Raw genomic sequence first — 88,539 nt, 5'->3', positions numbered from 1 at the left:
ATGCCGCGCTCCCCTCGGCGGGTGACGGGCGCGGCGCCGCCCCCCTCCTCCGCACCGGGCGAGCGGCCTGGAGCGTGGTGAAGGTCGGCGGCAGCCTCGTCTCCGACCCGGAGCGCCTGCGCGCGGTCCTGTCGGCCTGCCTCGCGCAGGCGCCCATCGCGGTGGTCCCCGGCGGCGGCCCCTTCGCCGAGGCCGTACGGACGAGCCAGGCCGCCCTGGGCTACGACGACCGGCTCGCCCATCGCCTCGCGCTCGACGCCATGGGCCGCATGGCCGAAATTCTGTGCGCCCTCGAACCGCGGCTGACCGTCGCGGCGGACGTGGACGCCGTCGCGAGTGTCCTCGGCGCGGGCGGCTGCGTCGTGTGGGACCCGGCGGCCCTGAAGGCCGGGGCGCCGGACATCGCCGAGAGCTGGGCGGTCACCTCGGACAGCCTCGCCCTCTGGCTCGCGACCCGGCTCGGCGCCGGGCGCTGCATCCTCGAAAAGGCCGCGCCCGTGCCCGACGCCGATCCGCAGGCGCTCGCCGCCGCCGGCCTCGTGGACGCAGCCTTTCCGCGTTTCGCCGCGGCCTTCCCCGGCGCGATCGTGGTGCGCGGGCCCGAACGCGCGGAGCGGGCGGCATGAGCGCCCCCGAGCACCTCGTCTTCATCACCGGCAAGCTGGCCCATGCCCGGCTGGAGAAGGTGGCCGCGACGCTGCCCCCCGAGCGCTACACCTGGACCATCGCGGATGCCGGAGTGAAGGTCGCCGCGCTGATGACGGAAGAGATCATCAAGCGCCGGGTGACGATGCCGGAGGGCGCGACCCGTATCGTCCTGCCCGGCCGGTGCCGGGCGAACCCCGAGGCGCTCTCGGTTCATTTCGGCCTGCCGGTCGAGCGCGGGCCCGACGAGATCGTCGATCTGCCGGCCCATCTCGGGCTCACCGCCCGCAAGGTCGACCTGTCGCGCCACGACCTGCGCATCTTCTCCGAGATCGTCGACGCCTCGAAGATGACCCCGGACCAGATCGTCGCGAAGGGGCGCGACCTCGCCCGCCGCGGGGCCGACGTGATCGACCTCGGCGGGCTGCCCGATACCGCGTTCCCGCATCTCGAGGACAGCGTGCGGGCGCTGAAGGCGGCGGGCTTGAGGGTGAGCGTCGATTCCTTCTCCCTGGACGAGTTGACCCGGGGCGCGAAGGCGGGCGCCGACTACCTGCTCAGCCTCAACGAGGAGACGCTGGACCTCGCCTTCGAGACCGATGCGGTGCCGGTCCTCGTGCCGATGCGGCCCGACGACCTGCCCTCCCTGGACCGGGCCATCGAGCGGATGGAGCGGGCGGGACGCCCCTACATGGCCGACCCGATCCTGGAGCCGATCCATTTCGGCTTCGTGGATTCCATCGCCCGCTACCGCGACACCCGCGCCCGCTGGCCGCAGATCGAGATGATGATGGGCACGGGCAACCTCACCGAGCTGACCGAGGCCGACAGCCTCGGCGTCACGGCGCTGCTCGTCGGCATGTGCTCGGAACTCGCCATCCGCAACGTGCTGATCGTGCAGGTCTCGAACCATACCCGGCGCACCGTCGAGGAGCACGACGCCGCCCGCCGGGTCATGTACGCGGCGAAGGCCGACGCGGCCCTGCCCAAGGGCTACGGCCGGGCGCTTCTCGCCCTTCACGACAAGCGCCCCTTCGTGCAGACCCCGGACGAGATCGCCGCCCTCGCCGCCGAAGTGCGCGACCCGAACTACCGCATCGCCGTCGCGGAGGACGGCATCCACGTCTACAACCGCGCCATCCACCGGACCGGCACCGACGCGATGGCCTTCTTCCCGGACCTCAGCGTGGAGAGCGATGGCGCCCATGCGTTCTATCTCGGGGGCGAGTTGACCAAGGCCGAGACCGCCCTGCGCCTCGGCAAGCGCTACGTGCAGGACGAGCCCCTGGATTGGGGCTGCGCCGCCGACCGGCCCGAGGAGGACACCACCGCCTTCAAGGCGGCGGGGCCGACCCGCTCGGCCCATACCCGCCACAGCGGTCCCGAGGCGTCCGAGGCGGCCCGCGCCGCCGCGGTGCCGACGGAGCGGGACGCGGCACCGCCGGAGACCGAGACCGGATCGGGTGCGGACGGGCGACGCGATGGACTCGCGGAGCCGCGGGGGGGGCGCATCGTCTGCGGCCGGCTGGTGCCGGACGAGGAGCGGGGCTGAGCGATGCCGCTGATCTTGGAGACCGTCGTCACCACCGTCTCGGCCGAGGGGACGATGCACCTCGTGCCGTTCGGCCTGATCCGGGAGGGCGAGGATTTCGTGCTCGCCCCGTTCCGGCCCTCGCCCACCATCGCGAACCTTTCGGAGCAGCCGTATTTCGCGGCGTCCGCGCCGAGCGACGTGCGGGTGATCGCCGGCGTGGTCACCGGTCGGCGCGACTGGCCGGTGGTGCCCTGCCAGAGAATTCCGGGCCAGCGCCTCGCCGAGTGCTTCGGCCATGCGGAGTTCGAGGTGGCGAGCCTCGAGGACGACGTGACCCGGCCGCGCTACCGGGGCCGGATGGTGCATGCGGAGAGCCACGTGCCCTTCATCGGCTACAACCGGGCGCAGGCCGCCGTGATCGAGGCCGCCATCCTCTCGACCCGGCTGCACATGCTGGAACCCGAGAAAATCCTGGCCGAGATGGCCTACCACGCCATCGCCATCGCCAAGACCGCCGGCCCCGCCGAGCGCGAGGCCTGGGACTGGATCGAGGACAAGGTCGCGCAGGCTCTGGGGCGCAGCGAGCGCGTCCTGCCGCGATCCGGACCGGGCTCGTAGACGGCCCGGCCTGACAGGAGATCTCGCCGGCACCGGGGCCGCCCGGAGCCGGGGGGAGAGAGGCGGCCCGGCCCCGGGCGGCCTCGCGGACCCACAAATTTTCCGTGAACAGACGCTGGCCCCACTGGCCAAGCGGAGGTGGCGGGCGATGTGTGGAGACGCATCGATCGAGGGATGACGAGCGCCGCTCTCCGGGGGCGCCGTCTGGGAGGAGACGAAAAGAATGCAGTTCAGGACACTCGCCGCGGTCGCGGCGCTGGCGACGGTCACCTTCGCGGCGCAGGCTCACGGCCCCACCCGCCAGAAGGTCTCGGAGTCGATCGAGATCAACGCTCCCGCCGACAAGGTCTGGGCAATGGTCGGCAACTTCCAGGACGGGAGCTGGATCCCGGTCGTCGAGAAGACCGAGGGCAAAGGCGGCAACGAGGTCAAGGCGACCCGGACGCTGACGCTCAAGGGCGGCGCCACGGTCGAGGAAGAGCTCGGCAAGTACGACGCCGAGAAGAAGACCTTCATGTACCGGATCACCAAGGTCGACGTGAAGACCCTGCCGGTCAACGACTATTCCTCGACGGTCGAGGTCGAGGGCGACGGCTCCAAGACCAAGCTGACCTGGAAGGGCGCCTTCTACCGCGGCTACATGAACAACGATCCGCCGCCGGACCAGAACGACGAGGCCGCCAAGAAGGCCGTCTCCGGGCTGTACAAGGCGAGCCTCGAGAACGTGAAGGCCAAGGCCGAGAAGGGCTCGTAGGGCGTCCCATGATGCGGAGAGTCGGCCTGTTCAACGATCTGCGGTGGACGCGCCGGCTCTCCTCCCCTCTCCCCGCCGCGGGAGAGGGGGCCCCGCGGAGCAGATCGGCTGAGGGGAGCGCCCCCGCCTCCGACCGCCCCACAGGCACCGTGTCCCGCGCGGGAGCCGGGGCGGCAGCCCGCCGGCTGACCCTCTGCCTGGGCCTTGCCACGCTTCCGGCCCCCGCGCTGGGGCAGGAGGCGATCGTCACGACGCAACTCGGCAACGCCGTCGAGATCATCGATCTTCCCTCCCGCACCATCCTGTCCACGATTCCCGTCGCGGGGGCGCCGGCCGGCATCGCGCTCTCGCCCGACCGCCGCCGCGCCTATGTGAGCCGGCCGGAGGGGCACGGCGTCACGGTGATCGACCTCGAGGCCCGCAAGGCCCTCGCCGAGGTGAGCCTGCCCGGCGGACCGCTCGGAATCGGCGTCAACCCGGTCTCGGGGGATGTCTACGTGGCCGACTGGTTCGGCGCGCGCGTGTTCGTGCTGCGCGCCACCCCCGAGGGATTGCGCCCGGACGGCGAGATCGCCACCGGCAAATCCCCGTCCGGCCTCGCGGTGACGCCGGACGGAGCCACCCTGCTGGTGGCCAACCGGGAATCCGATTCCGTCTCGGTCATCGACGCCGCCGCGCGCCGGGAGATCCGGCGCATCCCGGTCGGCACGCATCCGTTCGGCCTGACGCTCTCGCCCGACGGCACCCGCGCCTTCACGGCGAACGTCCTGTCCGACGACGTCTCGGCCATCGACTTCGCCGCCGGCCGCGAGACGGGCCGGGTGGCGACCGGGCAGCGCCCCTACGTCATCGCCTTCGCGCAAGGCCAGGGCGGCCTGCGCGGCTTCGTGACCGACCAGTATTCCAACACCGTGACGGTGTTCGACCCCGCCACGATGGCGCGGGTCGGCACGGTCGATGTCGGGGATCATCCGGAAGGCATCGCAGCGACGCGGGACGGCCGGACGATCGTGGTGGCGAATTGGGGCGACAACGGCCTGAGCCTGATCGACCCCGCGACCCTGACGGTCACCGGAACGGTCGCGACCGGTGACGGCCCCCGCGCCTTCGGGGATTTTCTGCGGTAGCGCCCCCTTTGGAGGGGCTCCGCTGGCCGGACCGAAAGTCTGGCCGCGCCGGACCGAAGGTCAGGCGGCCGCGGGCGGTTCGCCGCTCTCGCCCTCCGCGGGGGAGTTCAGGATATCTTCCAGCTCGTCCACGAGCCGGTCGATCTGGTCCTCGCTCGCCAGCACCTTGGTGGTGCGCCCGTCCGCGGTGACGAAGGCGAGTTCGATGTCCCGGCCCTCACGGGTCGCCAGGATCCGGGTCAGCTTGCTCGGGGCGGTCATGCGTCGTCCTCGTCCTTCTCCTCGGGGCGTCGTCCCCGATCAACCTGCCGGGCGAGCCCGGCGTCTCATCCGATCAGCCCCACCGCGACGGCTGGTCCGCAGGTCGAGACCCAGTCCGACCCCTCCGCCGCCCCCTGTTCGGCGATGAGGCCGGTGAGCGGCACGGAGCGGCGCCCGAGCCGGGCGGCGAGGCGTTCGGCCAGGAAACGGCCGGCCCCACAGACGACCAGGGGGGCGTCCCCGGGCAGGTCGGGGCGGGAGAGCAGCATCGCGGCGGCATCGTGCAGCGGACGCATCTGCGTCTCGGCGAACCAGCCGGCCAGGGCCCGCCACTCCTCCGGGCTGCCCTCGTCCCAGTCGCGGCCGACCATCCGGGCGAGCCGGGTCTCGGTTTCGCGCAGCGACTTGCCCTTGAGATCGGCGCTGTGCTGCTGGTCGGCGCCCTCCGGCAGGTCGCCGGTGAGGCGGTGGATGTCGGCGGCGGTCGCGAAGGTCTCGGCCATCAGCGCCGTGCGCCGGCCGCGCCAGGGCGCATGGGTCGCGAAGGCGAGGAGCGGCGTGCGCACCACGCCGGTATAGACGAGCTCGCCCGTCTCCAGGCGCTCCGCATCGCTGTAGCCGCGGGCGGCCGGATGCCCGCCGACGACCGGGATCAGGTCGGCGGTGGTCGAGCCGATATCGACGAGGAGCGCCGCCTGCGCGTGCCGGCCGACGAGGGCGGCGGTGGCGTGCCAGTTCGCGGAGGCGACATCGCCGGCATGCGCACGGGCGGCCTCGGGTGCCACGAAGCCGGAGCGGCCCGCATAGATGCGCACCGGGCCCGCCAGGGTCGCGGCGGCCCAGGCCGAGAGCTTGTCGACGCCGTCGGCCCGGTCGGCGAAGCAATCGGTCAGCTCCCCGGTCATGGTGACCGCGTGCACGGCCTCGCCCCGGGTCCAATCCGGCAGGGTCGCGAAGGTGTCGTCGAGGGCGCGCACGCCGCGCCAGAGGGCGCAGGCGGCCTGCGAGGCCGCGACGACGCGGCCGTCCTCGATCAAGGCCGCCTTGACATGCACCCCGCCGAGATCCCACCCGACGACCCTGGTCTGTTTCCGGTTCACGCGATGGCTCTCGGATTCGAACGGCGGACGGCGCCCTTCCGGCTGATCCCGGTGATCGATCTGCGCCGCGGTCAGGTGGTGCGCGCCCGCGCGGGCGAGCGCGATGCCTATGCCCCGATCGACACCCCCTTGGCCAGAGGCTCCGCGCCCGCGGACATCGCCCGCGCGCTGATCGCGGCGGCCGGGGCGGATCTCCTCTACGTGGCCGATCTCGACGCGATCGTGGAGGGCCGCGCCCCCGACCGCGCCAGCCTGGAAGCCGTGGCCCGGGCCTGTCCCGGAATCGGGCTCTGGGTCGATGCGGGCTTTGCCGACCGTCCGGGCATCGAACGCTTCGCCCGATGGGGGCTCGGCCGTCCGGTCATCGGCAGCGAGAGCCAGCGGGATGCCGCACTGGTGCGGACCCTCGGCCGTCGCGCCGTGCTCTCCCTCGACAGCCGCGGGCCCGAACGGCTCGGCCCGGAGGTGCTGCACAGGGATGCCCGGGTCTGGCCCGACGAGGTGATCGTGATGACGCTGGCCCGGGTCGGCACCGGGACGGGACCGGACCGGACCGAGATCGCCCGGGCGGTCGCGGCGGGGGAAGGCCGGCGGATCTACGCGGCCGGCGGCGTTCGGGGCGCGGAGGACGTGGCGAGCCTCATCGAGGCGGGGGCGGCCGGCGCCCTCGTCGCCTCGGCGCTCCATGACGGACGGCTGCGCTGAGGATCGCGCGCTCCGGCCCGGAGCCGCGCGGGCTTGCCCCGAAAAGCCTGCGCCCAAAAAGAAAGGGACGGCCGAAGCCGTCCCGATCCGTCAGCGTCCGAGGAAGATCGAAGCCAGTCGCTGGAGCAGGCCCCGCGGTGCGGGCGGAGGCTCGCTCTGCCCAGGACTGTCCCCGATCTAAGCGTTGGCGGCGAAGGGGTGGGTCGCCGACTTGCGCTGCTCGGTCACCACAGAGGCCTTCGGCTCGCCGTTGACGGCGCGCTGGATCGACAGCTTGGTGGCTTCGTAGTTGTACTTCTGGATCTTGGCGTCGTCGGCCGCCTCCCAGTGGATGAACACGCCGACCAGCACGAACAGGTCGTCGGCCTCGTCCGCCGGGATGATGCCCTCGGCAACCGCATCCTGAACGGCCAGGGCGACGCCATGCTGGGCCGGGCCGAACATCTGGACGGCCTGACGGGCGTCGTTGATGGTGACCTTGTTGAACATCAGCGTGTTCGGCTTGCACGGCAGGTTCGGCGCGATCACGGCGAGCAGGCTGGTGAAGCCGTGCTTGTTGTTGACCAGGCCGTTGCAGAACGCGGTCTCGGCGGGGGAGCCGCGCGGTCCGATGATGAGGTCGATGTGGGCGACCTCGTTGCCGTCGCCGACGAGGGCCTCGCCGACCTGAACCTTGGTGATCTTTGCCATTCGGGGTCTCTCCCTGGATTCCTGACAAAAGGCCCGCCCTGAGAGGAGGCGGTGCCGGAAGCCATCCTTGTTTTCGGCGCCCGGCAGGGGCCGAGCCGGTTTGCCCGGATAGCGGCGCGGACCCTACAGCGGGCCCCGGCACCGAACAACCCGCGCAAGGCACTGAAATCGGCGATTTTTATGAAGGTTCCGGGCCTTGACGGAGTGCGTATTCGTTCCTTAGCGGGCGCGCGTCCTAGATCGCCTCGCCGCGGGCCGCGATCAGGGCGTCGAGGAACAGGGTGGCGACCGTGAAGTCTGCGCTCGTCCCCGGATTGAGCCCCGCTTCCTTGAGCGACCGGTCGTAATCGAGGAGCGTTTCGATCGGCGCCGTGCCGAGATCGAGCCCCGCAAGCCGTGCTTGCGCCTCCGCCTGCACGGCCTCGGCGCGCTCGGGGCCATGCTTGCGGGCGATGTGGCTGTCGGGCACCCCCATGAGGTAGGCGAGGTGCACCGCCGTGGTGGTCCAGGGCGGTGCGAGCCCCCTCGCCCGCGCCGCGGCGAGGGCCGGCAGGCCGATGGCGAACAGGTCGCCGAACCCGTCGGTATAGGCGCGGGCGATGCGATCGCGGGGCGCGGCCTCCGCCATCGCCTCGGCGAGCGTCGGGAGCGGCCCCTCCCCGGCCACGTCGTGCCGCGCCGCCCGGCCCAGACCGCCCGGATTGGCCCGGCGGATCGCCGAGAAGACATCCGCCGCGTCGGCGGTCTCGAAGCCGGCCAGCACCGCGCGCAGGGCTTCCGGCAGCGGCTCCGTCGCCTCCGCGGCGCGGGCCAGCGGCGCGCAGAGCAGCAGGATGCCGAGATTGGTGTTCTGGCCGACCGCCTCCCTCGTGGCCTCGACCCCGCCGAGGACGCGGGCGCCCACCCGGGCCCCGGCGGCAGCCAGCGACGGGGCCGAGACCGCGGCGCTGGTCACGAAATCGGCTGTGACCATGCGGTGGCCGGGCGCGTAGGCATGGACGTTGCCGGGCTTGAGCGCATCGAGTTCGGCGAGGCAGGCGGCCCGGTAGAGGTCGGCCACCGTCGCCGCGGGCAGCCAGGCCGTCATCCGAGGGCCGAGACGAGGCGCGGCGGGCGGGCGGCCCGGACCGCGGTGAGGAAGCCGCGGGCGACCGCCTCGGCAATGTCCACCGCGGTCACCTGCTGCAGGCCGGACCAGGCCGGCATCGAATTCACTTCGAGGACCAGGAAACCGCCCGCCCCGTCCTCGACGAGATCGATGCCGGTGTAATCGACCCCGACCGCCGCCGCCGCCGCCTCGGCGAGTTCGGCGGCGCGGGCGGGGACATCCCAGGCGAAGGGCCGCCCGCCGCGGTGGACATTGGTGATCCAGCCGTCGCCCTCCCGGATCATGCCGGCGATGGCCCGGCCCTCACAGACGAAGACGCGGTAATCGCGCCACAAGCCGTCGGCGCGGGGCACGTAGCGCTGGAGGTAGTAGACGCCGCTGACCGCCTCCTGAGCCGGCAAATCGTCCGGCGTCTCGAGCAGCATCAGCCCCTCGCCCTGGGAGCCGAACAGCGGCTTCAACACGAGGGGACGGCCGGGACCCGCCTCCCGGGCGACGATCTCGGCGGCGGCCTCGCGCTTCGAGACCACGAAGGTGTCCGGTGTCGGCAGGCCGGCGCGAGCGATGAGGAGCGAGGTCGCGGCCTTGTCGACCGAGCGCTCGATGGCCACGGGCCCGTTCCAGACGGTGACACCGGAGGCCACCAGGGCGTGGAGCACGCCGAGGCGCAGGGTGGTGGCCTCGAAGGTGCCGCCCGCGATGGTGCGCAGCAGGACGCCATCAGGGAGACCATCGGCGAAGCCAGGCACCTGCAGCGGCTCGCCGCCGCCCGTCACCACGGCGACATCGGCAAGGGAGAACAGCACCGGCTCGACGCCGAAGCCGCGCAACGCCGCGCGAAGGCGCGCCTTGTGCCAGTTGCCGTTGTCGGCTGCGAGCCCGATGCGCATGTCGTTGTTCCGTTTCTTCGCCCTCTCCCCTCCGCGGGAGAGGGGCAGCGCGGGCCCGCGCTGCCCGCATGGGGGCAGAGGGCGCGGATCCCGGGCAAGCCCGCGATCCGCCGGCGGAAAAGTTCGTCGCGCCTCGCCTCAGGCGAACGAGGCGTCCACCAATTGCGGCTCCAGCCGCCCCCCCCGGAAGGTCCTGCCGGTCTTGACCGAGGTCACGATGGCCTCGGCCGGAGAGAACAGGGCACCGTCGATCTTGTAGAAATCGCCGTTCACCCGCGAGAAGATCTCGGCGAAGGGCGCGCCGTGATCGGCGGAGGTCGTCGAGGGGAGCTGCTCGGCGAGCTGCTGGGCGTCGGCGTCGTCGGCATCGACGAAGAGCTGCACCCGGCCCCCGTAGATGATGGCGTCGTTGGTGCGGCCCATCGCCTGGACGAAATCCGGATGCGGCGGCGAGAGCGGGGCCGAGCCGATCCCGTCGAGGATGCGGTGCAGATCGAAGCCGACGGTGTGGGCCTTGTGCAGGGCCACCTCCAGGACGCGGGCGACGACCTGGGTCGCGCCGGCGAGGCTCTGGGTCGGGGCGTAGATGAAGGTCACGTCCCCGGGGGCGATGCCCGTGGCGGCGGCGACCTTCTCGACGACCGAGGCCGGCGGCGCGCTGGCGGATTCGAGGACGAGGGCGGTCTTCGTCGCGTTGTCGCGGTAGCCGAGTTCCTTATAGAGTTCCTCGACCACGGCGACGGCGCGGCCGGGCCCCGAGCCGAGGGCGAAGAAGCCGGAATCGCCGGTCTCGTCGGCGAGGCTCCAGCCGGCATACTGGCTGCCGAGGCAGGCCAGGACCGGATCGGCGGAATGGACCACCACCGTATAGGGCCAGGAGGCGACCGGGCCGGTCGGGGCGATCGTCACCGTGCCGAGGCCGCCGAGGCAGATCTCGGCGATGCGACGGCCGGCCTCGATGGAGCCGCGGGCATTGGCACCGGCATCGACCGTGCGCGCGCCGTTCTCCTGGGCGACGATGAGGCGGAGCTTGGCCGCGTCAGCGACGAGGCTCTCGACCAGCGGTCCCGCCAGCGCGTTGAGGCTCGGCGCGGTCGTGTTGGAACTCATGACTGTTCTCCGTCTCCTCCAGCAGAGCGCGGACCCTTTCGATCCCCGCCCGCAATCCGTCTCGAACCGCCGCCGCATCCGGCCCGGAGGCCGTGACCGTGCAGACGGGCGCGTCGCGCTCGATGCGGCTGCCGGCCCGCGGCCGGTCGCGGACGCGATCGGGCCAGTCGAGCGGCGGCACCGCCGCACAGCTTCGGGCCGCGTAACAGATCTCGGCGCCTGTCGCATCCACCGGTTTTGCCTCGATCGTGGGCATTCGCCCGAGCGAGGCCTCGATGTGCTGGATCAGGAGCGGGGTCGGGCGGTGGTCGAGCACGTCGAGGGTGGCGCCGGGGCGGGGATTGATCTCGAGAAGCCACCAGGTCGCGCCGTCGATCAGCAGATCGGCGCTGGCGAGACCCGTCAGGCCGGTGGCGTGCACCAGCCGCTCGGTGGCCTCGCTTGCCGCCGCGACGACGGACGGCGCGACCGGACACGGCTCGTCCCGCCCCCGGGCCAGCGCCCCGGCATAGCGGAACGGCCGCGTCGGGGCGGGCGCCTGCCACTGCTCGGTCAGAGCCAGGACCGCGATGCGGGCGCCGTCCGCGAGGAAATTGAGGGCGAAGGCGCGCCCCGGCACGCGCGCCTGGAGGTAGTGGCCCGCCGGGACGACGCCGGTCGCGCTGGCGCGGATATGCGACCCGCCGCAGCCGCCCGCCCGCTTGACGAGCCAGGCCCCCGGTTCGGCGACCGGGCCGGCCTGCACGGCGGGGTGCGGGATGGCGAGGCGCGCACAGAGGGCGGCGAAGCCGAACGGCTCCTTGAGGGCGGCGACGGCGGAGGGGCCGGCGCCGAGCAGGGGAAAGCGGTCCGCGATCGCGGCGATCAGCGCGGGCGTTCCCTCGAAGCCGCTGCCGAGCACCGCGCCGAGAACGGGACCACCCGCCGCGGCGGCGAGGCCGGAGAGCCCCGCCAGCACCGCGCCGGGATCGCGGGTTCCGGCCCCGAAGCGGCCGGGCAGCGGATGATGCGCCTCGGCGAGCGCCCGCATGTCCTCGTCGCCGAACAGGTCGAGCACGAACGGGCGCAATCCGGCCCGCCGGGCGGCCTGCGCCAGCGCCCGGCCGGACTGGGCCGCGATGAGGACCGCGGCGCCTTCGGTGAGGCGCAGGGGCGTCAGCCGGCGATCTCGACGGCGAGGGTGTAGGCGTCGCGGAAGTCGAGGCAGAGCGGCTCCTGGGCCTCCAGCATCTGGCGGAACAGGCGGCACTGGGTCTGGTACTTGACGTTGCCGACCGCGAGCGCCCCGATGCCGATGCCCTTGCCCACCGGCAGGGGCACGTCCTTGGCGTTCACGTCGATGCCGGCGATGCCGGCCGGGGGCACGGCGTTCACGTCGGAGGCCACGAGCAGCTTCGGCGCGGATTCGAGATCCTCCGCCGTCAGGATCGGGATCCCGGCGGGTCCGGCGGAGAGGATCACGTCGGCATCGGTGATGGCGGCGCGACGCGCCTCGGGGAGCGTGCCGTCGACGGCGCCGACATCGATGCCGAAGCGCCACTTCATGGTGAAGGCGATCTTCGAGACGCGCTCCTCGCCATCATGGCCGACCAGCACGGTCTGGGCGCCCTCGAGCGCGCCGATCACCGCCGCGACGTAGGCGACGACGCCCGCGCCGCCGAAGATGACGATGCGCTTGCCCTTGAGATCGGTGCCGAACTTGGTCTTGAGGGCCCGGTTCACCTCGGCGACCATCGCGGCGCCGGTGGTGAAGGAGCCGGCCGGGTCGGCGAAGACGTGGTTGGCGAAGGGGGGCACGAAGGCCTTCTTGGCCCGGTCCACCATGTCGAGGGCCGTCTCGGCGTTCTTGCCGCCGATGAAGAGGCCGGTGCGCACCCCGTCCTGGGGCGCGCGGGAGAAGATCGAGTCCTGGGTCAGCGAGACCACGTCGGGAAGATCGACACCGGTATAGGTGACGAGCGTCTCGAATCCGGCATCGATCGCCATGTTCACGTCGAACGGGCTCATGTGCTTGAGCGGCGTCAGCATGTGCAGGATCGAGCGGGCCATGATGTTCGTCCTCCCGTGACCGCGTCCCCTCTTCGGAGAACGCTTGAGGTGCAAAGCCGATCGGACCGGCGCCGGTCAAGCGCAGGTTGATGTGCGGCGTGTGAAAAGAAAACCGTCTACAGGTCGGTGATCGCGGCGCCGCCGTTGCGCCCGCGGGCGATCACGAAGCGCAGCCGCCCGGGCCGCGCCAGCGCCGCCACCAGCGCCTCGGCCTCCCCCTGCGAGGGCAGCAGCGCGAATCCGGTCGGCCCCCAGGAGCTCTGGCCGTAGCCCGGCACGCCGCGCTGCGCGATCGCCGCCAGGGCCTCGGCCACCGCCGGGCTCGCATAGCGTCCGCCCTGGTGGGGCGCGAAATGGTCGCCGATCCGTGTCTGGATGGCGGTGATGCCGGCGCCGAACCCGTTGGGCTCGGCGGTGGCGGCCGCGGGCAGGATCTGCATCAGGACGATCCGGCAGATCTCGGCGGCCTGCGCTCCGTCGAAGACCGGCAGATCGCGGAAGGCTTCGGTCTCGCGGGAGCCGTGCACGCCGGTCATGCCCTCGTCGAGGATCAGCACGATGCGCCACGCCTCCGGATAGGGCAGCCGGGCGATCACCGGGGGCGGGGCGCCGGAATCGTCGCGCCCGCCATCGACGATCAGCCCGCCCTCGGTGAAGGCGGCCAGGCCGACGCCGGAGCGGTTGCCGCGATCGAGCACGTCGGCGAAGTCGCCCGGGGCGAAGGGGCGTCGGTTGAGGCGGGCGAGCGCGGCGGCGACGGAGAGCGCGAGCTGCGTGCCCGAACCGAACCCGGCATGGGGCGGGATCGCCTCCTCGACCTCGATGGCGACCGCCTCGGGCACGTCGAGATAGGACGCCGCCGCCAGCAGGTTGGTCCGCACCCGCTCGGCCTCCGGGCCGGTCGCGACGGCGCGCTTGGCCGGCCGCGCCGTGAGTTGGATGGCCGGCGCGTCGAGGGCGAGCCCGACGCTGCCGAAGCGCCGGCCGAGGCCGCCGTTGAGATCGAGGAAGCCGAAATGCAGGCGCGCCGGGGCGCGGACGCGGACGCCCGTCTCGGCCGGCCGCGGCGCGGCGGCCCGCATGGTCTCGCCTGTCGGTTCCGGGACCTCGGCCACGGTCACCACCTCTCCTGATCGACCGGCCCGGATGGCCCCGCGCCCCGGTTCCGGCGTGCGGCTTGTCCCATGCGGCGGGGCCCGCGACAACCTCGCCGGAGGAGCGAAACGGCCCTCGCGCAGGCGGGGACGGCAGGAGGGGACGGCAGGCGGCGACGGCTTGGGCGGCCGACGGGGACGCCGGAGCCTCGCGGGCGGTGCCGGAGGCTGGCGTGAGCGGGCCGTGCGGCCCCGGCCGGCGGACGGGCCATGCACGAAAACCTGACCTTCTGCCCCGGCAGGGGCTTGCCGGGGCCGGTTCGGGGATGCAAAACGACCGGGCTCCCTTGAACGCGGAGCCGGTCCGAGCCTCTGCCCAAGCGCGCCCTTCGATGGGCGTCGGGACATCGAGGTTCCACCAAGGGCGTCCCTCGCGGCATCCCTCGGACACGACCGTCTTTCGCCCCGCCTCGACGCGGGGATGCCCGAAGAAACGACGGTGAGGAAGCATGGCAGCCTGGGTAAAGGGGGGCGCGGCGAGTCTGGACGCGGCGGTCGAGGCCGCCGCCGATCTGCTCGCCAAGGCGCGTGTGCCGGTTCTCGCCGGCCTGAACGCGGATGTCGGCGCCGTGCGCGCCGCCTACCGGCTGGCCGAGACGCTGGGCGCCTCGCTCGATCCGGTCTCGGGCCGGAGCCTCTATGCCGAACTCGGCGCGCTCAGCGCGGGCGGCGCCATGACGACGACCCGAGCCGAGACCACGGCCCGCGCCGACGTGGTGCTGGTCCTCGGCAACCGCCCCTGGGACGGCGATCTGGTCGGCGAGATCGCCGCCGCCCCGCTGAGCCGCGGCGGCGCGGCGGGCGCGGAGCGCGTCCTCCTCTCGCTCGGCGGCCCGCAAAACGGCGCGATCCGCCATGTGGCCTACGCCGCCGAGGCCGGCGGGCTCCCGGTCGCCCTCGGCCACCTGCGCGCCTTCGCCAAGGGACATCTCGCCGGCGAGGCGGCGTTCGCGGACCTCGCCAAGCGCCTGTTCGCCGCCCAGTACGGCGTCGTGATCTACGACGCGGAGGAAGTCGGCGAGCTTGGCGTGGAGATGCTCCAGGGGCTGATCCGCGATCTCAACGAGAGCACCCGCTTCTTCACCCTGCCGCTCGCCGACCCGTTCCAGGGCCGCGCCACCGTGCAGCTGTCCGCCTGGACCACGGGGCAGGCGCCCCGGGTCGGCTTCGGCCGCCACCAGCCGGAACACGATCCCTGGCGCTTCGACAGCGCCCGGCAGATCGCCGCGGGCGAGGCCGATGCCGCGCTCTGGCTCGCCGCGCTCCCCGCCCCGCGCCCCGACTGGCTCGGACGCCTGCCGACGGTCGCCGTCGTCGGCGAGGGCTCGACCGAGGCCGCGGGCGAAACCGCGGAGGTCGTCATCACGGTGGGCGTGCCGGGGGAATCCGTCGGCGGCGCACTCTGGAACCAGCGGCGCGGCGTCATCGCCTACGTGGATGCCAAGGTGCCGACCGAGGCGGCCCGGGCCGTCGACGTGCTCGCCCGCATCCGTGACCGCCTCATCGAGAAGGGTGTCTCATGCTGACCCGCATCCACGGCGGACGGGTGATCGATCCGACAGCCGGACGCGACGGCGTCGGCGATGTCTGGATCGAGGACGGCCGCGTCGTCGCCCCGTCCGATCGCACGCCCGACGAGACCATCGATGCCACCGGCTGCGTGGTGATGGCCGGCGGCGTCGAGGTCCACTCGCACATCGCCGGCGGCAACGTGGTGATGAGCCGCCTGCTCCTGCCGGATCTCTACGTCAGCGAAGCCGCGCCCAACGGCCATCCCTTCGCGCAGGCCGGCGGCTCGGGCAGCTGGATCGGCGCCAATTACGCCCGGATGGGCTACACCACCGCCGTCGAGCCGGCGCTGCCGCCCTCGAACGCGCTGGCGACCCATCTCGAACTCGCCGACATCCCGCTGCTCGACCGTGGCGGCCTCGCGGTGCTGGGCAACGACGACCACCTGCTGCAAGTGCTGCGCGACGGCGAGGGCAAGGCGGCGGTGCGCGATCTCGTGCAGCAGACGCTGGCCCATGCGCGGGGCCTCGGCGTCAAGTGCATCAACGCGGGCGGCGCCTCGGCCTTCAAGGACGGCGTGCTGAAGCTCAGCCTCGACGACGAGATCCCCTGTTACGGGCTCTCCACGCGAAACATCATGGCGGCCCTGCTCGACGCCGTGGAAGAGATCGGCGTGCCGCATCCGCTGCACGTCCATTGCAACAACCTCGGCCTGCCCGGCGCCGACGACTCGTTCGTGGCGACGCTGGAGGCGGCGGAGGGGCGGCGCATCCACTTCGCCCACGCCCAGTTCTACGCCTACGGCGTCGCCGATCCCGAGAACCCGATGACGGGCGGCTTCCGCTCGGCGGCCGAGCGGATCAACGCGGCGATGGAGGCCCATCCCAACGCGACCTACGACGTGGGTCAGGTGGTGTTCGGCCAGACCGTGACGATCTCCCTCGACATCCTGCGCCAGTTCGGCGGCCGCAAGGGCGCCAAACCCAAGAAATGGGTGCTCTCGGCGGGCGATGCCGAGGGCGGCGGTGTGGTGCCGTTCCTCTATCGGCCGCGCGGCCCCGTCTCGTCGCTGCAATGGGCGATCGGCCTGGAGCTGATGCTGCTCTCCTCGAATCCCGAGCGCACCATCCTGACCACCGACCACCCGAACGGCGGCGTCTTCACCGAGTATCCGCGCATCATCCACCTGCTGATGGATGCCGAGGAGCGGGCGAAGGAGATCGCGACGCTGCCGGCCGTCGTCGGCGAGCGGTCCGGCCTGCCCGGAATCGAGCGCGAATACACCCTCAGCGAGATCGCGCAGCTCACCCGCTCGGGTCCGGCCAAGCTCTTGGGCCTGACCGACCGTGGCCACCTTCGCGAGGGCGCCAAGGCGGATGTCGCGATCTACCGCGACGACCGGGACCGCACGGCGATGTTCAGCCACGCCAAGCTGGTGCTGAAGGACGGCCAAAAGATCGTCGAGGACGGCGAGGTGGTGGCCTGGATCTCCGGCAAGACGCTCTCGCTCGATGTCGAGGCCGATGCCGGCATGGCAAAGCGCGCCGACGCCTACCTGCAGGACCGCTTCGGCGCCGGGCTCGACACCTTCGCGGTGCCGGACGCCGCGTTCCCGGAGACCACCGAGACGTTCGAAGACGTGGCGTGCCGGGCGTGAGGGAATTGAACTGATGGCTGACCTCACCCTCAACGGCATCAAGGTCGAGGACACCTTCGCCGAGGCCTTCGACGTCGCGGGCACCGCGATCATCGTCACCAACGACACGCCGAAATGGGCGATGATCGCGGCGACGGTGATGACGGGCTTCGCCACCTCGGTGATCGGCTGCGGCGCCGAGGCCGGGATCGACACCGAGCTGTCGCCGGAGGAGACGCCCGACGGGCGCCCGGGCGTGCGCATCCTGCTGTTCGGCTTCGAGCCGAACGGGTTGAAGGAGCAACTCCTCAAGCGCGTCGGCCAGTGCATCCTGACCTGCCCCGGCACGGCCTGCTTCGCCGGCGTGGAGGGCCCGACCAAGATCAAACTCGGCGGGGCGATCCGCTATTTCGGCGACGGTTTTGCCGTCGCCAAGCGGCTGCCGGACCCGGAGGGCAAGATGCGCCGCTACTGGCGCATCCCCGTCATGGACGGCGAATTCCTGTGCGAGGACTCGGTCCGCGCGGTCGACGGCGCGGTCGGCGGCGGCAACCTGCTGTTCCTCGGCCGCAAGCACGCCGACACCCTGATCGTCGCCGAGATCGCGGTGGAAGCCGCCAAGGCGATCCCCGGCGCGATCCTGCCCTTCCCCGGCGGTATCGTCCGCTCGGGCTCGAAGGTCGGCGGGCGCACCAAGGGCATGATGGCCTCGACCAACGACGCCTATTGCCCGACGCTGAAAGGCCGGGCCGGCTCGGCGCTCCCGCCCGAATGCGGCGTGGTGCTCGAGATCGTCATCGATGCGCTGACCTCGGCGGGCGTCGCCGAATCGATGCGCGCGGCGCTCCACGCCGCCACCGAGATCGGCGCCAAGCACGGGCTCGTGGCCGTCACCGCCGGCAATTACGGCGGCAATCTCGGCCGGCACCACTACCACCTCCGCGACCTGTTGGAGACACCCGCCGCATGAGCACGCTGAGACTGCGCGGGGATCTGCCGGAGCGGGTCGACCTTCTCAACATCACCCCGCTCGCCCTGAGCGGGCTGTCCGAGGCCGAGGCCGGCAAGCTCGCGATCGGCACCAGCCGCCGCGGCCTCACCCTCGGCGAGGTGTTCGCGATCTCTCTCGACGGCTCCGACAGCCTGGTGATCGAGGGCGGCTCGTCCCGCCTCGACCGGGTCGGCGCGGCGCTCTCGCAAGGGACGATCCGCGTCGAGGGCGATGTCGGCCAGCGCCTCGGCGAGGGCATGGCGGCGGGCACGCTCACGGTGACGGGATCGGCCGGCCCCTATGCCGCCACCGGCGCGACCGGCGGCACGATCACGATTGGGGGCGATGCCGGGGACCATGCCGGCGGCGCCGTCTACGCCGCCAAGGCCGGGCTCGACGGCGCCACGCTCGTCATCGAGGGCCGCGCGGGCGACCATCTCGGCGACCGCATGCGCCGCGGCATGATCCTGGCCGGTTCGGCCGGCGCCTATGCCGGCTCGCGCATGATCGCCGGCACGATCGTGGTCTCGGGCGCGCTCGGCGACCATCCGGGCTACGGCATGCGCCGCGGCACCCTGATCGCGGCGAGCCACGGCGCGCTGCTGCCGACCTTCGTCGAGACCGGCACGCCCGACCTCGTCTACGTCCGGCTGCTGGCCCAGACCCTCAAGCGGCTCGGCGCGGCCCAGGCCGGGCTGCTCGGCGGGACGCTGCGGCGCTACTCGGGCGATCTGGCGACGCTCGGCAAGGGCGAGCTGTTCGTCGCAGCCTGATCCGGCACGATCCTGCAACGGGGATCATCCCTCGCGGCAAAATATCACTTGCCGGCCTGCCGGTTCGTCCCACCTTGCACGGGACACCGCGCCGGCCGGTTCCGGCGTGGGCCGCTCCGCGAGGCCGCGCATGTTCCTCCTCCTCTCCGTCTGCCTCATCGCCGAGCCGACGACGTGTCGCGACGAGCGGATCAACCTCGCTTACGACAACCCCAACCCCTTCCTGTGCCTGCGCAACTCGCAGGCCACGCTCGCCGCGTGGCAGGAGGAGCATCCGGACTATCACGTGAAGAGCTGGCGCTGCGCCCCGAAGGGCAGCCTGCCGAACAACCTCTGATCGCCCGGTCTTGAGCCCCGTCCTGCCAGCGACGAAGACCAAGTGGCACGGACGGGGACCGACGGTCCCGTTCCGGGCGTTCGGCGGAGGCCCGCCGCCCCGCCGTCGCGGGGGCCATCCACCATGAGTCATCCGCATCGCCGATGGGTATAAGGTCCCCGGCCGCGTCAGTTGCGGGGACGGAAACGATGCGTTCGCTCAAGGTCCGGTTCGCCCTGCTGCTCGGCGGCACGGCACTGCTCGCTCTGCTCGCCGCAGCAGGCGTGCTGTGGTCGATCCAGCTCGCCGAGCGCACCATCGAGCGCACGCTGGCCGCCCAGCATCGGCTCGAACTGCTCGCCGAACTGTCGGGACGGCTGACGCAGTACGGGCTTGCGGCGATCGAGAGCGTCGGCAACCCGGAGGCGCCGCCCGAAGCCCTGTCGGTGACCCGCGACCGGGTCGATCAGGCCCTCAACACCGTGGATGAGGCGCTCGGCCGCGGCATGGGCGCGAGCGGCGATCCCCGGGACCGCATCCAGTACGTCGCCCGCACCCGTCCGCTTGCCAGCGTGCGCGCCGCCCGGGCCATGCTCGACCGCCAGGTCCTATCGGTCCAGCGCGAGAGCGACACCGAGCGCCGCCGAACCGCCATGCAGGGCACCCTCAACGCCTTCGGGGCGATGACCGGCCCGCCCCTGTCCCTGCTGATCGAGACGGAACGGCGCAGCATGGCCGCGGGGTCCGAGGATGCCCGCGCCCTGACCCGCCGGCTCACCCTCGCCTCGCTCGCCGCGGCGGCCCTGGCGCTCGCCTTCGTCCTGGTGCTCTACCGCTCGGTCACCCGGCCGACCCTGGCGCGGATCGAGGAGATCCGCCGCGCGGCCGGCGCCGTCGGCAGCGGCGCCCTCGACACGCGCCTCTCCGTCGAGACCCGGGACGAACTCGGCGTGCTGGTGGCGAACTTCAACCGCATGGTGGCCCGCCTGTCGCGGCGCGAGGGCCGGCTCGCCGCCGACCGGGCCGCCCTGGAGGACACGGTCGAGGCCCGCACCGCCGACCTGCGGGCCGCCAATGCGCGGCTGGAGATGGTCGACCGCTCCCGGCGGCGCTTCTTCGCCGATGTGAGCCACGAGCTGCGCACCCCGCTCACCGTCATCCTCGGCGAGTGCGACCTCGCCCAGCGCTCGATCGACCGATCGGCCAAAGGCATCGGCAAGCCGACCGACTTCACCCCCGTCTTCGCCACCATCCGCAAGCGGGCCCAGCGTCTCAAGCGGCGGGTGGAGGACCTGCTGCGGGTCGCCCGCTCCGAATCCGGGCAGATCGAACTCGACCCCCGTCCGGTCAGCGCCGTCGCGGTGGCGAGCGATGCCGTGGACGACCTCGCCTCCGAGGCGGCCCGCCGCCGGGTCGAGCTGATCCTGGAGCCGGGCCCCCGCGACATCGAACTGAACGCCGATCCCGAATGGCTGCGCCAGGTCATCGAGAGCCTGATCGACAACGCCCTGCGCCATGCCACGGGGCTGACCCGCGTCACCGTCTCCCTGACCGAGCAGCACGGGCCGCAGGGCCTCCGCGCCGTCGTCGCGATCGAGGATGACGGACCGGGCTTCCCCGAGGCGGCCGATGCGCTGTTCGAGCGCTTCCACCGCGAAGGCCGCTCGGGAGAGCCCGGCTTCGGGATCGGTTTGGCTCTGGCGCGCTGGGTCGTTGAACGCCATGATGGTGCGATCAGCCTCGGCAGGTCCGGGCACGGCTCCGGGCAAGACTCCGGCGCGCGGGTGGTCATCGACCTTCCGGCGCTCGACGTCCGGATCGGGCTCGGCGGACATGGGGCGGCACAGGAGAGGATCGGCGCCGCATGACGACGCGCGTATTGATCGTCGAGGACGACATCGACATCCGCGGCATTCTGGCACGGGGCCTCGAGGCCGAAGGGTTCTCGGTGGGCGTCGCCGGCCGCGTCGAGGACGCCCTCAGCGCGGCCCGCGACGAGGCGCCCGAGGCGGTGGTGCTCGACATCACCCTGCCGGACGGCTCGGGCCACGACGTGTGCCGCTCGCTCCGCGAGGGCGGCTATCCCGGCGCCATCCTGTTCCTGAGCGCCCGCGACGAGGTGCGTGACCGGGCCGAGGGGCTGGCGCTCGGCGCCGACGACTACATCGTCAAGCCCTTCGTCTTCGACGAGCTGCTCGCCCGCCTCCAGGTCCACCTGCTGCGCCGCCGGGAAGCGGACACGCCGCGCACCGTCTTCACCGCGGGCCGCCTGACCCTCGACGTGACCATCCGCCAGGTCAGCTTCGGCGAGGCCTCGGCCCGGCTGACGCCGCGGGAGGCCGAGCTCCTCGCCCTGCTGATGCAGGAGGTGAACCGGCCGATCTCGCGGGGTGAGATCTTCGACCGGCTCTGGGCGAGCCAGGGCGGCCTCTCCCTCAACGTGGTCGACGTCTATGTCGGCTATCTGCGCTCGAAGCTCTCCGACTTCGTGCGGCTCGGCGGTCCGGTCATCACCACGGTGCGGGGCAAGGGCTTCATGCTCGACCTGCGCGGCCAGGATTTCCGCCACTGAGCGCTTTCGAGCGAACGCCTTTGCTTCAGGTGTCAGGTCCAGGCCCTGACGGCGCGGCGCGAGTGTTGTGAGAGACGCTCCGGGCGAGGCTCCGGGGCACCGTCTCCGCAAGAATCCGGAAAGGCCGCTCGCGCGTTCTTGGGAAAAATCGGCAAGTCGGGCCTTGCAGCCGAAGCCGGTCTGGGCGATATACCTCCAGCGCTGAAAACCAGTGCACCGTCAGTATCTTACGATCCTCTTATAGAGATGGATCGAAAGGCGCTGGTGTCCAAAATATTTCCTAGGAGAAACACCATGAAGTGGGCTGCCCCGGTCGTTTCCGAGATCTGCGTCGGCATGGAAGTCACGAGCTACGAGTCGGCTGAGATCGACACCTTCAACTAAGAAGGTTTGCGCCGGGCTTCGAGAGTGCGGACGGGCGGGTTCACACCATGCATGTCGTGATTCTCGGCTCGGCGGCGGGCGGCGGCGTTCCCCAGTGGAACTGCCGCTGCTCCATCTGTTCCATGGCCTGGGCGGGCGACGCCAGGGTCAAGCCGCGCACGCAGTCGAGCATCGCGGTCTCCCCGGATGGGGAGCGCTGGCTCCTGCTGAACGCCTCACCGGATATCCGCCAGCAGATCCAGGCCAATCCGCAGATGCATCCGCGGGAGGGCCTGCGCCATTCGCCGATCCATGCGGTGCTGCTCACGAACGGCGATGTCGATCACGTCGCAGGCCTGCTGACCCTGCGCGAGGGCCAGCCCTTCACGCTCTACGCCACGCCCGGCATCCTGGCCTCCGTCTCCGACAACCGCGTCTTCGACGTGATGGCCGCCGAGGTGGTGAAGCGGCACACGATCGCCCTCAACGAGACTTTCGAGCCGGTGCCCGGCCTCTCGGTCACGCTCTTCGCCGTGCCCGGCAAGGTCCCGCTCTGGCTGGAAGACGCCACGATGGAGATCGGGGCCGAGACCGAAACCACCGTCGGTACGATGATCGAGACGGGGGGCAAGCGCCTCGCCTACATCCCCGGCTGCGCCCGGGTGACCGACGACCTGAAAACCCGCGTCGCCGGCGTCGATGCGCTTCTCTTCGACGGCACCGTCCTCGAGGACGACGACATGATCCGTGCCGGCGTCGGCACCAAGACCGGCTGGCGCATGGGCCACATCCAGATCAACGGCGAGACCGGCTCGGTCGCCTCCTTCGCCGATGTCGAGATCGGCCGGCGGGTCTTGATCCATATCAACAACACCAACCCGGTTCTGATCGAGGATTCGCCCGAGCGCGCCAGCGTCGAGGCCCGTGGCTGGGCGATCGCCCATGACGGGCTGACGCTCGAACTCTGAGCCGGGTCGGGCGCGGGGCCGGGCCTGGAATTCGGCGGTCCGACCCAATATATTTTGCGCGATACAATAGCGCGGTGGCGGCTGCGTCCGGCACGGATCCGGCAGGCCATCCAAGAGCGTTGTCTCGAAGGGAAGAGGCGCCTCTCGGGACGACGACGATACGGCACGAGAACCGAGCGCTCGCCCCGGCTGGATCTCCCGGGGTCAAGCACGAGACATCGTCCAGGAAACGCGACCAAGACGGGGAAGCCCAACGCCATGACCGCCCAGTTCCCGCCGCCCGTCACCGAGCCCGCGCAGCGGCTCCTGAGCCATGAGGAGTTGGAGGCGGCGCTCCGCGACATCGGTGCGCGCCGCTACCACAATCTCCACCCGTTCCACCGCCTGCTGCACGACGGAAAGCTCAGCAAGGACCAGGTCCGGGCCTGGGCGCTCAACCGCTATTATTATCAGGCGATGATCCCGGTGAAGGACGCCGCGGTGCTGGCGCGCCTGCCCGACGCGCAGCTGCGGCGGATCTGGCGCCAGCGCATCGTCGATCACGACGGCGATCACGAGGGCGACGGCGGCATTGAGCGCTGGCTGAAGCTGGCGGAAGGGGTGGGATTCACGCGCGACTACGTGCTGTCCACGCAAGGCATCCTCTCGGCGACCCGCTTCTCGGTCGATGCCTATGTGCATTTCGTCTCCGAGCGCAGCCTGCTCGAGGCCATCGCCTCCTCGCTGACCGAGATGTTCTCGCCGACCATCATCTCCGAGCGCGTCGCCGGAATGCTGAAAAACTACGATTTCATCACCAAGGACACGCTCGCCTATTTCGACAAGCGCCTCACCCAGGCGCCGCGCGACGCCGATTTCGCCCTCGATTACGTGAAGCGCCACGCGGTCACGCCGGAGCAGCAGCGGGCCGCGATGGCCGCGCTGACCTTCAAGTGCAACGTGCTCTGGACGCAGCTCGACGCGCTCTACTTCGCCTACATCGCCCCCGGCATGATCCCGCCGGATGCGTGGCAGCCGGGCGAGGGCCTCGTGCCGGAGGGAAGCCCCGCCGCGGCGCCGACGGGCGCCTTTTCCGGCGGCGACGTGCCGCGGCTGCCCCGGGGCGTGCGCCTGCGTTTCGATGAGGTGCGCGCCAAGCACGTGCTGCTCGCTCCCGAGCGCACCTTCGACCTCGACGACAACGCCGTCGCGGTCCTCAAGCTCGTCGATGGCCAGGCCTCGGTCTCGCAGATCGCCCGGACCCTGGGTGAGACCTACGACGCCGACCCGGCCCTCATCGAGGCCGACATCCGCGTGATGCTGGCCGAACTCGCGCAGAAAAGGGTTCTGGAGCGATGAATGCGCCGACCCCCGCCCCCGCCGACGTGATTCCGGCGCCGGTGGGTCTGCTCGCCGAGCTGACCCATCGCTGCCCGCTGCGATGCCCCTATTGCTCGAACCCGCTGGAGCTCGATCGCCGATCGGCGGAGCTCGACACGGCCAGCTGGCTGCGGGTGCTGACGGAGGCGTCGGCCTTGGGCGTGCTGCACGTCCACCTCTCGGGCGGCGAGCCGACCGCCCGCAACGACATCGTCGAGATCACGGCCAAATGCGCCGAGCTCGGCCTCTATTCGAACCTGATCACCTCCGGTGTCGGCGGCGCGCTGGCCAAGCTCGACGCGCTCTACGATGCCGGGCTCGACCACGTGCAGCTCTCGGTCCAGGGCGTCGATGCGGCGAATGCCGAGAAGATCGGCGGCCTGAAGAACGCGCAGCCGCAGAAGATGCAGTTCGCGGCCCGCGTCATCGAACTGGGCCTGCCGCTGACGCTGAACTCGGTGATCCACCGCGGCAACATCCACGAGGTGCCGGGCTTCATCGACCTCGCGGTCAAGCTCGGCGCCAAGCGGCTCGAAGTCGCCCATACTCAGTATTACGGCTGGGCCTACGTGAACCGCGCCTCGCTGATGCCGGACAAGCGGCAGGTGGACGAGTCGATCCGCATCGTCGAGGCCGCCCGCGAGCGCCTCAAGGGCGTGCTCGTCATCGATCTCGTGGTGCCGGACTACTACGCCAAGTACCCCAAGGCCTGCGCGGGCGGCTGGGGCCGCAAGCTCATGAACGTGACCCCGCAGGGCAAGGTGCTGCCCTGCCACGCCGCCGAGACCATTCCGGGCCTCGAATTCTGGTACGTCAACGATCATTCGCTCAGTGACATCTGGACGCGCTCGCCGGCCTTCGCGGCCTATCGCGGCACCTCCTGGATGAAGGAGCCGTGCCGCGCCTGCGACCGGCGCGAGAAGGATTGGGGCGGCTGCCGCTGCCAGGCGCTGGCCCTGACGGGAGACGCCGCCAACACCGATCCGGCCTGCTCGCTCTCGCCGCTCCACGCGAAAATGCGCGATCTTGCCAAGGAAGAGGCTGCGGAGAACCCGCCGGACTATATATACCGCAGCATCGGGACGAATGTGCAAAGTCCTTTGACCGAGAAGGCCCCGCTTTGAGCCGAACCCTCCTGCTGGCCGCCGTCGCCGCGACCTCCCTGATCGTCGCGAGCGCGCAGGCGACCCCCGATCCCACGCCCAATCCCGCCCCGGCGACGACCGGCACCGCCACGCCGAGCGCGGGCGACCTGCTGTTCGAGCAGCCGCAAATGAAGAACGCGGCGCCGGGCAGCACGCTGACCTACGACTATCTGCGCCGCAGCGGCATCACCAAGGGCCCCTACGGCCCGCCGCTCAGCGACGCGATCAAGCTGACGGTCGAGCCCGGCAAGACCGCCGAGAACCGCGACATCCGCGTGCAGATGTTCTCCGGCGGCAATCGCATCCCCGCCGGCCCGTTCCTCGACATGCCGGGCAACCCGGTGCTGAGCCTGTTCCTCGAGAACCATCTCAAGGGCCTGGCCTCCCTCCTGGAGGCCAACCCGCGCTACATCAAGAACGCGATCCGGAAAGGTCTGCGCGAGAAGGCGACGGTGACGGCGACCCAGGTCGAGTACAAGGGCCGCAAGGTCGATGGCTGGCGCATCGAGATGCAGCCCTTCCTCGGCGACGAGCAGACCGAGCGGATGCGCGGCTTCGAGCGGCTCACCTACACCTTCGTCACCTCACCGGAGGTGCCGGGCGAGATCGTTTCGATCCACGCCCGCGCCGAGCGGCCCGACGGCGGCGAACTCCTCGAAGAGAGGCTCGACTATGACCAGAAGAATTCCTGAGGCGGCCCTCGCCGCCATTCTGACGGCCGCCGTCTGGGCCGCCCCGGCCCGGGCCGAGGAGAACGACTACCCGACCGACGCGCGCGCCGATTACGTGTTCGGCTGCATGGCGGCCAACGGACAGACCCGCGAGGCGCTGGAGAAATGCTCCTGCTCCCTCGACGCGATGGCCGCCATCCTGCCCTACGACAAATACGTCCAGGCCTCGACCATCCTGTCGATGCGCCAGGGCATCGGCCAGCGCACCACGGCCTTCAAGTCGACCAAGATGTTCGACGACCGGGTGGCGGATCTCCGCCGCGCCCAGGCGGAGGCCGAGATCCGCTGCTACCGCGGCGCAACCTGAGCGAGGTCCGAGGCCGGCGTGAAAGCGCTGGCCTCGCGATGTCCGAGGGTCTAGAGCATCGGCGTTTTCCGAGAGCCGGTGTCCCCTCTCGGGCCGACGCGCCAGGCCCGCGGGATCGGCCCCGATGAGTTCCGAACCCGAACCGATGCCTCCTCCCGCTTCCCCCCTTCCGGAAAGCCGCCTGCACGGCCTCCTGCCCGATCTCGGCCGGCGCACGCTGGTGATGGGCATTCTCAACGTCACGCCGGATTCGTTCTCCGATGGCGGCCGGTTCGAGGGCGTCGAGGCGGCGCAGGCCCAGGCCGCCGCGCTGATCGCCGAGGGGGCCGACCTCCTCGATATCGGGGGCGAATCGACCCGGCCGGGCCACGTCCCGGTCTCGGCCGAGGCGGAGCAGGCCCGCGTCCTGCCGGTCATCCGGGCCCTCGCTCCCGGCCTGTCCGTGCCGATCTCCATTGACACCTACAAGGCCTCGACCGCCGCAGCGGCCCTGAAGGCCGGCGCGACGATCGTCAACGATGTCTGGGGCCTGCAGCGCGAGCCGGACATCGCCCGGGTCGCGGCCGATCACGGCGCGCCCGTCATCGTCATGCATAACCGCGAGACGATCGACGACAGCCTCGACATCCTCGCCGAGATGACGCGCTTCTTCGAGCGCTCGCTGGCGATCGCCCGCAAGGCCGGGATTCCGGAGGGCGACATCGTGCTCGATCCGGGAATCGGCTTCGGCAAGAGTTGGGATCAGCATCTCGAGGCTCTGCGCCGGCTGCCCGAATTGCGGGCTCTCGGCTTTCCCCTCCTCGTCGGCGTCTCGCGCAAGAGCCTGCTCGGGCGGCTGCACGACCGCGAGACCGCACCGCGGGATCGCCTGGTCGGCTCGGTCGCCGCCCATGTGCTGGCCGGGAGCCTCGGCGCGGACATCGTGCGGGTCCACGATGTGGCCCAGCATGTCGAGGCCCTGCGCGTGCTCGACGCGGTGATGCGCCCCGCGCTCCGGGCGCTGCCCGACGGTGCCGGGACCGGTCCCGCCAAAGAAGGCGGGTCGGCGCCACGACCGAGAGAGGCCGATCGGGGCCATCCGGCCGGTCAGGGCGCGCCGCGTGGCTGACCGCATCCTCGTGCACCGCATCGCGGTCTTCGCCCGCCATGGCGTGCTGCCGGAGGAGGAACGCCTCGGGCAGCGCTTCTACATCTCCCTCGATTGCCGGCTGGACCTCTCCGAGGCCGGGCGCCGCGACGATGTGACCGCGACCGTGAGCTATGCGGACCTCGCCGCCATCGCCGTCGAGATCGCGACGAACCGGCGTTTCGCCCTGATCGAGGCCCTGGCCGAGGCGATCGCCGCGGCCTGCCTGGCGCAGTTCCCCCGCATCGCGCGGATCGGCGTGCGAATCGACAAGCCGAGCGCGCCGATCCCGGTGGTGCTGGACTACGCCGCGATCGAGATCGAGCGGGAGCGCGGCGCATGACCCGCGCCTATCTCGGGCTCGGCAGCAATGTCGGCGACAAGGCGGCGATGCTGGCCGCGGCGGTGGAGCGGCTCGCCGCCTGGCCGGGCATCCGGCTCTGCGCCCGCTCGGCCGATTACCGCACGCCTCCCTGGGGCGACACCGATCAGGACTGGTTCCTCAACGCCGCGGTCGCGGTCGAGACGGATCTGACGCCGCACGGCCTGCTGGAGGCCTGTCTGTCGATCGAGGCGGCGCTCGGCCGGGTGCGCGAACGCCGCTGGGGACCGCGGGTGATCGATATCGATGTACTGTCCTACGCGGGCGCGGAGGTGTCCGACGAACGCCTTGTTCTGCCGCATCGCTATGTCCGCGAGCGCGCCTTCGTGCTGGTGCCGCTGGCCGAGATCGCCCCGGATCTCGTGATCGGCGGCGAGAGCGTGACGGAGGCTCTGGCCCAACTCGACGCGAACGGCATCGAGCCGGTGACGTGAAGGCCCGGACCGGTCGGGTCCGGGCCTGTCGTCACGGTTCCGACGGTTCGGAGGGCTCGAGGAGCTTGTTCTCCTCCTCGGCCAGGAGCGGGACGTCGTAGTCCCGCAGAACCCGCTCGATATCGGCCCGGCGTTTGCGCAGGACGGTGTTGATCGAACGCTTCCAGTCGTTCTCGTTCTGACGAACGCCCATCGAGACCCGGAAGGTCAGCGCCGGGCGTCCGGGCTCATGGATCAGCGGGGCGACCTCCATCGGCACGCCGCTCTGCCGGGCGAGCCAGCCCGCCGCCGGCCCCCACAGCACCGCCACGTCGATCTTCTTCTCGGCGAGATCGGCGATGATTTCGGCGGCGATGGTCTGGTGCTTGCGGTCCGGACTGAAGGCGTAGGGCGCGTAGGGGGTCGTGCGCTCGCCGACGAGGCCGAGTTCGGTCAGGCGGGCGACGGGGGGCGTCCCGGCGACGATCCCGATGCGCTTGTCCTTCAACCGGGGGTCGTCGAGACCCTTCAGCCCGTCCATCTCGCCCTTGCGCATGACGAGCGCGTAGGCCGAGCGGTAATAGGGGTTGGTCGGCTGAACCACATCACCACCCGAGGTGCCGATGATCAGGTCGCACAGTCCGGTGCCGAGGGTGTTGCGGACGAAGCCCGGCCCCTGGGTCAGCCAGTAATAGCGCAGCTTGACCTTCAGCTCATCGGCCACGATGGCGGCGATCTTGTTCTCGAACCCGTCGCCCTTGCGCTGCGAGAACGGCATGTTGGCCGGATCCGAGCAAACGCGCAGGACATCGGTCGTGACGAGATCGGGCAGATGCTGCGCCCACGCGTCGCGCGCCCCTGCCGGTAACAGCAGGAGCGCGGCGACAGCGGTCGCGGGAGTGGTGAGACGGGCCCGGGGCATCAGCCGCCCAGGCACTCCTTCTCTTCTTTCTTCACGGTCTCCGGCTTGTCTTCCTTCTCGCCGGGACGGGCGCGGCCCCAGGCACCGGAGGCGCGGGCGCGCAGGTACACGTAAAGGTCGTTGGCGTAGCACATGACGTTCTTGTTGTCGCCGAACGCCGGCATGACGCTCTCGTTGCCCGCCGTGTGGTTCTGACGGCCGCCCGCGAGGATGCCGTAGAACTCCTCATAGGAGAGACGCTTCAGCGAATCCTTGAGGGCCGGGGCGTAGGTCGAGCCCATGCCGTCCGGGCCGTGGCAGACGTGGCACTCGGCGTGATAACGGCGATACCCGGAATAGGTGTACCAATCGACCTTCTTGCCGTCGTTGGTGATGCGGAAGGTCGGGTGACCGTCCTTGTCGGTATACTTCCCGTCCTCTTCCTTGGCCGCGGTGGCGGCCTTGAGGACCGGCTCGTCGAGTTCCTTCGCGTTCGGATCGAGCTTGTTCGCAAGCTCAGGCTTCGCGTCCTGGGCGGCAACGAAGGTGGCGGTCGAGAGCGCACCGAGGAAGCCGGCACCGATGAGACCAAGCACAGCGATCGTATTTTTTGTTGTCAACGACGTTTCTCCCGAGACCAAAATGCTGCACCGCAACATAGTCTGTGCGGCTGCCGTGGCGGCTTACAGCCTTATCATAAAATCATAAAGATGCCGGCGCGGGAACCGCGCCGGCATCCTTTCGCTCAGAGTTTCTGTGCGACTTAGTTGTTCGGCAGGGCGAACACGGTCAGCTGACCACCGAGATTGGTGTAGCTCGACAGGGCCGCATAGCCACCCACCGCGCCGAGACCGGCGTTCGGGTCGGTCAGGCCGGCCGCGAGGCCGATGCCGGCCCAGCCGCCGACGCCCGACAGGACGCCGACATACTGCTTGCCCTTGTGCTCGTAGGTCATCACGTTGCCGATGATGCCCGACGGGGTCTTGAACTTGTAGAGTTCCTTACCCGTCTTCGAGTCGACCGCCTTCAGGTAACCCTCGAGCGTGCCGTAGAACACTACGTCGCCCGCGGTCGCCAAGGCGCCGCCCCAGGCCGAGAACTGCTCGGGGTTCGACCACTTGATCTTACCCTGCACGCCGTCCCAAGCGATGAAGTTGCCCATGCCGCCATGCGAGTTCGGGGCCGGGTACATCGACAGGGTCGCACCGACATAGGGCTGGCCCGGGGTGTAGGTCACCCGGAACGGCTCGTAGTCCATGCAGACGTGGTTGGTGGGCACGTAGAACAGGTTGGTCTTGGGCGAGAAGGCCGCCGGCTGCTGATCCTTCGAACCGAGAGCCGCCGGGCAGATGCCCTTCGAGTTCACGTCCTCGCCATTCTGCTCGGTCGAGTACTTCGACACGACCAGCGGACGGCCGTAGGTCTTGGAACCCTTGTCCATGTCGACCTTGGTGGCCCAGTTCACGACCGGATCGTACTTCTCGGCGACGAGGAGTTCGCCGGTGGCGCGATCGAGGGTGTAGCCGAAGCCGTTCCGGTCGAAGTGGGTCAGCAGCGGACGGTCCTTACCATCGACCTTCTGGTCGGTGAGGATCATCTCGTTGATGCCGTCGTAGTCCCACTCGTCATGGGGGGTCATCTGGTAGACCCACTTGGCCGCGCCGGTGTCGGGGTTACGGGCCCACACCGTCATCGACCACTTGTTGTCGCCCGGACGCTGCTTGGGGTTCCAGGTCGAGGGGTTGCCCGAGCCGTAGTAGAACAGGTCGAGCTTGGGATCGTAGGAGAACCAGCCCCAGGTGCAGCCGCCGCCGGTCTTCCACTGATCGCCTTCCCAGGTCTTCAGCGAAGAATCCTTGCCGACCGGCTTGCCGAGATGCGTGGTCTTCTCGGGGTCCATGATCATGTCGGCGTCGGGGCCCTGCGAGTGGCCGCGCCAAACCTTCTTGCCGTCCTTGAGGTTGTAGGCGGTGACGTGGCAGTTCACGCCGAACTCGCCGCCGGAGATGCCGACGATGACCTTGTCCTTCACCGGGAGCACGGTGGCGGTGTTGGTCTCGCCCTTCGACGGGTCGCCGTTCTTGACCGACCAGTTGACCTTGCCGGACTTGGCGTCGAGCGACACGAGGGTGGTGTCGGCCTGGTGCAGCAGGATGGTGCCGTCGGCATAGGCGAGACCGCGGTTGACGGTATCGCAGCACATCACCGGGATGACGGACGGGTCCTGCTTGGGCTCGTACTTCCACACGATCTTGGCGCCCTGATCGAGGTCGAGGGCGTAGACGATGTTCGGGAAGGGCGTGTGGACGTACATCATGTTGCCGACGACGAGCGGGGAGCCCTCGTGGCCGCGCAGCACGCCGGTCGAGAACGTCCAGGCGACCTGGAGATTCTTGACGTTGCTGGCGTTGATCTGGTCGAGCTTGGAATAGCGGGTGTTGGCGTAGTCGACCGTCTGAAGAGCCTGCTCCGCCGGGTTGGCGATGGACTTCATGACGCTTTCGTTGGCCAGGGCCGGACCCGCAGCTGCGAGACCCGCGCCGAGGGCGAGAAGGTGTACCGCTCTCATGGATTCCTCCGACAGACCTTATCGCCTCGGCACAGCACAGGCGCTGTTCCGACGACCATTGATCTGCTGTTTGCGACAGGGATCGTTAACGCTTCAGCAGCTCGCAGCATCGCCCCGACGATCCGGGATTACCCCGTCTCATCAATGGCTTGCGCGGCCGGCGCCGCATCCCCTTACGGCGCCTCGTCCCGAAGCTTGAACGAACTCTAAGAAAATTTCGGGCGGCGTCAACTCGGTTTCGCGCGTCGAATGTCGCAGGTGAGGTCGCAATTTCCAGGAAATTTGCTTGCCGCAACGCGCTTGTTGCATCGCAATAATAAGATCGCACCGCAAAAGCGACGCTCAACCTGGTAAAAGAACCTGCCGGGCCGCCTCCCGCATGCGCGCGAGGCATAGTTTCCCGGGATCATTCGGCAATTCATGCACCTGCCGCCGTAGGTCGACCGATCGGCGCCGCGCCTCCGACGACGCAGCCGATTCCGACCGGTCTCGGACGGCCGCCGGACATCGATCACGAGGGCGCGAGGATTTGAAAAAATTGGCGGTGGACCGGCGGAAAATCCCGCTGTCGCCGTCCCCCTGCCCCGTCCCCCTGCCCCGTCCCCCGCCGGAGACCGACCGTTATCGCGCGATGATCGCGGGGAATCGGTCCGCGAGGCCAGCGCGGGTCGACTCGATCCAGGCGCGGTCGCGCCCGTCCCGCGGCCGGTCGAAGGGGATCTCGGCGAGGAGGCGGGCCGGCCGGGCCGAGACCAGGAGCAGGCGGTCGGCGATCTCGATCGCTTCGCCGACATTGTGGGTGACCATGAGAATGCCGGTCCCCGCCTGCGCCACCGTGCCGACCACGAGGCCGCGCAAACCGGCCGCGGCGGCGTCATCGAGGGAGACGAAGGGTTCGTCGAGCACGAGGAGGCGCGGCTCGAGGGCGAGGGCCCGGGCCAGCGAGACCCGCCGCTGCATGCCGAGCGAGAGCGCGCCCGGATAGCGCGACCGCCAGGGGGTCAGCCCGAGGGACTCGAACAGGCCGTCGAGGTCGCGCGCCCGCCGCTCGCGGGGCAGGCCGAGCCGCACGTTCTGCTCGATGGTCCGCCACGGCAGCAGCCGCGGGTCCTGGAACACCATGGCGACGCCGACCTGCTCCGGGCTCGGCGTCACCGCGCCCTCGAAATCCCGGTCGAGCCCGAGCAGGATGCGCAGGGTCGTGGTCTTGCCCGCTCCGGACGGCCCGATCAGGCAGGTGATCTCGGCGGGCTGCAGGGAGAAGGCGAGGCCACTGACCGCCTCGACCGGCTCCGTGCGCGCGCGCCGGTAGACCTTGCGGTCGATCCGCAGGTCGAGCAGCGCGCCCTCGCGCTCAGCGCCAGCGGCGGACATGGGCGTCGAGGGGCTGGAGGACGAAGGCGTCGAGGGCGAGCATCACGCTCATGAAGACGACGCTGTAGCCGATCACGGCGGTGACATCGAACAGGGTGAAGTAATAGTTGATGGCAAACCCCACACCGTTGGGCCGGCCGAGCAACTCGACCACCAGCACGATCTTCCAGGCGAGCGAGATCCCGGAGCGCGCCGCCGCCACCATGAAGGGCTGGAGCTGCGGCATCAGCACATGGGCGATCCAGGTGCGCCGGTCGAAGCGGTAGGTCCGGGCCATCTCCTCCAGACCCGGATCGAGCCCGCGGGCACCCTCCCGCATGATGACGGCGACGTTGGGCAGCTTGTTCAGCGCCACCGCGACGATGGCCGCGGTCTCGGTGAGCCCGAGCCAGACATAGGCCAGGACGGTGACGACGAGGGCCGGCGTGTTCAGCACCACGAGAAGGGGGGTGTCGAGCAGGCGGTCGGCGAGGCGCGAGCGCCCGAGCGCGATCCCGAGCAGCACGCCGAGGCTCATGGCGATGACGAAGGAGACCGCGACCCGCGCCAGGGTGACGCCGACGTTGAAGAGGAGAGGGCCACTCTCCGCCTCGCGCAGGATGAAGGCCAGCACCGCGCTCGGTGGCGGCAGGGTGCGCATGTCGGCGTAGGCCGACACGCCCTGCCAGAGGGCGAGCAGAACGACGAGCGAGACCAGGCGGGCGAGAAGGGCCATGCGATCGGATCAGGCGGCCGACACGCCGCGGCCGCGCCGTCGCTCGGCGACGGGCATGGCGCCCCGACCGGGCCGCGGCTCCGGGCGGGTCATGGCGCCCTCCTCAACCGTTGCCGGCGGCATCGAGGTAGAGGTTCGGCGGCAGGCCCTTGCCGGAGCCGAGCAGTTGCGTCCCCGCCAGGCGCGCGAGCGCGGCGTAGATGCGCTCGCCATCGGCCCGTTCCACGCTCACCGGACGGCGCGGAATGCCGGAGAGGAATTCGCGCTTCAGCGCCTCGAAGGTGGCCTCGTCGTCGGCCGCCATCAGCGGACGCACGATCGCCCAGGCGGACGGATCGGTCGCCAGCGCCTCCTTGGCGGCGGTCGAGGCACGGGCGAAGCCCCGGACCACGTTCGGGCGGTCGCTGACGGTGCGGCCCTCGAACAGGTAGCCGATCAGCGCGACCGGCCCCTGCGCGCCGAAGGCCCGCATCATGTCGTCGGCGGAGATCAGGCGCTTGAAGCCCTTGGGCTGGAGGCGGGCGCAGTATTGCCAGTAGAGCAGGGCCGCATCGAGCTCGCCGGTCTCGAGCTTCTGCGCCAGGAGGGGGGCCGCGCCGTAGGCGAGCTGGGCGGAGGATTCGAGATCGAGCCCGGCAGCCTCGCGGGCCTGGGCCTTCAGGAGGATCCAGTTCTTGTCGAGCGCCCCGCCGGCAATCCCGAGACGCTTGCCGGCCAGCCCCTTCAAGTCGGTGATCGGGCTGCCCGCCGGCACCATCAGGGCGCCCTCGGTCGTGGAATAGGGGGAGAAGCGCACCCCCCTTCCCTCGTTGCCGAGACGGGCCGCCCAGAGCAGATCGCCGACGATGGCATCGACCTGATCGCCGAGGAAGGCGATGCGGGCGGCATCGTTGCCGGCGAGTTTGACGGTCTCGAGGGTGAAGCCGTTTGCGGCGTCGAGGCCGCGTTCCTTGATCACGGCGGCCTCCCAGGCGGCGGTGCCGAAGGGCAGCACCCCGAGGCGGAACGCGTCGCCAGCGGCGCGGGCGGTCCCCCAACCGGCCAGCGTCAACGCCCCGGCCGCGAGCAATCCGCGCCGTGACAACATGGGCGTCACCTCCCGTTCCGGACCATCCGCCGCCCTGCGGAAGCCGCGATGTCTCTTGAAGAATCTCATAAGGGCTGCCCCCCGCGCCGTCCACCGCCGGCCTGGCCTTTCCCATGCGACACGCAGGCGTGACGCGACCGACCGCCCGCTTGCGCGGTCGGCGCTCCCGGCGCACCCTTCGGGCCTTCACGACAGGAGGGCGGAGATGTCACAAGCGCGCGAGCAGGTGCTCGACGAGGCGACGGTCGAGCGGCGGCTGACGGAGGAATTGCCCCAGTGGCGGCTCGAGGACGGCTGGATCCGCCGGACCTACAAGACCGCCTCGTGGAAGAGCACGCTCATGGTCATCAACACCGTCGGCCATCTGGCGGAAGCCGCGTGGCACCACCCGGACCTGACCGCCTCCTATGCCTGGGTCGAGGTGCGGCTGATGAACCACGCCGCCAAGGGTATCACCGAGAAGGATTTCGCCCTCGCGAAGAAGATCGAGGAGGTGGTGGCCTGGCAGCCCGGCGCCGAGGGCGGCGCCCTGGAGGGGACGCCGAGCGATCCGCGCTTCGCCTACATCAAGTACGAGAAGTCGGCGCAGGGCTGAGGCAGGCTCTGGGGTGGCCTCGGGCCCGGTCGCCGAGCGTCCGGGCTCGCTCAGGCCACGCCGTGCTCCTTGAACCAGGCCTGCAGCCGCTTCCAGCCGTCCTGAGCGGGCTCGGCCCGGTAGCTCGGGCGGTAATCGGCATGGAACGCGTGCGGCGCGTCGGGAAAGACCACGAACGTGCAGGTCTTGCCCGCCGTCCGGCAGGCCTCCTTCATCCGGTCGATCGTGGCGACGGGGATGCCCTGATCGGCTCCGCCATAGAGGCCGAGCACCGGCGCCTTGAGATCGGCGGCGGCATCGACTGGATGTTTGGGCGTCAGGGCTGAGCTGTCGCCGACGAGCCGTCCGTACCAGGCGACGCCCGCCTTCACCCCTGGATTGTGGGCGGCGTAGAGCCAGGTGACGCGCCCGCCCCAGCAGAAGCCGGTGATGCCGAGCCGGGCCGTGTCGGCCTTGCCCGTCCCCTTGGCGAAGGCGACCGCCGCGTCGAGATCGCTCATGACCTGCGCGTCGGGGACCTTGGCGACGACCTCGCTCACGATCTGCTGGATGTTCGTCAGCTTCGAGACGTCGCCTTGCCGGGCATAGAGTTCCGGGGCGAGGGCGAAGTAGCCGAGCTTGGCCAACCGTCGGCACACGTCCTTGATGTGCTCGTGGACGCCGAAGATTTCCTGCACGACCAAGATCGTCGGACAGGGCCCGCCCTCGGCCGGCATGGCCCGATAGGCCGGAATCGCGCCGTCCTGCGTCGGGATCATGACTTCGCCGGCGGTCAGCCCGTTCGTGTCCGTCGTGAGCGTGGTCTGGGCGGCGACGGGCTGCACCGCGAGCGCGAAGCCGGTGGCGAGGCTCGTGGCGACCATCCTACGCCGCGAGAGGATGGTCTGAGCCGCGAGGCTTCGCAGGTCGGCATCAAAAGCGGTCATGCGCGTCTCTCGGGATCGTGAGCACGTCGAGGGGGCCGGCGTCCGAGGGGAAAGGTAGCGGCCCTTCGCAAAATGGCGACGGGGCATGACGGCGCCTTGCGATCCCGCGCCGCCCCCCTCCCGCCGGACCACTCGGGGTCGTCGCCAAAGAAAATGGCCGGGCGAACCCGGCCATCCTCACCTCGCGCGCGTCGCCCCGGCGCGGATGTCCGGGAGGTCGCTCTGGGCCCTCGTGCGGGATCGGCATTGTCCGAGAGACGGCGTCCCCTGTCGGGACGACGCTCCCCGCAAGGCCGCCCCTTACTTCTTCATCGCGTCGGCCTTCTGGATCAGCGCTTCGGCCATGCGGATCGAGGCGATGTCGATGAGGCGGCCGTCGAGGGCCACGGCGCCGCGGCCGGCCTTGGCGGCCTCTTCCATGGCTTCGAGGATGCGGCGGGCCTTCTCGACCTCCTTCTCGGAGGGCGTGAAGACCTCGTTGGCGAGTTCGATCTGCGAGGGGTGAATCGCCCACTTGCCCTCGTAGCCAGCGGCGGCGCAGCGGCGGGCGGCGGAGAGGTAGCCGTCCTTGTCCGAGAAGTCGCCGAACGGACCGTCGACCGGGCGCAGGCCGTAGGCGCGGCAGGCGACCAGCATGCGCTGCTGGGCGAACAGCCACGGGTCCTGCCAATGGGTCTGGCGGTTGCCGGCCTCGTCCTTGTCGGTGAGCACCGAGTAGTCCTCGTTGACGCCGCCGATCACGGTGGAGCGGGTGCGGCAGGACGCGGCGTAATCGGCCACGCCGAACGACATCGCCTCGAGGCGCTTGGAGGAGGTCGCGATCGCCTCGACATTGGCCATGCCGAGCGCGGTCTCGATCAGCACCTCGAAACCGAGCTTCTTCTCGCGCTTCTTGGCCTGCTCGATCTGGGTGACGAGCACGTCGATGGCATAGACGTCCTGGGGCACGCCGACCTTGGGGATCAGGATCATGTCCAGGCGCGGACAGGCTTCGACGATGTCGACGACGTCGCGGTACATGTAGTGGGTGTCGAGACCGTTGATGCGGATCATCATGGTCTTGTGGCCCCAATCGATCTCGTTCAGGGCCTGGATGATGTTCTTGCGAGCCTGCTCCTTGTCATCGGGCGCGACCGCGTCCTCAAGATCGAGAAAGATCACGTCGGCGGCCGACGAGGCCGACTTTTCCATGAAGGTCGGGTTCGAGCCGGGAACCGCGAGTTCCGAGCGGTGCAGGCGGGGGGTCGCCTGCTGGATCAAGGTGAAGCTCATCGTGGTTCCTCCGTTCTTGAGACCGTTATCTCGGCGCCCGCCTTGCGCGGGTTGCGCCGACTGGCGGCCCGCCCCGGAATTCGCATCCGGGACGGATCGCCAGGTTCCTGTGGCGCATCGTCGGTTGGCCGAAAGCGGGAAACGGGCTTTCGGGACGATGCTCTATCTCGTGCGCCGCGCCCAGCCGTCCAGCCGAGACCGGTGACACGGACAGTCTGACCGCTTCGCTCAGCCCGTTCGCTCAGCCCGTGGCACCGAAGCCGACGGCGATGCAGTTGATCGACAGGAGCAGCGCGGATTTCACCGCCTCGCGGGCATCCTCGTCCGTCTCGCTGCGGAAGCGACGCAGCAGCTCGACCTGCTCGCGGCTGACTTGGTTGATGGTCGGCAGGCGCCCGTGCAGGCGCTCGCGGAATTGCGGGAAGCGCTGGGCCAGCTCGCGGTCGCCGCTGATGCGCAGCACCATCTCCCGCGTCAGCGCGTATTCCTGCTCGATCATGCGGAAGATGCGGGTGCGGACGCTCTCGTCCTTGACAAGGCCGGCATAGTCCCGGGCGATCTCCAGATCGACCATCAGCAGCGTCTTCTCGACCTCGTCGAGGACGAGGCGGAACACCCGCGAATGGGCGAAGAGCCGCTTCAACAGGGCTTCGCCCTGCTCGCCGCGCACGTCGATGAAGCTCTTCAGCCCCGAACCGACGCCGTACCAGCCGGTGATGACGTGGCGGTTCTGCGACCACGCGAACACCCAGGGGATCGCCCGCAGGTCCGAGAGGGACTTGGCGCCGAAGCGGCGCGCGGGCCGAGAACCGATGTTGAGGAGCGCGATCTCGTCGAGCGGGCTCGCCGCCTGGAAGTAATCGACGAGGCCGTCGGCCTGAAGCAGGTTGACGTAGGCCGCCCGCGAGGCGCCCGACAGCGCCTCCAGGGCGTCGTCGAGTTCGGCGCGCGAGCCGTTGCCGTTGCCCTCGGAGAGCAGCGCGTGCTCGAAGACCGAGGCCGCGAGCAGCTCCATCTGGTAGGCCGCGGTGCCGCGGTTGGCATATTTGAACGAGACGACCTCGCCCTGCTCCGTGATGCGGAAGCGCCCGTTGATCGAGCCCGGCGGCTGGGCCGCGATGCCCCGATGGGTCGGCACGCCGCCACGGCTGACCGAGCCGCCGCGGCCGTGGAAGAAGGCGATCGGCACGCCGACATGCTTGCCGAGCACCGTGAGCCGGACCTGCGCCTTGTAGAGCTCCCAGTTGGAGGCGATGAAGCCGCCGTCCTTGTTGGAATCGGAATAGCCGATCATCACCTCCTGCACTCCGCCCTGCCAGCGGGTGGAACGGCGCACCACGGGAATGCCGAGCAGTTCCTTCATGATGGCGGGGGCGGCGCGCAGGTCGTCGATCGTCTCGAACAGCGGCACGATCGGCAGCGGGCAGATCTCGGTGCCCGTGGCGTCGAGGAAGAGGCCGGCCTCCTTGGCCAACAGGTAGGCGCCGAGCACGTCGACGGTGGAGCGCGTCATCGAGAGGATGAAGGCGCCGAACGCCTCGCGGTCGAGGGTATCGCGCATCTCGCCCACCAGCGCGAAGGTCGCGAGCGTCTCCCGCGCCTCGTCCGGCAGCCGGTCGGCGTAATTCTCGAAGGCGGTTTCCGGATTGCGCGGCCGGGCGAGTTCGGAGAGCAGCCAGTCCTTCCAGGCGGGCGCATCCAGCTCCGGCGGCTCGCGTTCGCCGTTGCGGAGCTTCCACAGGGCGTGGAGCGTCTTCGTGGTGCGGGTGGAGTTCTCGCGCAGGTCCAGCCGCACGGTCGAGAAGCGGAAGATCTCCACCATGCGCCGAACCGGCCGCACGATGTCGGTGCCGAGCGAACCGCACTTGGCGTCGGCCAGCCCCTTCTCCAGCGTGCGCAGATCGTTGATCAGTCCGTCCGCGCTCGGATAGTCGGGCCCGACCGAGCGGGCGCCCTTGTTGCGGGCAATCGTCGCCTCGAGCTTGCGCAGGACGCAGGAGAGATACTGACGGTAGGCCTCGCCGGGATTGCGGTTGGCGATCGCCCGCCCATCGCCGGATTCGGCCAGCATGTGGGCGAGTTCGCCACGGAAGGTCTCGGGCACCGGCAGCGACCGCTCGGTGATCGAGAGCACGCGGCCGAGATGGGTGATGCCGTCGCGGTAGCGGCGCAGGGACGCCAGCGCGTTGCGCTGCAGGGTCTCGCGGGTGACGCTGGCGGTGACGTAGGGGTTGCCGTCGCGGTCACCGCCGATCCAGCTGCCGAACTGGAAGAAGGGCGGCACCTCGAAGTCTTCGTCCGGGTAGTACTGCGCGAGGCTCTCTTCGAGGGAGACCATCACCTCGGGCAGCATCTCGAACAGGGTCTCGTCGAAGAAGTGCAGCCCCCAGGCGACCTCGCGCTCGACGGTCGCCTTCTCCAGATGCAGCTCGCCGGTCATCCAGATCAGCTCGATCTGGTCGCGCAGCTCGCTCATCAGGCCGTTGCGCTCGCGCTCGGTCCAGCGCGGCAGTTCCAGCTCGCGCAGGACGAGGTAGATGCGGCGCAGCTTCTCGAGGACCGTGACGCGCTTGCCCTCGGTGGGATGCGCCGTGATCGTCGGGCGGATGCGCAGGTCCTTCAGCAGCGCGTGGATCTGGTCGGGGCCGATGCCGCGGGCGGAGGCTTCGGCCAGCACCTTGGCGAAGGACCCGTTCAGGGCCGCCCGGCCCTGATCGCGCTCGACATGGCGGCGGCGGCGCATGGCGGCGTTCTGCTCGGCGATCGAGACGAGCTGGAACCAGATGCCCTGCACCTGGAGCGCGCGGGCGAGCATGTCCGGCGTGAAGGTGGAGATGTCCGCCTGCCCGTGCAGCACGGCTTCCAGCTCGGGCTCGTGGCGGCGCGCCACGTCGAGCAGCGCGTGGAACAGGATGTCGAGGGCGTCCTCGGTCGCCGTGCCGGTGATGACCGGCGGCGCGAAGGTCGAATCGACGGCTGACGGCCGGGCGTGCAGCGTTTTGGGCATGACATCCTCCCTGGCGAGGGTGTTCGGAGTCCCGCGGGCGGCGACCCGCGGAAGGGCGAGGGCGAAGGCGCGTCCCCCTCGCGAGGGGTCGCCGGCGGTGGGTGGCCGGGGCGGAGCGGCGGCGTCCGCACCGCCCGCTGCGTCCTCCCCCGCGCGGGGGAGGCGGCGCGGATCAGGCCGCGCGGGCGAGCACGTCGGCGACGGTGCTGCCGAAGGAGCCCGGATCGGGCGCTACGGTGAGACCGTAGGACCTCATGATCTCGGCCTTCTCCGCGGCGCTGTCGCCGGTCGCCGAGATGATGGCACCGGCATGACCCATACGGCGGCCCTTCGGGGCGGTGAGGCCGGCCACGAAACCGATCACCGGCTTGGAGAAGTTCTCCTTGATCCAGGCCGAGGCTTCGGCCTCCTGCGGACCGCCGATCTCGCCGATCATCAGCACGGCCTCCGTCTCCGGGTCCTCCTCGAACAGGGCGAGGTGGTCGAGGAAGGACGAGCCGTTGATCGGGTCGCCGCCGATGCCGACGGAGGTCGAGATGCCGATGCCGAGCTCCTTCATCTGCGCGGCCGCCTCGTAGCCCAGCGTCCCCGAGCGCGAGATCACGCCGACCTTGCCCGGCAGGTAGATGTGGCCGGGCATGATGCCGAGCATCGACTTGCCGGGGGAGATGATGCCCGCGCAGTTCGGGCCCACCACCATGGTGCGCTTCTCCTTGGGGTAGCGGCGCAGGTAGCGCTTCACCCGCATCATGTCCTGGGCCGGGATGCCGTCGGTGATGGAGCAGACGAGCTTCAGGCCCGCATCGGCCGCCTCCATGATGGCGTCGGCCGCGAAGGGGGGCGCCACGAAGGTGATCGAGGTGGTGGCGCCGGTGGCGGCGACCGCGTCCTTGACGGTGTTGAACACCGGCACGCCGCAATGGGTCTTGCCGCCCTTGCCCGGGGTGACGCCGCCGACCACGTTGGAGCCGTAGGCGATCATTTCCTTGGCGTGGAAGGTGCCCTTGTCGCCCGTGATGCCCTGGACGATGATCGGGGTCTTCTCGTCGATGAGAATGCTCATGGCGTGATTCCTCCCTCCTTCGTCAGTGCTTGGCGCCGTGGCAGGCTTCGACGGCCTTGCGCGCGGCTTCCGTGAGGGTGTCGGCGGTGATGAGGTCGAGCCCGCTCGCGGCGAGGATCTTCTGGCCCTCCTCGACATTCGTGCCGGCGAGCCGCACCACCAGGGGCACGTCGATCTTCACCTCGCGCGCCGCCTTCACCACACCCTCCGCGACCCAGTCGCAGCGGTTGATGCCGGCGAAGATGTTGACGAGGATCGCCTTCACGTTGCGGTCCGAGAGGACGAGGCGGAAGGCCGTGGCGACCCGGTCCGGCGAGGCGCCGCCGCCGACATCCAGAAAGTTCGCCGGCTCACCGCCCGCGTGCTTGATCATGTCCATGGTCGCCATGGCGAGGCCCGCGCCGTTGACGATGCAGCCGATCTCGCCGTCGAGGCCGATATAGCTGAGGTTGTGCTCGGCGGCCTGGGCCTCGCGCGGGTCCCCCTGGGACGGATCGTGCATGTCCGCGATGTTGCGGCGGCGGAACAGGGCGTTGTCGTCGAAGGACATCTTGGCGTCGAGCGCCAGCACCCGGTCGTCCTTGGTGACGACGAGCGGGTTGATCTCCAGCATGGTGCCGTCGCAGTCGCGGAACGCCCGGTAGGCGTTCATGATGGTCTTCACCGCGGCCGAGACCTGCTTGATGTTGAGGCCGAGCTGGAAGGCGATCTCGCGGGCCTGGAACTGCTGCAGGCCCACCGCCGGCTCCACCACGACCTGGATCAGGGCCTCGGGCTCCTTGGCGGCGATCTCCTCGATGTCCATGCCGCCGCGCTGGGAGGCGATGACGCGGACGCGCTCGGCCTTCCGGTCCAGCACGTAGCCGAGATAGAGTTCGCGCTCGAACGGGTCGGCGGTCTCGATGTAGACCCGCTGGACGGGCTTGCCGTCGGGGCCGGTCTGGAGCGTGACGAGACGCTTGCCGAGGAGTTCGCGGGCGGCGTCGCGAACCTCGTTGTAGGTGCGGCAGAGCTTGATTCCGCCCGCCTTGCCGCGGGCACCGGCATGGATCTGGGCCTTCACCGCCCAGAACGAGCCGCCGAGTTCGGTCGCGGCATAGACCGCCTGATCGGGGCTGAAGGCCACGGCGCCCTTCGGGACGGCGACCCCGAAGCTCGCGAGCAGCTCCTTGGCTTGGTACTCGTGAACGTCCATCCGAGTCCTCCTTGGCGTTTCCTCAAGACCGACCTTCGCGGAAAATTTTGTTTTCGTGAAGTGGTCTAGGTCTCAATTTTTTCTTTTATTGAATTTCAGTTTGCTTATCCGACAGTGACTTAGTCGGTTTTTCAGGTCGATGGTCGACCAGGGCGGCGGCAACGCCAGCCCCCGACGCGTCCCTGTCCGGCAATGCGCCGCTTCTGCGGCGGCGCCGGCCGCCCATCCCCAGCGGGAACGGGTCGCGGGCGGGGGCCAGGTTGGAGGCGGAGGGGGCGGCGCCCCCTGCCGCTTGCGGCCCCTCCCCATGCGGAAGAGGGGCCGGTCGGCTCAGTTCACCTTGGCCCTGACGACCTCGTAGACCCGCTCGTTGATCGCGGCGGCCTCCCCGAGGATCGCCTCCAGCGCCTTGAGCCGCTCCTCGGCGAAGGCGCGGTCGTCCAGGCCCTTGGCGTTGACGTAGACGTTGAGCGCCGCCGAGCGCAGGCCGGCGAAGGCGGAGAGCACCGCCACGCCCGCATCCGAGATGACGTTGAGATTGCCCTTGTCGGCGACGATCTCGGCGAGGTCGATGACCTCGCGGCAGGTGCGGCAGCAGGCCAACGGCACGTCGGTCGCGACCTTCAGGGCCTCCTGGATCTTTTCCGCCCGCGCCGCCTTCTCCTCGTCGGTGTTCTTGGGCAACCCGTAGGCGCCCATCACCGCATCGAAGGCTTCGACGTCGTCGGCGATCATGCCGGTGAGCGTCTTTCGCAGCGCTTCGGATTTCTCCAAAACCTGTTTCAGCTCGGCCTCAACTTCGAAATATTTCTTCTTGCCGATGGTGAGGTTGCACACCATCGATACGAGGGCCGCGCCCATGGCGCCGGAGATGGCGGCAGCCCCGCCACCGCCGGGGGTCGGGGCCGAACTCGCCAGCCCGTCGAGGAACTTCGCGATGGTCTCGTTCTCGGCCATCACGCCATCTCCTTGGCCAGCTTGTAGATCTCCTCGGCGTCGAACACGCCTTCGCTCGACTCGAACAGCTTGGCGATGCAGGCGCGGTGCAGCTTGAGCTTCAGGCCGCCGATGCCGAGCGCGCCGAAAGCCCGCTTGCCGCCGTATTCCTTGCCCTTGTCGGTCGCCTCGATTCCGCCGATGCCGAGCGGCGGCTGGGCGTTGTAATCGGCCACGATCTCGATCGAGGCCTCGTTCTGCCACGCGGCCTGCGGCAGCAATTCGAGGCCGATCGCACCGGCGGTGAAGACCAGATGGGCGCCCTTCACGACCGCGATGCGCGAGGCGTCGTCGGGGGTCTCGGCGGCGGTGACGTTCACCTTGAAGCGCTTGTTCACCGAGTCGGCCGCGGCCTGCGCCTTGTCGAGCTTGCGCCCGCACAGCACGACCTCGGCGCCTTCGCCGGCGAGCAACGCCGCGGAGCGCATTCCGACCGGGCCGGTGCCCGCGAGCACCACGGCCTTCTTGCCCTTCACCGAGCCGCCCGCCGCCTTGACGACGAGCGCCACGCCGGCCGCGGCGGTGGTGTTGGAGCCGTTCGAATCCAGCATGCAGGAGACGCGGAACGGGCCGAAGAAGCGCTTCTTCACCGCCTGGAACACGCGCTCGCCGGCCGCCATGTCGCCGCCGCCGACGAAGATCGCCGTCGACTGCTTCTCCTTGCCGCCGCGGGTGTAGATCGTGCCGTCGACGTAGGCGCCGACGTTCTCGGGCGTGACGTTGCCGTAGCCGGTGATGTGGTCGGCACCGCCGTCATAGCCGACGACGACGTCGAACACGCTCGGCGTGGGGTCGGTGTCGAACTGGAAGAGCAGCTTCTTGGACATGATTCCTCTGGCCGGTTGAAGGGCCGCGCGGGCATCACGCGGCGCGTTTCCATGGAGGATCGTCCGACGCCCGTCCGGCGCCGCCCGTCCTCGCCCCTGGGTCTCTTTGGTGCGGCGGCCCGTGACCCGGGCCGCACGGGATCACGCCTCGACGACGTTCTGCGGCTTGCCCGCGACGTAGGCCTCGATGTTGTCGACGAGCTGGTCGGCGAGGATCTGCATCGCCTCCTTGCTGGCCCAGGCCACGTGCGGGGTCACGATCAGGTTCGGCAGGTCGGCCTCGCAGAGGATGTTGCCGTCCTTCGGGGGCTCCTGGGCCACCACGTCGAAGCCGGCGCCGCCGATGGTGCCGTCCTTCAGGGCCTGGAGGAGCGCCGCCTCGTCCACGAGCCCGCCCCGGGCCGTGTTGATGAGGATCGCCGAGTTCTTCATCGTCTTCAGCTGCTCGGCCCCGATCATGTTCTTGGTGTCGGGGGTGAGCGGCACGTGCAGCGTGATGACGTCCGACTGGGTCAGGATCGTCTCGAGATCGACGAGCCCGTCCTGCGGGAACACGTCATAGGCCAGCACCTTCATGCCGAGCGCCTCGGCGCGCTTGCCGATCGACTTGCCGAGGGCGCCGTAACCGATGATGCCCAGCGTCGAGCCGGCGATGTCGTAGATCGGATAATCGAAGTAGCAGAACTGGGTCGACTTGTTCCAATCGCCCCGCCGCACCGAATTGGCATAGGGAACGATGGCGCGGCGCAGCGCGAACATCAGGCCGATCACGTGCTCGGGCACGGTGTTGAAGGCATAGCCGCGGATGTTCACGGTCGTGATGCCCTGCGCCTTGGCGGCGGCCTTGTCGACCACGTCCGTTCCGGTGGCGGCGACCGCGATCAGCTTCAGATCCGGAAGCTGCTTGAGCGTGTCGGCGCGCATCGGCACCTTGTTGATGACGGCGATCTCGGCGCCCTGGAGCCGCTCGACGACCTCCTCGGGCGTCCAGGTCGAGTCGTATTCCTTGTATTCGTGCGGGAAGTTGAACGCGCGAACCTTCGCATCGAGCGACTCGCGGTCAAGGAACACGACTTTTTTCGTCATTCTGGACCCCTTCCGGTCATCCGGCGTCGGCGTCCGCCGGCTCTGAGAGTGCCTCACGAAACGCCCGGTCGCGGCCCGTTCCCGCGCCGGCGGCGCGGGCGTTTCGTGAGGGACACCCGCGGTTTCCTCAACCCAGGCCTGTTCTGTCTCCCGCACTCCGCCGGTGTCGCCCTGTGGGCACCGTCGGGCGTCGTGCGAGGCCCTCTTACTTAGGCGAAGCGGCGCCGTTGGAACCGGCGCCGCCTCGATTATTCACGCTTCGACGCTTAGGCCTTGCGTTCAGGCCTTGGCGAGCGGGTTCTCGCGCAGGTAGCTGGAGGCTGCGGCCACGCCGGAGCCCGGGGTCACCGTCACGCCGTTGTCGAGGAGCGACATCTCCGCGCCCGCGATCGCGCCGAGCAGGGACAGCTCGTTGAGATCGCCGACATGGCCGATGCGGAACACCTTGCCGGCGACCTGCGAGAGGCCGGCGCCGAGGGCGAGGTTGTAGCGCTCATAGGCGTGCTTGATGATCTTGGCGCCGTCGACGCCCTCCGGCACCAGGATGGCGGTGACGGTGTCCGAGTTCCACTTCGGGTCCTTGGCGCAGGTCTTGAGACCCCAGGCCGCGACGGCCTGGCGGGTCGCCTCGCCGAGCACGTGGTGGCGGTGATAGACGTTCTCCAGCCCTTCCTCGAACAGGCAGGCCAGGGCCTCGCGCAGGCCGTAGAGCAGCGGGACCGACGGGGTGTAGGGGAAGTAGCCGGCCGGGTTCTGCTTCAGCATGTCTTGCCAGTCGAAGTAGACATGGGCGAGACGGTCGTTGTTGCCGCGCAGGGCCTCGGAGGCCTTGAGCGCCTTCGGGCTGATGCAGATCACGCCGAGACCGGCGGGCAGCATCAGGCCCTTCTGGGAACCGGCGATGGCGCAGTCGACCTTCCACTCGTCCATCTTGAACGGCAGCGAGGCGATCGAGGAGACGCCGTCGACGAACAGCAGGGCCGGGTGACCGGCGGCGTCGATCGCCTTGCGCACCGCGCCGATGTTGGAGGTGACGCCCGTGGCGGTCTCGTTATGGACCACCATCACGGCCTTGATCTCGTGATTCTTGTCCTCGCGCAGGGCCTGCTCGATCTTGTCCGGATCGGCGCCGGTGCCCCACTCCTCTTCCTGGACGATGACGTCGAGGCCGATGCGCTGGGCCATGTCGATCCAGAGATGGCTGAACTGGCCGAAGCGCGAGGTCAGCACCTTGTTGGTGCGCGCCAGCGTATTCGTCAGCGCCGATTCCCAGATACCGGTGCCGGAAGCCGGGAACAGGATGATGGTGCCGTCGGTCGAGCCGAACACCTTCTTGGTGTCCTCGAACAGCGGCTTCGTCAGCTTCGGGAAGTCGACCGAGCGGTGATCCTCGGACGGCACGACCATCGCCCGCTGAACCCGGTCCGGGATGTTGGTCGGGCCGGGAACGAACAGGTGGTTGCGTCCCGGACGTCTCGTTGCCGCCATGAATGTCTCCTCCGCTCACATGGTGCGGGGCCGGCCTTCGGCCGCGCGCCCGCCTGTTCTGTCAAAGACGGGCAAGCGCCCGCCGCGAAACGTCGTCATGTCGGCCGGCGCGCGAAGCGTCCGCCGGCCGGGGCCGTGCCCCCTGCGATGTCGGATCGTCGATCGGTCCGGAGCGGCGAAGCGGCTGTCAGGCCGCCCGCGTCGCGGCGCGTGCAGTCACGCCGGTCGCCTCCAATGAACCGAGCCCTCGATGCGTCAGCCTCGCAGCGCATTCAAGCGCGCTCCCGCTGATTGTCGTCGGCGTCCCCATCCCGTTCCGTCCATCCTGCGTCTCTGCGGACGCTCCGCGCAAGCCCCGAGGGCCACGCGCGGCAGATGACCTTGGCGGCCGTTATGCGCTCCCCGGCGCTGGATGCAAAACCGAAAAAACTGAACTGAAAAACAAAAAGATTTTCGTATGCGCGCCCCGCAGGCAAGGCGTGCGCGACGAGCCGGCTCGCCGCAGGGCCCGTTCTGTTCACGCGCGGGAGGCTGTTCACGCGCGGGAGGGACCTCTCGGTCTCTCGTCTTCGCAAATCCCGCTCGCGCCGGACACGAGCCCGGGCCCGTCATCAAACTGAGATCGGAATCCGGTTTGGCTCGGCCCGTTGCGAGGACCGGAGGCGCAAAGTGTCCCAGGATCCGGAATCGACCATCCGTGTGCGGACGCTGTTCTTGTCCGACCTGCATCTCGGCACCAGGGGCAGCCAAGCGGCGCTGCTGCTCGACTTCCTGCGCGAGGTCGATGCCGACACGATCTACCTCGTCGGCGACATCGTCGATGGCTGGCAGTTGCGGTCCGGCTGGTACTGGCCGCAGGCTCACAACGACGTGGTGCAGAAGATGCTGCGCAAGGTGCGCAAAGGCGCCCACGTCGTCTACGTGCCGGGCAACCACGACGAGTTCCTGCGCGACTATAACGGCATGACCTTCGGCGGCGTCGAGATCGCCGAGAGCCGGATCCACGAGGCGGCGGACGGCCGGCGCTACCTCGTCATCCACGGCGACCAGTTCGACATGGTGGTGCGCCACTCGAAATGGCTCGCGCATCTGGGCGACGGGGCCTACACCGCGGCGCTCTCCGTCAACACCGTCGTCAACCGGGTGCGCCGCCGCCTCGGGATGCCCTACTGGTCGCTCTCGGCCTGGGCCAAGCTGAAGGTGAAGAACGCGGTCAACTTCATCGGGCAGTTCGAGACCTTCCTCGCCGCGGAAGCGAAGCGCCAGGGGGCGGACGGGGTGATCTGCGGCCACATCCACCATGCCGCGAACCGCCAGATCGACGGCCTGACCTACCTCAACACCGGCGACTGGGTGGAATCCTGCACCGGCATCGTCGAGCATTACGACGGCCGGATGGAGGTCCTGCACTATCCGACCCTGCTGCGGGAGCGCCGGGCGGCGGAGGCCTTCGAGCCCGCCGACATCTCGCGCGCCGTCGCCTGACCCGTGCCGAAGGCCATCCCGTGAGGCTGCTCATCGCCACCGACGCGTGGCACCCCCAGGTCAACGGCGTCGTCCGCTCGATCGAGCGCATGGCCGAGGCCGGGACACGGCTCGGAATCAGGCCGGTGCTGCTCACGCCCGCCGATTTCCCGGCCCTGCCGATGCCGGGCTATCCCGAGATCCGGCTCTCCCTCGTGACCCGGCGGGGCGTGCTGGCCCGCTGGGACCGGCTCGCCCCCAGCCATGTCCACATCGCCACCGAGGGCCCGATCGGCCACGCGGTGCGCGCCGCCTGCCTGCGGCGGGGGCAGGCCTTCACCACGAGCTACCACACCCGCTTCCCCGAGTACCTCGCTGCCCGGGCGCCCGTGCCGCAGGCCTGGAGCTACGCGTGGCTGCGCCGCTTCCACGCGGCGGGCAGCGGCACCATGGTCAGCACGCCCTCCCTCGAGCGCGAGCTGGCCGGGCGGGGCTTCACCGGGCTGATGCGCTGGACCCGCGGGGTCGACACCGCGCTGTTCCGCCCCCGCGACGGGGACGCGCTGCCGGGCCTGCCCCGGCCGATCTTCCTCTCGGTCGGGCGGCTCGCCGTGGAGAAGAACCTCTCGGCCTTCCTCGGCCTCGACCTGCCGGGCTCGAAGGTCGTCGTCGGCGACGGGCCGGACCGCGCCCGCCTCCAGGCCCTGGCGCCGGACGCGCATTTCCTCGGCGCCCTCACCGGCGAGGCGCTGGCCCAGGTCTATGCCAGCGCCGACGCCTTCGTGTTCCCCAGCCTGACCGACACCTTCGGCATCGTGCTCCTCGAGGCGCTCGCCTCGGGCCTGCCGGTGGCGGCCTACCCGGTCACCGGCCCCCTCGACGTGATCGGCGGCACCGGCGCGGGCGCCCTCGATCCGGACCTGCGCGCGGCGGCGCTGGCCGCGCTCGCCGTGCCGCGGGCGCGCTGCCGGGCGGAGGCCCTGCGCTACACCTGGGCGGAGAGCGCGCGCCAGTTCTACGAGAACATCGCGCTGGCGCATGCCGTCGGCCCGCTCACGCGGGCGCCGGACGACCTCGACGCGGCGGCCCTCGCCGGGCCGGGCTGAGCGCTTTTTCACCGCCCCTGGGATGACCGCGGGCGGCCGGGATGCGAGGGTCCGCCCCCGACTCCCAGTCCGGCCCGATCCCGATGCGTCCGTTCGATCCCGCGCTCGCTGCGACCTACCCGGCCGTGATCGGCTGCGACGAGGTGGGGCGCGGCGCCCTGTGCGGGCCGGTGATGGTCGCCGCCGTGTGGTTCGACCCCCTCGCCTTCCCGGCCGAACTCCTCGCCCGCCTCGACGACAGCAAGCGGCTCGACCGCGCCGCCCGCGCGGCGCTGACCCCGCAGATCCGGACCCATGCCCGGGTCGCCCTGGCGGCGGGCTCCCGGGCGCTCGTCGACCGGGTCAACGTGCGCGCCGCCACCCTCGACGCCATGCGCCGGGCGGTGCTGCGCCTGGGCCTTCCCGGACCGGTGCTGGTGGATGGGCGCGACGCGATCCCCGGGCTCGCCCAGCCCTGCCGCCCGGTGATCGGCGGCGACCGGCTCGTGCCACAGATCGCCGCCGCCTCGATCGTCGCCAAGACTTTTCGCGACGACCTGATGCGGCGGCTGGCGATCCGCCACCCGGCCTATGCCTGGGAGCGCAACGCCGGCTACGGCACCGCGGCGCACCTCGCCGGTCTCTCGGCCCAGGGGCGCAGCCCACACCATCGGGTGAGTTTTACGGGGCGGTTTCCCGGGTGAGCGGCAGTCCCGCTCAAAACAAAGCCAATTGCTCCCCGGCCCGGGGCGGCGGACGGAACAGGTCCGTCCTCTGGCGCAGCGGCTCCTCCGGGAAACCGAGCCGCCGCTTGGCGAGCGCGAAGCGGCTTCGGATCAGGTCGGCATAGGGGCCGCGGCCGATCATGCGGGTGCCGAAGGCGGAATCATAGGCCTTGCCGCCGCGGGCCCCGCTCAGCAGCGAGAAGATGTGCGCCCGCCGCCCGGGATAATGCTCCGACAGCCAGTCGCCGACGAGATCGTCGAGTTCGTGCGGCAGGCGCAGCAGCACGTAGCTGGCCTCCCGGGCGCCGGCCGCCCGCACCGCCTCGAGGATCGCCTCGATCTCGTGGTCGTTGAGAGAGGGGATGATCGGCGCCACGATCGCCATGACCGGCACGCCCGCTGCGCTCAGGGTACGGATCGCCTCCAGGCGCTTGGCCGGGTGGGGGGCGCGCGGCTCCATCCGGCGGGCGAGGACCGGATCGAGGGTGGTGACCGAGATCGCCACCTTGACGAGGTCGTGCGTGGCCATCTCGCCCAGGAGGTCGCGGTCGCGCAGGATCAGGTTCGATTTCGTGACGATGCCGACCGGATGGCGGAGGCGGGCGAGCACCGCCAGCACCGCCCGGGTGATCCGGTGCTCCCGCTCGATCGGCTGGTAGGGATCGGTCGCGGTGCCGAGCGCGATGGTGCGCGGCCGGTAGCCGGGCGCCGCCAGTTCGTGCTCGAGCAGCGCGGCCGCGTCGGGCTTGGCGAACAGCTTCGTCTCGAAATCGAGCCCCGGCGAGAGGCCGGCATAGGCGTGATTGGGCCGCGCGAAGCAGTAGATGCAGCCGTGCTCGCAGCCGCGATAGGGATTGATCGAGCGGTCGAAGGAGATGTCGGGCGAGGCGTTGCGGGTGATGATGGTGCGGGCGCGCTCGAGGGACACCTGGTTGCGCAGGGGCGCCGGGGCGTCCGGTGTCCAGCCGTCGTCGAAGGCCTCGCGGCGGGTGGCCTCGAAGCGCCCGTCCGGGTTGGCCGTCGCGCCGCGCCCACGCCGCCTGTCTGCGGCGACGCCGCTTCCGGCGAGTCCCGCCCCCGGTCCGGTCGTTCCCGGCATGCCCCTCATCCAGACGGCCCCTCGCCTTGCTGCGAAAGGAACATATCATGAACAAAAACTTCGTACATGCCCAAGATTCGCGCAGCCTCGGGTTTTCAAGCCCGTCGCCTGCCGGCGCGACATGGCCTAGACCCCGCAAAACCCTTTGTGCGTGAGCAGGACCGACCCCCGATCATGATTTCCGGCCTGATCCACGTGGCCCGGCCCGCCGATCCGGCGATGGTCGAGGGCCTCGCCGACACGCTGAGTGCGCTCGTCGCAGGCGTGGCGGCGGGGCTCATGGGCGATGCCGTGATCGTGGCGGGGGCGGCGAGCGAGGCCCTGGAGACGATCGCCGAAGGCAGCGGGGCGCGCCTCGTGCTGCGGCAGGCCGGCACGAATCCGTGGAGCGCGGGGGCCCGGGCCGCGCGGCGCGACTGGCTGCTCTGCCTGGAGCCCGGCGACATTCCCTCGGAGGGCTGGATCCGCAGCCTCGACCGCTTCGTCGGCACCGCCCGGCCGGATGTCGGACTCGGCCGGATGCGCCGGCCCCATGCCCGCCTGCCGACCCGGCTCGCCGCCCGGAGCGAGCGGGTGCTGGGAGCGGCCCAGCCGCGAGCCGGCGACGTGGTGCGCCGGGCAGCGGTCCTGTCCGGCCTGCCGTTCTCGCCGCGCCTGACGGTGCGGGTCCTGTCGGCGCGGCTCGACCGCGGCTGACCGATCAGGCGAGGCGCAGCGCCTCCTCGGCCTCGCCGACCTGGGCGAAACGCGGTCCGCCGCCCTGTCCCTGGCTCTGCTCCCAAGATTCGAGGGCGCGATTGACGGCGCCCGTCACCTCGCCCGATCCCATCGTCGGGCGGATCGCTGCCACGAGGCGGGTCAGGAGGAACTGCTCCAGTTGCGGAGGGGTCGGCCCGCGCGTCCGCTGGGCGTAGGCCGCGTAGACCCGCTCGGCGAGGGCGCGCGCGGCGCGTTCGGCCTCGGGGATGTCCGTCATCATCGTCCTCCCGCGCGGCCCCGGGTGCTCCGGAGGCCGGCTCTGTCCCTTGCCGATGCGCGGGTCTTCCGGACGCATCGGCGTGTCCCGAGCGCCGTCCGCCCCCTCTCGGGTCGGTGCTCTATCGCAGGGTCAACGGGAAACTCAGCTCGGTGTATCCCTCCAGCGTGAGAAGCCCGGGCGGAGGCGGCGCGAACGGCCCGGCGGCCTGGGCCGCCCGGCGGGCGCGTTCGCCGAGGGCCGCGGGCCCCTCCTCCACCGCGAGGTCGTCGAGGCGCCCGTCGGCCCCGATCCGAACCCGGATCGTCACCCGCCCGCCTCGGCCGGCCGCGGCCCGGGCCGCCCGATCGGCCGTGCCGATGCGGCTCACCACCTCGGCGACCCAGGCCCGCGCCCGGGCGTCGATCCCGGAGGCCGCGGCGACCTCTGCGCCTCCGGACCAGACCAGGGCGAGGAGGGCCAGCAGCACCCGGGCGATCTGACGAGGGAAACGGGACGCCACGCGCAAGACACTCCGCAAAGACATCGCACGATACGCCAAAAGGCCGGGCCTGCCGGCCAAACACGAAAAAGGGCGCCTTACGGCGCCCCCGACACGAAGCGTGCCGACCGCTACATGCGGTTCTTCTTCGATTTCATCTTCTTGGACTTCATCGCGCCGCTGCCGGACATCTTGCTGCCGGACATGCTGCCCTCGGGCTGGACTCCGGTGGCGTTGGAGCCGGTCATCTGCGTGGTATTGGCGCCCTGCTGCGCCAGAGCGGGCGTGGCCATGGCCGCAGCGCCGACAAGGAGCGCGGCCGCAAGGCCGATCGAACATTTCATGGGGCGTCTCCCGGTAAGGTGTCGTTCTATCAAACGCGACTGGAGCACCAACCGGCGGCTGTGGCCGGGGTTCCGCCTCGCCGACGGCCCTTTGTCGTTGCGCCGCAACAGGAATTTTCCCGCAAAGCCCCCAGGCCGGGCAACTTTCAAGGCTTGGCCGGGGCGCCCCGGCGCAGGTGCTCGTCGAGGCGCGGCATGATCTCGACGAAGTTGCAGGGCCGGTGCCGATAATCGAGCTGGCTGACGAGGATCCCGTCCCAGGCGTCCTTGCAGGCCCCGGGGGAGCCCGGAAGCACGAAGACGTAGGTCGCGCCGGCCACGCCCGCCGTCGCCCGCGATTGCAGGGTCGAGGTGCCGATCTTGTCGTAGCTGATCCGGTGGAACACCGCGGAGAAGCCGTCCATCCGCTTCTCGAACAGCGGCTCCAGGGCCTCCGGCGTCACGTCGCGCCCGGTGAAGCCGGTGCCGCCGGTGGTGATGACCACGTCGACGCCCGGATCGGCGATCCAGCCCTCCACCTTCTCCCGAATGGCGCCGACCTCGTCCGGCACGATGTCCCGCTCAACGAGCCGGTGCCCGGCCTCGGTCACCCGCCCGGCCAGCACGTCGCCGGAGCGGTCGTCGGCGAGAACCCGGGTGTCGGACACCGTCAGCACGGCGATCGAGAGGGGGATGAAGGCGCGCTCGGAGGAATCGGGCATGGGGGGCTCGCTGGCTCGGGTCGGGGTCGCGGCGCGCCAGGTCGGACGTCGTCCGGCGCGCCCCCGATATGGGCCCGTCCCCGGCCGGGGACGACTCCCGGCCGTGGATCGCGTCAGCGCGCCCGGGCGAGCGGGGTCGGCATCGGGCGGGATTGCAGGCGCATCGCCACCAGAAGATAGATCAGCGACGCGGCATGGCCCGCGGTGACCGCGGCCGCCGCCCCCGCGACCCCGCCATGGTGCATCAGCGGCACCACCACGGCCAGCGAGACGACCATGCTGACGCCGAGGGATTCGAAGATCACCCGGGTGTTCTGCTTGGCCCGGAAGTAATGCGCCGCCAGATCCCGCACCAGGATCACCCCGACGCCGACCGCGAGGATGCGCAGGCAGGCCGCATAGGCCGCGTAGTCCGGCCCGAAGATCAGGGTCAACCATAGCTCGGCCGGCCCAGCCAAAACCACGAGGATCGTCATGATCGGCGCCCCGAGCCGGATGCCGGCCTGGAGCAGGTAGCGCCGCAGGGCGTCCTCGCCGCCCTCGGAATGGGCCCGGGCCGCCCGGACCGGCAGCACGTTCTCGGTGGCGCTGAGCAGGAGCGCGACGGTGCCGACGAGGTACTGCGCCGCCCGCAGACCGCCGAGGGCGTCGAGGCCGAGCCAGGAGCCGGCGACCATCCACACGAGCTGTTCCTGGGCGAAGGTGACGAACACGATCGGCAGCAGCCAGCGGGCGATGGGGGCGTGGCGCCGGCTCATCGCGCCGAGATGCACCATCCCGGTGCCGCGCAGGAGCGGGCGGCCCACCGCCAGGGCGAAGGGCAGGCTGGTGAGGAGCGAGGTGATCGCCAGCATCCAGACGTAGCCGTTGACGCCCACGGTGCCGTGTTCCAGCCAGACGAGGCCCGCCGCGAGGGGGAAGCTCACCGCCCGCACGAGATCCATGCCGAGCGCCCGCATCCCCCGGCCCCGGGCGAACAGGAGCCGGCGCAGGGTGAATTGAAGGTTCTGCGACAGCATCAGCGCGCAGGCCGAGAACAGGGCCCCGACCGTCAGCTGACCGCTGACCGTGAGGGCGAACACCACGAAGGCCGCCCCCGGGGCCGAGAGCAGGAGGGCGGCGACCAGGATGTTGGCCCCGTAGAGCCGCGAGAGGGCGCCCCGGGAGCCGGCCAGCGTCATCATCGGGGCGGTGATCAGCGCGTTGTGCAGCCCCTGCGCGAACGAGATCACGATCAGGATCAGCGCGAAATGGCCGAACTCGACGATGCCGAGCAGGCGGGCGGCGGCGATGCCGCTGAGGAAGCCGAACCCGCTGACGATCCCCTGGTCCGCCAGGGAGACCAGCGCGGTCGGTGGGCGCCTCAGGAATCGGGCGGCGCGCTGGCGCAGGCGTCCGGCGAGCGGGGCGGCGTCTTGCCCGGTATCGGGCGGGGCGTCGTGCACGAGGTCCTGCATCGAAAGCTTTCTGATGGAAACGGGGTCCAAGGAGCCGGGAAGCGGCCAGGCAAGTCGTTCGTCCGGGCGGCCGCGGCAGCGCGACCGCCGTCAATCCGGCTCAGACACCGCACCGATGCCGGGCGGGCCTGTCCCATCCGGGATCGTCTCCGGCCGCCGCGCTCGTCCGATGACCCACCATGAGCACCGCATCCCGCTGCCTGTCCCGACAGGGGACAAAACCATGACTTCGTGAAGCCTTCTGCAAAGTACAGGCCGGGCATCATAGCGGCGCGGCCGACAGCCAATCCTAAAAATCTAACCCTCTGATTAACCAATATAACAGCCGGGGCTCTCAGAGGGGTACATCGAGCGCTTAAGACAAACTATAAAAGGATAGGGCGGCGAGGCAGGCATGTATCACTGGGTCAAAAGCACCTTGCGCGACACGCCGGCACTGCGTGCCCTGGCCCTTCGGGGCGGCGCGCTGCTGCGCTCGATCGCCCATGCGGAGCCGGGCCTCTATACCCTCTGCTACCATCAGGTGCCGCCCGCCCTGCAGGAGCGCTTCGCCGACCAGCTGCGCCATTTCGGGCGCTTCGGTGACTTCCTCGACGCCGACACCGCCTGCGCGCGACTGGCCTCGGGCTGGCCGCCCCGCGACCGGGCCTTCCTCGTCACCTTCGACGACGGCTACGCCGACACCCACGACGTGGCGATGCCGGTACTGCGGGCGCTCGGCATCCCGGGGATCGTCTTCCTCGTCAGCGACTGGCTCGACGCGCCGCCCCAGGCGGAGGGCGAGCGCCTCTACATGACCCGCGCCGACGTCGCCTCCTGGCTGGCGGCGGGTCTCCAGATCGGCTCGCACGGGGCCCGGCACGTCCGGCTGAGCACGATCCCGGGCGAGACGGTCGCCGCCGAGATGACCCGCTCGCGTCAGGCATTGTCCGCGCTGGCGGGCCGGCCGATCGACCATTTCGCCTGTCCGTGGGGCGTCGCCGGGCACGATTTCGACGTCGCGCGCGACACCGGCCTGGCGCGGGAGGCCGGCTACCGGACCTTCTTCACAACGCGGCGCGGCCATACCCGGAGCGCGGGGGACCTCCTGCTGATGCCGCGCCACGTGGTCGAGCCGCACTGGTCGCTGTTCGAACTGGAGGCCCTCATGGGCCGCGGCCGATTGAGGAGGCGGATTGATGGGACGGCCTGAACCCGTGCCGGTGGCCGCGCAGGCGCGCGCGCGGCGGCCCGTCGTCGTCGTGACGGGGGCGCTCGCGCCCTACACCCATCGGCTCTACGAGCGGCTGGCCGAACGCCTCGAGCGGCCGCTGCACGTCCTGTCCTGCACGCCGCGGGAAGCCGCGCGGCAATGGGTGGTCGACGCCCCGCGCCTGTTCCGGCACGAGGTGCTGCCGGGCCTGCGCTGGCACCGGGACGCGGTGCGCAACCTCTACGTCAATCCCGCGGTGGTGACGCGGCTCGCCGCGCTGGATCCCGCCGCGCTCGTGCTCAACGATTTCTCGCCGACGATGCTGATGGCCTCCGCCGTCGCGCGGATGCGGCGCATCCCCTATCTGATCCGCACCGACGGCGTCCCGGAGACCGATCCGGGCCAGCGCTCCGCGCCCCACCGCTGGCTGCGGCGGGCCATCGTCGCGGGCGCCCGCGGCGGGATCGGGCCGAGCCCGGGCAGCGCCCGGCTCCTCGCCCTCTACGGCCTGCCGCCGGAGCGGTTCTCGGCGAGCCCCCTCTTCCCGGCCTGGACGCCGGCCGCCCCCCCGCCGCCGGACGACGCCCGCCCCTACGATCTCCTGTTCTGCGGCATCCTCAACGAGGAGGTGAAGGGCGCCCGCTTCTTCACCGATGTCGTGCTCGGCGCTCTGGCCCGCGGCCGGCGCCTGCGGGTGCGGGTCGCGGGCGACGGCCCCCTGCGGGCCGAGATGACGGCCCGTTTCGCCAGCGCGGGGATCGACGCGCAGTTCGACGGCTATCTCGGCCAGGACGCGCTGCCGGCGGTCTACGCCTCCGCCCGGCTGTTCCTGTTCCCGAGCCGGGGCGACGTCTGGGGCATCGTGGTGCACGAGGCACTCCAGAGCGGGACGCCGGTTCTGGCCTCGCCCCATTCGGGCATCGCCCGCGACCTGCTGGCCGCCCATGGAAGCGGCGCGGTTCACGAACTCGTGCCCGAGATCTGGACGGAGACGGCGCTCGCGCTCCTCGACGACGCGCCGCGCCGCACCGCCCTGCGCGCGGCCGCCGCCCGGGCCCTGCCCCACTTCACCCCCGAGGTGGCGGTGCAGGGCTATCTCGACGGCCTGCATCCGCTCCTGTCGGGAGTCCGGGCCTGACGCCGATGCCAACGCCCCGTTCGACACCGGACGCCCCGAACCGGCCCCGCCGCGCCGCGCGGCCGCGGGCCGCGGGCCTCGGGGCGCTCCTGTGTCTCGGGGCGGCGAACCTGCTGGCGGGCGAGGCCGCGGCCGCCGCGGAACAGGTGATTCATGTACGCCCGCCGATGACCCTGCAGCAGGCGGTCGACGCGGCCGCCGCCCTGCGCGCCCGGAATCCGGACCGCCCGGTGGCGATCGAACTGGCGCCGGGCCTGCACCGGGTCGGGGCCGAGGTCCGGATCGGCGCCGAACATGGCGGCACGCCCTCCGCCCCCCTGGTGCTACGCGGAAGCCCCGACGGCACGAGCCGGGTGGTCGGCAGCGTGCCGCTCGAGCGCGTCGGCCTGCCGCCGGACCTCGCGGCGAGGCTTCCCGCCGCCGCCCGGGCCAAGGTCCGGGCCTTCCGGCTTCCGGCGAGTCTCGCCGCGCGCCCGCGGATCCGTCCGCCGCGCCGGCTCGGTCCGCCGCCGCTGCCGCTCACCTTCGAGGTGTTCGACGACCGGGGCGCCCTCGTCCCCGCCCGCTGGCCGAACGACGGCCTCGCCCCCGTGGCACCGGGCCCGGCCGTCACCGCCCTCGGCGGGGCCGGGCCGACCATCCGGATCGAGGGGTCGCAGCCGGACGCGTGGCGCGGGGAGCCGGATCTCTGGGCCGAGGGCTACTGGAGCTGGGGCTGGCTGTTCGAGACGATCTCGGCCAACGTCCCTGCGACGGGGCCCGCGCTTCCGCGGCTCGCCGCCCAACCCTATGACGGCCTGCGCGGGATCGCCCGGGCCCGCATCGTCCACGCCCTCGCGGAGCTCGACGCGCCGGGCGAGTGGTGGCGGGACGGGGCGCGCAACCTCCTGCTGGTCTGGCCCCGCGACGGGGCGGGCGCCATCGAGGTCTCGATCACCAACACCCTCCTGGTCCTCGACCGCGTCTCTCACCTGCGCATCGAGACCCTGCGGCTCGAACGGACCCGCGGCGATCTGCTGGCGGCCACGGGCGGCGGCGACGTGATCGTGCGCAACAGCGCGCTTGCCTGGGCGGGTCTGCGCGCGGCGGTGTTCGAGAACGTCCAGGGCGGCGGGTTGGAACGCTGTGCCATCGCCGATACCGGCTTCGGGGCCGTGCGCCTCGTCTCCGGGGACCGGGCGACCCTGACGCCGGGCGGCTTGTTCCTGCGCGACAGCCGGATCACACGGCACGCCCGGCTCTCGCACACTCAGAGCCCCGCGGTGGAGCTCGACGGGGTCGGCGCCCGGGTCATCGGCAACTACGTGCACGACGCGATCGATTACGCGGTCTACCTGCGCGGCAACGACCATCTGGTCGCCGACAACGAGATCACCCGCCTGCTCGACGGAGCCACCGACAACGGCGCGATCTATGCAGGGCGGGACTGGACCGCGCGGGGATCGACGATCCGCGGCAACTTCCTGCACGACATCCGGACCCGGCCGGGCCGCGAGGTCAAGGGCGTCTATCTCGACGACATGGCGAGCGGGCTGACCGTCGAGGGCAACCTGTTCGTCCGGGTCGATCAGCCGGTCTTCATCGGCGGCGGGCGCGACAACATCGTGTCCGGCAACGTCTTCGTGCAGTCGAGCCCGGCGGTCCATATCGATGCGCGCGGGCTGACCTGGGCCGCGCCGTCCGTCGCCGATCCGGCCTCCGAGATCCGCGCCGCGCTCGCCGCGATGCCGGTCGGGTCCGCGCTGTGGCGGCGGCGCTACCCGTCTCTGGCCGGGATCCTCACCAACGAGCCGGGGCGGTCGCGGGACAACCGGATTGCCGGAAACATCTTCTGGGCGAGCGAGCCCTTCCGCTACGAGGCGCCCGCCCGGGCCAGCGACCAGTCGATCCTGAGCAATCGCGAGGCCGCATCGGCGCCGGCGCCCGGGCCCGGCATCATCCCGGCCGATTTCGCCGCGCCCCCCGTCGGAGCCGGCTCCTTCCGCCTCGCGGTCGAGCGGATGCGCCGCTCGACCCTGCCACTCGCGCCGGTGCCGGCCCGGGGCGGTTAGCGCGAAGGCTTGGGCGCTCCGGATCGGCACAGGTGTCCGATCCGGGCCGGCGCCCGCCCTCTCGCCGACCGGATGCGCGGGGCCGGGGCCGGCGAGATGTCCCCGAACGGGACGGCGGGGGCGGCAGCGTCCTTGCAGGATGGTGAGACCGTCCGGGCATGTCTTGGATGGACGGCAGGGTGGTCGCGAGAGCACCGAACCGAGAGGAGCCGGCCCCGGGCCGGTCTGTGGAATGACAAGCCACGTCACCATGCGCGGAAGCGTGCCGATTTCCTCCCTCGACTGGCGCCTCGGCGGCGCCGGGCAGTCGCGTTCGGTCTCGCCGGCCCAGGTTGTCGCCATGATCGGCCGGCGGCGCTGGCTCATCCTCCTCGCTCTGATCCTCGGCACCCTCGGCGGCGGCTTCTTCGTCGCCACGATGGAGCCGCGCTACATGGCCACCGCCCAGGTCATCATCGATCCCCGCGGCCTGCGCGTGGTCGAGCGGGAGGTGACGCCCAACGTCGACAACGCCGACGCCCAGGTCGCGACGGTCGAGAACGAGATGCGGGTTCTGCGCTCCAGCAGCGTGCTCGAGGCCGTGGTGGCGCGCGAGGGGCTCGACCGGGATCCCGAATTCATCGGCGACCCGCCCGGACTGATGCGCCGGCTGCGCAGCGGCCTCGCAGAGCTTCTCGGGCAGTCGCCCCCTCGCGAGCCCGACCCGCGCCGGAGCGCCCTCCAGAGCCTGGAGCGCAAGGTCGCCGTGCGCCGGGCGGAGCGGAGCTTCGTGATTGAGGTGACCGTCGCGAGCCGGGACGCCGACAAGTCGGCCCGCATCGCCAACGACCTCGTGACGATCTACACCGAGCAGGCCGGCAAGACCCGGGCGGATCTCGCCCGGCGCTCGGGCGTCTCCCTCGACAACCGCCTCGCCGAGCTGCGCGCCGCCGTGCGCGCGGCGGAGGACCGCGTCGAGACCTTCAAGAACGAGCACGATCTCGTCAGCGCCGACGGCAGCCTGACCCGCGACCTGCGCCTGCGCGACATCAACGCCCGGCTCGTGACCGCCCGGGCCCGCACCACCGAGGCCCAGGCCCGCATGGAGCAGGCCGGCGCCCTCAGCGGCAAGCTCGACGGGATGACCGAGTCGGTGCAGTCCCAGGCCGTCGTGCAGCTGCGCGGCCAGATCGCCGAGGTCCGCCGCCGCCGGGCCAACCTCGCCAATGTCCTGGGTCCCCGCCATCCGGAGCTCGCCTCGGCGAGCCGGGAGATCGAGGTGCTTCAGGAGCAGCTCGACCAGGAGCTGCGCCGGATCGCCGAGTCGGCCCGCAACGATTACCGCCGCGCGAAGCAGACCGAGGAAGAGCTGCGCAAGACCGTGGAATCGATGTCGCGCGCCTCCTTCGTCGACAGCCGGGCGCTCACCGAGCTGCGCGAGCTGGAGCGGGAGGCGGAGGCGCGTCGGACGCTGTTCTCGCAATATCTCGTCCGCTCCCGGGAGCTCACCGAGCAGACCCAGGTGGACCTCAACAACATCCGGGCGATCAGCGCGGCGATCCCGCCCGATCGGCCGACCAACCTGAGCAAGGTCGTGATCCTGGCCATCGGCAGCCTGATCGGGTTGCTCCTCGGCCTCGTCCTGGCGATCTTCCTCGGCGTGCTGCGCGGCGAGGCCTCCGCGGACACCGACCGGCCGGCCGAGGGCGAAGCGCCCGCCGCCCGCCCGGGCCCGGCCGAGCCGCAGGCGCCGAAGGCCGCCGCCTGGGCCGGGTCCGTGCGGGACTTCCGCTGAGACAAGTCCGATTCACGATGCCGCGCGAAAGCGCGCGGCCGCCCCTCGTCCCCACCGGGGCGGCGACGGGGCGGCAGGGATTTCGTGACAGGCTTACGAGCGCTCTCCGCCGAACCGGACGTCGGTTCGGCCCAGGAGAGCGCTCTCAAGCAACGACCGAGAGCCGCGCTCCCGTCTCAGCGTGATGGGGGCACGGCTCTCGACACGACCGATCCGAACATCCCGTCCCGAGCTTGCTGCCGAGCGTTCCGCCATGAGCGAGGCGACCTTCCCACTCCCCGCCAGCGTGCCGGCCGCATCGACCGTGGGCGCGCCCACGGGCCGTATCCCGTGGCGGGTGCTGTTCGTCGTCTTCGCCGTGCTGATGTGCGTGAACGCCTTCTACGCGACCTTCGCGGGCGGCAGCGACGAGTTGGGCAACGCCAAGTCCCATGTCCCGTCGAACCGGGGCAACGTCCTCTATGTCGGACTCTGGCTGCTGCTCTATGCCGTGTCCGGATGGGTGGTTTTGCGCGACTTCCTGCGCAACGGGCTCGATCTGTGCCTGCTCGGGGTGACGCCGCTGGCCGGCTACATCCTGCTGTCCGCGGCGTGGTCGGCCAATCCCTGGGCCTCGCTGGTGCCGGCGGGCATGCTCGTCCTGAACATCGTGATCGCCGCGGCCCTGGCCTCGATCGTCCACCCGGCGCGGTTCCTGCGCATCTTCGCCTGGACCAACGTGGTGCTGGTGGGGATCTCGCTGGCGCTGGTCGTCGTCACACCCGACACCGTGCGCACCGACATCAACCGGCCGGGCCTGCTGATGACCGGAGAGCTGTTCGGCGCCTACGCCAACAAGACCGTCCACGGCATGTCGGCCTCCATCGCCATCCTGGTCCTGCTGTTCCTGCCCGGCAACAGCCCCCGCATCCTGCGCTGGCCGGCGCTGGGCATCCTGACGCTCGGCCTGATCCTGGCCAACTCCATGGCCTCGGTGAGCGGCACGCTGGTGGCCGCCCTGGCGCTGACGGCGGCGCGCCTGATGCCGCGTCTCGGCCTCGTCATCTTCGGCACGGCCAGCGTCCTGTCGATCCTGGTGGCGCTCAGCCTGCCCTTCATCGGCGTCGGCGAGATCGCCACGGCGCTCGGACGCAGCGCCGACTTCACCGGGCGGAGCACCTTCTGGCCCTATGCCATGGACGCCATCAAGGAGCGGCCGCTGTTCGGCTACGGCTATCTCAGCTTCTTCAACACCGACCCGTTCTCCATGGCCTGGACGGTGTGGGAGCGCGAACTGTACTTCTTCACGCCCGATTTCCACAATTCCTTCCTCGACATCCTGGTCGGGCTCGGGATCGTCGGCGGTGTCTTCTACCTCATCCTGCTGTTCGTCTCGGCGGGCATCTTCGCCCATCCGAGCCTGGAGCGCCGCTGCGCCTACCTGCTCTCGGCGATCCTGCTCGTGTTCATCTTGAACAGCGCCACCGGCTTCCTCTTCCTGGCGCATAACCGGATGTCGGCGATCTTCCAGTTCTACTGCCTGTTCGTGCTGTGCCGCAGCTACCGGGTCGCCGACCCGCTCGCCACGGCGGCCTGGACGGGGCGCGTCCCCCAGCCCCGCGGAGTCGTCCGGTGAAGTCTCCCCCCCAGGCCGGCGGACACGGCGCCGGACAGAGCCTTGGTCAAGGTCTTGGTCAAGTCGCCGGGCTCGACGCCCTGCGCTTCGCGGCCGCCGGCCTCGTGATGCTCTACCATCTCGCCTGCACCTCCTGGCTGGTGCCCTCGAGCGAGGCGGCGGCGCTGCTGGCCACGCCGGTCGCCTATCCGGGCCTCCTGCCCCTCAGCGCCGCGGGCTGGATCGGCGTGCCGATCTTCTTCGTCATCTCGGGATTCGTCATCGCCTACACGGCGGCGAGCGCCGCCCCGGGCCGGTTCCTGGAGAATCGGTTCCTGCGCCTGATGCCCTGCGCGTGGTTCTGCGCGAGCCTGTCCTTCGTCCTGGCCCTCGGCTTCGCTCCGGAGGGCGCCACCGAGCTGCTCGGGCGCTACCTGCGCACCCTGGTGCTGTTCCCGGCGCCCCGCTGGATCGACGGCGTGTACTGGACGCTCGGGATCGAGATCAGCTTCTACGCCTTCGTCTTCGCCCTGCTGGCGATCGGCCGGGCCGACCGGCTCGAGCCCGCGGTGGCCGCCCTCGGCCTCGCCAGCGCGCTCGCCTGGTGCCTCGCCGCGAGCCCGCTCCTGCCCGGCCTCGACGTGCTGATCAGCACCCGGATCGCCAAGCTCCTCCTCGTCACCCATGGCTGCGAATTCGCCCTCGGGGTCGTGTTCTGGGCCGCGGCCGGCGGCGGCTGGACCGGCCGTCGCCTTCTCGTGGCCGGCCTGTGCCTCGCCGGCTCCCTGTGCCAGATCGGCTACGACGCGCGCTTCACCCGGAACAGCCTGGGCCTCGATCCGACCGCCCTGACCCCGCTCCTCGTGCCGGTGGCGATCTATCTCGGCTTCCTCGGCCTGTTCCTGCTCTCGGTGCGCTTCAACGCGGCGCTGCTGCGCGGGCTCGGCCGGGGCGCCCCGGCGCTGCGCGCGCTCGGCCTGTCGACCTACCCGCTCTACCTGCTCCACACCTTCGTCGGCGTCCTGGCCATGCGGGCGGCCCTGGCCCTCGGCACCGATCCCGCCATGGGCCTCACTTTGGGCATCGCAGCCTCGGTGGCGGCGGCGCTCGCGGTCTCGGGCTGGATCGAGCCGGGCTTGCGCGCGGCGCTGCGCCGCCGGATCGACCGCCATCTCCGGCCCCGCCTCGGCCTCCTCGGACCCGCGGCGGCCCCCTCGACCAGCAGGACGCCGGCATGAGCCCCGCCTCCCTTCCCCCCAAGGCGGCCATGCCGCACCTGCCGCAGCTCGACGGCCTCCGGGCGCTGGCGGTCGGCCTCGTGTTCCTGTCCCATGCGGGCCTCGGCCACGTCGTGCCGGGCGGGCTCGGCGTCACGATCTTCTTCTTCCTGAGCGGCTACCTCATCACCACGCTGCTGCGGGTCGAGGCGCTCAACACCGGCGGCATCAGCCTCCGGCACTTCTACCTGCGGCGCGTCTTCCGCATCTTCCCGCCGCTCTACCTGACCCTTCTGTTTGCCGGGCTGCTCTATGCACTGGGCCTCCTCAAGGGGCCCTACGATGCCGCCGTGGTGCTGATGCAGGCCGCCTTCGCGGCGAATTATGTCGGCGTCCTCGGCGGCGACATCACCCTCGGCCTGCCCCTGCCGCTCTGGTCGCTCGCCGTGGAGGAGCATTTCTATCTGCTCTTCCCCCTCGCCTTCCTGTTCGCCCTCGGCCGCGTCACGGCGGCCCGGCTGGCCGCGCTCTGCCTCGCGGCCTGCCTCGCCGTGCTGGCGTTCCGGGTCGCCGCGGTGATGACCCTGCCGGATGCCTCCGACATCTACATCTGGACCCATACCCGCGCCGATTCGATCCTGTTCGGATGCGGCCTCGCCCTGTGGCGCAACCCGCTGCTCGACGGGACGGCCGCCTACCGCCCCGGCTCGGGCCAGGCGGCGGCGGCCCTCGCGGTGCTGGCGGCCACGGTGCTGATCCGCGACGAGACCTTCCGGCAGACCCTGCGCTACACCGTCCAGGGCGGCGCCCTGTTCGTGCTGTTCGCCGCGCTGCTCCAGCCTCCGGCGGAGGGACCCGTCGGGTGGGCGGCCCGCCTGCTCTCGACGCCGCCGCTGACCCGGATCGGCCTTTATTCCTACACGATCTACCTCGTCCACGCGGCGATGATCGAGGTCGTGGCCGGCTTCACCGCCTCCCACCTCGTTCAAGGGGGGCTCGGCCTCGCTCTGACCCTCGCCTACGCCGCGCTGATGCACCGCTTCGTCGAACGCCCGTTCGGGCGGATGCGGCGCCGGCTCGACGCGCCGGGCGCCGACGCGCCGGCGGGCCATGCCGCCGGGCGACCGATGGCCGTCCAGGCCCCGGCGGAGTGAGCCCCGCGATCGCCCGCTCCGTCGCGCGGGCGGACGGCGCGGGCCGTCACCAGGAGCGGGCGAGGAGCGCTCCGTGCACCGCCGCGGCGACGGCGGCCTGGCCCGCCTGGTTGAGATGGATGTGGTCCGCCCGCAGGGCGCGGGGCGGCACGTCGCGGGCGATGTCGGCCCGGTCGAGCAGTGAGGGCGTGAGCCCGGCCGCCGCGAGGCCCCGGGCCACGAGATGGCCGCGGATGTCGAGGAAGCGCCTGCCATGCTCGGCCAGCAAGGCCGCGTTGAGTGCCAGGATCGCCCGGTGGCCGGGCGCGCCCCGGTATTCCTCCGGCACGTCGGCGTTGAGGATCGACAGGACGAGGGCGCATCCGCTGCGCAAAGAGGCCACCATGGCCCGGATATCCGCCTGGACCCGCGCGGCATCGTCGTAATTGTTGCGTCCGGCCCAGATCACGGCGACCGCGTCGCGGGACGCGGCGTCGGCGAGCATCCGCGCCGCGATCTGCGTGCTCGACTCGCCGCCCACGCCGGCATTGCGGACCGGCCGGGGCGGGGCGAAGGCCCGGCCGAGGGCGGCGGGATAGCGCCCGGCCTCCGTGCGCGCGCCGGTGCCGAAGGTCAGGCTGTCGCCCCAGGCGACGATCGGACGGGGAGCCTCCGCCCGAGCCCGTCCGGCGAGGCCCGCCGCCAGGAGGACGAGGCCGAAGCGGCGGCGATCGGTCGGCGGCATGGGCAGGGCCTCCGGCCGGCGCTGGGGATCAGGCCCCGAACAGGACGATCTCGGTATAGGCCAGATCGCCCGCCGCGGGCGGGTTGGGGCCGCGGGCGAATTTCGGGGCGCGGCCCGGGAAGTAGCGGCCGGCGATTCCGGGCGGGCGGGCGAGGGCGTCGAGGACGAACCACGGCATGGCGTGGCGCAGGAGGAGATAACGGCCGACCGCCCCGAGGCAGGCGGTCAGGTCGAGAGTCGGCGAGCGGTAGACAAGCTGGAGGCCCGGCAGGCGCAGCCGGGCGAGACGCCCCGGCAGAAGCTTGAGGGCGCGGCGCTGGAACAGCAGCGCCCCGGCCTCCGCCCCGTCCGACCAGACGAGGCCGAGGCAACCATAGGAGACGTGGTCGGCGACGAGGCGGGCCTCCGCCTCGGGAAGGAGCTCCAGGGTCTCGGGCGAGGCGGCCCGGACCCGGCCGCGGTGGCGCCCGAGCAGGGGCAGGGACAGCATCTGGCCGGCGCAGATCGATTTGAAGCCGCGCGCCTTGTGCATCGCCCAGGTCTGGGGCGCGGGCGAGACGTTGACGTAGGTCACCGCCTTGTCGCGCATGGCGAAGCCGTCGAGCAGCGTGCCGAGGGAGCGGAATTCCGGCTTCACGTACCAGCTCGACAGATTGCAGCGCCAATGGGTGCCGCCTTCCGCCTCGACGGCCCGGTAGAGGGCCAGCAGCACGCCCACCGCCTCGCCGTCCCGCTCGAGCAGGTAGCCGTAGCGCGGCACGCCATCCGGCAGGCTTTGCGCCCGGTGGCGGGCGAAACCCGTGCGCCAATAGGCCTCCGAGCGGTCCGAGAACCCGGTCCGCAGCAGGCCGATCACGGCATCGAGGTCGTGCTCCTCGATGGTGCGGCAGCGAACCTTCGCGCGCTCGGGCTTGGGGGCGGCGGGGTTGGGGACGGCGGGGTTGGGGGCCGCGGGCATCGCCGCCGGCGCTTCGGCGGCATCGTGCAGGGCGTACATCGGCGACACTCTCGGAGCCTCGCTGGACTGGGGCCCGGGGCGGAGGCGCAACCGCATCCGTTCGGATCGGGAGTCAGGTTGGTCGGGAAGGATGAGGGTTCGGTGAAGGCAGGCCGGGCCATTCCCGGTCATCCCGCCCCGAGACGCATCCTGCGATGCGCCGCGCGGGGGGAGACGGCGGGTCGGAACAGAGTCAGGCCGTGCTGCCGGCGTCGATCGTCAGGACCGTGCCGGTGATGTTGCGGGCCTTGTCGGACATCAGGTAGGCGACGGCGTCCGCCACGTCCTGCGGTTCGGCCAGGCGCTTGAGCGCACTGCGGTTGGCGACGCGGCTCCGCTCGGCCTCGTCCATCCCTTCCGTGAGGGCCGTCTCGATGAAGCCCGGGGCCACGGCGTTCACCGTCACCCCGAGGCGTCCGACCTCGCGGGCGAAGGAGCGGGTGAAGCCGATCATCGAGGCCTTGGTAGCGGCATAGACCGACAGCGCGTTATAGCCCGTGAAGGCGATGATCGAGCTGACATTGACGATGCGCCCGGCGCCCGCCGTCATCATGCCGCGGGCCACGTACTTGGTCAGCACCATCGGGGCGATGGTGTTGAGGTGGACGAGTTCGCCGATCTTGGCCGCCGACATGGTGGCGAGCAGACCCGGCGTGCCGAGCGCGGCGTTGTTGACGAGGCCGTAGATCGGCCCGTGCTCCGCCTTGATCCGCTGGACGAGGGGCTGGAGCGCCTCGAGCTGCCCGAGATCGGCGGCCAGGAACTGGATCGCGCCGAACGGGGCGGTCTCGCAGGCCGCCTCCAGCGCCTCGCTCGGGCGCCGCGCCAGGGCGACCACGCGAAACCCTTCTGCGGCGAGCGTCGAGGCCATGGCGAGGCCGAGGCCCCGGCTCGCGCCCGTCACGACGACGAGACGGCCTTCCCTGAGATCGGTCACGGCACCCTCCGCACCAGCTTGCCGCCCGAGGTGAGCGGCAGGTTGTCGACGAAGCGCACGCTCGCCGGCACCTTGTGCTGGCTGAGACGCGGGCGGCAATGGGCGATGATCGCCTTCTTCAGCGCGGCCGGGTCGGCGGCGTCGGTGCCGGCCCGCAGCACCACCTCGGCCTCGACGACGGCGCCGAGGATGGGGTTCGGCCGGGCCCGCACCCGGGACATCGACACGCCCGGATGCAGGTTGACGACGGCCTCGACCTCTTCGGGCTGCACCTTGGCGCCGCCGACATTGATGACGCCGCTGCGTCGGCCGAGGAAGTGGTAGCGCTCGCCCCGCCGCTCGACGAGGTCGCCGGTATCGACGAACCCGTCCTCGGCCATCAGAGGCTCCGTCGTCCCCCCGAGATAGCGCCGTCCGGTCCGCCGCGAGCGCACGTAGAGGGCGTCGTCGCGGACCGCGATCTCGATCCCGGCGCGGGTGCCGATCAGCGCGGCCGGGAAGCCCTCGCGCCCGTCCTCGACGGTGAAGCCGACGCCGCCCTCGGTCGAGGCGTAGGCATGGGCCATGCGGGCCTGCGGGAAGGCCGCCCGCAGGAGGTCGAGCACGGTCTGGTCGGCGATCTCGCCGGACAGCCGCACGTAGCGGGGCGAGAGCCGGTCGAGCGCCGCGCTCATCAGGGCGAGGCGCCAGTGCGAGGGCGTGCCGAGGATGTGGGTGACGCCCGCGCCGCCGGCCCGGACGAGATAGTCGCGCACCGGCTCGTGCCTGTCGGAGAGCACCAGCGAGGTCGGGGCCAGCATCGCCCGCAGGAAGACCTGAAGGCCGCCGTAGCGGCGAATGTCGTAGAAGGTCGACCAGACCGTGCCGGGCTCCGGCGCGGCGGCCGTGTTGATGCCGCCGGCCAAGCCTTCGAGGGTGTGGGCGACGAGCTTCGGGGCGCCGGTGGTGCCCGAGGTGGCGAGCGCCCATTCGGTCTCCCGCCCGGTCTCCGCCCCGGCCGCGCTGGCGGCCTCGGCGTCGATACGGGGCAGGCCCGGCAGGGCGTCGTCGGGCAACCCCTCGGCATCGAACACGACGATCTCGGCCTCGGAATCGGCGGCGATCCGCGCGATGTGCTCCGGGGCGAGGCCGGGGGGCACCAGGGCGAGCCGCGAGATGAGACCGTCGAGGGCCAGCATGGCCCGGGCCGCCGCCATCTGCCCGCCGACCGCGAGCAGCACGCGCTTGCCGGAGAGCCTCTCGCTCGCCGCGGCGTCGCGCGGGCCGTGGACGATCCCCGCGAGGTCTCTTCGCTCGCGGTGGTCGGACAGGAACAGGCCGTCGAGCCCGCCCGCCGCCAGAAGTCTCTCGCGCAGGATCATGACGGTCAGGCCGCCTGCTTGGCCGCGGCGCGGTCGTAGAGGGCGACGAGGTCGCCGACCGTCACGGGCAGGTCCTCGGCCTCCATCTCGGAGAACGGGTCGGCCCCGGTCAGGTCCTCCATCCGGGCGACCAGGAGGGCGAAGCAGAGCGAGTCGAACTCGGTGTCGAGCATCACGAGATCGTCGGTGATCGGCGGCATCCGCTTCTCCTGCTCGGCGGCGATGGCGGCGATCTCGGCGTGGACGGTGGAACGCAGGGACATGGGAGACTCCGGGGAACGAGAGGGCGGATCAGGCGGTCGGGGCGGGGGCGCGCAGCAACTCCGAGAAGTCGCGGGCGATCTCCGAGAGGATCGGCCGGGCGCGGGGAACGAGGCGCCCGAGACCGTAAAAGAAGTGGATCATGCCGGCATGGCGGGCCTGGACGACCGGCACGCCGGCCTGCGCGAGGCGCGCCGCATAGGTCTCGCCGTCGTCGCGCACCGGGTCGTACTCGGCGGTATGGATGCGGGCCGGCGGGAGCCCGGCCAGATCCGTCTCCCGCAGCGGGCAGAACCGGGGCTCCGGCCGCGCTTCGGGACCGCAGGCGGCGAGGTCGGTCTGGATCGTCGCCTCGTCGAGGAAGTAGCCCCGGGCGAAATCCCGGCGCGAGGCGCCGGCACCGTGGACATCGAGAACCGGGCAGATCAGGAGCTGCGCGGCCAGGGTCCGGCCGGCCTCCCGCATCTCCTGGCAGACCCGGGCGGCGAGCCCCGCCCCGGCCGATTCCCCGCCGACGGCGAGGCGGACCGGATCGATGCCGAGATCGTCCGCCTGCGCGGCCACCCAGCGTGTCGCCGCGAGGGCGTCGTCGAGGGGGGCCGGGAAGGGATGCTCGGGAGCGAGTCGGTAGGCGACCGCGACCACGCGCATCGCGCCGGACTCGGCCAGGGTCCGGCACATCGCATCGTGGGTGTCGAGATCGCCGGTGACGAGGCCGCCGCCGTGCAGGAAGACGAGACCGGGACCGGGGGCCGCGCCCTCCGGCGCGTAAAGGCGAAGCGCGAGGGCGCCGCCGGGGCCCGGCATGGTGAGATCGCGGACCGAGATCCCTCCCGCCGGGGCGCCGGCGGCGGCCAGGCGGGCGAGCCCGCGCAGGCCCGCGCGACGGGCGGCGAGATCGATGCCGCCCGAGGCCCCGAGCGCCATCATGTCGAGGAAGCGGCTGACATGCGGGTCGAGGGCCATCGCGGCGGCTCCGGTCGTGGGATTACACCTTGGGATCAGAGCTTCAGCGTGGCGCGGATGGCGGCCGGCCAATCCGCGATGGACTCGCCGTGGGTCGCGAACATCGCCACCGCCAGACGGTCCATGCCGAAGGCGACGCAGCCCGTATGGGCCGGCTCGCCGTCGGCGAGGTTGAGGCCCCAGGTCGTGCCGAAATGCTCGCGGTGATAGTTGAAGCTCATGCAGGCGGTGCCGGCCGCCGCCCCGCGCAGGGGGATCAGTAGCTCGAACTTCAACGCCTGCTCCAGCTGGCTGAAGGCCATGATCTGGCCGAGCCGGCCGAAGAACGGGTCGCTCGCGGTCTCGACCGTGTAGGTCAGGCCGAGTTCGTCGGCCATGGCGGTGGCGGTCTCGATCCAGGCCTCGCGGAAGGCGACGATCTGCTCGGGCGTGCCGATGCGGACGTATTCGCGCATCCGGAAGGATTGCAGCCGGTCGAGATGGCGCGAGGGCTCGCGGCGGAAGCAGTCGCAGGCGACGTCGAAGCGGTAGCCGGCCTCCGGCACGGCGCCGCGGGCGGCGGCGATCGGGTAGACCGGGTAGCAGGCGGCCGGCGTCAGCACGAGGTCGGCGGTCTCGAGGCCTTCGGTCCAGTCGCCGCCGGAAAGATGCCGGTCGGCGTAGGCGCGGATGTCAGTCTCCGAGCCTTCGAGGCAGGAGACGCAGCCCAGGAGATTCGGAAAACTCTTGAGGTAGCCGTGGCGCTCGAGATGGGCGCGGCTCATCACCGGCGGGAAGCGGAACACCTCCGTGCCCTCGTCGCGGCGCGACGAGATGAAGGCGGCCAGCGCCTCGACCACCGACTCGTAGGCGCCGGTGCGGGCGTAGACGCCCTGCGCGTTCATGGGCTTGAACATCGCGTCGAACAGGGAGTCGAGGGGATCGGTCGCGGGGGGGGCGGCCGGCACGTTCTTGACGGGCATGTTCATGGGGGCAGTCTCTCAGGCGAGGGCGGGCGAAGGATCGGGGAGGCGGGGCCGGCGTCAGGCGCTCAGCGAGGCGGCGACCGGGGACATCAGGGTGGCGGTGGCGAGGTTGGCCATGATGCGGTCGTTGTGGATCATGATCGGCGCCGAGAGGATGTCGCGCAGGGCCCGGCCGACGCTGAAATCGCCGTCCTGGCGGTAGCCGGCGAGCCCGTTGGCCCGGAGCGCGCTCGACACGGCGGCGACCGCGAGTTCCGAGACCTCGACCTTGAGCATCGTGATCGCGGTCTGGAAATCGAGGGCGGCCAGCGCCGAGGCGTCGTCGCCCGCGGCCTCGAACCGGTCGAGCCCCTGGACGATCAGCGCGCGGGCCTGTTTCAGGCTGGAGACGGCGCGGGCGTAGTGCAGCGCGCCGGGCGGGGCGACGCCGCCCGCGCCCCGCATCGCCGTGCGGGTGAAGGCCTGGGCGCGATCGACCGCCGAGGCGGCGATGCCGGCCCAGGCGCTCGACCACAGGATATGGGAGACCGGGGTCATGGTCTGGTTGTGGACATCGCCGTAGCGGGTGGCGAGCACCTGCTCGGGCCGGCCGCGCGCCACCAGGCGGAAGCCGCTGCTGCAGGTGCCGCGCATGCCGAGCGTCTCCCAGCCGCTCAGGCGCTCCAGGGTGTAGTCCTCCTTGAGGAACACGCAGAGCACCTGGTCGGAGGCGGCGGCCTCCGCGTTGCGGCGGGCGACGGTGACGACGCCGTCGGCCTGGGCGCCGTAGGAGATCACGGTGGCGGCCCGCTCCAGGCTCACGCTCTCGCCATCGCCCTCGATCGCGGCGGAGGAGGCGCGGACATTGCCACCGCCCTGGCCCTCGGTCGTCGAGGAGGCCATGAGCAGCTGCTCGTCGGCGATGCGGCGGATCAGGCCGTCGCGCCACGCGCCGTCCCGGCCGTGCCGGATCAGGCAGGCGATCTTGGTCTGGTGCATGGCGTAGATCATCGCCGTCGAGGCGCAGGCACGGCCGAGGGCGTAGCAGATGTCGGCGAGCGCCCGGATCGAGGCGCCCTCCCCGCCCAGCTCGATCGGCACCGCGGCCCCGAGCAGGCGCTGCGACTTCAGCGCGGCGACCGCCTCGGCCGGGAAGCGGCCGTCGCGGTCGACCGCCTCGGCATGGAGGGCGGCGACCGCCGCCACCGCCGCCGCGCGGGCGGCGAGATCGGTCGCGGTGGCCGCTTCGGGCGGGACGGACATCGGCTGAATGGTCATGGCTTGGCTCCGAGGATCTGAAGCCGGTCGCGCCGGCCGTGTTGCGCGAAGGACGGGATCAGGCCGACGGGGCCGAGCACACGGTCTCGACCATCCGGGCGATGGTCTCGATCGAGTAGAAGTTCTTCGGCGTCAGCGCCGAGGGCGGGATCATGATGTCGAACTCCGACTCGACGGCGATCATCAGGTTCACGAGGTCGAGGGACGACAGGCCGACATCGACCAGGGCGTCGCCGGGTCCGAAGGCCGGCTTGATCGCGTGCCGCCCCGCGATCTCGTAGGCGAGGCCCATCGTCCGGCTCGCCACGCTCTCCATCACCGTCGCCGACATCGTCTTCCGTACCTTTCCGATCTGAGTTGAGCGGGCTGGTCGCCCTGCTGGGCTAATACAATCATTGTCCCGATAAATACTCTTCCTGATTTCAGGATCAATCCGATTCGTTTTATTAAACATTTAGTTAGTTAATCAGAGATTGGCATAAACTATCGGTCAATCTTACCACTTCCGGCGCCCGTCACGGGGGCGACAGCTCGATGAAGCCGCCGCCGCCATAGACCAGGGCGCCGGCGGCCTCGCCGTGCAGGCGCACCTCGCGCACGGCGCCGAGCAGGATGGCGTGGCTGTGCCGCTCGATGACCTCTTCGAGGTCGCAATCGATGATGGCCTGCGCCTGGGTGAGGCCCGCGGCGCCGGAGGCCATGGTGGTCCAGTCCGCGCCGAGATAGCGGGCCGGGCCGCGCAGGCCGCCGATTCCGGCGAAGCGCTCCGCCACGGATTGCTGCCCGGCCCCGAGGATGCTGACGCAGAAATGCTGGCGCCGGGCGATGACCGGCCAGCTCGACGAGGCGCGGTTGACGCAGACCAGCATGGTGGGCGGATCGACCGAGAGGGACACCGCGGAGGTGGCAGTCAACCCGACGCGGTCCTCGCCGCTGCCCGCGGTGACGATCACCACCCCGCCGACGAGGCGGCGCATCGCCTGTTTCAGGAGGGCCCCGTCGGCGACCGGCGGGGGCGGGACATCGGGCGCGAGGCTCATGGCGCCTTCGGGCGCCGCGGGCCGGACCTGCGTCGCAAAGGAACTCCGGTACGCAACCATGGCGTCGACCATCCGAAAGAGCGGGACTTCGTGCGTGTCCGGTCCGGAGGCGACCCGCCTCCGCCCGGCTCGAAACCGGACGTTATCGGTTGGCGTCTATGTCCGATCCCGTACACGCAGCTCCCGCTGCAAATGCAGGGCCCGGCGCGCGCGGCCGAAAACTGTCCGTCCGCGGCACGATCCGGGGTCGGGCGGGGGTTTCGGTCCCGAACCGGGACAGATCCCCGGGCGCCCGCCGCCCAGACCGAGGTTCGCGCGATGTCCCAGGAGAGTCTGACCCCGAAGCCCCGCACCGCGGCGCAGGCGCTGGTGGACCAGCTCGTCGCCAACGGCGTCGAGCACGTCTTCGCGGTGCCGGGCGAGAGCTACCTGCCGGTGCTCGACGCGCTGCACGAATCCGGCATCCGGATCACCGTCTGCCGCCAGGAGGGAGGCGCCGCGATGATGGCGGAGGCCCACGGCAAGGCCACCGGCCGGCCGGGCATCTGCTTCGTCACCCGCGGGCCCGGCGCCACCAACGCCTCCGCCGGCATCCACATCGCCCAGCAGGACTCGACGCCGATGATCCTGTTCGTCGGCCAGATCGAGCGGGGCTTGCGCGACCGCGAGGCGTGGCAGGAGATCGATTACCGCGCCGCCTTCGGGCCGATCTGCAAATGGGCGACCGAGGTCGAGACCGGGGCCCGCATGCCCGAATACGTCTCCCGCGCCTTCCACACCGCCTGCGGCGGCCGGCCCGGCCCGGTGGTGATGGCGCTGCCCAAGGACATGCTGAAGGACCCCGTGCCCGGCCCCGCCGCCCCGGCCTTCGTGCCGGTCGAGGCCGCCCCGGGCGCCGAGGATCTCGCGCGGCTGGGCGCGCTGCTGGCCGAGGCGCAGGCCCCGTTCCTGGTCCTCGGCGGCAGCCGCTGGGACGAGCGCGCCTATGCCGACATCCGCGCCTTCGCGGAAGCCTTCGACCTGCCGGTGGCGACGAGCTACCGCCGCCTGCCGCTGTTCGACCCGCTGCACCCGAACTACGCGGGCGATCTGGGCTTGGCCGCCAACGCCAAGCTCGTCGCCCGGGTGAAGGCCGCCGACCTGCTGATCGTGCTCGGCGGACGCCTCGGCGAGGTCGCGAGCCAGATGTACGCGCTCCTCGACATCCCGGGGCCGCGCACCCGGCTCGTCCACATCCATCCCGGACCGGAGGAGCTCGGCCGCGTCTACGTCCCGCATCTGGCGATCAACGCCGCCCCGACCCGGATGGCGGCGGCGCTGGCGCGGCTGCCTGCACCTTCCGCCACGCCCTGGTCCGAGGGGACGCGGGAGGCCCATGGCGAATACCTCGCCTGGAGCGAGACGGCGACGCCCCAGCCCGGCACGGTGAATTTCGGCGAGGTGATGATCCAGCTGCGCGACGCGCTGCCGTCCGACGCGATCCTGTGCAACGGCGCGGGCAACTACGCCGCCTGGATCCACCGCTTCTACCGCTTCCGGCGGCTGTCCACCCACATGGCGCCGACCTCCGGCTCGATGGGCTACGGCGTGCCGGCGGCGGTGGCGATGAAGCGTCTCCATCCGGAACGGACGGTGATCTCGCTCAACGGCGACGGCGACTTCCTGATGAACGGCCAGGAATTCGCGACCGCCGTGCAGTACGGGCTCAACATCGTCTGCATCGTCGCCGACAATGCCAGCTACGGCACCATCCGGATGCATCAGGAGCGGGACTTTCCGGGCCGGGTCTGCGCCACCGACCTCGTGAACCCGGACTTCGCGGCTTACGCCCGCGCCTTCGGCGGGGCCGGCTTCACGGTGGAGCGGACCGAGGACTTTCCCGCCGCCCTCGACGCGGCGCTCGCCGCGGGCCTGCCTTCGATCATCCATGTGAAGATCGCCGTCGACGCGATCACGCCCGGCGCGACGCTGACCACGATCCGCGAGAAGGCGCTGGCGGGTCGGTAAGGGGACACCGCGGTCCCGCGGATCCCGGAGCGCCCCCGGGATCCGCGGGCCGCGTCCCAAGCCGGACGCTCCCGGCGGGAGCGGGATCTCCGGAGCGAGGCGCCCAAACGCATCGAGAGGCGGGCGACAGGCGCCGCCTCCGGCACCGTCGCTCCCCCTCTCCGGCCCCGCTTCGGGCGCACACCTCTCCCGCCGAAGGGAGAGGACGACGCGGAGGGCCTAAGCCAGCCGCCCGTGCGCGAAGTCCCAGTAGAGCTGGCGCGCCAGGCGGAACATCGGCCCCGGCTCGAACCGCACCTCGTCGAGCCCCGTGACCGGCGCCACCTTGGCGAAGTTGCCCGCGGTGAACACCTCGTCGGCGCCGAGGAAATCGTCGTAGCGCAGGGTCTTCTCCACCACTTCGACGCCCGCGCCGCGCAGGAGCGCGATGACCCGGGCCCGGGTGATGCCGGCCAGGAAGACGCCGTTGGGGACCGGGGTATAGACCACGCCGTCGCGGGCCAGGAACGCGTTGGCGTTGGCGAATTCGGCGACGTTGCCGAGCCCGTCGAGCATCAGGCAATTGGCGAAGCCGCGTCCGAGCGCCTCCGTGAGCGCGCGGGCGCCGTTCGGGTAGAGGCAGCCCGCCTTGGCCTCGACCGGGGCGACCTCGTTGGAGGGCCGCCGGAAGGGGGAGAGGGTGGCGCGCACGCCCGACGGCAGCGGCATCGGTGCGTGGTAGATCGACAGGCACCAGTTGGTGGAGGCCGGATCGAAGCGCACGCCGCCGGCAAACCCGCTCTCGGCCCAGTACATCGGCCGGATGTAGAGTTCGGCATCGGGGGCGAAGCGGGCGAGCCCCTGGGCGACGAGATCGCTCCACTGCGCGACCGAGAGCTTCGGCGCGAGACCGAGGGCGGTGGCCGAGCGGTTGACGCGGGCGAGATGCAGGTCGAGGTCGGGGGTGACGCCCTCGAAGGCGCGGGCTCCGTCGAACACCGTCGAGCCGAGCCAGGAACCGTGGGTGCGGGGCCCCATGATCCGCACGTTCCCGGGATGCCACGCGCCCTCGAAGAAGGTCCAGGTATCGGTCTCGGGCGTCGTGTCGGTCACGGGCGTCGTCATGGCGGGAGCCTAGAGGGAGGGAATGGGCGGGGCCGCTGGGCGGCCCCACAGCTCTCGGAGGCGCAGAGGCTCTCGGAGGCGCGGATCAGGCCGCTTCGAGCAGACCGCCGCCGACTGACGGCGAGGACTTGCGCCGCAGCATCTTCTTCACCTTGGCGAAGGCCCGGAGCGCCAGCGCGAGGTATTTCGGCTGGGTCTGGCGGCAGAAGGCCACCTTCCGGACGTAGCTCTCGACATGCCAGTGGCAGACCGCCCCGCGGGGAATGAAGAGCACATCGCCCGCAACGAAGGTCTTGGCCGGCGAGATGCCGTCGCTGATCGTGGCCGAACCTTCGAGAAAGTGGATCGTCTCGTCGATATCGTAGTGCCACTCGAACTTGCCGGCGGTGCAATCCCAGACCAGGGTCCAAGCCAGGCGATCGTCGCTGCGCGACAGCATGGTGTTGCGCGCCACGGGCATCCCCTCGTGAACCCAGCTCGGCTCGATCGGAGCCGGCCGCAGATCACCGGTCGTCACGGACGGAATCATCGCGGTGGTAGACACGTCTTCCTCACTGCCGGTCGTCGGGCGTCCAGGACCACTCCGGAGGCGCCCCGAGCCAAGCACCACCACACTTGTCTGACGTCCGCAAGGTGGTGTTCGACGTATGGCTAACGACAATGCGTCGAGGATTGTAAATGCGGCCGAAACGTGACTTGGCTGTAGTGTAATCCATCCGAAACGATACGGCTGGGTCTTTTCGAGACGCGGCATCTACGTAGAATTCCGCAACCATGCGGAGCGAAACTGGCGCCGCCGCCCCGGCCTGGGCCGCCCATCTCCCTGATCTTCCGGGAAAATCAACCGGGTGCCGCGAGGCTCCGGGTCTCGTCGAACGCCGCGGATCCCGTGTCGTTTCGGCACGATCTGGCGTGGTCCCGGCCTTGCGGCAGGCCCGCCGACCCTCCGGTCCAGGGACGACCCACGCAATGCGCAGCGAAACGATCGCGGTTCACGCCGGCTTCGAGCACGATCCGACCACCCATGCCGTCGCTGTGCCGATCTACCAGAGCGTCGCCTACGCCTTCGACAGCGCCGATCACGGGGCCGCCCTGTTCAATCTGGAGGAGGAAGGCTACCGCTACAGCCGCATCGCCAACCCGACGGTGGCCGTGCTGGAGCGGCGGGTCGCCGATCTCGAGGGCGGCCACGCGGCGCTCGCCGTCGCCACGGGGCAGGCGGCCCTGCATTACGCCATCGCGACGCTGGCCGACCATGGCGGCAACATCGTCTGCGTGCCCCAGCTCTACGGCACCACCCATACCCTGCTCGCCCACGTCCTGCCGCGCCAGGGCATCACCACCCGCTTCGCCGCGAGCGACCGGCCCGAAGACATCGCCGCGTTGATCGACGACCAGACCCGGGCGGTCTACTGCGAATCGATCGGCAACCCCGCCGGCAATATTTGCGACATCGAAGCTCTGGCCCGTGTCGCCCACGCCCACGGCGTGCCCCTCGTCGTCGACAACACCGTCCCGACCCCGATCCTGCTGCGCCCGATCGATTACGGGGCCGACATCGTCATCGCCTCGCTGACCAAGTTCATGGGCGGCCACGGCACCACGCTGGGCGGCATCGTGGTCGATTCGGGCAATTTCGACTGGGCCGCCCACGGCGACCGCTTCCCGATGTTCACGACGCCGGACGTGTCCTATCACGGGCTCGTCTACGCCGAGCATTTCGGCCGAAGCGCCTTCGCGGCCCGGGCCCGCAGCGTCTATCAGCGCACCACGGGCGCGGTGCTGCCGGCGCTCTCCGCCTTCCTGCTGCTCCAGGGCATCGAGACGGTGGCGCTGCGTGTCGAGCGCCACGTCGCCAACGCCCGCAAGGTCGCCGAGTATCTGCGCGCGCATCCGGGCGTCGAATGGGTCAATTACGCCGGCTTCCCCGACAGCCCAAACCACGCGATGGCGAAGAAGTACCTCGGCGGCGAGGGCTCCTCGCTGCTGACCTTCGGGGTGAAGGGCGGGTTCGAGGCCGGCAAGACCTTCTACGACGCACTCAAGCTGGTGAAGCGGCTCGTCAACATCGGCGACGTCAAGTCCCTGGCCTGCCATCCGGCCTCGACCACCCACCGCCAGATGACGCCGGACGAGCAGCGGGTCGCGGGCGTGCTGCCCGAGACCATCCGGATCAGCGTCGGCATCGAGCATGTCGACGACATCGTCGCCGATCTCGACCAGGCGCTCGCCGCCGCCCGGCCGCTGGCGCTCGCGGCCTGAGCCGCCGGGCGCCCCCGGAACATCCCCGCCCCCGATCGAGAGGAGAGAGTCCCATGCTGGAACACGGCGTTTCAGGCACGTCCTACGGCGAGCCGGGCCTCTCCGAATCCATCCTGGCGCCCCGGTCCCAGCCGGGCACGCCCGCGCCCCGCCTGCGGATCGGCCTCCTCAACAACATGCCGGACACCGCCCTCGTCCAGACGGAGCGGCAGTTCCGGCGGCTGATCGGCCCGGAGGCCGAGCTGCGCTTCTTCAGCCTCGACGCGGTGCCGCGGGGGCCGCTGGCCCGCGCTCATCTCGACCGGTGCTACGCGTCCCACACGGCGCTCGCGGCCGCCGGCCTCGACGCCCTGGTGATCACCGGCGCCGAGCCGAAGGCCGCTCGCCTCGACCATGAGCCCTATTACGCGGAATTCGCCTCCGTGGTGGATTGGGCGGCCGCCCACACGGTCTCGACCCTGTTCTCCTGCCTCGCGGCCCATGCTGCGGTGCTGCATCTCGACCGGATCGAGCGCCGGCCGCTGCCGGCCAAGCATTCGGGCGTCTATGCCTGCGCCGCCACCGCCGTCCACCCGCTCCTCGCCGGGATGCCGGCCGTGATGCCGGTGCCGCATTCGCGCTGGAACGACCTGCCCGAGGCCGACCTCGCCGCCCGGGGCTACACGGTGCTGCGCCGCTCGGAGCAGGTCGGCGTCGACCTGTTCGTGCGGGAGGGCCGTAGCCTGATGGTGTTCCTCCAGGGCCATCCCGAATACGAGCCCGACACGCTGGCCCGCGAGTACCGCCGGGACATGGGCCGCTTCCTCGACGGGAGCCGCGACACCCTGCCGGGTCTGCCTGTAGATTATTACGGCGCCGAGGCCGCGGCGCGGCTCCAGGCCTTCGCGGAGCGCGCGCTCCGCGAGCGGACGCCCGCCCTCCATGCCGACTTCCCCGACCGGGAGGCGACGCCGCCCCGCCCCGCGGAATGGCCGGAGGGAGCAAGCCGTCTGTTCCGCAACTGGCTCACCCAGGTGGCGGCTCGCCGCGCCCATCGTCCGGCGGCCGCGCCGGTCTCGGCCCTCGCGTAAGGCGACCTTCGTGATGCAGCTCCAGCCCCCCGCCACTCCCGTCCCGGCCCCGCCGCCCCGCGCCTCCGCGACCGCCGGCTGGATCGGCGCCCTGGAGCGCACCGCCCGGATCGACGCGGAGCCGGGCCGCATCTTCCCGCTGGTCCTCGACGCGGTCGCCGCCGAGCGGGCGGGCGCCCCGGCCCTGATCGGCACCGACGAGACCCTGAGCCACGGCGAGTTCGCCGCCCGGCGCAACCGCTACGCCCGCTGGGCGCGCGCGCGCGGCCTCGCCAAGGGCGACACCGTGGCGCTGCTGATGCGCAACCGGCCGGACTACCTCGCGATCTGGCTCGGGCTGAGCCGGGTCGGGGTGCGGGTGGCGCTGCTCAACACGAACCTGCGCGAACGCGGGCTCGCCCATTGCATCGCGGTGGCCGCCCCCCGCCTCGTCATTGCCGGAACTGACCTCGCCGAGGCCCTCGACGGCGCCCTGCCCCATCTTCCGGAGCGCCCCGTGCTGGTCTGGCAGGGCGAGGGGGCGGACGAGTCCCTCGCCATGCAGGCCGCCGCCCATTCGGGCGACCCGCTGGAGCCCGGCGAGGCGCCCGCGGTCAGCCTGCGCGACCCGGCGCTCCTGATCTACACCTCCGGCACCACCGGCCTGCCGAAGGCCGCGCGGGTCAGTCACCACCGCATCATGATGTGGACCCATTGGTTCGCCGGCCTGGCCGATCCCGGCCCCGACGACCGCATGTACGATTGCCTGCCGCTCTACCACAGCGTCGGCGGCGTGGTGGCGCCGGGCAGCGTGCTTTTGGGCGGCGGCTCCGTGGTGATCCGCGAAAAGTTCTCGGCGCGCCGGTTCTGGTCGGACGTGACCGAGAGCGGCGCGACCCTGTTCCAGTATATCGGCGAATTGTGCCGCTACCTCGCACTCGCGCCCCCCGATCCGCAGGAGCGGGCGCATCGCCTGCGGCTCTGCACCGGCAACGGCCTGCGCCCGGACGTGTGGGAGCGGTTCCAGGAGCGCTTCGCGGTGCCCCGCATCCTCGAATTCTACGCAGCCACCGAGGGCACGCTCTCGCTCTACAACGTCGAGGGCAAGGTCGGCGCGGTCGGCCGGGTGCCGAGCTTCATGGCGCGGCGCTCGCCCGCGCTGATCGTGCGACACGACGTGGCCACCGGATTGCCGCTGCGCGATGCCGAGGGGCGCTGCATCCCGGCCGCCTTCGGCGAGGCGGGCGAGTTGCTCGGCCGCCTCTCGGACAAGGCCGAATACACGTTCGAGGGCTATACCAGCGACGCCGAGAGCGCCCGCAAGGTGCTGCGCGACGTGGTGAAACCGGGCGATGCCTGGATGCGGACCGGCGACCTGATGCGGCGCGACGCGCAAGGCTACTTCTACTTCGTCGACCGGATCGGCGACACCTTCCGCTGGAAGGGCGAGAACGTCGCCACGACCGAGGTCGCCGAGGCGCTCTCCCGCACGGACGGCGTTGCCGAGGCCTGCGTCTACGGCGTCGCCGTGCCGGGCGCGGACGGCCGCGCCGGCATGGCCGCGCTGACCATCGGCCTCGGCTTCGACGTGGCGCGGCTCCATGCCGACCTCGCGGAGCGGCTGCCGGCCTATGCCCGCCCGCTGTTCCTCCGGCTCACGGAGGATCTCGGCCACACCGAGACCTTCAAGCAGAAGAAGGCGGTGCTGGCCGAGGAAGGGTTCGACCCGGCCCGCATCGCCGATCCGCTCTATATCGACCGCGATGGCGCCTATCGGCCGATCGACCCGGACCTGCACGCGGCGCTCGCGGCGGGCGCGCTGCGGCTGTAGGCCGTCGCAGACCCGCCGTACCGGTCCGGCGGACGGTACAGGTCGGCCGAAACCGTACGGGCCGTGCCTGTCGCCGCCGGCTCCGAACGGGCAGGCAGGGGCCTCGGGAGCAAGGCGATCGGGCGATGCGGCGCAGATCCATGTCCTGGGACGGCTGGGGCCAGGGCTTCCTCGGCGTCCTAATCTTCAGCGGGTCGCTGCCGGCGACGCGGGCGGCGGTGGCCGGGTTCACGCCCCTGTTCCTGACCTCGGCCCGGGCGGTGATCGCCGCGCTCCTCGGCGCGACCCTGCTGCTGGCCCTCCGGCAGAAGCGGCCGGCCTCCCGGGATCTCGGATCGCTCGCCGCCGTCGCCCTCGGGGTGGTGATCGGCTTCCCGCTGCTGACGGCCCTGGCGCTCCAGCACATCACCGCCGCGCGCTCGGTCGTTTTCGTCGGCCTGCTGCCGCTGGCGACCGCGCTCTTCGCCGTCCTGCGCGGGGGCGAGCGCCCGCGCCGGGGCTTCTGGCTGTTCTCCGTGCTCGGCGCCGCGCTGGTGGCCGGCTTCGCGCTCGCCCGCAGCGAGGGCGGCACGGCCACGGGCGATCTCCTGATGGTCGCGGCGATCGGGCTATGCGGCCTGGGCTATGCCGAGGGCGCCGGCCTGTCGCGCCGGCTCGGCGGATGGCAGGTCATCTCCTGGGCGCTGCTCCTCGCCTTGCCGGCGATGGCGGGCCTCGCCCTCGCGGCGTGGCCGACCTCGTGGAGCGGCGTCGGGGCGCCGGCCTGGGCGGGCCTCGCCTACGTCTCCGTGTTCAGCATGCTGGTGGGCTTCGTGTTCTGGTATCGCGGGCTGGCGCTCGGCGGCATCGCGCGGGTCGGGCAGTTGCAGCTGCTGCAGCCCTTCTTCGGGTTGGCGCTGGCGAGCCTCCTCCTCGGCGAGCCGGTCGCCTGGACCATGATCGCGGTCGCCAGCCTCGTCGTGCTCTGCGTGGCGGGCGCGAAGCGGTTCGCGTGAGCCTGCGCAAGTCCGCCCGCGCCGCGGCGGGCACGCCGAGGCGATCCGGGGGCGCGGCAAGGAGCGCGGCACATCCGGCCCGCCGCCTCGACCGCCGCTGGCGGAGCCGGCGGGGGACCGTCCGTCGCGTCCTATTCGGCGGCCCCGGCGGGGCGGCGGCGGCGCTCGGCGGCGACGAGGGCGAGGAAGCGCGGGACCGTGTGGAGATAGCGGCCCGCGAGCCGCCGCGGCTCGCGCAGGAGGCGGTAGGCCCATTCGAGGCCGGTGACCTGAAGCGCCACCGGCGCGCGGGGCACTCGGCCGGTCAGCACGTCGAAGGCCGCGCCGACCCCCATCGCCACCGTGCCGGGCAGGTGCGGCGCGTGCTCGGCCATGAACAGCTCCTGCTTGGGCGTCCCGAGGCCGATCCAGAGGATCTGCGCGCCCGACGCCCGGATCCGCGCGTGCATGGCTTCGGTCTCGGCGGCGTCGAGGGCGCGGAACGGCGGCGTCTCGACGCCGACGACGTTCAGCCCCGGCAGGCGCGCCTGCATCGTCTTGGCGAGCGCCCCGGCGACGCCCTCCCCGCCCCCGAGGAAATAGTGGCGCCAGCCCGGGACGAGACCCGCCCGGCAGACCGCCTCGACCGATTCGATGCCGGGCACCTGGCCGATCCCGCGGGCGCCGCGCAGGCGGCCGAGCCAGTAGAGCGGGCGCCCGTCCGGGCAGACCAGCATCGCCGCCTCGTGGGCGGCGAGCAGGCGCTCGTCCTCCGTCGCCCGGACGATGCCGTGGGCGTCGCGGAACACCACGAAGGTGCCCGGCCGGGTCACCCCGGAATCGAGGCGCCGCCGGATCGAACCGATCAGGCCCTTCATGTCGACGATGGAGATGCCGGTTCCGGCGAGGCGGAACCGGGCGACCGCGGGATCGTGGCTCATCGGGCGAGTTCCAGGACGGGGGACGTGGAAAGGGTGGGGGCGGGCCGGCGCGCGGCGAGAGCCCGGTGGTAGATCGCCAGAAGCGAGGTGGTGGTGGCCGCCTCCGTCCAGTCGCGCAGGTAGGCGGCCCGGGCGGCCTGCCCCATGCGGCGGGCGGCAGCCGGATCGGCGAGGATCCGCTCCATGGCCCGCGCCAGATCGGCGGGATCGCCGGGCGTCACGAGGAGGCCCGTCACCCCGTCCTCGACCAGATCGGCCAGCGCCCCGATGCGCGAGGCGATGACCGGCGTTCCGGCGGCAAAGGCCTCGGCCACGACCATCGGCAGGCCCTCGTACCAGAGCGAGGGCACGACCAGCGCCGCGGCCCGGGCCATCCGGGCCTGGACCTCGGCGCCGGGCAGCGTACCGAGGAGCCGCAGGTACGGCGCCCCCTCGAGGTTTTCGCCCAGCGGGCCCTCGCCCGCCACATCGATCGCCTGGCCGAGCTGGGCGGCCGCGGCCTTCAGGGTCGCGACGCCCTTTTCGCGGCTGAGCCGCCCGGCGAACAGAATCCCGTCACGCGGCGCCTGCGAGGGCGGGCCGGGATCGGGCAGGCCGTTGGGCTTCACCACGATGCGCTCGGGCGGGAGGCCCGCGGCGACGAATCGGCCCCGGGCGAACGGAGTCAGCACCACGAAGGCGTCGACATCGCGGGTCCAGGTGCCGATCCGGCGATGCCGTTCGATCATTCGGGCGACCGCGAAGGTGCCGACCCGCGAGCCGCGGTAGCAGCCGTGGCGCACCGCCGCATAGGCGGAGCCGGTCACGCAGGTCTCGCAGGGGCTCCCGTCGCGCATCAGCAGGGCGCCGGCGCAGGCGAGCCGGAAATTGTGGAGCGTCTGCACCGTGGCGACGCCCTCGGCGCGCACCGCCGCGAACATGCCGGGGGAGACCAGCGGAAAGGTGTTGTGGGCGTGGACCACGTCGGGCCGGAAGCGGCGCACCGCCTCGACCACCTGCGCGATGCCGCGCCGGGCATGCGGCGCCTCGAACGCGACGCGGAGGCGATCGACCGGCCCCCGGATGTCGTCGTTGGAGAAGAACAGCGTCTCCACCGTGCAGCCGGCCCGGGCGAGGGCCGCGGCCTCGCGCTCCACGACGGCATCCTCGCCGCCGCGGATCTGGTAGCGGTTGTGAACGATGAGGACGCGGCGGCTCACCGGTTGCGCCCCCCGCCGGTGAGGAAGTCCGCATAGGCGAGCCGCAGCCCGTCTTCGAGCCCGGTGCGGGCCCGCCAGCCGAGGCCGGCCAGCCGCGACACGTCGAGGAGCTTGCGCGGGGTGCCGTCCGGCTTGTCGGTGTCGAAGGCGAGGTCGCCCTCGTAGCCGACGACCCGCGCGACGGTACGGGCGAAGTCCGCGATCGTCACGTCCTCGCCGGTCCCGACATTGAGGATGTCCTCGCCCGACCAGGCCTGCATCGCGAAGACGCAGGCATCGGCGAGGTCATCGACGAACAGGAATTCGCGGCAGGGTTTGCCCGTGCCCCAGATCGTCACCGCGGGCGCCCCCGCGGCGCGGGCCTCGTGGAAGCGGCGCAGCAGGGCCGCGGCCACGTGGGACTTCTCGGGATGGTAGTTGTCGCCCGGCCCGTAGAGGTTCGTCGGCATCACGGCGACGAAGTCGCTGCCGTATTGCCGGCGATAGGCTTGGCATAGCTTGATCCCGGCGATCTTGGCGACCGCGTACCACTGGTTGGTCGGCTCCAGGGGGCCGGTCAGCAGCGCGTCCTCGGTCATCGGCTGGGCCGCGTGCTTCGGGTAGATGCACGAGGAGCCGAGATAGAGAAGCTTCTCCACGCCGCGGGTCTGGGCGGCGTGGATCACGTTGGTCGCCATGGCGAGGTTGTCGTAGAGGAAGGTCGCCGGATAGGTGTCGTTGGCCAGGATGCCGCCGACGGTGCCAGCGGCGTGGAACACCGCCTGCGGGCGCGTATCCGCGAAATAGGCTTCGACCGAGCCGAGGTCGCGCAGGTCCACCCGCTCGCGGCCATGGTCGAGAACCTCGCAGCCCTCCCGCGCGAGGCGGCGCACCAGCGCCGCCCCCGCCATGCCGCGGGCGCCCGCGACGAAGACCCGCTTGCCCGAGAGGTCGTAGCCCATGGCGGCGCTCACTCGGCGGCGATGCGCAGGGGCGCGCCGTGCGGACGCGGGCGGCGCAGGGCCACCTCGGCCTCGAAGCGGGCCTCCGCGAGATCGGCCGCCATCATCTCGCGCACCAGTTCGTCGAAGGTGGTGCGGGGCGTCCAGCCCAGGGCCTCGCGGGCCTTGGTGCCGTCGCCGACCAGCAGGTCGACCTCGGTCGGGCGGAAGAAGCGCGGGTCGATGCGCACCAGCGCGTCGCCGGTGCGGGCGTCGCGGCCGACCTCGTCTACGCCCTTGCCCTCCCAGACGATCCCGCGATCGACCTCGGCGAAGGCGGCCTCGATGAAGCGGCGCACCGTGCGGGTCTCGCCGGTGGCGATGACGTAGTCGTCGGGCTTGTCCTGCTGCATCATCAGCCACATCGCCTCGACGTAGTCGCGGGCATGGCCCCAGTCGCGCTGGGCGTCGATGTTGCCGATCCACAGGCAGTCCTGCTGGCCGGTCTCGATGCGGCTGACCGCGCGGGTGATCTTGCGGGTCACGAAGGTCTCGCCGCGGATCGGGCTCTCGTGATTGAACAGGATCCCGTTGGAGGCGTGGATGCCGTAGGCCTCGCGGTAGTTCACCGTGATCCAGTAGGCGTAGAGCTTGGCCACACCGTAGGGCGAGCGCGGATAGAACGGGGTCGTCTCGCGCTGGGGCACCGCCTGGACGAGGCCGTACAGCTCCGAGGTCGAGGCCTGATAGAAGCGGGTGGTGTCGGTGAGGCGGAGCTGGCGCAGGGCCTCGAGGATGCGCAAGGGGCCGACCGCGTCGGCGTTGGCGGTGTATTCCGGCGTCTCGAAACTGACCGCGACATGCGACTGGGCGGCGAGATTGTAGATCTCGTCCGGGCGGACATCCGCGACGATGCGGGTGAGCGCGGCGGAATCGGTCATGTCGCCGTAATGCAGATGGAGCCGCACGTCCTGATCGTGCGGATCCTGGTAGAGATGGTCGATGCGGCCGGTGTTGAAGCTCGACGAGCGCCGCTTGATGCCGTGGACCTGGTAGCCGCGGGCGAGCAGCATCTCTGCCAGGTAGGCGCCATCCTGACCCGTGATGCCGGTGATGAGTGCAGTCTTCATCATGTCCCTCGGTTACGCGAAAACTTGAATGTCCCCCGCTCTGCCCCCGTTGCGGAGGTGCGGGACGGGCCGATCGACGTGGAACCTGTTCAGCAAGGGGTGTGCCCCTGGATTCCGTGCCGAAACGGGATGACTGGCTCGCCGGGAGACAGATCCGCTTCGGAAGGAATCGTCCGCGGGCCCCCGGGTGGCCGGCCACGCGCGATGGTGCCGGCTTCCGCGAGGAAATCCCGGCAACACCGCGACGCGCCCCCTTCCGCATCCCGTGAAATTCTTGGGAGGACGATCGCCGATACGGACTAAATGATCGTTGAGCGACAGAGTTTACGAGACCGTAACTTGGTCCGCGCAATGCAATGGGTGAATCATTTCAGGGATCATGCCGACCATCGGCGGCCTTCTCTGCTCAGGCCGGCACGGGGCCGGCAGGCTTGAGCGCCGTGCCCCATCCCGTCGAACCATGAGCACGGCTTCGGCGGCGAGCGCTCTAAGCCGCCGTCTCGACCGGTCCGGCATCCTCCGCCATGGCGGCGATCCAGAGGGCGGCGCGGGCGAAGGCCGCGCCCTGCTCCACGCCCTGCGCGCCCACAAACGCCGTGAGCCGCGCCGCGGTGGCGGCGTGGCCGGTCGCCGTCAGGCGGGCGACGAGGCCGGGAGCGCTCGCGGACGCGGCGGCGGCGAAAGCGCGGCGCCCGGCATGGAGCGCCCCGGCCAGCAGTGCGGCC

At 71.1% G+C, this 88,539-nt stretch carries 85 protein-coding genes and 1 pseudogene; 39 read left to right on the top strand and 47 right to left on the bottom strand.

Features of this window, described 5'->3' with window-relative positions; all coding sequences use genetic code 11:
- From LW587_RS09955 to LW587_RS09935, 5 genes are all read left to right on the top strand, one after another.
- Positions 1-626: amino acid kinase family protein (locus LW587_RS09955; protein WP_232629433.1), on the top strand; the 626-nt coding region annotated here is incomplete at its 5' end.
- A complete protein-coding gene (locus LW587_RS09950; RefSeq protein WP_232629432.1) occupies positions 623-2,197 on the top strand; it encodes a DUF6513 domain-containing protein in 1,575 nt (524 codons plus the stop codon). The genes LW587_RS09955 and LW587_RS09950, both read left to right, overlap by 4 nt.
- 3 nt (positions 2,198-2,200) lie before the next feature.
- Positions 2,201-2,797 carry a DUF447 domain-containing protein gene (locus LW587_RS09945; protein WP_232629431.1) on the top strand — a complete coding sequence of 199 codons (597 nt, stop codon included), beginning with the start codon at positions 2,201-2,203 and terminating at the stop codon, positions 2,795-2,797.
- A gap of 223 nt (positions 2,798-3,020) precedes the next feature.
- Positions 3,021-3,551 (top strand): SRPBCC family protein, encoded by a 531-nt coding sequence (locus tag LW587_RS09940; protein ID WP_232629430.1) that lies wholly within the window; start codon positions 3,021-3,023, stop codon positions 3,549-3,551.
- 11 nt (positions 3,552-3,562) lie between these two features.
- A complete protein-coding gene (locus tag LW587_RS09935; RefSeq protein ID WP_442919112.1) occupies positions 3,563-4,678 on the top strand; it encodes a beta-propeller fold lactonase family protein in 1,116 nt (371 codons plus the stop codon).
- Between the two features lie 60 nt (positions 4,679-4,738).
- Here LW587_RS09935 and LW587_RS09930 read toward each other — a convergent pair whose 3' ends face one another.
- Both LW587_RS09930 and LW587_RS09925 read right to left on the bottom strand, forming a co-directional pair.
- Complete coding sequence (locus tag LW587_RS09930; RefSeq protein WP_232629429.1) at positions 4,739-4,939, bottom strand: hypothetical protein; 201 nt, start codon at positions 4,937-4,939, stop codon at positions 4,739-4,741.
- A 65-nt stretch (positions 4,940-5,004) separates the two neighbouring features.
- Positions 5,005-6,039: a hydantoinase/oxoprolinase family protein gene (locus tag LW587_RS09925; RefSeq protein WP_232629428.1), complete on the bottom strand. Its 1,035-nt coding sequence runs from the start codon at positions 6,037-6,039 to the stop codon at positions 5,005-5,007.
- A gap of 3 nt (positions 6,040-6,042) precedes the next feature.
- Here LW587_RS09925 and LW587_RS09920 point away from each other — a divergent pair, with 3 nt between their 5' ends.
- Positions 6,043-6,744 (top strand): HisA/HisF-related TIM barrel protein, encoded by a 702-nt coding sequence (locus tag LW587_RS09920; protein WP_232629427.1) that lies wholly within the window; start codon positions 6,043-6,045, stop codon positions 6,742-6,744.
- A gap of 177 nt (positions 6,745-6,921) precedes the next feature.
- Here LW587_RS09920 and fae read toward each other — a convergent pair whose 3' ends face one another.
- The 7 genes from fae to LW587_RS09885 form a co-directional block, all read right to left on the bottom strand.
- A complete protein-coding gene (fae, locus tag LW587_RS09915) occupies positions 6,922-7,434 on the bottom strand; it encodes a 5,6,7,8-tetrahydromethanopterin hydro-lyase (protein WP_232629426.1) in 513 nt (170 codons plus the stop codon).
- Positions 7,435-7,669: 235 nt separating this feature from the next.
- Positions 7,670-8,521, bottom strand: a complete 852-nt coding sequence (locus LW587_RS09910; RefSeq protein ID WP_232629425.1) for a triphosphoribosyl-dephospho-CoA synthase — start codon at positions 8,519-8,521, stop codon at positions 7,670-7,672.
- Positions 8,518-9,432 carry an ATP-grasp domain-containing protein gene (locus tag LW587_RS09905; protein WP_232629424.1) on the bottom strand — a complete coding sequence of 305 codons (915 nt, stop codon included), beginning with the start codon at positions 9,430-9,432 and terminating at the stop codon, positions 8,518-8,520. Before LW587_RS09905 ends, LW587_RS09910 begins: the two co-directional genes overlap by 4 nt.
- Before the next feature lie 138 nt (positions 9,433-9,570).
- Positions 9,571-10,542, bottom strand: a complete 972-nt coding sequence (gene mch / locus LW587_RS09900; RefSeq protein WP_232629423.1) for a methenyltetrahydromethanopterin cyclohydrolase — start codon at positions 10,540-10,542, stop codon at positions 9,571-9,573.
- The gene (locus tag LW587_RS09895) at positions 10,472-11,599 is read right to left on the bottom strand and encodes an ATP-grasp domain-containing protein (protein ID WP_232629422.1); all 1,128 of its coding nucleotides are present in this window, start codon (positions 11,597-11,599) and stop codon (positions 10,472-10,474) included. Before LW587_RS09895 ends, mch begins: the two co-directional genes overlap by 71 nt.
- A gap of 98 nt (positions 11,600-11,697) precedes the next feature.
- The gene (gene mtdB / locus LW587_RS09890; RefSeq protein WP_232629421.1) at positions 11,698-12,591 is read right to left on the bottom strand and encodes an NADP-dependent methylenetetrahydromethanopterin/methylenetetrahydrofolate dehydrogenase; all 894 of its coding nucleotides are present in this window, start codon (positions 12,589-12,591) and stop codon (positions 11,698-11,700) included.
- A gap of 116 nt (positions 12,592-12,707) precedes the next feature.
- Positions 12,708-13,706 carry a beta-ribofuranosylaminobenzene 5'-phosphate synthase family protein gene (locus LW587_RS09885; RefSeq protein WP_232629420.1) on the bottom strand — a complete coding sequence of 333 codons (999 nt, stop codon included), beginning with the start codon at positions 13,704-13,706 and terminating at the stop codon, positions 12,708-12,710.
- A gap of 488 nt (positions 13,707-14,194) precedes the next feature.
- Between LW587_RS09885 and LW587_RS09880 the strand changes: the two genes are divergently transcribed.
- The 16 genes from LW587_RS09880 (at position 14,195) to folK (ending at position 28,357) form a co-directional block, all read left to right on the top strand.
- Positions 14,195-15,271 (top strand): formyltransferase, encoded by a 1,077-nt coding sequence (locus LW587_RS09880; RefSeq protein WP_232629419.1) that lies wholly within the window; start codon positions 14,195-14,197, stop codon positions 15,269-15,271.
- Complete coding sequence (locus LW587_RS09875; RefSeq protein WP_232629418.1) at positions 15,265-16,911, top strand: formylmethanofuran dehydrogenase subunit A; 1,647 nt, start codon at positions 15,265-15,267, stop codon at positions 16,909-16,911. Before LW587_RS09880 ends, LW587_RS09875 begins: the two co-directional genes overlap by 7 nt.
- A gap of 13 nt (positions 16,912-16,924) precedes the next feature.
- The gene (gene fhcD, locus LW587_RS09870; protein WP_232629417.1) at positions 16,925-17,860 is read left to right on the top strand and encodes a formylmethanofuran--tetrahydromethanopterin N-formyltransferase; all 936 of its coding nucleotides are present in this window, start codon (positions 16,925-16,927) and stop codon (positions 17,858-17,860) included.
- Positions 17,857-18,654: a formylmethanofuran dehydrogenase subunit C gene (locus tag LW587_RS09865; RefSeq protein ID WP_232629416.1), complete on the top strand. Its 798-nt coding sequence runs from the start codon at positions 17,857-17,859 to the stop codon at positions 18,652-18,654. The genes fhcD and LW587_RS09865 overlap by 4 nt, the downstream gene beginning before the upstream one ends.
- Before the next feature lie 130 nt (positions 18,655-18,784).
- Positions 18,785-18,991 carry a hypothetical protein gene (locus tag LW587_RS09860; protein ID WP_232629415.1) on the top strand — a complete coding sequence of 69 codons (207 nt, stop codon included), beginning with the start codon at positions 18,785-18,787 and terminating at the stop codon, positions 18,989-18,991.
- 188 nt (positions 18,992-19,179) lie between these two features.
- Positions 19,180-20,838, top strand: coding sequence for a sensor histidine kinase (locus tag LW587_RS09855; RefSeq protein ID WP_232629414.1), 1,659 nt, complete (start codon positions 19,180-19,182; stop codon positions 20,836-20,838).
- Complete coding sequence (locus LW587_RS09850; RefSeq protein WP_232629413.1) at positions 20,835-21,542, top strand: response regulator transcription factor; 708 nt, start codon at positions 20,835-20,837, stop codon at positions 21,540-21,542. Before LW587_RS09855 ends, LW587_RS09850 begins: the two co-directional genes overlap by 4 nt.
- Positions 21,543-21,836: 294 nt before the next feature.
- Positions 21,837-21,926 carry a pyrroloquinoline quinone precursor peptide PqqA gene (pqqA, locus tag LW587_RS09845; RefSeq protein WP_007564431.1) on the top strand — a complete coding sequence of 30 codons (90 nt, stop codon included), beginning with the start codon at positions 21,837-21,839 and terminating at the stop codon, positions 21,924-21,926.
- Positions 21,927-21,973: 47 nt separating this feature from the next.
- The gene (pqqB, locus tag LW587_RS09840; RefSeq protein ID WP_232629412.1) at positions 21,974-22,873 is read left to right on the top strand and encodes a pyrroloquinoline quinone biosynthesis protein PqqB; all 900 of its coding nucleotides are present in this window, start codon (positions 21,974-21,976) and stop codon (positions 22,871-22,873) included.
- A gap of 258 nt (positions 22,874-23,131) precedes the next feature.
- Positions 23,132-24,211 (top strand): pyrroloquinoline-quinone synthase PqqC, encoded by a 1,080-nt coding sequence (gene pqqC / locus LW587_RS09835; protein ID WP_232629411.1) that lies wholly within the window; start codon positions 23,132-23,134, stop codon positions 24,209-24,211.
- Positions 24,208-25,356, top strand: a complete 1,149-nt coding sequence (gene pqqE / locus LW587_RS09830; protein WP_232629410.1) for a pyrroloquinoline quinone biosynthesis protein PqqE — start codon at positions 24,208-24,210, stop codon at positions 25,354-25,356. Before pqqC ends, pqqE begins: the two co-directional genes overlap by 4 nt.
- Positions 25,353-26,069, top strand: a complete 717-nt coding sequence (locus tag LW587_RS09825; RefSeq protein WP_442919111.1) for a hypothetical protein — start codon at positions 25,353-25,355, stop codon at positions 26,067-26,069. The genes pqqE and LW587_RS09825 overlap by 4 nt, the downstream gene beginning before the upstream one ends.
- Entirely contained in the window at positions 26,050-26,415 is a 366-nt protein-coding gene (locus LW587_RS09820; RefSeq protein WP_232629409.1) for a hypothetical protein, read from the top strand. Before LW587_RS09825 ends, LW587_RS09820 begins: the two co-directional genes overlap by 20 nt.
- A 145-nt stretch (positions 26,416-26,560) precedes the next feature.
- Complete coding sequence (gene folP, locus LW587_RS09815; RefSeq protein WP_232629408.1) at positions 26,561-27,523, top strand: dihydropteroate synthase; 963 nt, start codon at positions 26,561-26,563, stop codon at positions 27,521-27,523.
- Positions 27,516-27,884: a dihydroneopterin aldolase gene (folB, locus tag LW587_RS09810; protein WP_232629407.1), complete on the top strand. Its 369-nt coding sequence runs from the start codon at positions 27,516-27,518 to the stop codon at positions 27,882-27,884. Before folP ends, folB begins: the two co-directional genes overlap by 8 nt.
- Positions 27,881-28,357 (top strand): 2-amino-4-hydroxy-6-hydroxymethyldihydropteridine diphosphokinase, encoded by a 477-nt coding sequence (gene folK / locus LW587_RS09805; protein WP_232629406.1) that lies wholly within the window; start codon positions 27,881-27,883, stop codon positions 28,355-28,357. Before folB ends, folK begins: the two co-directional genes overlap by 4 nt.
- A gap of 31 nt (positions 28,358-28,388) precedes the next feature.
- Here the strand turns inward: folK and xoxJ are convergent, their stop codons facing one another.
- The 6 genes from xoxJ to LW587_RS09775 all read right to left on the bottom strand — a co-directional run bounded on the left by xoxJ (position 28,389) and on the right by LW587_RS09775 (position 34,982).
- Complete coding sequence (gene xoxJ, locus LW587_RS09800) at positions 28,389-29,258, bottom strand: rare earth element methanol dehydrogenase accessory protein XoxJ (RefSeq protein WP_232629405.1); 870 nt, start codon at positions 29,256-29,258, stop codon at positions 28,389-28,391.
- Complete coding sequence (locus LW587_RS09795; RefSeq protein WP_232629404.1) at positions 29,258-29,896, bottom strand: c-type cytochrome, methanol metabolism-related; 639 nt, start codon at positions 29,894-29,896, stop codon at positions 29,258-29,260. The genes xoxJ and LW587_RS09795 overlap by 1 nt, the downstream gene beginning before the upstream one ends.
- Positions 29,897-30,000: 104 nt before the next feature.
- Complete coding sequence (gene xoxF1 / locus LW587_RS09790; RefSeq protein WP_232629403.1) at positions 30,001-31,806, bottom strand: lanthanide-dependent methanol dehydrogenase XoxF1; 1,806 nt, start codon at positions 31,804-31,806, stop codon at positions 30,001-30,003.
- Positions 31,807-32,427: 621 nt separating this feature from the next.
- Complete coding sequence (locus LW587_RS09785; RefSeq protein WP_232629402.1) at positions 32,428-33,180, bottom strand: ABC transporter ATP-binding protein; 753 nt, start codon at positions 33,178-33,180, stop codon at positions 32,428-32,430.
- Complete coding sequence (locus LW587_RS09780) at positions 33,161-33,895, bottom strand: ABC transporter permease (protein WP_232629401.1); 735 nt, start codon at positions 33,893-33,895, stop codon at positions 33,161-33,163. Before LW587_RS09780 ends, LW587_RS09785 begins: the two co-directional genes overlap by 20 nt.
- A 103-nt stretch (positions 33,896-33,998) precedes the next feature.
- A complete protein-coding gene (locus tag LW587_RS09775) occupies positions 33,999-34,982 on the bottom strand; it encodes an ABC transporter substrate-binding protein (protein ID WP_232629400.1) in 984 nt (327 codons plus the stop codon).
- Positions 34,983-35,187: 205 nt separating this feature from the next.
- On the opposite strand from LW587_RS09775, the gene LW587_RS09770 reads away from it, so the two are divergent.
- On the top strand, positions 35,188-35,577 hold the full coding sequence (locus tag LW587_RS09770) for a 4a-hydroxytetrahydrobiopterin dehydratase (protein WP_232629399.1): 390 nt from the start codon (positions 35,188-35,190) through the stop codon (positions 35,575-35,577).
- Positions 35,578-35,627: 50 nt separating this feature from the next.
- Here the strand turns inward: LW587_RS09770 and LW587_RS09765 are convergent, their stop codons facing one another.
- The 9 genes from LW587_RS09765 to LW587_RS09725 form a co-directional block, all read right to left on the bottom strand.
- Positions 35,628-36,503, bottom strand: a complete 876-nt coding sequence (locus LW587_RS09765; RefSeq protein ID WP_232629398.1) for a dienelactone hydrolase family protein — start codon at positions 36,501-36,503, stop codon at positions 35,628-35,630.
- A gap of 300 nt (positions 36,504-36,803) precedes the next feature.
- A complete protein-coding gene (locus tag LW587_RS09760; RefSeq protein WP_232629397.1) occupies positions 36,804-37,775 on the bottom strand; it encodes an HpcH/HpaI aldolase/citrate lyase family protein in 972 nt (323 codons plus the stop codon).
- Between the two features lie 241 nt (positions 37,776-38,016).
- Complete coding sequence (locus tag LW587_RS09755; protein ID WP_232629396.1) at positions 38,017-40,782, bottom strand: phosphoenolpyruvate carboxylase; 2,766 nt, start codon at positions 40,780-40,782, stop codon at positions 38,017-38,019.
- Between the two features lie 172 nt (positions 40,783-40,954).
- Entirely contained in the window at positions 40,955-41,845 is an 891-nt protein-coding gene (sucD, locus tag LW587_RS09750; RefSeq protein WP_232629395.1) for a succinate--CoA ligase subunit alpha, read from the bottom strand.
- A 22-nt stretch (positions 41,846-41,867) separates the two neighbouring features.
- On the bottom strand, positions 41,868-43,040 hold the full coding sequence (locus LW587_RS09745; protein ID WP_232629394.1) for a malate--CoA ligase subunit beta: 1,173 nt from the start codon (positions 43,038-43,040) through the stop codon (positions 41,868-41,870).
- Positions 43,041-43,370: 330 nt separating this feature from the next.
- Entirely contained in the window at positions 43,371-43,997 is a 627-nt protein-coding gene (gene fchA, locus LW587_RS09740; protein WP_232629393.1) for a methenyltetrahydrofolate cyclohydrolase, read from the bottom strand.
- Entirely contained in the window at positions 43,997-44,863 is an 867-nt protein-coding gene (locus LW587_RS09735) for an NADP-dependent methylenetetrahydromethanopterin/methylenetetrahydrofolate dehydrogenase (protein WP_232629392.1), read from the bottom strand. The genes fchA and LW587_RS09735 overlap by 1 nt, the downstream gene beginning before the upstream one ends.
- 141 nt (positions 44,864-45,004) lie before the next feature.
- Complete coding sequence (locus LW587_RS09730; RefSeq protein WP_232629391.1) at positions 45,005-45,949, bottom strand: D-2-hydroxyacid dehydrogenase; 945 nt, start codon at positions 45,947-45,949, stop codon at positions 45,005-45,007.
- 279 nt (positions 45,950-46,228) lie between these two features.
- A complete protein-coding gene (locus LW587_RS09725; protein WP_232629390.1) occupies positions 46,229-47,437 on the bottom strand; it encodes an aminotransferase class V-fold PLP-dependent enzyme in 1,209 nt (402 codons plus the stop codon).
- A gap of 669 nt (positions 47,438-48,106) precedes the next feature.
- On the opposite strand from LW587_RS09725, the gene LW587_RS09720 reads away from it, so the two are divergent.
- From LW587_RS09720 to LW587_RS09710, 3 genes are all read left to right on the top strand, one after another.
- Positions 48,107-48,922, top strand: a complete 816-nt coding sequence (locus LW587_RS09720; protein WP_232629389.1) for a UDP-2,3-diacylglucosamine diphosphatase — start codon at positions 48,107-48,109, stop codon at positions 48,920-48,922.
- A 20-nt stretch (positions 48,923-48,942) separates the two neighbouring features.
- Positions 48,943-50,007, top strand: a complete 1,065-nt coding sequence (locus LW587_RS09715) for a glycosyltransferase family 4 protein (protein ID WP_232629388.1) — start codon at positions 48,943-48,945, stop codon at positions 50,005-50,007.
- A gap of 83 nt (positions 50,008-50,090) precedes the next feature.
- Positions 50,091-50,690 carry a ribonuclease HII gene (locus tag LW587_RS09710; protein ID WP_232629387.1) on the top strand — a complete coding sequence of 200 codons (600 nt, stop codon included), beginning with the start codon at positions 50,091-50,093 and terminating at the stop codon, positions 50,688-50,690.
- 13 nt (positions 50,691-50,703) lie between these two features.
- Here LW587_RS09710 and LW587_RS09705 read toward each other — a convergent pair whose 3' ends face one another.
- A complete protein-coding gene (locus tag LW587_RS09705; RefSeq protein ID WP_232629386.1) occupies positions 50,704-51,810 on the bottom strand; it encodes a PA0069 family radical SAM protein in 1,107 nt (368 codons plus the stop codon).
- Positions 51,811-51,984: 174 nt separating this feature from the next.
- On the opposite strand from LW587_RS09705, the gene LW587_RS09700 reads away from it, so the two are divergent.
- Entirely contained in the window at positions 51,985-52,506 is a 522-nt protein-coding gene (locus LW587_RS09700) for a hypothetical protein (RefSeq protein WP_232629385.1), read from the top strand.
- 4 nt (positions 52,507-52,510) lie between these two features.
- On the opposite strand, the gene LW587_RS09695 is transcribed toward LW587_RS09700, so the two are convergent.
- The 5 genes from LW587_RS09695 to LW587_RS09675 form a co-directional block, all read right to left on the bottom strand.
- Positions 52,511-52,786 (bottom strand): hypothetical protein, encoded by a 276-nt coding sequence (locus LW587_RS09695; protein WP_232629384.1) that lies wholly within the window; start codon positions 52,784-52,786, stop codon positions 52,511-52,513.
- A 121-nt stretch (positions 52,787-52,907) separates the two neighbouring features.
- Entirely contained in the window at positions 52,908-53,288 is a 381-nt protein-coding gene (locus LW587_RS09690) for a TonB family protein (RefSeq protein ID WP_232629383.1), read from the bottom strand.
- A gap of 110 nt (positions 53,289-53,398) precedes the next feature.
- Positions 53,399-53,611, bottom strand: a complete 213-nt coding sequence (locus LW587_RS09685) for a hypothetical protein (RefSeq protein WP_232629382.1) — start codon at positions 53,609-53,611, stop codon at positions 53,399-53,401.
- A gap of 146 nt (positions 53,612-53,757) precedes the next feature.
- The gene (moaB, locus tag LW587_RS09680; protein WP_232629381.1) at positions 53,758-54,312 is read right to left on the bottom strand and encodes a molybdenum cofactor biosynthesis protein B; all 555 of its coding nucleotides are present in this window, start codon (positions 54,310-54,312) and stop codon (positions 53,758-53,760) included.
- A gap of 113 nt (positions 54,313-54,425) precedes the next feature.
- A complete protein-coding gene (locus tag LW587_RS09675; protein WP_232629380.1) occupies positions 54,426-55,769 on the bottom strand; it encodes a lipopolysaccharide biosynthesis protein in 1,344 nt (447 codons plus the stop codon).
- 394 nt (positions 55,770-56,163) lie between these two features.
- On the opposite strand from LW587_RS09675, the gene LW587_RS09670 reads away from it, so the two are divergent.
- From LW587_RS09670 to LW587_RS09640, 7 genes are all read left to right on the top strand, one after another.
- On the top strand, positions 56,164-56,961 hold the full coding sequence (locus LW587_RS09670; protein WP_232629379.1) for a polysaccharide deacetylase family protein: 798 nt from the start codon (positions 56,164-56,166) through the stop codon (positions 56,959-56,961).
- On the top strand, positions 56,948-58,099 hold the full coding sequence (locus LW587_RS09665; protein WP_232629378.1) for a glycosyltransferase family 4 protein: 1,152 nt from the start codon (positions 56,948-56,950) through the stop codon (positions 58,097-58,099). The genes LW587_RS09670 and LW587_RS09665 overlap by 14 nt, the downstream gene beginning before the upstream one ends.
- Before the next feature lie 5 nt (positions 58,100-58,104).
- Complete coding sequence (locus tag LW587_RS09660; RefSeq protein WP_232629377.1) at positions 58,105-60,150, top strand: right-handed parallel beta-helix repeat-containing protein; 2,046 nt, start codon at positions 58,105-58,107, stop codon at positions 60,148-60,150.
- Positions 60,151-60,400: 250 nt separating this feature from the next.
- Complete coding sequence (locus tag LW587_RS09655; RefSeq protein ID WP_232629376.1) at positions 60,401-61,924, top strand: GumC family protein; 1,524 nt, start codon at positions 60,401-60,403, stop codon at positions 61,922-61,924.
- Between the two features lie 253 nt (positions 61,925-62,177).
- Positions 62,178-63,539, top strand: coding sequence for an O-antigen ligase family protein (locus LW587_RS09650; protein WP_232629375.1), 1,362 nt, complete (start codon positions 62,178-62,180; stop codon positions 63,537-63,539).
- Positions 63,536-64,756 (top strand): acyltransferase family protein, encoded by a 1,221-nt coding sequence (locus tag LW587_RS09645; protein WP_232629374.1) that lies wholly within the window; start codon positions 63,536-63,538, stop codon positions 64,754-64,756. Before LW587_RS09650 ends, LW587_RS09645 begins: the two co-directional genes overlap by 4 nt.
- Positions 64,753-65,889, top strand: coding sequence for an acyltransferase family protein (locus tag LW587_RS09640; protein ID WP_232629373.1), 1,137 nt, complete (start codon positions 64,753-64,755; stop codon positions 65,887-65,889). Before LW587_RS09645 ends, LW587_RS09640 begins: the two co-directional genes overlap by 4 nt.
- A gap of 46 nt (positions 65,890-65,935) precedes the next feature.
- Here the strand turns inward: LW587_RS09640 and LW587_RS09635 are convergent, their stop codons facing one another.
- The 10 genes from LW587_RS09635 to LW587_RS09590 form a co-directional block, all read right to left on the bottom strand.
- The gene (locus tag LW587_RS09635; protein ID WP_232629372.1) at positions 65,936-66,613 is read right to left on the bottom strand and encodes an SGNH/GDSL hydrolase family protein; all 678 of its coding nucleotides are present in this window, start codon (positions 66,611-66,613) and stop codon (positions 65,936-65,938) included.
- A gap of 28 nt (positions 66,614-66,641) precedes the next feature.
- Entirely contained in the window at positions 66,642-67,610 is a 969-nt protein-coding gene (locus tag LW587_RS09630; protein ID WP_232629371.1) for a hypothetical protein, read from the bottom strand.
- Between the two features lie 193 nt (positions 67,611-67,803).
- Entirely contained in the window at positions 67,804-68,547 is a 744-nt protein-coding gene (locus LW587_RS09625; protein ID WP_269780322.1) for an SDR family NAD(P)-dependent oxidoreductase, read from the bottom strand.
- Complete coding sequence (locus LW587_RS09620; protein ID WP_232629370.1) at positions 68,544-69,908, bottom strand: class I adenylate-forming enzyme family protein; 1,365 nt, start codon at positions 69,906-69,908, stop codon at positions 68,544-68,546. The genes LW587_RS09625 and LW587_RS09620 overlap by 4 nt, the downstream gene beginning before the upstream one ends.
- A gap of 5 nt (positions 69,909-69,913) precedes the next feature.
- A complete protein-coding gene (locus LW587_RS09615; protein ID WP_232629369.1) occupies positions 69,914-70,171 on the bottom strand; it encodes an acyl carrier protein in 258 nt (85 codons plus the stop codon).
- 28 nt (positions 70,172-70,199) lie between these two features.
- On the bottom strand, positions 70,200-71,135 hold the full coding sequence (locus LW587_RS09610; RefSeq protein WP_232629368.1) for an alpha/beta hydrolase: 936 nt from the start codon (positions 71,133-71,135) through the stop codon (positions 70,200-70,202).
- Positions 71,136-71,170: 35 nt separating this feature from the next.
- Positions 71,171-72,103, bottom strand: a complete 933-nt coding sequence (locus tag LW587_RS09605) for an amino acid--[acyl-carrier-protein] ligase (RefSeq protein ID WP_232629367.1) — start codon at positions 72,101-72,103, stop codon at positions 71,171-71,173.
- 54 nt (positions 72,104-72,157) lie between these two features.
- Positions 72,158-73,357 carry an acyl-CoA dehydrogenase family protein gene (locus LW587_RS09600; RefSeq protein ID WP_232629366.1) on the bottom strand — a complete coding sequence of 400 codons (1,200 nt, stop codon included), beginning with the start codon at positions 73,355-73,357 and terminating at the stop codon, positions 72,158-72,160.
- Between the two features lie 58 nt (positions 73,358-73,415).
- Entirely contained in the window at positions 73,416-73,688 is a 273-nt protein-coding gene (locus LW587_RS09595) for a phosphopantetheine-binding protein (RefSeq protein WP_232629365.1), read from the bottom strand.
- 184 nt (positions 73,689-73,872) lie between these two features.
- Complete coding sequence (locus LW587_RS09590; RefSeq protein ID WP_232629364.1) at positions 73,873-74,397, bottom strand: flavin reductase family protein; 525 nt, start codon at positions 74,395-74,397, stop codon at positions 73,873-73,875.
- Positions 74,398-74,715: 318 nt separating this feature from the next.
- Between LW587_RS09590 and LW587_RS09585 the strand changes: the two genes are divergently transcribed.
- A complete protein-coding gene (locus LW587_RS09585) occupies positions 74,716-76,404 on the top strand; it encodes a thiamine pyrophosphate-binding protein (RefSeq protein ID WP_232629363.1) in 1,689 nt (562 codons plus the stop codon).
- Between the two features lie 219 nt (positions 76,405-76,623).
- On the opposite strand, the gene LW587_RS09580 is transcribed toward LW587_RS09585, so the two are convergent.
- A complete protein-coding gene (locus LW587_RS09580; RefSeq protein WP_232629362.1) occupies positions 76,624-77,508 on the bottom strand; it encodes a branched-chain amino acid aminotransferase in 885 nt (294 codons plus the stop codon).
- Between the two features lie 85 nt (positions 77,509-77,593).
- Positions 77,594-78,037 carry a cupin domain-containing protein gene (locus LW587_RS09575; RefSeq protein ID WP_232629434.1) on the bottom strand — a complete coding sequence of 148 codons (444 nt, stop codon included), beginning with the start codon at positions 78,035-78,037 and terminating at the stop codon, positions 77,594-77,596.
- A 440-nt stretch (positions 78,038-78,477) separates the two neighbouring features.
- On the opposite strand from LW587_RS09575, the gene LW587_RS09570 reads away from it, so the two are divergent.
- From LW587_RS09570 to LW587_RS09555, 4 genes are all read left to right on the top strand, one after another.
- Positions 78,478-79,770, top strand: coding sequence for an O-acetylhomoserine aminocarboxypropyltransferase/cysteine synthase family protein (locus LW587_RS09570; protein WP_232629361.1), 1,293 nt, complete (start codon positions 78,478-78,480; stop codon positions 79,768-79,770).
- A gap of 53 nt (positions 79,771-79,823) precedes the next feature.
- The gene (gene metA / locus LW587_RS09565) at positions 79,824-80,840 is read left to right on the top strand and encodes a homoserine O-succinyltransferase MetA (protein ID WP_232629360.1); all 1,017 of its coding nucleotides are present in this window, start codon (positions 79,824-79,826) and stop codon (positions 80,838-80,840) included.
- A 13-nt stretch (positions 80,841-80,853) separates the two neighbouring features.
- Complete coding sequence (locus tag LW587_RS09560) at positions 80,854-82,650, top strand: long-chain-acyl-CoA synthetase (protein WP_232629359.1); 1,797 nt, start codon at positions 80,854-80,856, stop codon at positions 82,648-82,650.
- Between the two features lie 125 nt (positions 82,651-82,775).
- Positions 82,776-83,645: a DMT family transporter gene (locus tag LW587_RS09555; RefSeq protein ID WP_232629358.1), complete on the top strand. Its 870-nt coding sequence runs from the start codon at positions 82,776-82,778 to the stop codon at positions 83,643-83,645.
- Positions 83,646-83,776: 131 nt separating this feature from the next.
- On the opposite strand, the gene LW587_RS09550 is transcribed toward LW587_RS09555, so the two are convergent.
- The 5 genes and pseudogenes from LW587_RS09550 to LW587_RS09530 form a co-directional block, all read right to left on the bottom strand.
- On the bottom strand, positions 83,777-84,565 hold the full coding sequence (locus LW587_RS09550; RefSeq protein WP_232629357.1) for a WecB/TagA/CpsF family glycosyltransferase: 789 nt from the start codon (positions 84,563-84,565) through the stop codon (positions 83,777-83,779).
- Positions 84,562-85,764 (bottom strand): glycosyltransferase, encoded by a 1,203-nt coding sequence (locus tag LW587_RS09545; RefSeq protein ID WP_232629356.1) that lies wholly within the window; start codon positions 85,762-85,764, stop codon positions 84,562-84,564. The genes LW587_RS09550 and LW587_RS09545 overlap by 4 nt, the downstream gene beginning before the upstream one ends.
- On the bottom strand, positions 85,761-86,705 hold the full coding sequence (locus LW587_RS09540; RefSeq protein ID WP_232629355.1) for a GDP-L-fucose synthase family protein: 945 nt from the start codon (positions 86,703-86,705) through the stop codon (positions 85,761-85,763). The genes LW587_RS09545 and LW587_RS09540 overlap by 4 nt, the downstream gene beginning before the upstream one ends.
- An 8-nt stretch (positions 86,706-86,713) precedes the next feature.
- A complete protein-coding gene (gene gmd / locus LW587_RS09535; protein WP_232629354.1) occupies positions 86,714-87,817 on the bottom strand; it encodes a GDP-mannose 4,6-dehydratase in 1,104 nt (367 codons plus the stop codon).
- A 484-nt stretch (positions 87,818-88,301) separates the two neighbouring features.
- Positions 88,302-88,539: pseudogene (locus tag LW587_RS09530) on the bottom strand (hypothetical protein); the annotation flags it as partial.

Source organism: Methylobacterium sp. Leaf118 (assembly GCF_920984675.1).
In the GTDB taxonomy this organism is placed as follows: Bacteria; Pseudomonadota; Alphaproteobacteria; order Rhizobiales; family Beijerinckiaceae; genus Methylobacterium.
The sequence above is the reverse complement of the archived record's forward strand: the minus strand, read 5'-3'. Positions and strand labels throughout refer to the sequence as shown.

Coding starts and splice junctions, on each gene's coding strand:
- LW587_RS09950 (WP_232629432.1), top strand. CDS start 623: ATGAGCGCCCCCGAGCACCTCGTCTTCATCACCGGCAAGCTGGCCCAT.
- LW587_RS09945 (WP_232629431.1), top strand. CDS start 2,201: ATGCCGCTGATCTTGGAGACCGTCGTCACCACCGTCTCGGCCGAGGGG.
- LW587_RS09940 (WP_232629430.1), top strand. CDS start 3,021: ATGCAGTTCAGGACACTCGCCGCGGTCGCGGCGCTGGCGACGGTCACC.
- LW587_RS09935 (WP_442919112.1), top strand. CDS start 3,563: ATGCGGAGAGTCGGCCTGTTCAACGATCTGCGGTGGACGCGCCGGCTC.
- LW587_RS09930 (WP_232629429.1), bottom strand. CDS start 4,939: ATGACCGCCCCGAGCAAGCTGACCCGGATCCTGGCGACCCGTGAGGGC.
- LW587_RS09920 (WP_232629427.1), top strand. CDS start 6,043: ATGGCTCTCGGATTCGAACGGCGGACGGCGCCCTTCCGGCTGATCCCG.
- fae (WP_232629426.1), bottom strand. CDS start 7,434: ATGGCAAAGATCACCAAGGTTCAGGTCGGCGAGGCCCTCGTCGGCGAC.
- LW587_RS09910 (WP_232629425.1), bottom strand. CDS start 8,521: ATGACGGCCTGGCTGCCCGCGGCGACGGTGGCCGACCTCTACCGGGCC.
- LW587_RS09905 (WP_232629424.1), bottom strand. CDS start 9,432: ATGCGCATCGGGCTCGCAGCCGACAACGGCAACTGGCACAAGGCGCGC.
- mch (WP_232629423.1), bottom strand. CDS start 10,542: ATGAGTTCCAACACGACCGCGCCGAGCCTCAACGCGCTGGCGGGACCG.
- mtdB (WP_232629421.1), bottom strand. CDS start 12,591: ATGGCCCGCTCGATCCTGCACATGCTGACGCCGCTCAAGCACATGAGC.
- LW587_RS09880 (WP_232629419.1), top strand. CDS start 14,195: ATGGCAGCCTGGGTAAAGGGGGGCGCGGCGAGTCTGGACGCGGCGGTC.
- LW587_RS09875 (WP_232629418.1), top strand. CDS start 15,265: ATGCTGACCCGCATCCACGGCGGACGGGTGATCGATCCGACAGCCGGA.
- fhcD (WP_232629417.1), top strand. CDS start 16,925: ATGGCTGACCTCACCCTCAACGGCATCAAGGTCGAGGACACCTTCGCC.
- LW587_RS09865 (WP_232629416.1), top strand. CDS start 17,857: ATGAGCACGCTGAGACTGCGCGGGGATCTGCCGGAGCGGGTCGACCTT.
- LW587_RS09860 (WP_232629415.1), top strand. CDS start 18,785: ATGTTCCTCCTCCTCTCCGTCTGCCTCATCGCCGAGCCGACGACGTGT.
- LW587_RS09855 (WP_232629414.1), top strand. CDS start 19,180: ATGCGTTCGCTCAAGGTCCGGTTCGCCCTGCTGCTCGGCGGCACGGCA.
- LW587_RS09850 (WP_232629413.1), top strand. CDS start 20,835: ATGACGACGCGCGTATTGATCGTCGAGGACGACATCGACATCCGCGGC.
- pqqA (WP_007564431.1), top strand. CDS start 21,837: ATGAAGTGGGCTGCCCCGGTCGTTTCCGAGATCTGCGTCGGCATGGAA.
- pqqB (WP_232629412.1), top strand. CDS start 21,974: ATGCATGTCGTGATTCTCGGCTCGGCGGCGGGCGGCGGCGTTCCCCAG.
- pqqC (WP_232629411.1), top strand. CDS start 23,132: ATGACCGCCCAGTTCCCGCCGCCCGTCACCGAGCCCGCGCAGCGGCTC.
- pqqE (WP_232629410.1), top strand. CDS start 24,208: ATGAATGCGCCGACCCCCGCCCCCGCCGACGTGATTCCGGCGCCGGTG.
- LW587_RS09820 (WP_232629409.1), top strand. CDS start 26,050: ATGACCAGAAGAATTCCTGAGGCGGCCCTCGCCGCCATTCTGACGGCC.
- folP (WP_232629408.1), top strand. CDS start 26,561: ATGCCTCCTCCCGCTTCCCCCCTTCCGGAAAGCCGCCTGCACGGCCTC.
- folK (WP_232629406.1), top strand. CDS start 27,881: ATGACCCGCGCCTATCTCGGGCTCGGCAGCAATGTCGGCGACAAGGCG.
- xoxJ (WP_232629405.1), bottom strand. CDS start 29,258: ATGCCCCGGGCCCGTCTCACCACTCCCGCGACCGCTGTCGCCGCGCTC.
- LW587_RS09795 (WP_232629404.1), bottom strand. CDS start 29,896: ATGTTGCGGTGCAGCATTTTGGTCTCGGGAGAAACGTCGTTGACAACA.
- xoxF1 (WP_232629403.1), bottom strand. CDS start 31,806: ATGAGAGCGGTACACCTTCTCGCCCTCGGCGCGGGTCTCGCAGCTGCG.
- LW587_RS09785 (WP_232629402.1), bottom strand. CDS start 33,180: ATGTCCGCCGCTGGCGCTGAGCGCGAGGGCGCGCTGCTCGACCTGCGG.
- LW587_RS09780 (WP_232629401.1), bottom strand. CDS start 33,895: ATGGCCCTTCTCGCCCGCCTGGTCTCGCTCGTCGTTCTGCTCGCCCTC.
- LW587_RS09775 (WP_232629400.1), bottom strand. CDS start 34,982: ATGTTGTCACGGCGCGGATTGCTCGCGGCCGGGGCGTTGACGCTGGCC.
- LW587_RS09770 (WP_232629399.1), top strand. CDS start 35,188: ATGTCACAAGCGCGCGAGCAGGTGCTCGACGAGGCGACGGTCGAGCGG.
- LW587_RS09765 (WP_232629398.1), bottom strand. CDS start 36,503: ATGACCGCTTTTGATGCCGACCTGCGAAGCCTCGCGGCTCAGACCATC.
- LW587_RS09760 (WP_232629397.1), bottom strand. CDS start 37,775: ATGAGCTTCACCTTGATCCAGCAGGCGACCCCCCGCCTGCACCGCTCG.
- LW587_RS09755 (WP_232629396.1), bottom strand. CDS start 40,782: ATGCCCAAAACGCTGCACGCCCGGCCGTCAGCCGTCGATTCGACCTTC.
- sucD (WP_232629395.1), bottom strand. CDS start 41,845: ATGAGCATTCTCATCGACGAGAAGACCCCGATCATCGTCCAGGGCATC.
- LW587_RS09745 (WP_232629394.1), bottom strand. CDS start 43,040: ATGGACGTTCACGAGTACCAAGCCAAGGAGCTGCTCGCGAGCTTCGGG.
- fchA (WP_232629393.1), bottom strand. CDS start 43,997: ATGGCCGAGAACGAGACCATCGCGAAGTTCCTCGACGGGCTGGCGAGT.
- LW587_RS09735 (WP_232629392.1), bottom strand. CDS start 44,863: ATGTCCAAGAAGCTGCTCTTCCAGTTCGACACCGACCCCACGCCGAGC.
- LW587_RS09730 (WP_232629391.1), bottom strand. CDS start 45,949: ATGACGAAAAAAGTCGTGTTCCTTGACCGCGAGTCGCTCGATGCGAAG.
- LW587_RS09725 (WP_232629390.1), bottom strand. CDS start 47,437: ATGGCGGCAACGAGACGTCCGGGACGCAACCACCTGTTCGTTCCCGGC.
- LW587_RS09710 (WP_232629387.1), top strand. CDS start 50,091: ATGCGTCCGTTCGATCCCGCGCTCGCTGCGACCTACCCGGCCGTGATC.
- LW587_RS09705 (WP_232629386.1), bottom strand. CDS start 51,810: ATGCCGGGAACGACCGGACCGGGGGCGGGACTCGCCGGAAGCGGCGTC.
- LW587_RS09700 (WP_232629385.1), top strand. CDS start 51,985: ATGATTTCCGGCCTGATCCACGTGGCCCGGCCCGCCGATCCGGCGATG.
- LW587_RS09695 (WP_232629384.1), bottom strand. CDS start 52,786: ATGACGGACATCCCCGAGGCCGAACGCGCCGCGCGCGCCCTCGCCGAG.
- LW587_RS09685 (WP_232629382.1), bottom strand. CDS start 53,611: ATGAAATGTTCGATCGGCCTTGCGGCCGCGCTCCTTGTCGGCGCTGCG.
- moaB (WP_232629381.1), bottom strand. CDS start 54,312: ATGCCCGATTCCTCCGAGCGCGCCTTCATCCCCCTCTCGATCGCCGTG.
- LW587_RS09675 (WP_232629380.1), bottom strand. CDS start 55,769: ATGCAGGACCTCGTGCACGACGCCCCGCCCGATACCGGGCAAGACGCC.
- LW587_RS09670 (WP_232629379.1), top strand. CDS start 56,164: ATGTATCACTGGGTCAAAAGCACCTTGCGCGACACGCCGGCACTGCGT.
- LW587_RS09665 (WP_232629378.1), top strand. CDS start 56,948: ATGGGACGGCCTGAACCCGTGCCGGTGGCCGCGCAGGCGCGCGCGCGG.
- LW587_RS09660 (WP_232629377.1), top strand. CDS start 58,105: ATGCCAACGCCCCGTTCGACACCGGACGCCCCGAACCGGCCCCGCCGC.
- LW587_RS09655 (WP_232629376.1), top strand. CDS start 60,401: ATGCGCGGAAGCGTGCCGATTTCCTCCCTCGACTGGCGCCTCGGCGGC.
- LW587_RS09650 (WP_232629375.1), top strand. CDS start 62,178: ATGAGCGAGGCGACCTTCCCACTCCCCGCCAGCGTGCCGGCCGCATCG.
- LW587_RS09640 (WP_232629373.1), top strand. CDS start 64,753: ATGAGCCCCGCCTCCCTTCCCCCCAAGGCGGCCATGCCGCACCTGCCG.
- LW587_RS09635 (WP_232629372.1), bottom strand. CDS start 66,613: ATGCCGCCGACCGATCGCCGCCGCTTCGGCCTCGTCCTCCTGGCGGCG.
- LW587_RS09630 (WP_232629371.1), bottom strand. CDS start 67,610: ATGTACGCCCTGCACGATGCCGCCGAAGCGCCGGCGGCGATGCCCGCG.
- LW587_RS09620 (WP_232629370.1), bottom strand. CDS start 69,908: ATGATCCTGCGCGAGAGACTTCTGGCGGCGGGCGGGCTCGACGGCCTG.
- LW587_RS09615 (WP_232629369.1), bottom strand. CDS start 70,171: ATGTCCCTGCGTTCCACCGTCCACGCCGAGATCGCCGCCATCGCCGCC.
- LW587_RS09610 (WP_232629368.1), bottom strand. CDS start 71,135: ATGGCCCTCGACCCGCATGTCAGCCGCTTCCTCGACATGATGGCGCTC.
- LW587_RS09605 (WP_232629367.1), bottom strand. CDS start 72,103: ATGAACATGCCCGTCAAGAACGTGCCGGCCGCCCCCCCCGCGACCGAT.
- LW587_RS09600 (WP_232629366.1), bottom strand. CDS start 73,357: ATGACCATTCAGCCGATGTCCGTCCCGCCCGAAGCGGCCACCGCGACC.
- LW587_RS09595 (WP_232629365.1), bottom strand. CDS start 73,688: ATGTCGGCGACGGTGATGGAGAGCGTGGCGAGCCGGACGATGGGCCTC.
- LW587_RS09590 (WP_232629364.1), bottom strand. CDS start 74,397: ATGAGCCTCGCGCCCGATGTCCCGCCCCCGCCGGTCGCCGACGGGGCC.
- LW587_RS09585 (WP_232629363.1), top strand. CDS start 74,716: ATGTCCCAGGAGAGTCTGACCCCGAAGCCCCGCACCGCGGCGCAGGCG.
- LW587_RS09580 (WP_232629362.1), bottom strand. CDS start 77,508: ATGACGACGCCCGTGACCGACACGACGCCCGAGACCGATACCTGGACC.
- LW587_RS09575 (WP_232629434.1), bottom strand. CDS start 78,037: ATGATTCCGTCCGTGACGACCGGTGATCTGCGGCCGGCTCCGATCGAG.
- LW587_RS09570 (WP_232629361.1), top strand. CDS start 78,478: ATGCGCAGCGAAACGATCGCGGTTCACGCCGGCTTCGAGCACGATCCG.
- metA (WP_232629360.1), top strand. CDS start 79,824: ATGCTGGAACACGGCGTTTCAGGCACGTCCTACGGCGAGCCGGGCCTC.
- LW587_RS09560 (WP_232629359.1), top strand. CDS start 80,854: ATGCAGCTCCAGCCCCCCGCCACTCCCGTCCCGGCCCCGCCGCCCCGC.
- LW587_RS09555 (WP_232629358.1), top strand. CDS start 82,776: ATGCGGCGCAGATCCATGTCCTGGGACGGCTGGGGCCAGGGCTTCCTC.
- LW587_RS09550 (WP_232629357.1), bottom strand. CDS start 84,565: ATGAGCCACGATCCCGCGGTCGCCCGGTTCCGCCTCGCCGGAACCGGC.
- LW587_RS09540 (WP_232629355.1), bottom strand. CDS start 86,705: ATGGGCTACGACCTCTCGGGCAAGCGGGTCTTCGTCGCGGGCGCCCGC.
- gmd (WP_232629354.1), bottom strand. CDS start 87,817: ATGATGAAGACTGCACTCATCACCGGCATCACGGGTCAGGATGGCGCC.